The sequence below is a fragment of the Pantoea sp. Ap-967 genome (genome assembly GCF_011752565.1).
GTDB lineage: Bacteria > Pseudomonadota > Gammaproteobacteria > Pseudomonadales > Pseudomonadaceae > Aquipseudomonas.
Window position 1 is genome coordinate 1 of the sequence record NZ_VWXK01000009.1, and the last position, 115,343, is coordinate 115,343.

At 65.8% G+C, this 115,343-nt stretch carries 96 protein-coding genes and 1 pseudogene; 55 read left to right on the forward strand and 42 right to left on the reverse strand.

Annotated features, from left to right (window positions below; genetic code table 11):
• Positions 1-189 precede the first annotated feature (189 nt).
• The 3 genes from F3J45_RS11495 to F3J45_RS11505 are packed head-to-tail and all read right to left on the reverse strand — an operon-like array spanning position 190 to position 6,307.
• Positions 190-3,861, reverse strand: a complete 3,672-nt coding sequence (locus F3J45_RS11495; protein WP_205300482.1) for a translocation/assembly module TamB domain-containing protein — start codon at positions 3,859-3,861, stop codon at positions 190-192.
• Entirely contained in the window at positions 3,861-5,603 is a 1,743-nt protein-coding gene (locus tag F3J45_RS11500; protein ID WP_167061969.1) for an autotransporter assembly complex family protein, read from the reverse strand. Before F3J45_RS11500 ends, F3J45_RS11495 begins: the two co-directional genes overlap by 1 nt.
• Before the next feature lie 53 nt (positions 5,604-5,656).
• A complete protein-coding gene (locus tag F3J45_RS11505) occupies positions 5,657-6,307 on the reverse strand; it encodes a GNAT family N-acetyltransferase (RefSeq protein WP_167061971.1) in 651 nt (216 codons plus the stop codon).
• Between the two features lie 163 nt (positions 6,308-6,470).
• Between F3J45_RS11505 and xthA the strand changes: the two genes are divergently transcribed.
• The gene (gene xthA / locus F3J45_RS11510; protein ID WP_167061972.1) at positions 6,471-7,283 is read left to right on the forward strand and encodes an exodeoxyribonuclease III; all 813 of its coding nucleotides are present in this window, start codon (positions 6,471-6,473) and stop codon (positions 7,281-7,283) included.
• 150 nt (positions 7,284-7,433) lie between these two features.
• On the opposite strand, the gene F3J45_RS11515 is transcribed toward xthA, so the two are convergent.
• Both F3J45_RS11515 and F3J45_RS11520 read right to left on the reverse strand, forming a co-directional pair.
• Complete coding sequence (locus tag F3J45_RS11515; protein ID WP_167061975.1) at positions 7,434-8,186, reverse strand: anti-sigma factor; 753 nt, start codon at positions 8,184-8,186, stop codon at positions 7,434-7,436.
• Complete coding sequence (locus tag F3J45_RS11520; protein WP_167061978.1) at positions 8,183-8,704, reverse strand: sigma-70 family RNA polymerase sigma factor; 522 nt, start codon at positions 8,702-8,704, stop codon at positions 8,183-8,185. The genes F3J45_RS11515 and F3J45_RS11520 overlap by 4 nt, the downstream gene beginning before the upstream one ends.
• 130 nt (positions 8,705-8,834) lie before the next feature.
• Here F3J45_RS11520 and F3J45_RS11525 point away from each other — a divergent pair, with 130 nt between their 5' ends.
• The 4 genes from F3J45_RS11525 (at position 8,835) to F3J45_RS11540 (ending at position 12,330) form a co-directional block, all read left to right on the forward strand.
• Positions 8,835-9,881: a catalase family peroxidase gene (locus F3J45_RS11525; RefSeq protein ID WP_167061982.1), complete on the forward strand. Its 1,047-nt coding sequence runs from the start codon at positions 8,835-8,837 to the stop codon at positions 9,879-9,881.
• A complete protein-coding gene (locus tag F3J45_RS11530; protein ID WP_167061984.1) occupies positions 9,878-10,411 on the forward strand; it encodes a cytochrome b in 534 nt (177 codons plus the stop codon). The genes F3J45_RS11525 and F3J45_RS11530 overlap by 4 nt, the downstream gene beginning before the upstream one ends.
• A gap of 88 nt (positions 10,412-10,499) precedes the next feature.
• Positions 10,500-11,705, forward strand: a complete 1,206-nt coding sequence (locus tag F3J45_RS11535; RefSeq protein WP_167061985.1) for an MFS transporter — start codon at positions 10,500-10,502, stop codon at positions 11,703-11,705.
• A gap of 79 nt (positions 11,706-11,784) precedes the next feature.
• Complete coding sequence (locus F3J45_RS11540; RefSeq protein ID WP_167061987.1) at positions 11,785-12,330, forward strand: cupin domain-containing protein; 546 nt, start codon at positions 11,785-11,787, stop codon at positions 12,328-12,330.
• A 50-nt stretch (positions 12,331-12,380) separates the two neighbouring features.
• On the opposite strand, the gene F3J45_RS11545 is transcribed toward F3J45_RS11540, so the two are convergent.
• Both F3J45_RS11545 and F3J45_RS11550 read right to left on the reverse strand, forming a co-directional pair.
• Positions 12,381-12,983 (reverse strand): 2-hydroxychromene-2-carboxylate isomerase, encoded by a 603-nt coding sequence (locus tag F3J45_RS11545; RefSeq protein WP_167061989.1) that lies wholly within the window; start codon positions 12,981-12,983, stop codon positions 12,381-12,383.
• A gap of 28 nt (positions 12,984-13,011) precedes the next feature.
• Positions 13,012-13,743 (reverse strand): SDR family oxidoreductase, encoded by a 732-nt coding sequence (locus F3J45_RS11550; protein ID WP_167061991.1) that lies wholly within the window; start codon positions 13,741-13,743, stop codon positions 13,012-13,014.
• Positions 13,744-13,831: 88 nt separating this feature from the next.
• Between F3J45_RS11550 and F3J45_RS11555 the strand changes: the two genes are divergently transcribed.
• Both F3J45_RS11555 and F3J45_RS11560 read left to right on the forward strand, forming a co-directional pair.
• Complete coding sequence (locus F3J45_RS11555) at positions 13,832-14,395, forward strand: TetR/AcrR family transcriptional regulator (protein ID WP_167061993.1); 564 nt, start codon at positions 13,832-13,834, stop codon at positions 14,393-14,395.
• Positions 14,382-14,975: a DUF4157 domain-containing protein gene (locus tag F3J45_RS11560; RefSeq protein WP_167061996.1), complete on the forward strand. Its 594-nt coding sequence runs from the start codon at positions 14,382-14,384 to the stop codon at positions 14,973-14,975. The genes F3J45_RS11555 and F3J45_RS11560 overlap by 14 nt, the downstream gene beginning before the upstream one ends.
• Before the next feature lie 156 nt (positions 14,976-15,131).
• Here F3J45_RS11560 and F3J45_RS11565 read toward each other — a convergent pair whose 3' ends face one another.
• A complete protein-coding gene (locus F3J45_RS11565; RefSeq protein WP_205300483.1) occupies positions 15,132-16,124 on the reverse strand; it encodes a bile acid:sodium symporter family protein in 993 nt (330 codons plus the stop codon).
• 119 nt (positions 16,125-16,243) lie between these two features.
• Here F3J45_RS11565 and ampC point away from each other — a divergent pair, with 119 nt between their 5' ends.
• The 3 genes from ampC (at position 16,244) to F3J45_RS11580 (ending at position 18,010) form a co-directional block, all read left to right on the forward strand.
• Positions 16,244-17,386 (forward strand): class C beta-lactamase, encoded by a 1,143-nt coding sequence (gene ampC, locus F3J45_RS11570; RefSeq protein ID WP_167061999.1) that lies wholly within the window; start codon positions 16,244-16,246, stop codon positions 17,384-17,386.
• A gap of 32 nt (positions 17,387-17,418) precedes the next feature.
• Positions 17,419-17,604 carry a hypothetical protein gene (locus F3J45_RS11575; protein WP_167062002.1) on the forward strand — a complete coding sequence of 62 codons (186 nt, stop codon included), beginning with the start codon at positions 17,419-17,421 and terminating at the stop codon, positions 17,602-17,604.
• Between the two features lie 76 nt (positions 17,605-17,680).
• Positions 17,681-18,010 carry a hypothetical protein gene (locus F3J45_RS11580; RefSeq protein ID WP_240158161.1) on the forward strand — a complete coding sequence of 110 codons (330 nt, stop codon included), beginning with the start codon at positions 17,681-17,683 and terminating at the stop codon, positions 18,008-18,010.
• 45 nt (positions 18,011-18,055) lie between these two features.
• Here F3J45_RS11580 and F3J45_RS11585 read toward each other — a convergent pair whose 3' ends face one another.
• The 4 genes from F3J45_RS11585 to F3J45_RS11600 all read right to left on the reverse strand — a co-directional run bounded on the left by F3J45_RS11585 (position 18,056) and on the right by F3J45_RS11600 (position 20,403).
• A complete protein-coding gene (locus F3J45_RS11585) occupies positions 18,056-18,352 on the reverse strand; it encodes a hypothetical protein (RefSeq protein ID WP_167062008.1) in 297 nt (98 codons plus the stop codon).
• Between the two features lie 214 nt (positions 18,353-18,566).
• On the reverse strand, positions 18,567-18,755 hold the full coding sequence (locus F3J45_RS11590) for a hypothetical protein (protein ID WP_167062011.1): 189 nt from the start codon (positions 18,753-18,755) through the stop codon (positions 18,567-18,569).
• Positions 18,756-18,890: 135 nt separating this feature from the next.
• On the reverse strand, positions 18,891-19,778 hold the full coding sequence (locus tag F3J45_RS11595) for an EamA family transporter (protein ID WP_167062014.1): 888 nt from the start codon (positions 19,776-19,778) through the stop codon (positions 18,891-18,893).
• 280 nt (positions 19,779-20,058) lie between these two features.
• Positions 20,059-20,403 (reverse strand): class II aldolase/adducin family protein, encoded by a 345-nt coding sequence (locus tag F3J45_RS11600; RefSeq protein ID WP_205300484.1) that lies wholly within the window; start codon positions 20,401-20,403, stop codon positions 20,059-20,061.
• Positions 20,404-20,499: 96 nt separating this feature from the next.
• Between F3J45_RS11600 and F3J45_RS11605 the strand changes: the two genes are divergently transcribed.
• From F3J45_RS11605 to F3J45_RS11660, 12 genes are all read left to right on the forward strand, one after another.
• Positions 20,500-22,452, forward strand: a complete 1,953-nt coding sequence (locus F3J45_RS11605; RefSeq protein ID WP_167062018.1) for an FAD-dependent oxidoreductase — start codon at positions 20,500-20,502, stop codon at positions 22,450-22,452.
• A 39-nt stretch (positions 22,453-22,491) separates the two neighbouring features.
• Positions 22,492-23,091 carry a helix-turn-helix domain-containing protein gene (locus F3J45_RS11610; protein ID WP_167062021.1) on the forward strand — a complete coding sequence of 200 codons (600 nt, stop codon included), beginning with the start codon at positions 22,492-22,494 and terminating at the stop codon, positions 23,089-23,091.
• Positions 23,092-23,252: 161 nt separating this feature from the next.
• A complete protein-coding gene (gene yghU, locus F3J45_RS11615; protein ID WP_167062024.1) occupies positions 23,253-24,092 on the forward strand; it encodes a glutathione-dependent disulfide-bond oxidoreductase in 840 nt (279 codons plus the stop codon).
• Positions 24,093-24,272: 180 nt separating this feature from the next.
• On the forward strand, positions 24,273-25,976 hold the full coding sequence (locus F3J45_RS11620) for an amidase (RefSeq protein WP_167062027.1): 1,704 nt from the start codon (positions 24,273-24,275) through the stop codon (positions 25,974-25,976).
• Between the two features lie 266 nt (positions 25,977-26,242).
• Positions 26,243-27,340, forward strand: coding sequence for a carboxynorspermidine decarboxylase (locus F3J45_RS11625; protein WP_167062030.1), 1,098 nt, complete (start codon positions 26,243-26,245; stop codon positions 27,338-27,340).
• A gap of 33 nt (positions 27,341-27,373) precedes the next feature.
• Entirely contained in the window at positions 27,374-28,618 is a 1,245-nt protein-coding gene (locus tag F3J45_RS11630) for a saccharopine dehydrogenase family protein (protein ID WP_167062033.1), read from the forward strand.
• 290 nt (positions 28,619-28,908) lie between these two features.
• A complete protein-coding gene (locus F3J45_RS11635) occupies positions 28,909-29,883 on the forward strand; it encodes an NAD-dependent epimerase/dehydratase family protein (RefSeq protein ID WP_167062036.1) in 975 nt (324 codons plus the stop codon).
• 36 nt (positions 29,884-29,919) lie between these two features.
• Positions 29,920-30,663, forward strand: coding sequence for a glycosyltransferase family 2 protein (locus tag F3J45_RS11640; RefSeq protein ID WP_167062039.1), 744 nt, complete (start codon positions 29,920-29,922; stop codon positions 30,661-30,663).
• Positions 30,660-30,932, forward strand: a complete 273-nt coding sequence (locus F3J45_RS11645) for a lipid-A-disaccharide synthase N-terminal domain-containing protein (RefSeq protein ID WP_167062042.1) — start codon at positions 30,660-30,662, stop codon at positions 30,930-30,932. The genes F3J45_RS11640 and F3J45_RS11645 overlap by 4 nt, the downstream gene beginning before the upstream one ends.
• On the forward strand, positions 30,929-32,491 hold the full coding sequence (locus tag F3J45_RS11650) for a glycosyltransferase family 39 protein (RefSeq protein ID WP_167062045.1): 1,563 nt from the start codon (positions 30,929-30,931) through the stop codon (positions 32,489-32,491). The genes F3J45_RS11645 and F3J45_RS11650 overlap by 4 nt, the downstream gene beginning before the upstream one ends.
• A gap of 81 nt (positions 32,492-32,572) precedes the next feature.
• Positions 32,573-33,793 (forward strand): putative DNA modification/repair radical SAM protein, encoded by a 1,221-nt coding sequence (locus F3J45_RS11655; RefSeq protein WP_167062048.1) that lies wholly within the window; start codon positions 32,573-32,575, stop codon positions 33,791-33,793.
• Positions 33,790-34,626 (forward strand): TIGR03915 family putative DNA repair protein, encoded by an 837-nt coding sequence (locus F3J45_RS11660; protein WP_205300485.1) that lies wholly within the window; start codon positions 33,790-33,792, stop codon positions 34,624-34,626. The genes F3J45_RS11655 and F3J45_RS11660 overlap by 4 nt, the downstream gene beginning before the upstream one ends.
• A gap of 207 nt (positions 34,627-34,833) precedes the next feature.
• On the opposite strand, the gene F3J45_RS11665 is transcribed toward F3J45_RS11660, so the two are convergent.
• The 3 genes from F3J45_RS11665 to F3J45_RS11675 all read right to left on the reverse strand — a co-directional run bounded on the left by F3J45_RS11665 (position 34,834) and on the right by F3J45_RS11675 (position 37,535).
• Complete coding sequence (locus F3J45_RS11665; RefSeq protein ID WP_167062054.1) at positions 34,834-35,805, reverse strand: biotin-dependent carboxyltransferase family protein; 972 nt, start codon at positions 35,803-35,805, stop codon at positions 34,834-34,836.
• On the reverse strand, positions 35,802-36,689 hold the full coding sequence (locus F3J45_RS11670; protein ID WP_167062057.1) for an allophanate hydrolase subunit 1: 888 nt from the start codon (positions 36,687-36,689) through the stop codon (positions 35,802-35,804). Before F3J45_RS11670 ends, F3J45_RS11665 begins: the two co-directional genes overlap by 4 nt.
• 87 nt (positions 36,690-36,776) lie before the next feature.
• The gene (locus F3J45_RS11675) at positions 36,777-37,535 is read right to left on the reverse strand and encodes a 5-oxoprolinase subunit PxpA (RefSeq protein WP_167062061.1); all 759 of its coding nucleotides are present in this window, start codon (positions 37,533-37,535) and stop codon (positions 36,777-36,779) included.
• Positions 37,536-37,651: 116 nt separating this feature from the next.
• On the opposite strand from F3J45_RS11675, the gene F3J45_RS11680 reads away from it, so the two are divergent.
• From F3J45_RS11680 to F3J45_RS11700, 5 genes are all read left to right on the forward strand, one after another.
• The gene (locus F3J45_RS11680; protein ID WP_167062064.1) at positions 37,652-38,569 is read left to right on the forward strand and encodes a LysR family transcriptional regulator; all 918 of its coding nucleotides are present in this window, start codon (positions 37,652-37,654) and stop codon (positions 38,567-38,569) included.
• Positions 38,570-38,635: 66 nt separating this feature from the next.
• The gene (gene yddG, locus F3J45_RS11685; protein ID WP_167062086.1) at positions 38,636-39,526 is read left to right on the forward strand and encodes an aromatic amino acid DMT transporter YddG; all 891 of its coding nucleotides are present in this window, start codon (positions 38,636-38,638) and stop codon (positions 39,524-39,526) included.
• A gap of 207 nt (positions 39,527-39,733) precedes the next feature.
• Entirely contained in the window at positions 39,734-41,800 is a 2,067-nt protein-coding gene (treS, locus tag F3J45_RS11690) for a maltose alpha-D-glucosyltransferase (RefSeq protein ID WP_167062089.1), read from the forward strand.
• Positions 41,801-41,940: 140 nt separating this feature from the next.
• The gene (locus F3J45_RS11695) at positions 41,941-44,925 is read left to right on the forward strand and encodes an autotransporter domain-containing protein (protein ID WP_167062092.1); all 2,985 of its coding nucleotides are present in this window, start codon (positions 41,941-41,943) and stop codon (positions 44,923-44,925) included.
• 243 nt (positions 44,926-45,168) lie between these two features.
• Positions 45,169-45,795: a riboflavin synthase subunit alpha gene (locus F3J45_RS11700; protein WP_167062095.1), complete on the forward strand. Its 627-nt coding sequence runs from the start codon at positions 45,169-45,171 to the stop codon at positions 45,793-45,795.
• A 9-nt stretch (positions 45,796-45,804) separates the two neighbouring features.
• Here F3J45_RS11700 and proP read toward each other — a convergent pair whose 3' ends face one another.
• Complete coding sequence (proP, locus tag F3J45_RS11705) at positions 45,805-47,307, reverse strand: glycine betaine/L-proline transporter ProP (protein ID WP_167062098.1); 1,503 nt, start codon at positions 47,305-47,307, stop codon at positions 45,805-45,807.
• Between the two features lie 211 nt (positions 47,308-47,518).
• On the opposite strand from proP, the gene F3J45_RS11710 reads away from it, so the two are divergent.
• Both F3J45_RS11710 and F3J45_RS11715 read left to right on the forward strand, forming a co-directional pair.
• Positions 47,519-48,838 (forward strand): FAD-binding oxidoreductase, encoded by a 1,320-nt coding sequence (locus F3J45_RS11710; RefSeq protein WP_167062101.1) that lies wholly within the window; start codon positions 47,519-47,521, stop codon positions 48,836-48,838.
• 60 nt (positions 48,839-48,898) lie between these two features.
• Positions 48,899-50,233 carry an MFS transporter gene (locus F3J45_RS11715; protein ID WP_167062104.1) on the forward strand — a complete coding sequence of 445 codons (1,335 nt, stop codon included), beginning with the start codon at positions 48,899-48,901 and terminating at the stop codon, positions 50,231-50,233.
• A gap of 41 nt (positions 50,234-50,274) precedes the next feature.
• Here F3J45_RS11715 and hemB read toward each other — a convergent pair whose 3' ends face one another.
• From hemB to F3J45_RS11730, 3 genes are all read right to left on the reverse strand, one after another.
• Positions 50,275-51,249: a porphobilinogen synthase gene (gene hemB / locus F3J45_RS11720; protein ID WP_167062109.1), complete on the reverse strand. Its 975-nt coding sequence runs from the start codon at positions 51,247-51,249 to the stop codon at positions 50,275-50,277.
• Between the two features lie 292 nt (positions 51,250-51,541).
• Positions 51,542-52,435 (reverse strand): PA4780 family RIO1-like protein kinase, encoded by an 894-nt coding sequence (locus F3J45_RS11725; protein WP_167062112.1) that lies wholly within the window; start codon positions 52,433-52,435, stop codon positions 51,542-51,544.
• A 106-nt stretch (positions 52,436-52,541) separates the two neighbouring features.
• Positions 52,542-52,973, reverse strand: a complete 432-nt coding sequence (locus F3J45_RS11730) for a multidrug/biocide efflux PACE transporter (RefSeq protein WP_167062115.1) — start codon at positions 52,971-52,973, stop codon at positions 52,542-52,544.
• Between the two features lie 271 nt (positions 52,974-53,244).
• Here F3J45_RS11730 and F3J45_RS11735 point away from each other — a divergent pair, with 271 nt between their 5' ends.
• Genes F3J45_RS11735 through F3J45_RS11750 form a run of 4 tightly spaced genes read left to right on the forward strand, consistent with a single transcriptional unit; the run spans position 53,245 to position 57,301 of the window.
• Complete coding sequence (locus F3J45_RS11735) at positions 53,245-54,468, forward strand: SfnB family sulfur acquisition oxidoreductase (protein ID WP_167062118.1); 1,224 nt, start codon at positions 53,245-53,247, stop codon at positions 54,466-54,468.
• Between the two features lie 9 nt (positions 54,469-54,477).
• Positions 54,478-55,848 carry an LLM class flavin-dependent oxidoreductase gene (locus F3J45_RS11740; RefSeq protein ID WP_167062122.1) on the forward strand — a complete coding sequence of 457 codons (1,371 nt, stop codon included), beginning with the start codon at positions 54,478-54,480 and terminating at the stop codon, positions 55,846-55,848.
• A complete protein-coding gene (locus tag F3J45_RS11745; RefSeq protein WP_167062125.1) occupies positions 55,845-56,510 on the forward strand; it encodes a methionine ABC transporter permease in 666 nt (221 codons plus the stop codon). Before F3J45_RS11740 ends, F3J45_RS11745 begins: the two co-directional genes overlap by 4 nt.
• Before the next feature lie 20 nt (positions 56,511-56,530).
• On the forward strand, positions 56,531-57,301 hold the full coding sequence (locus F3J45_RS11750) for a MetQ/NlpA family ABC transporter substrate-binding protein (RefSeq protein ID WP_167062128.1): 771 nt from the start codon (positions 56,531-56,533) through the stop codon (positions 57,299-57,301).
• 167 nt (positions 57,302-57,468) lie between these two features.
• On the opposite strand, the gene hpaR is transcribed toward F3J45_RS11750, so the two are convergent.
• Positions 57,469-57,891 carry a homoprotocatechuate degradation operon regulator HpaR gene (hpaR, locus tag F3J45_RS11755; protein ID WP_167062131.1) on the reverse strand — a complete coding sequence of 141 codons (423 nt, stop codon included), beginning with the start codon at positions 57,889-57,891 and terminating at the stop codon, positions 57,469-57,471.
• 245 nt (positions 57,892-58,136) lie between these two features.
• On the opposite strand from hpaR, the gene F3J45_RS11760 reads away from it, so the two are divergent.
• Together F3J45_RS11760 and F3J45_RS11765 are read left to right on the forward strand one after the other, a co-directional pair.
• A complete protein-coding gene (locus F3J45_RS11760; protein ID WP_167062134.1) occupies positions 58,137-59,435 on the forward strand; it encodes an FAD-binding oxidoreductase in 1,299 nt (432 codons plus the stop codon).
• Positions 59,436-59,465: 30 nt separating this feature from the next.
• Positions 59,466-59,831: a cupin domain-containing protein gene (locus F3J45_RS11765; RefSeq protein WP_167062136.1), complete on the forward strand. Its 366-nt coding sequence runs from the start codon at positions 59,466-59,468 to the stop codon at positions 59,829-59,831.
• 100 nt (positions 59,832-59,931) lie between these two features.
• Here the strand turns inward: F3J45_RS11765 and feaR are convergent, their stop codons facing one another.
• The 3 genes from feaR to F3J45_RS11780 form a co-directional block, all read right to left on the reverse strand.
• Positions 59,932-60,873 (reverse strand): transcriptional regulator FeaR, encoded by a 942-nt coding sequence (feaR, locus tag F3J45_RS11770; RefSeq protein WP_167062139.1) that lies wholly within the window; start codon positions 60,871-60,873, stop codon positions 59,932-59,934.
• A 114-nt stretch (positions 60,874-60,987) separates the two neighbouring features.
• Positions 60,988-61,572 carry a DUF3156 family protein gene (locus tag F3J45_RS11775; protein ID WP_167062142.1) on the reverse strand — a complete coding sequence of 195 codons (585 nt, stop codon included), beginning with the start codon at positions 61,570-61,572 and terminating at the stop codon, positions 60,988-60,990.
• Entirely contained in the window at positions 61,553-63,049 is a 1,497-nt protein-coding gene (locus tag F3J45_RS11780; RefSeq protein ID WP_167062145.1) for an APC family permease, read from the reverse strand. The genes F3J45_RS11775 and F3J45_RS11780 overlap by 20 nt, the downstream gene beginning before the upstream one ends.
• A gap of 273 nt (positions 63,050-63,322) precedes the next feature.
• Here F3J45_RS11780 and F3J45_RS11785 point away from each other — a divergent pair, with 273 nt between their 5' ends.
• From F3J45_RS11785 to panB, 6 genes are all read left to right on the forward strand, one after another.
• Positions 63,323-64,810: an aldehyde dehydrogenase family protein gene (locus F3J45_RS11785; RefSeq protein ID WP_167062148.1), complete on the forward strand. Its 1,488-nt coding sequence runs from the start codon at positions 63,323-63,325 to the stop codon at positions 64,808-64,810.
• 183 nt (positions 64,811-64,993) lie between these two features.
• The gene (locus F3J45_RS11790; protein WP_167062151.1) at positions 64,994-66,304 is read left to right on the forward strand and encodes a hypothetical protein; all 1,311 of its coding nucleotides are present in this window, start codon (positions 64,994-64,996) and stop codon (positions 66,302-66,304) included.
• A gap of 181 nt (positions 66,305-66,485) precedes the next feature.
• A complete protein-coding gene (locus F3J45_RS11795; protein ID WP_167062154.1) occupies positions 66,486-67,625 on the forward strand; it encodes a tyramine oxidase subunit B in 1,140 nt (379 codons plus the stop codon).
• A gap of 31 nt (positions 67,626-67,656) precedes the next feature.
• Positions 67,657-68,079 (forward strand): RidA family protein, encoded by a 423-nt coding sequence (locus F3J45_RS11800; RefSeq protein WP_167062157.1) that lies wholly within the window; start codon positions 67,657-67,659, stop codon positions 68,077-68,079.
• 50 nt (positions 68,080-68,129) lie between these two features.
• A complete protein-coding gene (locus F3J45_RS11805) occupies positions 68,130-69,425 on the forward strand; it encodes an FAD-binding oxidoreductase (RefSeq protein ID WP_167062160.1) in 1,296 nt (431 codons plus the stop codon).
• A 110-nt stretch (positions 69,426-69,535) separates the two neighbouring features.
• Positions 69,536-70,351: a 3-methyl-2-oxobutanoate hydroxymethyltransferase gene (gene panB / locus F3J45_RS11810; protein WP_167062163.1), complete on the forward strand. Its 816-nt coding sequence runs from the start codon at positions 69,536-69,538 to the stop codon at positions 70,349-70,351.
• Here the strand turns inward: panB and F3J45_RS11815 are convergent.
• The 4 genes from F3J45_RS11815 to F3J45_RS11830 form a co-directional block, all read right to left on the reverse strand.
• Positions 70,339-71,748, reverse strand: a complete 1,410-nt coding sequence (locus F3J45_RS11815) for a PLP-dependent aminotransferase family protein (protein WP_167062166.1) — start codon at positions 71,746-71,748, stop codon at positions 70,339-70,341. The two genes, panB and F3J45_RS11815, sit on opposite strands and share 13 nt — an antisense overlap.
• A gap of 164 nt (positions 71,749-71,912) precedes the next feature.
• Positions 71,913-73,346, reverse strand: a complete 1,434-nt coding sequence (locus tag F3J45_RS11820) for an efflux transporter outer membrane subunit (RefSeq protein WP_167062169.1) — start codon at positions 73,344-73,346, stop codon at positions 71,913-71,915.
• Positions 73,330-74,496 carry an efflux RND transporter periplasmic adaptor subunit gene (locus F3J45_RS11825; protein ID WP_167062172.1) on the reverse strand — a complete coding sequence of 389 codons (1,167 nt, stop codon included), beginning with the start codon at positions 74,494-74,496 and terminating at the stop codon, positions 73,330-73,332. Before F3J45_RS11825 ends, F3J45_RS11820 begins: the two co-directional genes overlap by 17 nt.
• Positions 74,489-77,725 carry an efflux RND transporter permease subunit gene (locus tag F3J45_RS11830; protein ID WP_240164590.1) on the reverse strand — a complete coding sequence of 1,079 codons (3,237 nt, stop codon included), beginning with the start codon at positions 77,723-77,725 and terminating at the stop codon, positions 74,489-74,491. The genes F3J45_RS11825 and F3J45_RS11830 overlap by 8 nt, the downstream gene beginning before the upstream one ends.
• 214 nt (positions 77,726-77,939) lie before the next feature.
• On the opposite strand from F3J45_RS11830, the gene F3J45_RS11835 reads away from it, so the two are divergent.
• On the forward strand, positions 77,940-78,278 hold the full coding sequence (locus F3J45_RS11835) for a hypothetical protein (RefSeq protein WP_205299614.1): 339 nt from the start codon (positions 77,940-77,942) through the stop codon (positions 78,276-78,278).
• A 919-nt stretch (positions 78,279-79,197) separates the two neighbouring features.
• On the opposite strand, the gene F3J45_RS11840 is transcribed toward F3J45_RS11835, so the two are convergent.
• The gene (locus F3J45_RS11840; protein WP_167062178.1) at positions 79,198-79,968 is read right to left on the reverse strand and encodes an IclR family transcriptional regulator C-terminal domain-containing protein; all 771 of its coding nucleotides are present in this window, start codon (positions 79,966-79,968) and stop codon (positions 79,198-79,200) included.
• Between the two features lie 142 nt (positions 79,969-80,110).
• Here F3J45_RS11840 and F3J45_RS11845 point away from each other — a divergent pair, with 142 nt between their 5' ends.
• From F3J45_RS11845 to F3J45_RS11865, 5 genes are all read left to right on the forward strand, one after another.
• The gene (locus F3J45_RS11845) at positions 80,111-80,920 is read left to right on the forward strand and encodes a shikimate dehydrogenase (RefSeq protein WP_167062181.1); all 810 of its coding nucleotides are present in this window, start codon (positions 80,111-80,113) and stop codon (positions 80,918-80,920) included.
• 3 nt (positions 80,921-80,923) lie between these two features.
• Positions 80,924-82,633, forward strand: a complete 1,710-nt coding sequence (locus tag F3J45_RS11850) for an FAD-dependent oxidoreductase (protein WP_167062184.1) — start codon at positions 80,924-80,926, stop codon at positions 82,631-82,633.
• Positions 82,618-82,938 carry an NIPSNAP family protein gene (locus F3J45_RS11855; RefSeq protein ID WP_167062187.1) on the forward strand — a complete coding sequence of 107 codons (321 nt, stop codon included), beginning with the start codon at positions 82,618-82,620 and terminating at the stop codon, positions 82,936-82,938. The genes F3J45_RS11850 and F3J45_RS11855 overlap by 16 nt, the downstream gene beginning before the upstream one ends.
• A 133-nt stretch (positions 82,939-83,071) precedes the next feature.
• Positions 83,072-84,748, forward strand: coding sequence for an FAD-dependent oxidoreductase (locus F3J45_RS11860; RefSeq protein WP_167062190.1), 1,677 nt, complete (start codon positions 83,072-83,074; stop codon positions 84,746-84,748).
• 161 nt (positions 84,749-84,909) lie between these two features.
• Positions 84,910-86,235: an MFS transporter gene (locus F3J45_RS11865; RefSeq protein WP_167062193.1), complete on the forward strand. Its 1,326-nt coding sequence runs from the start codon at positions 84,910-84,912 to the stop codon at positions 86,233-86,235.
• A gap of 126 nt (positions 86,236-86,361) precedes the next feature.
• Here F3J45_RS11865 and F3J45_RS11870 read toward each other — a convergent pair whose 3' ends face one another.
• The 3 genes from F3J45_RS11870 to F3J45_RS11880 form a co-directional block, all read right to left on the reverse strand.
• Positions 86,362-87,177, reverse strand: coding sequence for a sugar phosphate isomerase/epimerase (locus F3J45_RS11870; protein ID WP_167062196.1), 816 nt, complete (start codon positions 87,175-87,177; stop codon positions 86,362-86,364).
• 25 nt (positions 87,178-87,202) lie between these two features.
• A complete protein-coding gene (locus F3J45_RS11875; protein WP_167062199.1) occupies positions 87,203-88,255 on the reverse strand; it encodes a Gfo/Idh/MocA family protein in 1,053 nt (350 codons plus the stop codon).
• Between the two features lie 133 nt (positions 88,256-88,388).
• Complete coding sequence (locus F3J45_RS11880; RefSeq protein ID WP_167062202.1) at positions 88,389-89,165, reverse strand: IclR family transcriptional regulator; 777 nt, start codon at positions 89,163-89,165, stop codon at positions 88,389-88,391.
• A gap of 185 nt (positions 89,166-89,350) precedes the next feature.
• On the opposite strand from F3J45_RS11880, the gene F3J45_RS11885 reads away from it, so the two are divergent.
• The 3 genes from F3J45_RS11885 (at position 89,351) to F3J45_RS11895 (ending at position 92,119) form a co-directional block, all read left to right on the forward strand.
• Complete coding sequence (locus tag F3J45_RS11885) at positions 89,351-91,054, forward strand: FAD-dependent oxidoreductase (protein WP_167062205.1); 1,704 nt, start codon at positions 89,351-89,353, stop codon at positions 91,052-91,054.
• A 356-nt stretch (positions 91,055-91,410) separates the two neighbouring features.
• On the forward strand, positions 91,411-91,797 hold the full coding sequence (locus tag F3J45_RS11890; protein WP_240158157.1) for a YidH family protein: 387 nt from the start codon (positions 91,411-91,413) through the stop codon (positions 91,795-91,797).
• Positions 91,790-92,119, forward strand: coding sequence for a DUF202 domain-containing protein (locus F3J45_RS11895; protein ID WP_167062211.1), 330 nt, complete (start codon positions 91,790-91,792; stop codon positions 92,117-92,119). The genes F3J45_RS11890 and F3J45_RS11895 overlap by 8 nt, the downstream gene beginning before the upstream one ends.
• Before the next feature lie 12 nt (positions 92,120-92,131).
• On the opposite strand, the gene F3J45_RS11900 is transcribed toward F3J45_RS11895, so the two are convergent.
• Positions 92,132-94,981 (reverse strand): HD domain-containing phosphohydrolase, encoded by a 2,850-nt coding sequence (locus F3J45_RS11900; protein ID WP_167062214.1) that lies wholly within the window; start codon positions 94,979-94,981, stop codon positions 92,132-92,134.
• A 447-nt stretch (positions 94,982-95,428) separates the two neighbouring features.
• Here F3J45_RS11900 and nhaA point away from each other — a divergent pair, with 447 nt between their 5' ends.
• The 4 genes from nhaA (at position 95,429) to mrdA (ending at position 102,105) form a co-directional block, all read left to right on the forward strand.
• On the forward strand, positions 95,429-96,787 hold the full coding sequence (gene nhaA, locus F3J45_RS11905; RefSeq protein ID WP_167062217.1) for a Na+/H+ antiporter NhaA: 1,359 nt from the start codon (positions 95,429-95,431) through the stop codon (positions 96,785-96,787).
• Positions 96,788-96,910: 123 nt separating this feature from the next.
• Complete coding sequence (locus tag F3J45_RS11910) at positions 96,911-98,290, forward strand: 8-oxoguanine deaminase (protein ID WP_167062220.1); 1,380 nt, start codon at positions 96,911-96,913, stop codon at positions 98,288-98,290.
• Positions 98,291-98,437: 147 nt separating this feature from the next.
• Positions 98,438-99,949, forward strand: coding sequence for a nucleobase:cation symporter-2 family protein (locus tag F3J45_RS11915; RefSeq protein ID WP_167062223.1), 1,512 nt, complete (start codon positions 98,438-98,440; stop codon positions 99,947-99,949).
• Positions 99,950-100,212: 263 nt separating this feature from the next.
• Entirely contained in the window at positions 100,213-102,105 is a 1,893-nt protein-coding gene (gene mrdA, locus F3J45_RS11920; protein ID WP_167062226.1) for a penicillin-binding protein 2, read from the forward strand.
• Here the strand turns inward: mrdA and F3J45_RS11925 are convergent.
• The 6 genes and pseudogenes from F3J45_RS11925 to F3J45_RS11950 all read right to left on the reverse strand — a co-directional run bounded on the left by F3J45_RS11925 (position 102,083) and on the right by F3J45_RS11950 (position 108,620).
• Complete coding sequence (locus F3J45_RS11925; RefSeq protein WP_167062542.1) at positions 102,083-103,477, reverse strand: amino acid permease; 1,395 nt, start codon at positions 103,475-103,477, stop codon at positions 102,083-102,085. The two genes, mrdA and F3J45_RS11925, sit on opposite strands and share 23 nt — an antisense overlap.
• Before the next feature lie 184 nt (positions 103,478-103,661).
• Positions 103,662-104,378, reverse strand: a complete 717-nt coding sequence (locus tag F3J45_RS11930; RefSeq protein WP_167062229.1) for an ABC transporter ATP-binding protein — start codon at positions 104,376-104,378, stop codon at positions 103,662-103,664.
• Positions 104,375-105,148: an ABC transporter ATP-binding protein gene (locus F3J45_RS11935; protein WP_167062231.1), complete on the reverse strand. Its 774-nt coding sequence runs from the start codon at positions 105,146-105,148 to the stop codon at positions 104,375-104,377. The genes F3J45_RS11930 and F3J45_RS11935 overlap by 4 nt, the downstream gene beginning before the upstream one ends.
• Positions 105,149-105,282: 134 nt before the next feature.
• Positions 105,283-106,314 (reverse strand): annotated as a pseudogene (locus tag F3J45_RS11940) (ABC transporter ATP-binding protein); the annotation flags it as partial.
• Between the two features lie 88 nt (positions 106,315-106,402).
• The gene (locus F3J45_RS11945) at positions 106,403-107,293 is read right to left on the reverse strand and encodes a branched-chain amino acid ABC transporter permease (RefSeq protein ID WP_370526369.1); all 891 of its coding nucleotides are present in this window, start codon (positions 107,291-107,293) and stop codon (positions 106,403-106,405) included.
• Between the two features lie 178 nt (positions 107,294-107,471).
• Positions 107,472-108,620 (reverse strand): branched-chain amino acid ABC transporter substrate-binding protein, encoded by a 1,149-nt coding sequence (locus tag F3J45_RS11950; protein ID WP_205299612.1) that lies wholly within the window; start codon positions 108,618-108,620, stop codon positions 107,472-107,474.
• A 333-nt stretch (positions 108,621-108,953) separates the two neighbouring features.
• On the opposite strand from F3J45_RS11950, the gene F3J45_RS11955 reads away from it, so the two are divergent.
• Complete coding sequence (locus F3J45_RS11955) at positions 108,954-109,679, forward strand: FadR/GntR family transcriptional regulator (RefSeq protein ID WP_167062240.1); 726 nt, start codon at positions 108,954-108,956, stop codon at positions 109,677-109,679.
• 271 nt (positions 109,680-109,950) lie between these two features.
• Here the strand turns inward: F3J45_RS11955 and F3J45_RS11960 are convergent, their stop codons facing one another.
• The 4 genes from F3J45_RS11960 to F3J45_RS11975 form a co-directional block, all read right to left on the reverse strand.
• Positions 109,951-111,399: an NAD-dependent succinate-semialdehyde dehydrogenase gene (locus F3J45_RS11960; protein WP_167062243.1), complete on the reverse strand. Its 1,449-nt coding sequence runs from the start codon at positions 111,397-111,399 to the stop codon at positions 109,951-109,953.
• 63 nt (positions 111,400-111,462) lie between these two features.
• Positions 111,463-113,148, reverse strand: coding sequence for a thiamine pyrophosphate-binding protein (locus F3J45_RS11965; RefSeq protein ID WP_167062246.1), 1,686 nt, complete (start codon positions 113,146-113,148; stop codon positions 111,463-111,465).
• Between the two features lie 25 nt (positions 113,149-113,173).
• Positions 113,174-114,370: an FAD-binding oxidoreductase gene (locus F3J45_RS11970; RefSeq protein WP_167062249.1), complete on the reverse strand. Its 1,197-nt coding sequence runs from the start codon at positions 114,368-114,370 to the stop codon at positions 113,174-113,176.
• 135 nt (positions 114,371-114,505) lie between these two features.
• Entirely contained in the window at positions 114,506-115,318 is an 813-nt protein-coding gene (locus F3J45_RS11975) for an NAD(P)-dependent oxidoreductase (RefSeq protein WP_167062252.1), read from the reverse strand.
• Between the last annotated feature and the right edge of the window lie 25 nt (positions 115,319-115,343).

Sequence of the window (115,343 nt, forward strand, 5' to 3'; positions counted from 1 at the left end):
AACATGGCGGAAGCCATAGCCTCGATCGAGGAAGGCTTGGATGGCTGACCGCTTGAAAGGTGTTGGATACTTGCTCATGAAAAACCCCAGGTGATGGACGGGTGTCCAACATCTGGGGCGCAGTTCAGTTACGCAAAGACCGGTAGGAGCGAGCGCAGCTCGCGATGCGCCGCAAGCGGCGCCAATGGCTCAGAAATCACGCTTGTAGAAAATATCCAGGGAGCTGGCCAGGCCACTGGCTGCTTCCAGGTAGACCTTCTTGCTCAACTTGTAACGCAGCGCAATGGTATTGGCCGGCTCGAACACACCCACGCCATAGCGCAAGCTCAGCTTTTCCGTGAGATTGCCACTGGCCACCACGCTGGTGGTGTTGCCCGAGCCTTCGGTATCGAGCTGGAAATCCTCGATGCCCAGGCTCGACGCCAGGCTTCCGGTCACCCCGGAGCTGCCTGCCAACCCCAGGCCCAGGGCCGCTTCGGCGAGCATGTTGTTGTCCTCGCCCGAAGTGCTCAACGGGCGCCCCAGCACCAGGTAGGACAGCGCCTGTTCCTGGCTCATGGCCGGTTCCGAAAACACCGTGGTGGTGGGTTGTTCGGCACTGCCGCTCAAGCGGATGCCGGCGATCACGTCATCGACCTGGCGAATCGCTTCGATATCCAGGTAAGGCGTGTCGATGGGGCCGGCGAACAACAGGCGTGCCCGGCGGATGGTCAGGCGCTGGCCATAGGCGCGGTAGCGGCCGTCGGCCAGGCTCAGTTCGCCGCGAGTATCGAGGTTGTCGCCGATGTGCACGTGGCCCAGCAGGTTGGCAGTCAGGCCAAAGCCGTTGAACGACAGTTTGTCCTGCCCTACCTGCACATCGATGTCCATGGCCATCGCCATGGGCGGCTTGCCCTGCTCGGTCTGGTGACCGACGATCACCGTATCGTCAGACACCTTCACCGTCGACGGCGGCAGCTCGCGCACGGTGATCGCGCCCTTGGGCACCAGCACCTTGCCGGTCACCGCCAGCTTGTCGTCGACCAGGCGCAGGTTCAGGTCGGGAGCGACCTCCAGCTTGGCATAGGGCTCGACGTTGACCGGCAGTTGCTGGCCCTGCAGGCGCAGGTCCATGCCCAGCGCCTGGCCCCAGGTGAGGTGCCCGGACAGCTGCCCGCGCCCGGCTTCGCCGCTGCGCCAGTTTCCGTTGAGTTGCACCTGCTCGCCGGCGATCATGGCCTGCAGCGAAAGATCCTGCAGGCTCACCGGCAACTCGCCGCCACTGGCTTCACCGCCACTGAGCGTCAGGTTGCCGTTGACCTGGGGCGCCAGCAAGGTACCGGACAACCGGCCAGTGCCATTGAGCTGCCCGGCCAGGCGCTCGACCATGGGCACGAACGGGCGGGCGATCGACAGGTCCAGGCCGGCCAGGCGGAAATCGCCAGACAGCGGTTTGTCCTTGCCCAGAGGGTCCAGGCGGGTGTTCAGGCTCAGCTGGCCCAGGCGCTCGCCCTGGAAGTCCAGGCGGGTGTCGATGCGCCGTGGCGCCAACGTGCTGTCCAGGCGCAGGGCCTGGTAGGGGAAGTCGACCCACTGCCCCTTGTCGCGCACGCGCAAGGTGCCGCCACTGGCGTCGACACGCAGGGTGCCCTTGGGGCCGCTGGCCGGAATGTCCAGGTTGACGTCGGCATTGAGCAGCCCCTGCCAGGCGAAGTCCTTGGGCAACCACTGGGCCAGGCTCTGCAGTGGGAACTGCTTGAGGTGGTAACGCAGGCGCGGCTCCGGTGCCAGGCGCTGGTCCTCGCCACACAGGCTGGCCTGGCCGGAGCGCCAGCAGTGGGCGCCGAAGTCCAGCTGGCCGCTGGCCAGGCGCTGCAGGCGGGCGGGAGACTGCAATTGCCAGTCCTGGCCACCGGCCTGGATACGGCCGCTGGCCAGGCGGCCGCGCCAGTCGCCTTTGCTCAGTTGGCCGTCCAGGCCAAGGTCGAGTTTCAATTGCGGGCCGTCGAGCACCAGGGTCAGGGCCTGCTGGCGGATGTCGCCCTTGCCGTTGGCCTGCAAGGTGCCCAGCTGGGTTTCGCCCAAGCGAATGCCGCCCGCCTTGAGCTCCACCACGCCGCGCTGGGCGTTGTCCAGCCGCACCGTCAGGTCAAGGCGTTGCACCCGGTTATCCGCTTGGGCCAGTTGCTGGCCAAGCAGGGTCAGGTTGCCTTGGGGAGCCTGCAACGTACCGCTCACGTCCAGCCGGCCCTTGACCTGCCCTTGCAGCCGCGGCCACAGCTGGCCGAGCCGCGGCAGGTCGAGGTCGATGCGCCCGGCCAGGCGCTGCTGCAGGCTGCCGCTGCCGTTGATGCGGTTGTCACCCAGTTGCACGGCCAGGGCGCCGAGGGTCCAGGCCTGCCCCGCCCCTTGCGCCTCGACCTTGAGCACGGCCGGCTGGCCGCGCAAACGGCCCTTGAGGTCGAGCTGGGCATCCAGGTTCAATTGCTCATTCTTCAGTTCGCCCTTGCTGCGCAGCGGGCCGGCCAGGGTGCCGGGCAGTTCTGCCAGCCAGTAGGCCGGGTCCAGTGCCGACAACTGCAGGTCGACATCCCAGGCCAGGGTATCGGCGAAACGCACGGCGACACTGCCGGCCGCCTTGCCCTGGCCCGCGGTCATCGCGAGCTGCGGCAGGCTTACCTGGCCCAGGTCGCCGCTGAACGGGCTGGCCAGGGTGAACGCCCCCGCCGGGCCGTCGAGGTCGCCATCGAAGCGGCCCTGGTAGCGGCCATCACGGTACGTGACCTGGGCATTGAGGCGTTTGAGGGTGACTTCAGGTGGTGTCTGCAACGGGTACAGGCGCAGCCAGGGGAAGTCTTGCCAGTCAAGCTGGGCATCGGCGCTCAGGCCCTGCTGCCAGTCGGCATTGGCCTGCAACTTAAGGCGTTGGCTGTCGCTGGCCTTGAGGTCCAGGGCTTGCACATTGGCACCCTTGGCATCGACCCGGCCTGCCAGGGCCAGGGCGATCGGGCCCTGTTCGGCCGGCAGGCTGGCAGTGCCGGACAGCTGGTAACCCTTGAGCAAGTCGCCCTGGGCATCCAGTTGCAGCTGGTTCAACTGCAAGGTATCAGGCAGCGTTGCCGCCGGCTTGAAAGCCTCGGCACGAAGCTGGAGCCTGGCGGGTACATGCTCGGCCAGCGCCTGCACTTCACCGCTCAGGTGCGAATCGAGGTAGCCCGTGCTGGTGGCGTCGAGTTGCAGGGTTTTCTGCAGCGGGCCCTTGGCGGTCAATGCCAGTTGCCAGGCCTTGCCTTCCACGGCAGGCAACTGCACCTGCCCCTGTACCTGCAACGGCCAGTCGCCTTCGGGCTGCAGGTCGCCGTGCACATCTACCCGCAAGTCGTCGCGCTGCAGCTGCAGGCTGTCGATACGCAGCCCGCCCGCCGCCCAGTGCGCCGCCAGGTGCAGGTCGCCCAGCAGGTCGCTGCCATCCAGGCGTATCTGCCCGACCTTGGCCTCGGTGACCTCGATGGCCAGCGGCAGGCGCAGCGCAGGCAGTTGCAACGGGCCACTTTCGGCAGGCTGGTCGCTGGGTGCAAAGGCCATGTCGAGGCGCTGTGCATGCAGCTGTTCGATGCACAAGGTGGCCCGCAGCAGGCACGCCGGCGACCAGTTCAGCAGCGGTGCCTGCACCTCTACCCGGCTGCCCGCATCGGCCCAGCTCAGCCGGCTGGCCTGCCAGGTACCCGCAAGGCGCCCCTGGAAGTCCTCGACCACAAGCCCGGGCACCCGGGCGAGCGCCCAGCGGCTGCCGCCTTCGGTGCCCAGCACCAGCCCCAGGGCGGCGGCCACCAGCAGTACACAGCCAAGCAGGCCCAGCAGAACGAATTTCAACACACGCATCACAGCTCAGGCCCCATGGAGAAGTGCAGGCGAATACCGCCGTCGTCATCGAGCGCCTTGGCCAGGTCCAGGCGCAGCGGCCCCACCGGCGACACCCAGCGCACGCCAAAGCCAACCCCGGTCTTCAGGCTAGGCAGCTCCAGGGTATTGAAGGCGTTGCCCTGGTCGACAAAGGTCGCCAGGCGCCACTTGTCGGTCAGTGAATATTGGTACTCGACGCTGCCAGCCACCAGGTAACGGCCACCGATGCGGTCGCCGTCGCTGTTTTTTGGCGACAGGGTCTGGTAGTCATAGCCGCGCACGCTTTGGTCGCCACCGGCGAAGAAACGCAGCGACGGCGGGATATTGTTCTTGTAGCCGTTGGTGGCACTGCCACCGAACTGCACACGGCCAAGGAAGCGGTGGTTGTGGCCCAGGGTGGTCAGGCCCTTGAGCAGCACGTTGCCATGCAGCAGGTTGGTGTCCGACACCAGGCCTTCCTTGGCCACCTGGGCATCGAACTGCAGGCGATAGCCGTTGTGCGGGTCGATGCGGTTGTCGCTGCGCAGGTAACTGAAGCTGATACCGGGCATCAGCAGGTTGCTCAGGCCCGAGTCGTCGCCCAGGCGGTATTCCTCGCGTTGGTATTTCAGCGAAATCACCCGCTGCCAGCCGCTGGGCAACTTGCTGTGCCATTCGGGGCCAACGGTGAGCAGCTTGCTGAGGGTGTCGGTGCCGGAAAGCTCCTCGTTCTGGTAACCACCGGCAAAACGCAGTTTGTCGGTCAGCGGCGGGTCGAGGGGAATGTCATACCACAGGCCGACGTTCTGCCGCGGCGCCGAGAGTTCGGTTTCCCAGCCATAGCTGTGGCCCTGGGGGTTGACCCAGTGGCGGGTCCAGTTGGCCTTGCCGCGTGGGCCGACGTCGGTCGAAAAGCCTAGGCCCAGGCCCATGGTGCGTGGCTTGCGGCTGTCCAGGCGAACGTCCACCGGAATGTCTTCGCCCACGGCGGCGGTGGGCGCGGCGTCGACCCTCACGCCTTCGAAGTAGCCGCTGGACTGCAGGTCGTTGTTGAGTTCGGCGATAAGCTCGGAGTCGTAGGGCGTGCCTGGCTTGAACGAAACCATGCGCTGCAGCAGGTCGTGGTCCAACGGGGTGTCGCCACTGAAGCGGACCTCGCCCAGGCGGTAGCGCGGGCCGCTCTGGTACACCAGTTCGATGTCGGCAACGCCCGCCTGCGGGTCCACCGCCAGGCGCTGGCGGCTGAAGCGCCCGCTGAAGAAGCCATACCGCGAGGCCTGGTTCTGGATCAAGCGCTTGGCGTCTTCGTACAGGCCATGGTTAAGCTGCTCGCCCGGGCGCAGGGCCTTGCTGTCGGGGATACGGAAGGCCTTCATCTCGCTGGCCGGGCCTTCGATGCGCACCGTCACGTTGCGCAGGCGCACCGGCTCGCCAGGGTCGATCTTGATAATCAGCTGAGGGGATTGATCGTCCTTGGTCGGCGGTTTGACCTCGGTGTCGATCTGCGCCTGGTAGTAGCCAAGTGCCTGCGCAGCTTTGCGCGCCTGCTCCTCTGCCCCGCGGCTGAAACGCAGCAGCGCTTCCTCGTCGCGGTCCCCCAAGGTGCCAATATAGCCTTCGACATTGGCCTTGAGCGCCTTGTTGGCCGGTTTAACCTGCACCAACAACGCGCTCTGGCCCCATGCTGCAAAACTGGCGGCCCAGAAAACCAGGCCCCAGGTGAATCTTCCTGAATACGTCATGCGCCGCATGCTACCAGAGCCAGCCGCTCAAGGGAGGCGTCTGGCAAGCCTGTTCAGGCAATTGAGGGCAACGAAGCGCCCGGATTGGGATGAAAGAACACCCGTTCGCGGATCGGCCCTACCGCCACTTCACCAATTTCTTCATAGCCCTGGCGCTGGTAAAACGCCAGGTAATGCGCATTTCCCGAGTCCAGCACCACGCCCTGGGTGTTGGCATCCTCCGCGCACCAGTCGTGCACAGCCTGTAACAATTGCTCCCCGTACTGCTGGCCCCGAAACTGCGGGTGCACACCCAGCAGGGGCAGCATGTGCACCTGCCCTGGCGGCAGGCAGCCGATCAGCGCAGCCTGGTATTCCATGTAGCGGCGGGTGCAGCGCTGGCCAGTGCCCAGCAGCATGCGCAGGCGCCAGGCCCAGCTGTCGGCGACACCCAGCCGACGCTGCGGCGGCACGATCAAGGCCAGGGCGATCAGCCGGTCCTCCACCAGCAAGCCGATGGCCGGCAGCTGCAGGTAGAAGTGCTGGCGCACCCATTCGCGCACCATCACCCGCAGGCGCCGTTCGTAACCGGGCCGCTGGGCGTCGAAGATATAGGCAAAGGTGGGTTCGTGACGGTAGGCGTTGTACAACAGCGAACGCGCTTCGCGGCTGTAGCCGTCGTCAAGCATGCAGACACGGGCCTGGGCGGCAGTGGTTTTGGGCATTGCGGGCAAACCTCCTGGAAAGGGCGTACAAGCCTTGGAGGTGCCCCACTGCGCATCGTTCACCTCGTGCTGTGCACCTTAGCAGTGCCCCGGGCGGGCTGCCACGCTGGTGATCGTGGCCGATGTCGGCTAGCATCCGGCCTTTTACCAGGATTGTCTTTCCATGAAGATCGTCTGTTTCAACATCAACGGCCTGCGGGCTCGCCCGCACCAGCTGGCGGCGCTGATCGAAAAGCACCAGCCGGACGTGATCGGCCTGCAGGAAACCAAGGTCAGCGACGATCAGTTCCCCCTGGCTGACGTTCAAGCCCTGGGCTACCACGTGCACTACCACGGGCAAAAGGGTCACTACGGCGTCGCCCTGCTCTCGCGCCAGGCACCCTTGAGCCTGTTCAAGGGCTTTGCCAGTGACGAGGAAGACGCCCAGCGCCGCTTCATCTGGGGCACCTTCGCCGATGCCGACGGCACGCCGATCACCATCATGAATGGCTACTTCCCCCAGGGCGAAAGCCGCGACCACCCCACCAAGTTCCCGGCCAAGCAGCGCTTCTACAGCGACCTGCAGGCGCTGCTCGAAGGGCAGTTCAAGACTGACCAGCCGCTGCTGGTGATGGGCGACATGAACATCTCGCCCCAGGACTGCGACATCGGCATCGGCCCGGACAACGCCAAGCGCTGGCTGAAAACCGGCAAGTGCAGCTTCCTGCCCGAGGAGCGTGAATGGATGGAGCGCCTCAAGGGCTGGGGCCTGGTGGACAGCTTCCGCCACCTGTACCCGGAAGTGACCGACCGCTTCAGCTGGTTCGACTACCGCAGCCGCGGTTTCGAGGACGAGCCCAAGCGCGGGCTGCGCATCGACCTGATCATGGCCTCCCAGGCCTTGGTGCCAAGGATCAAGGCCGCCGGCGTGGACTATGAACTGCGCGGCATGGAAAAGCCTTCGGACCATGCGCCGATCTGGCTTGAGCTGAGCTGAACTCGCCCAGCGCAGATCCCCGGTAGGAGCGAGCGAAGCTCGCGATGCGGTGCCACAGGCCAGTGCATGCGTTGAGGCGCACTGCGCCTGGTAGATCGCATCGCGAGCTTTGCTCCTACCGGGAGGCGAGGAATTCGCAGCGGCGCGGGGTTACAACCCCAGCCGCAGCGCCTCCCCCACCCCCGCCCCGCGCACATCGTCCGCCGCACTGACCAGGGCGAAGTTGTACGCCCCATGGGACCAGTACCGCGCCTCCAGCTGCCCATCCACCCGCTGCCCCTGGGGCATGCGCTCGAAGTGGTCACCTGGCGAGCGCAGGAACAGGCTGATGCGCTGCCCATTGCGGTCCTGGAACACCAGCAACGCCGCCGGCCCCTGCTCATTGCTGAGCAGCCGCGCGCCAACCGGCTGGAACCCGTAGCCTGCCAGGTCCGGCAACTGCCCCACGCGGCTGAAATGCCGCCCCAGCCAGTCGCGCAATTGCGCAGGGTCGCTGGCCTGGATATCCAACGCCTCACTGCCGGCAAACAACCGATGGGCCTGCACCGCATCAGCCATCGGCAGCACATCGCCGGCCAATGTCACCTGCCGCGCCTGCCATCCCCCCAGCCCGCCCACGCCCAGGGCCAGCAGCAACACCGCCGCCGAAGCAAGGCGCCGCTGGCGGCGCTGGCGTACCTGCCGCTGCACCTGGCGCAGGTCGAGCGGTGCAGCCCCCGGCTGTTCGGCAAACCCGGCCAGTGCTGCACGCAGGCGCCGGGCATCGTTGCGCCAGGCCTCGACCCGCGCAGCCTCCAGCGGGTTGGCCGCCAGCCACGCCTGCACCTCGCCGCGCCGCTGCGGCGCCAGGCGGTCGTCGACATAGGCATGCAATTCATCTTCGCTGGGAATCAGGCGCGTCATTTCAATCTCCGCAAGGCCGGGGGCTGGGGGTTGCCCTCGGTCAGTTCACGCAGGGCTGCGCGCGCGCGCGACAGGCGCGACATCACCGTGCCGATGGGAATGTTCAAGGCCTGGGCGGCCTCCTTGTAGCTCAGCCCCTCGATGCTGACCAGCAACAACAATGCACGCTGCTCGGTAGAAAGCCGGGAAAACGCCTGCAAGTCGGCCTGGGCCAGGACGATCGCCTCAAGGTTGTCTCCCACCGCTTCACTTTCCTCAGTGCCGCGGCCAAACCAGGACAGCCAGCGGGCATGCAGGCGGTCGCGGCGTTTGCCATCAAGAAACAGCCGGTAAAGGATGGTGAACAGCCAGGCGCGCAGGGCCTCGGCCTCACGCTGCTGCCCACGCCGGCTCAAGGCGCGCTCCACGGTGGCCTGCACCAGGTCATCGGCGCTGCCGGCGTCACGGGTCAGCCACAGGGCAAAGCGGCGCAAGCGCTGCAACAGCTCGCGCCACTGCTGTTCATCCAGGTCGTGCATGGCAAGGTACCGGCCTTCGGGGTTGTCAGTGTAGGGGGCAGACGCCTGGCAACGAAATTTATTCCGGGCGGGGGAATAAGTTTTTCCCTGCGCCGTCGTACTGGCACCTTCACTGAACCGGACGACAACCATGAACCCACCTTTGCAAGGCCCCGCCAAGGCCGTGCGCCTGGCCGGCATCGGCGCCGTGATGCTCGCCTTGGGTGTCGGCTTCGCCTATGCCGCCGGCTGGATCGGCCAGCCGGAACTCACCCCGCAGCGCATCATCGACACCTTCGAGGCCCAGGCTGGCCACCACCCAGGCTACCGCAAGAACCACGCCAAGGGCCTGTGCGTCAGCGGTTACTTCCAGCCCAGCGGCGAGGCCGCCAGCCTGAGCACGGCCCGCGCCTTCAGCCAGGCCCGGGTGCCGGTGATCGGCCGCTTCGCCATCGGCGGCGCCAACCCGTTCGCCCCGGACACCAGCATCCCGGTACGCAGCCTGGCGATAGAGCTGAGCACCGATGATGGCCAGGTCTGGCGCACCGGCATGAACAACCCGCCGGTGCTGGCGGTGAGCACGCCCCAGGGCTTCTACGACCAGGTACTGGCCGGCGCGCCGGACCCCGCCACCGGCAAGCCAGACCCTGCGAAACTGCAGGCCTTTTTCGCCGCCCACCCGGAAAGCGCGGCCTTCCGCCAATGGGCGGCAAGCTACAAGCCCAGCGACAGCTTCGCCAGCACCCAGTACCACAGCATCAATGCCTTCCGCCTGATCGACGCCAACGGCAACGCGCAACCGGTGCGCTGGCAACTGGAACCGCAAACGCCTTTCACGGCCCTGCCCGGCCAGGTCGATGACAAGCAGTTCCTCCAGCATGACCTGCAACAGCGCCTGGCCCAGGGCCCGCTGCGCTGGACCTTGCGCCTGGTGCTGGCCGACGCGGGCGATGCCGTGGACGACCCCGCTCGCCCCTGGCCAGCCGAACGGCGCAGCGTGAACGCCGGCACCCTGGTGCTGGAACAGGTCGACGGCCCTGAGCAAGGCGCTTGCCGCGACCTCAACTTCGACCCGTTGATTCTGCCCCACGGCATCGAGCCGTCCGCCGACCCGATCCTGGCTGCCCGTTCGGCCGCCTATTCGGTGTCTTTCAACCGCCGCAGCCGCGAATCGCTCGGCACCGGAGAGCAGCCATGAAACCTGAAGCCTTCCACCCCCTGGCACGCCTGATCCACTGGCTGATGGCAATCCTGATCCTGGCCATGCTGTTCATTGGTGTGAGCATGGTAGGCGACCTGTCGCCGCGCCATCCGCTGCTGGTGGCGCTGCACAAAGCCACGGGCCTGGCCCTGCTGGTACTGGTGCTGGTGCGCATTGGCCTGCGCCTGGCCCTGCCCCATCCACCGCTGCCAGGTGACCTGCCGCCCTTGCAGCGCTTTGCTGCAGGTGCCTCGCACCTGGTGCTGTACGGCCTGATGCTGGCCATGCCATTGCTGGGTTGGGCCATGCTGTCTGCCGGAGGTTACCCGCGCCCGCTGCAACTGCCCGCCATCGCCCCGCACAACCTGCAGCTGTACGCGGTGTTGCGCCAGGCCCACGGCTGGGCCGGCTACTTGCTGTTCGCAACCGTGGTGGTGCACCTGGGCGCGGCCTTGATGCACGCCTGGGTGCGCCGTGACGGCGTGTTGCGCAGCATGTGGCCAGGCCCCCTGCGGCGCAGCGAATGACCGGTACAAACCCGGGCGGGCTCGACAAACGATAATGATGCTCACTAAGCTCAGCACCCTATTCGTGTCGAACCGCCCTGGACTGCCAATGAACATCGCAAAGGACCCTGCCCTGCTCACCCCCGCCAGCACCCTGGATTTACGCCCGTTGCTGCTGGCCAACATGGCCTGCACCATGTCGATGATGGCCTTCGTCGCCCTGATCGGCCCCATCGCCCGCCTGCTGGGCATGGCCACCTGGCAAGCCGGCGCCGCGGTGACGGTGGCCGGCGTGGTCTGGGTGCTGCTGGCCAGGCCCTGGGGCCGGCTTGCCGACCGCCTGGGCCGGCGCCGGGTGCTGCTGCTGGGCAGCGCCGGCTTCACCCTGGCCTACTGGCTGCTGTGCCTGTTCATCGAAGGCGCCTTGCGCTGGCTGCCTGGGGCGACCCTGGCGTTCGTCGGCCTGATGCTCGCACGCGGCTGTATCGGCGCGTTCTATGCGGCCATTCCGGTGGGCGGCAATGCACTGATCGCCGACCATGTCGAGCCGCAGCGCCGGGCCCGGGCCATGGCATCGCTGGGCGCGGCCAACGCCGTCGGCCTGGTCGTGGGGCCAGCGCTGGCGGCACTGCTGGCGCGGCACAGCCTGAGCCTGCCGTTCCACGTGATGTCGCTGCTGCCGGCCAGTGCCTTCCTGGTGCTGCTGTTCAAGCTCAAGCCCCAGCCCCTGCCCCACAACTACGCGCCCAGCCCGGTACGCCTTGGCGACCCGCGCCTGCGCCGGCCGCTGCTGGTGGCGTTCAGCGCCATGCTCAGCGTCACGGTGTCGCAGATCGTGGTCGGTTTCTTCGCCCTCGACCGCCTGGGCCTTGAACCTGCGCAGGCCGCGCAAGCGGCAGGCATTGCCCTGACCACGGTGGGTGTGGCGCTGATCCTGGCCCAGGTGCTGCTGCGCCAGCTGGAGTGGCCGCCGTTGAAGATGATCCGCGTTGGCGCCAGCATCTCGGCCCTGGGCTTTGCGTGCGGGGCCATGGCCAGCAGCGCGCCGTGGCTGTGGGGGTGCTACTTCGTCGCCGCAGCCGGCATGGGCTTCGTCTTCCCGGCGTTTTCAGCGTTGGCAGCCAATGCCATGCAGGCCAGCGAACAGGGCGCCACCGCCGGTTCCATTGGCGCAGCCCAGGGCATGGGCGCGGTGATCGGGCCATTGGCTGGCACCCTGGTCTACGCGGTCGACCCGCGCCTGCCCTTCCTGGCCGTGGCCGTGCTGTTGCTGCTGGTCGGGCTGTGGCCGCTGCCACGCCCGCAAGCGGCCTGAGAAGCACAGCGCGCAAGCGTGCAGAGTGTGTTTTAATGCGTCGCCCATTATTTTTAACACCTCTGATTACAAGGCGGCTATGGACACGGGGACACGACTCAAACTGGTGCGTGAACGCAACAACCTCTCCCAGCGGGAACTGGCCCGCCGCAGCGGGCTGACCAACTCGACGATCTCGCAGATCGAACAGAACCGGGTCAGCCCCTCGGTCAGTTCCCTGAAAAAGCTGCTGGAAGGCATCCCCATGACCTTGGCGGAGTTCTTCAGCTTCGACGAGCCAGTGCGCGAGGAACGCTTCGTGTTTCGCGCAGGCGAGCAGCCAGACCTGGGCCGCAACGGCCTGCGCATGCTGCTGGTCGGTGCCAGCGTCGAAGCCCGGCAGATGCGCATGCTGCGCGAGCTTTACGCGCCGGGCGCCGACTCAGGCGAGCCGATCGTGCATGCCGAGGGCGAGGAATGTGGCCTGGTCACCCGGGGCACCGTGGAGCTTTGGGTCGATGGCCAGGTCAGCATCCTCAACTCCGGCGATGGCTACTACATCCCCACCACCCTGCCGCACAGTTTCAAGAACATCGGCCCCGACGAGGCCGAAATCATCAGCGCCAACACCCCGGCAAATTTCTAACCCCCCCCTGTAGGAGCGACAGCATGTCGCGATGGGCCGCACAGCGGCCCCTACCCCTGCTCCCCAGCCAAGGCAGCCTCGACAAAGTCCAGGCGGTCCTGCCCAAAGAACATCTCCTGCCCAACAAAGCAGGTCGGCGCACCAAACACCCCCCGGGCCACGGCCAGCTCGGTCACCCGCTTGAGCTCAGCCTTGACCTCGGCATCTGCCGCCAGGGCATGAAAGGCCTCGGGCTCGAAACCAGCCTGCAGCAGCGTGTCATCCAGCACGTCAAGCACGCCCAGATTGCGCCGCTGCGCCCACAACCCATTGAACAGCGCCGCCAGCAGCGCCTCGAAGCGCTCGGGCGACCGCATCTGCACCCCCATCGCACCGCGCATCAGGGCCAAGGTATTGATCGGGAACCCGGGTGGAAATCCGAACGGCACGCCATAGCGCTGCGCAAAACGGCCAAGGTCGGTGAACATGTAGCGCCCCTTGGCGGGAATCATCGCCGGCGAGGCGTTACCAGTTGCCTGGAATACCCCACCGAGCAGCATGGGCCGGTACTCAAGCCGCGCCCCATGGCGGGCACACAGGGCGGGTAACTGGGTCCAGGCCAGGTAGCTGGCCGGGCTGCCCAGGTCGAAATGAAACTCAACGGTCTTGCTCATCGGGCACGTCTCCTTGATCGGTCAGGGCTTACCAGCGCTCCATCCACGGGCGCAGGTCAAGTTCGAAGGTCCAGGCATCGCGCGGCTGGGCGTGCAGGAACCAGTAGCTGTCGGCGATGTGCGCAGGGTCGAGAATGCCGTCCTGCCCCTTCAGGGCGTAGCGCTCGGGGAAGCTGTCACGAATGAACGCGGTGTCGATCGCCCCGTCCACCACCACGTGGGCGACATGAATATTGCGCGGCCCAAGCTCACGGGCCATGCTCTGGGCCAAGGCGCGCAGGCCATGCTTGGCGCCGGCGAAGGCGGCAAAACCGGCGGCACCGCGAGTGCCGGCGGTAGCACCGGTGAACAGCAGCGTACCCCGTTCACGGGCCACCATGCGCCGGGCTACCGCCTGGGCGGTGAGAAAGCCGGCAAAGCAGGCCATTTCCCAAATCTTGAAATACTTGCGTGGGGTTTCATCGAGGATGCTGCACGGCACATTGGCGCCGATGTTGAAAACAAACGCCTCGATCGGCCCAATGTCGCGCTCTATCGTCTCCACCAGCTCGGCCACCTCCTCTTCCTTGCGCGCATCCGAGCCAAAACCATGGGCCTGGCCGCCTGCTGCACGAATCTCGTCGACCAGCGGCTGCAGCTTGTCGGCCTGGCGCCGGGTGACGCAGGCAACGTAGCCTTCACGCGCGAAACGCTTGGCAATTTCGCCGCCGGTGGCATCCCCGGCACCGACCACCAGCACCACTTTTTGTTGTTCTGCCATGCTCGCCCCCATAGATGAATGATCGTTTAGTAAACGAACGCTATGTTATGATCGCCCCCATCGTCAAGCCAGCGCGAAGAGGTTTCCCGTGCGCTACTCCACCGAACACAAGCAACAAACCCGCGACAAGCTGCTGGCCAGCAGCGGCGCACTGGCCAAGCGTGGCGGCTTTGCCAGCACCGGTGTGGCCGGGTTGATGAAGGCCATCGGCCTGACGGGCGGTGCGTTCTACAACCATTTCCCGTCCAAGGACGACCTGTTCACCGAAGTGGTCCGCCAGGAACTGTGCAACAGCCCGCTGGCGCGCCTGGCCAACCAGGGCGCCAGCCGCGAGCGCCTGGCCCGTTGCCTGCAGCAGTACCTGAGCCTTGCACACCTGCACAACGCCGAGGGCGGCTGCCCGCTGCCGCCGCTGGGGGTGGAAATTGCCCGCGCCGAACGCCCTGTGCGCGAACAGGCCGAGCACTGGCTGGTCAGCCTGCATGCGGCCTGGAGCGCCACCCTGGAGGACGAGGCGTTGGCCTGGGTGTTGATCAGCCAGTGCGTGGGGGCCTTGGTGGTGGGGCGCATGCTGGCCAGCGAGCAGGTTCAGGGGCAACTGCTGGACGCGAGCAAGGGCTTTGTCGAAAGGGCATTGAATGCGGCCGGTTAACCTGTTGCTGGGCTTGCTGCTGGCAGCACCGGCATTGGCCGAACAGGCCTGCCCGCCTGGGCAGTACCAGGTTTGCCTGATGGCGTGCTTCTGCGCACCGATCGACCCCGGCCAGGCCGGGCAAATTCTCAACGACGTGCAAACCGTGGCCTCGGCCAGCCTGGCCTACGCCCTGCGCCAGGCCCGCGATGAAGCCACCGCCAGTGGCAGCCAGCCGATTCCATTGCACATCCGCGCACAGCTAGAACCTTGGTACGACTTTGCCGTGCTGGATGCGGCGCGCTACCGGGTGGGTGACGAACAGCAGATCAGTGCGGCCAACGCGCTGCTGCAAAACCCGGATGTGAATGCGGTGACGCTGATCGACACGGTCATTTTCCGCCATGCCAGCGATGCCGAGGACAACGTGGCGCTGTGGGCCCACGAGCTCAAGCACGTACAGCAGTATCAGCAGCTGGGGGTGGAAGAGTTCGCCCGGCGCTATACGCGCAATTACGATGAGCTGGAGGGGCCGGCCTACAAGATCGAGGCTGAGGTAGGGAAAGCGCTGAGGCAGCGCAGTTCGGGGCAGGCGCGCTAGCCTGTGGCTTGGGGTAGGAGCGAGCGCAGCTCGCGATGGGGCGCGCAGCGGCCCCGGGCTTTCAGCTTCGCGGCGCATACGGCCGGGGCTGCCTTGCAGCCCATCGCGAGCTGCGCTCGCTCCTACCAGGTTTACGGCCAACGCGCGCAAGAGCCATCAGGATGACGTGGTAGCCCGCTCCCCCACCTGCTCACGGGCGGCATACCGCTGCGCCAGCACCGCACACACCATCAGCTGAATCTGGTGAAACAGCATCAGCGGCAAAATCATCGCGCCAATTCCACTGCCCACGAACAGCACCTGCGCCATCGGCACGCCGGTAGCGAGGCTCTTCTTCGAGCCTGCAAACAAGATGGTGATACGGTCTTCCAGGTTGAAACCCAGGGCCTTGCCGAGCAGCCGCGTGCCGAACAGCACCACCGCCAGCAAGATCCCGCAGGCCGCGAACAGCCCGGCCAGGTGCTGCGCCGACACGGTGTGCCACAACCCGGTCACCACCGCCTCGCTGAACGCGGTGTACACCACCAGCAGGATCGAGCCCTGGTCCACCATCTTCAGCCAACGGGCATTGTGCTTAACCCAAGCACCGATCCAGCGCCGGGCGATCTGGCCGGCCACGAACGGCACCAGCAGCTGCAAGGTGATTTTCATCACCGCATCGAGCCCCGAACCGGTATCGCCACTGGCGCCCAGCAGCATCACCACCAGCAGCGGGGTGAGGAAAATGCCGATCAGGCTGGAGGCCGCCGCGCTGCAAATGGCCGCTGGCACGTTACCGCGGGCCAGCGAGGTTAAGGCAATGGCCGACTGCACGGTGGCCGGCAAGGCGCACAGGTACAGCAGGCCCAGGTACAACTCGTTGCCTACCAATGGTACGAACAGCGGCTTGAAGGCCAGGCCCAGCAGCGGGAACATCACGAAGGTGCAGGAAAACACCAGCAGGTGCAGGCGCCAGTGCCCGGCACCGGCGATGATCGCCTCGCGCGACAGCTTGGCACCGTGCAGGAAGAACAAAAGGCCGATGGCCAGGTTGGTCAGCCAGCCAAAATACACCGCGCTGTCGCCCGAGCACGGCAGCACGGTGGCGATCAGCACCGTTGCGAGCAGGCACAGGGTGAAATTGTCGAACAACATGCGCAAATACTTCATCACCGATTCCATCTTGTGGTTGTGCAAGTACAGACGATAAGGTTTGTGGTTTTTTCCTGCTAACGCCGGAACCCCCATCGGTGTCGCTCAACGGACACTCGCCCGAAAAGGATCCCTGCATGCCACACGTTCGCCTCGCCCCCTTGTTGCTTGCCTTCGGCATTACCTCGGCGCACGCCGCCGAGCCGTTACAGGCCCAGGTGGACGCCGTCATCCGCCCACTGATGAAGGAACAGGACATCGCCGGCATGGCGGTGGCCGTCTATGCCAATGGCCAGAGCCACTACTTCAGCTATGGCGTGGCCAGCAAGGCCGAAGGCAACCCAGTGGGCGCCGACACGCTGTTCGAGATCGGCTCGCTGAGCAAAACCTACACCGCCACCCTCGCGGCCTTGGCCAGTGCCGAAGGCAAGCTGGACCTCGATGCCCCGGCCCAGCGCTACCAGAGCGCCCTTGCCGGCACGCCGCTGGGCAAAGTCCGCGTGCTGGCGTTCGGAGCCTACAGCGCCGACTGCCTGCCCTTGCAGTTCCCCGACCCGGTACAAAGCCCGGCGCAGGTGCTGGCATTCTTCCGCACCTGGGCGCCGCGTGCCGAGCCCTACACCCAGCGCTGTTACTCCAACCCAAGCCTGGGCCTGTTCGGTGACCTTGCCGCCCGCGCGCAACACAAGCCGTTCGCCGAACTCATGACCCGCCAACTGTTGCCGCAGATGGGCCTGCAGCACACCTACCTGCAGGTACCTGCAAGCGCGCAAGGCCTTTATGCGCAAGGCTACGATGCGCAGAACCGCCCCGTGCGGGTAAGCCCCGGCCCTTATGCCGATGAAGCCTACGGCATCAAGACCAACGCCCGCGACCTGCTGCGCTACGTGCGCCTGAACCTGCAACCGGCGGAACTGGCCCCGGCGCTGCGCCAGGCGGTCGCCATCACCCAGGGCGGTTATTTCCAGGTAGGCGCCATGACCCAAGGCCTGGGCTGGGAACGCTACCCCTACCCGGTGGCCCTGGACACCCTGGTCGACGGCAACAGCCCACGCCTGATTCGCGAACCCCAGGCCACCCGGCGCCTGGTTCCGGCGCTGCCCGCCCTGCCCGCCGCCTGGTACAACAAGACCGGCTCCACCAATGGTTTCGGCGCCTACGCCGCGTTCATCCCCAGCGAGGGCAAGGCCATCGTGCTGCTTGCCAACCGCAATTACCCGAACGAAGCGCGCGTGCGCGCCGCCTACCGAATTCTCTCCAGCCTGGGCGCCCGGGAGTAGTTCAGGAAGGATTGTCCGACAAGATGTAGTGCTTGAAAAAATTCACTACAAAACGGTTGACGCCGTTCATCGCGCTTGTGCATGATGAAGCCGTCTCCCTGATCGGGAGCGGTGGCAAGGGTATTCCAGACGGCCTGCGCGGTAACGCGGGCCGTTCGTGGAGCGGGAATCTGTCCAAAAGGCAGCGTGAGAAAGCCCCTGTTGCGATGCTGCTGTAGCAGCCTTGGTAGTGCGCTACACGCCTGTGGCGCCAACTGTGACAATCAACAACAAATAGGTAATGGGGGCTTTATGATGAACTTGAACAACAATCCGACTATCGACCAATTGGCCCAGCTGTTCGCCCTGCGCAAGGACAGCCTCGATGACCACCTGCTGTGGGTCAGCCAGACCGGCGAGGTACGCCTCGACCGCCTGCCGCCGAACACGGTCGAAGATGAATTCGAAGCGCACCTGCCCAGCATGCGCGCCCGCTTCAAGGTCTACCGCCGTGGCCAGGGCTACGTCGGCAAGAAGGCCGCCGCCGACACCGAGTTCGTTGGCCGCGTGCTGCAGACCCTGCAACAAGAATGGCCCGCCGCCCGTGAGCGGCAGGCAGTCAAGGTGATCGACCCGCTCAACTGACGGGCGACACCCTTACCGAGCCCGGCCTGCATAGGCCGGGCTTTTTCATGCCCGCCGCCGCTGGCGCGGCATGGGCAAGGCGCCGGTGGCCAGCGCCCTGGCCCGATCCACGCCCCACACCAAAGCCCGGGTCATGGTTTCCCCGGGGCGCGCTGGGTAATACTCCTCCAGCAGTGCCTGGCCATCCTGGCGGTACAGCCCAAGAAACAGCTGGGTGGCCCCCAGGCGTGACAGGCGTACCTGCACGTCGATCGTGGTGCCGTCGCTCAAGGCTTCGTTGTGGGTACGGCAATGCAGTTGGGCGTCGGCCCACTGCCAATAGGTTTCGTCCCTGATCCGCATGAAATTTGCGCTCCGTTGCTCAATGCCTGGCAAGCAGAACACAGCCAGCGGCGTTGCGCGAGTGCAACCCACGGTTGCCTTGAGCAGGGTCAAGCAACGTTGAGATAAATGAGCAATTGGCGTGATGGGGTTCACGGGGTTGCGAGGGGCGCCGCGGGGCGGCGCATCGCGAGCGTTGCTCGCTCCTACAGGGAGGAAGCGAGCACTGCTGGGGTTACTTCTTGACGGGTACTCGCGGGGTGAAGCGGCCTTTCTTGCTGCGTTGCAGGTGCACAGGCTTGAGCTGCTGCGATTCATCCAGGGTCATGTGGGCAAAGCCCAGGCGAAACGCCGCCTGGCCGCAGCGCACCTGGCTGTTGATCGGGAATGCATCGTTTACGTCTTCGAAATAGGACTCGCTCATGCCCTGTCTCCCTTCAGTGGCAGCCACGTCGGCAAGAAAAGCCCTGCCTGAAAACGCGACCTGAGCCAGTGAGACTAGACGGTCACATGAAGACTGCCCGGACGAAAAGTCCACAACCGACCAGTGGCCCCGCGGTCACTGCGCGCTGGCTGCCCGCAACCGTTGCCCAAGCTTGGGCCCGAACACATTGACCAGCAGCCCAAGCATCACCAGCAACGCACCCCAACCCTGCACCGCCGTCAGCCGCTCGCCCAGCAACCATGCCGACGAACTGAGCCCGATTACCGGCACCAACAGCGAGAACGGCGCCACCTTCCCTGCCGGGTGGCGGGACAGCAGCTTGCTCCACAGGCTGTAGCCGACCATGGTCGCGACGAACGCCAGGTAGGCCAGCGCCAGAATCGAGCTCCAGCTGATATTGGCCAGTGCATGGCCGATACGCTCCGGCCCCTCCAGCCACCACGACAAGGCCAGGAACGGCAGCGGCGGAATCAGCCCGCCCCAGATCACCAGCGCCACCAGGTCCACCGAGCCGAAGCGGCGGGTAATGATGTTGCCCATGCCCCACATGGCCCCGCCACACAGCGTCAGCAGCAATGCCACCAACGGTACGTGCCCGCTGTCTTCGCTGCCGATCAGCGCCAAGCCGCTGGCGGCGATCACCAGCCCCAGCACACTGGCCAGGCGCAGGCGCTCACCGAGAAACAGCGCGGCAAAGCCCAGGGTGAAGAACGCCTGCGATTGCAGCACCAGCGAAGCCAGGCCCGGTGGCATGCCGCTGTACATGGCCTGGAACAGGAAGGCGAACTGGCCCAGGGAAATGGTTGCGCCGTAGGCGATCAGCCAGCGCCACGGCAGCTTTGGCCGCTTGACCAGGAGAATGGCCGGAAATGCCACCAACAGAAAGCGCAGCGCCCCCAGCAGCATCGGCGGCAGCCCATCGAGGCCCACCTTGATGACTACGAAATTGACTCCCCAGGCGACGATCACCACCAGGGCGATCAGCAGGTCCTTGAGCGGCATTGCTACTTCCTTCTTCAGGCGTTCTAGACATATTTCGTAACAGCATAAGGCCAATTTCCGGCCATGGACCAGCACAGTTATGGCCAACCCTTGCACTACAGATCGGCTGTTACGGCGTGCATGCGAAGGCGGCGCGGAGGATGGCACTTAGTTATGATTTGTTCCGTAGGAGCGAGCGCAGCTCGCGATGGGCTGCAAAGCAGCCCCGGCGGGGCCGCTGCGCGCCCCATCGCGAGCTGCGCTCGCTCCTACCAGGCCGACGCAGAACCCTTAAGGCAAATCAGTCGCGATAACCCAGCGCAATTCGCTCCAACATCCGCAACAAAGCCGCCCAGGCCAGCTGCATGGCATCCGGGTCAGTCAACTCCCCTTCCTTCAACGCCCGCCCCGGCGCATTGAACTGGCGTTCGGTGTGCGCGCACACCGTCTCAGGCGGCAACACCAGCTGCCCGGCACTCTGCGCCGCCAGCTGGATTTCGCAGGCCTTCTCCAGGTAGTACATGCGCAAGAACGCCTCGGCCACCGAGCGCCCGGTGGTCAACAAGCCATGGTTACGCAGGATCATCACCGGCTTGTCACCCAGGTCAGCCACCAGCCGCTTCTGCTCGTCCAAGTCCTGGGCCAACGCGATTCATGCGCCAGTAAATAAATGATTTGATTTTTTACTGAGCCTACACTTTTATTAGAAAAACAAGAACAACACCGCACCGGAGCCGCCTGCATGACCACCGCCTTCGCTCACCTGTTCGAACCCCTGCACATCCGCGGTAAACGCCTGAAAAACCGCATCATGTCGAGCGGCCACGACACCTGCCTGCCCACCGACAACCAGGTCAACGACAAGCTCATCGCCTACCAGCGCGCCCGCGCCGCTGGCGGCGTTGGCCTGATCGTGCTGCAGGTGGCCGGGGTGCACGACAGTGCGCGCTACACCTCCCACGTGCTGATGGCCACCGATGACAGCTGCATCGACGGCTACCGGCGCCTGGCCGAAGCCTGCCACGCCCACGGCACGCGGGTGCTGTCGCAGCTGTTCCACCCCGGGCGGGAGATCATGGAGTCGGCCGATGGCCTGCTGGCCGTGGCCTACTCGGCGTCGGCGGTGCCCAATGAACGGTTCCGGGTAATGCCGCGGGCGCTCGACCAGGCGATGATCGACGAGATTGTCCAGGGCTATGCCAGCGCCGCCCGGCGCCTGCACCAGGCCGGGCTGGATGGCGTGGAAGTGGTGGCCAGCCACGGCTACCTGCCGGCGCAATTTCTCAACCCGCGGGTAAATCGCCGTGGCGATGGCTACAACGGCGCGCTGGAACAGCGCCTGCGGTTTTTGCGCGAAGTGCTTGCGGCGGTGCGTGCAGCCACCGACGAGCAGTTCATCATCGGCCTGCGCATCAGCGCCGACGAGCGTGACAGCGAGGGCCTGAGCGAAGACGAATCGCTGGCCGCCGCCCAGGCGCTGCAAAGCCAGCTCGACTACCTGCACATCGTCGCCGGCACCTCTGCCTCACTCGGTGGCGCGGTGCATATCGTGCCGCCCATGGCCATTGCCCCCGCCTACCTGGCGCGCGAGGCAGGCACCTTCAAGCAGCACCTGAACATTCCGTTGTTCGTGACCGGGCGCATCAACCAGCCGCAGGAAGCCGAACTGATCCTGGCCCGCGGCCAGGCCGATGTGTGCGGAATGACCCGGGCTTTGATCTGCGATCCACAAATGCCCAGCAAAGCCGAGCATGGCCAGGCCGAGGACATACGCGCCTGCATTGCCTGCAACCAGGCCTGCATCGGCCACTTCCATCGCGGCCTGCCGATCTCCTGCATCCAGCACCCGGAAACCGGCCGCGAGCTGCACTACGGCCAGCCCGCCCCTGCCACTGCACGCAAGCGCATCCTGGTAGCTGGCGGCGGCCCGGCTGGCATGAAGGCCGCTGCCGTAGCCGCTGCCCGTGGCCATGACGTCACCTTGTACGAAGCCAGTACGCAGTTGGGCGGGCAGGTCCAGCTGGCTCAGTTGCTGCCCCGACGCAGCGAATTCGGGGGTGCAAGCACCAACTTGCAACGGGAAATGCAGCTGGCAGGCGTAACCGTAGTACGTAATACGCGAGTGGATCGCGCCCTGGTCGAACGCGAGCGCCCCGACCTGGTCATCGCCGCCACCGGCGCCACGCCCTACTGGCCCGCATTCGAACGCAGCGGTGAGTTGCAGGTGGTGGATGCCTGGCAAATCCTGCGCAATGAGGCAAACCCGGGGCGCTCGGTGCTGGTGGTCGACTGGCGCTGTGACTGGATCGGCCCCGGCATCGCCGAGCGCCTGGTGCGCGACGGCCATCAGGTTCAGCTGGCGGTCAATGGCACCCATTGCGGCGAAAGCCTGCCGCTGTACGTGCGCGACCAGATGGCCGGCGAACTGCATCGCCTGGGCATCGCCATCACCCCCTATGCGCGCCTGTACGGCAGCGATGACAACACCGTCTACCTGCAACACACCGCCAGCGGTGAACCGATGATCTTCGAGGGCATCGATACCTTGGTGCTGTGCATGGGCCACCAGCCCCAGGACACCCTCGCCGACGAACTGGCTGGCCTGGTGGCCGTGCAGCGCATCGGTGACTGCCTGGCCCCACGCACTGTCGAGGAGGCGATCCACGACGGCCTGGCTGTTGCCTGGGCGCTCTGAGGCTGCCCATACTGCGGCTTTCCCGACGGACCGACGTGCATGAGCCAACCGCCCCACAACTCGCCCGCCGCAGACGGCGCCAGCGCGCCACAGTTTCTCGGCACCCGCATCCGCGGCCTGCGCAAGCGCCGCGGCATGACCCTGGCGGCGCTGGCGGCGCAGAGCGAACTCACCGCCGGCTACATCAGCCAGCTGGAGCGCAACCTGTCCTACCCGTCGATTCCGGCGCTGTTCAACATTGCTCGCAGCCTGGGGGTGACCATCCAGTGGTTCTTCGCCAGCGAAGCCAACACCGCCCCGGAAGATCAAGGCTATGTAGTGCGGCGCAACAGCCGGCTGAGCGTGCACTACGAAGACGGCATCGTCGACCAGCTGCTCACCCCACAGCCCAACCGCCAGCTGGAGATGCTGCACTCACGTTTTCCGCCCGGCACCTACAGCCAGGAAAGCTACAGCCATGAAGGCGAAGAGGCCGGCTACGTGCTGTGCGGCAGCTTTGAGGTCTGGGTGGGTGAGCGCCATTTCCTGCTGGGCGAAGGCGACAGTTTCAGTTTCTCCAGCCAGGAGCCGCACCGCTACGGCAACCCCGGCGAGGTGGACGCCGTGGTGATCTGGGTGATTACCCCGCCAACATTTTGAAAAGATCTGCGGGCAGGCCCCGTAACATCGTGGGTAGAGCGCTCGCGCCATGCAGCGGGCGCTTGCGCCGTGTGCATTTGCGCTTTTGCGCGAACCCGTGGCATAGATGCAGGTCCACGTCTTTACGTGAACGTTTTCGCGCTTTCCAAGGAGATTCCTGCATGAGCAAGCCCCCCTATGCCCCGCCCAAGGTCTGGCGTAACGACGCAGCCTCCGGTGGCCAGTTCGCCAGCATCAACCGGCCCATCGCCGGCCCCACCCATGACAAGCAACTGACGGTCGGCAAGCACCCGCTGCAACTGTATTCCCTGGCCACGCCCAATGGCGTGAAGGTCACCATCCTGCTTGAAGAACTGCTTGCCCTCGGCCACTCGGGCGCCGAATACGACGCCTGGCTGATCCGTATCGGCGATGGCGACCAGTTCTCCAGCGGCTTCGTCGAGGTAAACCCCAACTCGAAGATCCCCGCCCTGCTCGACCGCAGCGTCGAGCCGCCGGTGCGGGTGTTCGAGTCCGGTTCGATCCTGCTGCACCTGGCCGAGAAATTTGCCGCCTTCCTGCCCAAGGCCCCGGCTGCGCGCACCGAAACCTTGAACTGGCTGTTCTGGCAGATGGGTTCGGCACCTTACCTGGGCGGTGGTTTCGGCCACTTCTACGTGTATGCGCCGGAGAAGATCGAATACGCCATCAACCGCTTCACCATGGAGGCCAAGCGCCAACTGGACGTCCTGGAACGGCGCCTGGCCGTCAGCCCCTACCTGGGGGGCGATGAGTACAGCATTGCCGATATCGCCGTATGGCCGTGGTACGGCCAGCTGGTGCGCGGCAACCTGTATGGCGCGGCGGAGTTTCTGGCGGTCGAGGAGTACCCGCACGTGCAGCGCTGGGCCGAGGCAATCGCCCAGCGGCCAGCGGTGCAACGCGGCACCCGGGTCAACCGTACCTGGGGGGATGAGGCCAGCCAGGTGCCGGAGCGGCATTCGGCGGCCGACCTGGGTTAAGTGCATCGGGGCCGCTGCGGCCCCTTCCTGGTGGGGCGGGCCTGCCGCGCGAAGCGGCCCGCCAGGCCCCATCAATGCCCCATTGCAAAAACCCATTTCTGCCGCGCAAACCTGCTTCCCCCCATCCCTTCTTGTACACTCCTCGCACTAGCCCCCACCTGCACATTTTTTGGTGAAAGCATGATCGAGGTAACCGAGGTTTCCATTGCCCAGCTGCGCGACGCGCTCGAGTCGGGCCGTACGACGGCAGTCGAGCTGGTCAAGGCCTACCTGGCGCGCATCGACGCCTACGATGGCGCAGGCACCGCCACTGCCCTGAACGCCGTGGTGGTGCGCAACCCAGAAGCACTCAAGGAAGCCGAGGCTTCCGACGCCCGCCGCGCCAAGGGCCAGGCCCTGAGCCCGCTGGACGGCATTCCCTACACCGCCAAGGACAGCTACCTGGTCAAAGGCCTGACCGCCGCCTCCGGCAGCCCGGCCTTCAAGAACCTGGTGGCCCAACGCGACGCCTTCACCATCGAGCGCCTGCGCGCCGCCGGCGCCGTGTGCCTGGGCAAGACCAACATGCCGCCGATGGCCAATGGTGGCATGCAGCGTGGCGTTTATGGCCGTGCCGAAAGCCCGTACAACGCCAACTACCTGACCGCACCGTTCGCCTCCGGCTCGTCGAACGGCGCCGGCACCGCCACTGCGGCCAGCTTCAGCGCCTTCGGCCTGGCCGAGGAAACCTGGTCGAGCGGCCGAGGCCCTGCCTCGAACAACGGCCTGTGCGCCTACACCCCTTCGCGCGGGGTGATCTCGGTGCGCGGCAACTGGCCGCTGACGCCGACCATGGACGTGGTGGTGCCTTACGCCCGAACCATGGCCGACCTGCTGGAAATCCTCGACGTGGTGGTGGCCGACGACGCCGACCCACGCGGCGACCTGTGGCGCCTGCAGCCGTGGGTGCCGATTCCGGCCGCTTCGTCTGTGCGCCCTGCCTCGTACCTGGACCTGGCAGTGGATGCCAGCGCCGTGAAGGGCAAGCGTTTCGGCGTGCCGCGCATGTACATCAATGCCGACACCGAAGCCGGCACCTCGGAAAAGCCAGGCATCGGCGGCCCGACTGGCCAGCGCATCAACACCCGCGCCAGCGTCATCGAGCTGTGGAAGCAGGCCCGCCAGGCCCTGGAAGCCGCCGGCGCCGAAGTGCTGGAAGTGGACTTCCCGCTGGTGTCCAACTGCGAAGGCGACCGCCCTGGTGCCCCCACCGTGTACAACCGCGGCATCGTCAGCAAGGCCTTCCTGCACGATGAGCTGTGGGAGCTGTCGGGCTGGGGCTTCGACGACTTCCTGCGGGCCAACGACGACCCCGCGCTCAACCGCCTGGCCGATGTCGATGGCCCGCAGATCTTCCCCCACGACCCGGGCACCCTGCCCAACCGTGAGGACGACCTGGCCGCCGGCATGGACGAATACGTCAACATGGCCAAGCGCGGCCTGAAGACCTGGGACCAGATCGAAACCCTGCCCGACGGCCTGCGTGGCCTTGAGCAAACCCGCAAGCTTGACTTGGAAGACTGGATGGACGCCCAAGGCCTGGACGCGGTGCTGTTCCCAACCGTGGCCGACGTGGGCCCGGCCGATGCCGACGTCAACCCGGCCTCGGCCGACATCGCCTGGAGCAACGGCATCTGGGTGGCCAACGGCAACCTGGCGATCCGCCACCTGGGCGTGCCGACGGTGACCGTGCCAATGGGTGTAATGGCCGATATCGGCATGCCCGTGGGCCTGACCTTCGCCGGCAAGGCCTACAGCGACAATGCGCTGCTGAGCTTTGCCGCCGCCTTCGAAGCGACCGGTTCCCGCCGGGTGATCCCGCCGCGCACTCCCGCCCTGGGCTGATGGCCCCATCGCGAGCTACGCTCGCTCCTACCCGCCCAGCACCCCTCCCCCGGTAGGAGCGAGCACAGCTCGCGAAGCGCCGCGCAAGCGGCGCCCGTCCATCGCCATTGGTCAGGCTGTCATCTGCCTGTGCCTTTGTCCCTGTACTACTAAACCCAACAACGCGCCGTAACCTTTACGAAATACGCCTCGCGCACTTTCGATCTGCGGCAAGTGAAGGCACAATGCGTGTCCTTTTTTTGGCCGGCCTGGCCGGGGGCCTTTAAATGATCAAAACGCCGTACTACCTCATCGACAAAACCAAGCTGCTCGGCAACATGGAGAAGATCGCCTACGTGCGTGAACACTCCGGTGCCAAGGCGCTGCTCGCCCTCAAGTGCTTCGCGACCTGGTCGGTATTCGACCTGATGCAGCAGTACATGGACGGCACCACTTCGTCCTCGCTGTTCGAGCTCAAGCTCGGCCGCCAGAAATTCGCCGGCGAAACCCACGCCTACAGCGTGGCCTGGGCCGATGACGAAATCGAGGAAATGCTCGAGAACTGCGACAAGATCATCTTCAACTCGATCGGCCAGCTGCAACGCTTCGCCGAACAGTCCGAAGGCAAGGTGCGCGGCTTGCGCGTGAACCCGCAAGTCAGCAGCTCCGACTACCTGCTGGCCGACCCGGCCCGCCCGTTCAGCCGCCTGGGCGAATGGGACCCGGCCAAGATCGAGCAGGTGATCGAGCAGATCTCCGGCTTCATGTTCCACAACAACTGCGAGAACGGCGACTTCAGCCTGTTCGACCAGATGCTCACGCACATCGAAGAGCGCTTCGGCCACCTGCTGCACAAGGTTCAGTGGGTCAGCCTCGGTGGCGGCATCCACTTCACCGGTGAAGGCTATGCGCTGGACGCCTTCTGCGCGCGCCTGAAAGCCTTCTCGGAAAAGTACGGCGTGCAGGTTTACCTGGAGCCGGGCGAAGCCGCCATCACCAACAGCGCCTCGCTGGAAGTGACCGTGCTCGACACCCTGTACAACGGCAAGCACCTGGCCGTGGTCGACAGCTCGATCGAGGCGCACCTGCTCGACCTGCTGATCTACCGCCTCAATGCCAAGATGGCCCCCAACGACGGCGAGCACACCTACATGGTCTGCGGCAAGTCGTGCCTGGCCGGTGACATCTTCGGCGAGTATCAATTCGATCGTCCGCTGGCCATCGGTGATCGCCTGTCGTTCATCGACACGGCCGGCTACACCATGGTCAAGAAAAACTGGTTCAACGGTCTGAAGATGCCATCGATCGTGGTCAAGCAGCTCGACGGCAGCGTCGAGGTGGTTCGCGATTTCGGTTTCGAAGACTACGTTTCCAGCCTGTCGTAAGACAGGCTTTCAAAGTAAGGAGCGAAAGGTAAATTGAAGAAGAACGTTCTTATCATTGGTGCAGGAGGTGTCGCCAAGGTGGTGGCCCACAAGTGCGCGCAGCACAACGACGAACTGGGTCGTATCGCTATCGCGTCACGGAACATCTCCAAATGCCAGGCCATCATCGACAGCGTCCAGGCCAAGGGTAGCCTCAAGGTACCCGCCGACATCCAGGCCTTCGCGCTCAACGCCCTCGATGTCGAGGCGACCAAGGCACTGATCCGCGAAACCGAATCGCAGATCGTGATCAACGTAGGTTCCGCCTTCCTCAACATGTCGGTGCTGCGTGCCTGCATCGATACCAGTGTCGCCTACCTGGACACCGCAATCCACGAAGAGCCGGGCAAGATCTGCGAGACCCCGCCGTGGTACGGCAACTACGAGTGGAAACACCTCGAAGAGTGCCAGGAAAAGAACATTACCGCCATTCTCGGTGTCGGCTTCGACCCGGGTGTGGTGAACAGCTACGCAAAACTTGCGCAGCAGCAATACTTCGACCGCATTGATTCGATCGACATTCTCGACGTCAATGCCGGCTCGCATGGCAAGTACTTCGCCACCAACTTCGACCCGGAAATCAACTTCCGCGAGTTCACCGGGCAAGTGTGGAGCTGGCAGAACAGCCAGTGGACCAGCAACACCATGTTCGAGGTCAAGCGTACCGATGACCTGCCGGTGGTGGGTTCGCAGAACCTGTACCTGACCGGCCACGACGAGGTGCATTCGATTTCGAAGAACCTCAACGTGCCGAACGTGCGTTTCTGGATGAGCTTCGGCGAGCACTACATCAACGTGTTCACCGTGCTGAAGAACCTGGGCCTGCTCAGCGAGCAGCCGGTGAAAACCGCCGAAGGCCTGGAAGTGGTGCCGCTGAAAGTGGTCAAGGCCGTACTGCCCGACCCGGCTTCGCTGGCCCCTGGCTACACCGGCAAGACCTGCATCGGTGACCTGGTCAAGGGCACCAAGGATGGCCAGCCACGCGAAGTGTTCATCTACAACGTGGCCGACCACGAAGAGGCCTACGCCGAAACCGACAGCCAGGGCATTTCCTACACCGCAGGCGTACCGCCGGTGGCGGCAGCCCTGCTGGTCGCCCGTGGCGAGTGGGATGCCAAGCGCATGGTCAACGTCGAGGAGCTGCCAGCCGAGCCGTTCCTCAAGGCGCTGGACGTGATGGGCCTGCCAACCCGCGTGAAGGATGAAAAAGGCGACCGTCCGTGGGACGCTGAAGCCTAAGCAGTAAACGGAAGGGGCGCCATCAGGGCGCCCCTTCTGCATTTGCGCCACGTTCGTGGCGCATCGCGAGCTGCGCTCGCTCCTACCCAGAACCAATCCCTGCGCCCATCCCGTAGGAGCGAGCGCAGCTCGCGATGCGCACTAAAGCAAACCCAGGTAACAAAATCTAAACAACCATGTGACATTTTTTTTCAGCTTTCCAGATTCGAACCATGGAGCTGCTGAATGAAGGTCACGGTCTACAGTAACGGCTCCAAGGCAGCGCGCCTGGCCCTGGCGGGGCGCATCCGATGCCCGTGCTGATCACCGGTGCAGCCGGTTTCATTGGTTTCCACCTGGCGCGGCGCCTGTGCGAAGCGGGCATCGAGGTGGTCGGGGTCGACAACCTCAATACCTACTACAGCGTCGAGCTCAAGCTTGCGCGCCTGCAGCAGCTGCTTGGCTTTCGCAATTTCCGCTTCCACACCCTCGACATCGCCAACCCCGACGAACTGCATCAGCTGTTCGCAGGCGAGGCCTTCAGCGAAGTGATCCACCTGGCAGCCCAGGCCGGGGTACGTTATTCACTGGACAACCCCGGCACCTACGGCCAGGCCAACCTGGTCGGTTTCCTCAACCTACTGGAAGCCTGCCGCCAACGGCCACCCCGGCACCTGGTCTATGCCTCCAGCAGTTCGGTCTACGGGGCCAACGCCAAGTTGCCGTTCAGCGTCGACGACCCGGCCGAGCAGCCGGTATCGCTGTATGCCGCCAGCAAGCGCGCCAATGAACTGATGGCCCACAGCTATGCGCACCTGTACCAGCTGCCCGTCACCGGCCTGCGCTTCTTCACCGCCTACGGCCCCTGGGGCCGCCCCGACATGGCGTTGTTCAAGTTCACCCAGGCGATCCTCGCCGGCCGGCCGATCCAGGTCTACAACCACGGCCACATGGGCCGCGACTTCACCTACATCGACGACATCGTCGAAAGCCTGCTGCGCCTGCGCCTGAAACCGCCCCGGCCAGAGGCCGGCAAACCACCGTGCCAGCTGTTCAACATCGGCCGCGGCCAACCGGTGCGGCTGCTGCACTTCGTCGAGTGCCTGGAGGATGCCCTGGGCATCAAGGCCCAGCGCGAATACCTGCCCCTGCAAGCCGGCGACGTGCTGGAAACCTGGGCAGACGTTGCCTCGCTGGAACGCTGGATCGGCTTTTCACCCAACACCTCGCTGGAACAGGGCGTCGCGGCCTTCGTTGGCTGGTACCGGGACTTCTACCGGGTTTGAACAATCGCAATGACTACAAGCACACAGGTAGCCTCAATGACAGACCCCCTTGACCTCTCGGTACTGATCCCCGCCAAGAACGAGGTCGAAAACCTGCCGGCGCTGCTGATGGAAATCCGCACGGCGCTGGCCGACGAAGCCTATGAAGTGCTGGTGGTCGACGACGGCAGCAGCGACCACACCCTGCAGGTCCTGCGCCAGCTCAAGCAGCACGGCTTCAGCCAGTTGCGCATCCTGCGTCACGACCGCTCACTGGGCCAGAGCACGTCGCTGTGGCACGCTGCCGAGGCCGCGCGCGGCCGCTGGCTGGCAACCCTGGATGGCGACGGCCAGAACGACCCGGCCGATATCCCCGGCATGCTCGCCCTGGTGCGTGGCGGCCAGGACCTGGGCGGTGGTATCCAATTGGTGGCCGGGCACCGGGTCAACCGCCGCGACACCGCCAGCAAGCGCTGGGCTTCGCGCCTGGCCAACGGCCTGCGCCGCCGCCTGCTCAAGGACAACACCCCGGACACCGGCTGCGGCCTGAAGCTGATCGAGCGGGCGGCGTTCCTGCGCCTGCCCTACTTCGACCACATGCACCGCTTCATCCCGGCCCTGATCCTGCGCCACAACGGGCGCATGCTGGTGCACCCGGTCAACCACCGCCCACGCCACGCCGGCGTGTCCAAGTACGGCAACCTGGACCGCGCCCTGGTCGGCATTCTCGACCTGGTCGGGGTGTGGTGGCTGATCCGCCGCACGCGCCTGGACACCCGCCCGCAGGAGTTCGAAGGATGACCCGCGAAACCCTCTGGCTGATCATCGGCTTCGCCGGCCAAGCCGTGTTCACTGGCCGCTTCGTGCTGCAGTGGCTGTACAGCGAGTTCAAGCGCCGCAGCGTGATCCCGGTGGGCTTCTGGTACCTGAGCATGCTGGGCAGCGCCCTGCTGCTGGTCTACGCCATCTACCGCCAGGACCCGGTGTTCATCATCGGCCAGTCGTTCGGCCTGCTGGTTTACCTGCGCAACCTGCAGCTGATTGCACGCTGCAAGGAACAGAAACAATGAGCGTACCCAGGTTCAAGTCCGTTGGCGCCGAGCGCCTGGCCCTGATCGCCCTCGCCCTGGTGTTGGTGGGCGCGGGGATTGGCTGGCGCCAGCCGATGAACGTCGACGAAGAACGCTTCCTCGGCGTCGCTCTGGAGATGCTGCAGAGCGGCAACTGGTTCATCCCCCACCGGGCGGCGGAGATCTACGGCGACAAGCCGCCGCTGTTCATGTGGACCGTGGCCCTGTTCAGTTACCTGACCGGCTCGCCCAAGGTGGCCCTGTTCCTGCCAGGCCTGCTGTCGGCAGCGACCCTCACCTGGGTGCTGCACGACCTTGGGCGGCGCTTGTGGAACCGGCGCATCGGGGTGATCGCCGCGCTGCTGTTCCTGGCCACCTACCAGAGCTACAGCATCCTGCGTACCGGGCAGATCGACAGTTTCCTGTGCCTGTGGGTGGCGCTGGGCTTCTATGGCATGGTCCGCCACCTGCTGCTGGGGCCTGCCTGGGGCTGGTTCTACGCGGCATGCCTGGCCATGGGCCTGGGCATCATCAGCAAGGGCGTTGGCTTCTTGCCAGCGCTGATGCTGCTGCCCTATGCCTTTGCCGTGCGCCAGCGCTGGCGTGGCGTGGTAGCCCTGCCCGGCCAGGGCTGGCGCTGGAGCCTGGGGGTAGTGTGGCTGCTGGCCGGCTGCGCGGTGTGGCTGGTGCCATTGCTGGTGTCGATTGCCCAGGGCGGCGGCGCCGCCGAGCTGGCTTACCTGAAGGAAATCCTGCTGCGCCAGACGGCCAGCCGCTACGCCAACGCCTGGGACCACCGCGAGCCGTTCTGGTACTTCTTCGTCAAGGTCATCCCGCAATACTGGCTGCCGCTGATCTTCGCCCTGCCGTGGCTGCTGCCGGCCTGGCGCCAGCAACTGCGCAAGCGCGACGGGCGTACCCTGCTGCTGCTCGGCTGGGTGGCACTGGTGCTGCTGTTCTTCACCCTCAGTAGCGGCAAACGCAAAATCTACATTTTCCCGGCCCTGCCCGGTCTGGTACTGGCCATTGCGCCGTTGCTGCCGTGGCTGCTCAAGCGCTGGTTCCAGCGCCGGCCAGGCTGGCGCAAGGCATTCACCGCGGTGGCCATGGTGTGGTTCTGCCTGTGGTTCGTCCGGGGCTGGGCCGAGCCTTTGAAAGAAGGCCGCAACCCCCACGACACCCTGATGAGCGAAGCAGCCCGCGCCACCGGCGGCGCCGAGCTGGTACTGATCAACTGGCGCGAAGGCCACTGGCTGTTCGCCCGCCAACCGATCGTGCACTTCGGCTTCACCGGCCAGCCCAACGCCGATGCCGCAGTGTACTGGCTGCGCCAGCACCCAACGGCCTACGCCCTGATTCCGGCCACCGAACTGGGCCGCTGCTTCAACGCCGAACAGGCGCGCAAGCTGGGCGATACCTCGCGCGCTGAGTGGTACGTGGTGGGTGCCGGGGCTGACAACGGCCGCTGCCAGCCAACTGCGCCGCGCCGTGTTTATCACTTTGCCTGGGCCGATGGGCCAGGGAATCTACAGCTGGCGGTGCAGGGTTCCGGAACATGACCCGCACGGGCTGTCGGCTAGGCTTGCAATCGGCCCAAACTCAAAATACTGTATGAATAGTCAGTATCACGAGACACCGCCATGCAGCTCATCGCCAAACTCGGCATCCTCGCCGACGCCGCCAAGTACGACGCTTCCTGCGCCAGCAGTGGGGCACCCAAGCGCAACTCGCGCGGCAGCGACGGCCTGGGCGCCACCAATGGCATGGGCATTTGCCACAGCTACACGCCGGATGGCCGCTGCGTCTCGTTACTGAAGGTACTGCTGACCAATTTCTGCCTGTACGACTGCCAGTATTGCGTCAACCGCCGCTCCAGCAACGTGCCGCGGGCGCGCTTCAGCCCCGAGGAAGTGGTGCGCCTGACCCTGGATTTCTACCGGCGCAATTGCATCAGCGGGTTGTTCCTGAGCTCGGGCATCATCCGCTCGGCCGACTACACCATGGAGCAACTGATCCGCGTGGCGCGGCTGCTGCGCGAAGAACACAACTTCCGCGGCTACATCCACCTCAAGACCATCCCGGATGCCGACCCCTTGCTGATCGAAGAGGCCGGCCGCCTGGCCGACCGCCTGAGCGTCAACATCGAGCTGCCCACCGACGCCAGCCTCAAGCGCCTGGCCCCGGAAAAACAGGCCCACACCATCCGCCAGGCCATGGGCGTGATCCAACAGGGCCAACTGGCCGTGGCCGGTGAGCCAAGAGCACCGCGCTTCACTCCGGCCGGGCAAAGCACCCAGGTGATCGTCGGTGCCGACGCCACCGACGACAGCACCCTGCTGCGCAACGCCGAATCGCTGTACCAGGGCTATGGCCTCAAGCGCGTGTACTATTCGGCGTTCAGCCCCATCCCCGACAGCCCCGGCAGCGTGCCCCTGGCCGCCCCGCCGCTGCTGCGCGAGCACCGCCTGTACCAGGCGGATTTCCTCCTGCGTGGCTATGGCTACAAGGCCGGCGAACTGCTCGGCCAAAGTGGCAACCTGGCCTTGGACATCGACCCCAAACTGGCCTGGGCCCTGGCCAACCGCGAGGTATTTCCACTGGACGTCAACCGCGCAGAACCGGCGCTGCTGGCGCGCATACCCGGCATCGGCCTGCGCAGCGTGCAGCGCCTGGTGGAACTGCGCCGGGAGCGGCGAGTGCGCTATGACGACCTGATCCAGCTGCGCTGCGTGCTGGACAAGGCCCGGCCGTTCATCGTCACCAGCGACTACCGCCCAGCCGACGGTGAGCTGCGCAGCGGCCTGCTGCGGGCACGCCTGCGCGAGCCACAGGCGCCGGTGCAAATGGGGCTGTGGGGATGATCGCGCTCGACTGCGACGACCTGTTCGCCACCTGGCGCGACCAGGCCCGTACCCTGCTCGGCCATGGCATCGACCCCGCCCAGGTAACCTGGGCGCAAGGCCCTATCGACGACCTGCTGGCCTTACCCACGCCGCTGCCGGAGGGGCCTGGGCCGTTTCGTGCCAAGGTGCCGGCAGCCCTGTTGACGCAGCTGGAGCAGGCCGCTCGCTACCACGGCGAACAACGCTGGAACCTGCTGTACGAAGTGCTCTGGCGCGTGGCCCACGGCGACCGCACGGCGATGCTGGCCGGTGACCGCCTGGGCAGCGAGCTGCAACGGCGCATCAAGCAGGTCAGCCGCGAGGCACACCACCTGCATGCTTTCGTGCGCTTCGTGCCCCTGCCCGAGGCATTGGCCAGCCAGTTGAACCTGGACCTGGTGGCCTACCACGAACCGGCCCACGACATCCTGTACAGCGCCAGCGCGCACTTCGCCGACCGCCTGGGGCGCCAGCGCTGGTTGATTGCGACGCCGCGCGACGGCATCCGCTTCGATGGCCAGGTGTTCGATTACCGGCGCCACTGCCCGGAAGACTGGCGGCAATGGGCGCGCAATGCCGACGACCCGGGGGCTGAGCTTTGGCGTACCTACTACCGGCATACCTTCAACCCGGCGCGGCTGAACCCGGACGCCCTGCGCCTGCACATGCCGGGGCGGTTCTGGCGGCATTTGCCGGAGGGGATGTTGATTCCCCAGCTTGAAGGGTTGGCGCGCCAGGGCAAGCAGCGCGATGGGCAGGCGCTGGAGGTGGGGGGGCTGATGGGCAAACGGATTACCCAGCGCGGGTCATGAAGCCCCCTGTACCGGCCCTATCGCGCCGGGGTTTGCGCCGGCCTGGTAGGAGCGAGCGTAGCTCGCGATGGGTTGCAAAGCAGCCCTAACATCATGTGCCGCCAGGCAGACAACCCGGGGCCGCTGCGCGCCCCATCGCGAGCTACGCTCGCTCCTACCAGGTCGGCGCCCACCCTCGGCACGAAAGGCGCCGGTACAGCTATTCGCTCAACTAAACAACCTGCCCAAAAACCCCAGCTTCTTCTTGTACGACCGCCGCGCCTCCAGCGCCTGCTCCAGGCTCACCGCCAGAAAGCGCGCCTGCTGGTTCGGCTGCATCTGCCCGATCAAGTCCAGGTCGGCGCTGATCACCGTGCCGATCATCGCATAGCCCCCACCCGACACTGCATCACGGTGCAGGATGATCGGCTCCAGCCCAGCCGGCACCTGGATCGAGCCGATCGGGTAGCAACTGTCGACGATGTTGGACGGGTCGGAGCCTGCGCCAAACGGCTGTTCGCGCGGCTGGAAGCTCAGCGCGCTGCCCCCTTTGTAGCGGTAGCCGATGCGGTCGGCCTCCGAGCCCACCGTCCAGGCATCGGTGAAGAAGCTTTTCGAGGCGGCCTCGCTCAGGCGATGGAAATACAGCCCAGGCACCACCCGCAGCACCACCTCGCCACCCAGCGCCTGGCGCAGGGCCATCGGCAGGCTGGCCCCGGCACGGGTACGGCCACTCGGCACCCCCACCGGCAGCACATCGCCCGCCACCAGCTTGCGCCCCTGCAGGCCACCGAGCGCACCCAGCGCATAGGTCGAGCGGCTGCCGAGCACTCGCGGCACATCGATGCCACCGGCCACCGCCAGATAGGCCCGCGCACCCGCCGTGGGAAAACCAAAGCGCAGCACCTGGCCGGCGCGCACTGCGAAGGCGGTATCCGGGCGCTGCTCGCGGCCATCGAGCAACACCGGCATCTGGGCGCCACACACAGCCACCAGCGCTTGCTGCTGGAACTCAAGCTCCGGCCCCACCAGGGTGCATTCCAGGCCGGCGGCGCCCGGCGGGTTGCCGACCAGCTGGTTGGCCGCGCGCAGCGCATACTGGTCCAAGGCGCCAGACGGCGGGATGCCCAGGTGGTAATAGCCTTCGCGGCCCAAATCCTGCACCGAGCTGGCCAGCCCGGGTTTGATGACCTTGATCATGCCAGTACCTCCTGCAGCGTCCTGGGGTAGCCGACCGGGTCGGCGAGAAAAGCATCCAGGGAAAATTCCACCGGGCGAATGCGCAGGTCGAAGCGCCCGTCCTCCACCTCCGCCACCGCCTGGTCATAGGCCTGGCGGTCGATGGGCCTGAACTGCACGATATCGCCCGGGCGGAAGAACACCATGTGTTCCTTGAGGTAGGCCAGGCCCTGCTGCGGGTCGTAGATGGGCGCCGGGGTGACGCCGAACATCTGGTAGCCGCCAGCCCCACGAACCGAATAGATGCAACCGAAGCAACCGCCGTGGCCCAAGGTCAGCTTGGGGGTGTCGGTGCGTGGGCGCAAATACTTGGGCACCTGCAGCTGCCGCTCGCGCTCGACCATCTGGAACATGAACGGCAAGCCGGCCACGAAGCCGACCATCGACACGAACCACGGCGCCCCGCTGTGCGCGGCGATGAACGCATCGACATCGGCCAGGCCGTTGATGCGCGCCGCGTACTCAAGGTCGGTGCTGCCCGGGTCCTGGTGGCGGTCGCGAAAGCGCATCAGCGTTTCATGGGTCCAGGGGTCGTTGTACAACACCGGTATCTCGATGATCCGCGTGCTCAGCGAACGCTCGGCCACCGCCTGGGCCTCGGCCCCGCGCACGGCCGCAAGCAGCACGTCGGGGGCGATCCGGTCGGGGTCGAAACGCACCTGGAACGAGGCGTTGGCCAGGCAGATGTCCAACACGCCATCGAGCGCCAGGCGCTCGACGGCGCGGGTCACCGCCATGCCCTTGAAGAAGGCCTGCAACGACATGCTGTCGCTGACCTCGGCGAACAGGTGCTCGTCGGCACCGAAGCTGTAGCGGATCGGGGTGCTGGCCAGGGACTCGACCATGTCTGCTCCTTTTTTTGGAATCGTTATCGAAAGGCAGGCAAAAAAACATTGGGCCAACGGCATCTGCGCGCCGCTGGCCGTTGCAACTCAGCGCGGCGCACGCACCACGATACCCGCGCCATCGAGCGCGGCGCGGGTTGCCTCGACCAGGCCCAGGGCGCCTGGGGTGTCGCTGTGCAGGCAGATGGAGTCGAACTCGATGGCCAGGTCCTGCCCTTGCACCGTGCGCACCAGGCCTTCACGGCAGGCGCGCAGGACGCGCTCGGCAACCCGCTGGGGCTCGTGGCCACGCACATTGCGGGTAAACACGATCGAGCCACTGAGGTCGTACTCGCGGTCGGCGTAGAACTCGCGCACCACCGGTTGCCCCAGTGCCTGGGCCACGCGGCAGATCACCGAACCGGGCATGCAATACAGCAGCAATTGCGGCTCGATCACTTGCAGGTTCTGCACCAGCAACTGGGCGGCTTCCTCATCACGTGCCAGGTGCATGTACAGCGCGCCGTGGGGCTTGATGTGCTGCAACCGCACGCCCTGGGCCCGGGCGATTTCGCGCAGGGCGCCAAGCTGGTAGAGCATGTCGTCGACCAGTTCCTGGGCCGGGGCATTGATATGCCGGCGCCCGAAGCCAACCAGGTCGCGAAAGCCTGGGTGGGCACCGACGCCCACGCCCAGCGCCTTGGCCCGTTCGACAGTGCGGCGCATGGTGCCTGGGTCACCGGCATGGAAGCCGGTGGCGATGTTGGCCGAGCTGATGTAGGCCATCAGCTCATGATCGACGCCGTCACCGATGGTCCAGGGGCCGAAGCCTTCGCCCATGTCCGAGTTGAAATCCACCGCCTGCATCGTTGTTCTCCTGGCTTGTGAGTGCTTGCAAGTCACGTTAGATTCATCGCCACCCCTTGGGAAGATTTATAAACAGATAAGGTGTCTTCGGAAAAACAGATACCTGGGAGTTAACTGTGTCTTTGACCCTGCGCCAGGTGCGTTACTTCGTCGCCACCGCCGAGATCGGCCAGATTTCCCAGGCGGCGATTCACCTGAACATTTCCCAGTCGGCCGTGACCACCGCCATCAAGGAACTGGAAGCGATGCTCGGCGTGCTGCTGTTCCAGCGCTCGGCCCAGGGCATGAGCCTGACCGAGGCCGGGCGGCACTTTCTCAACCGCGCCTATGTGATCCTGCGCAGCGTCGACGATGCGCTGAACAGCCCACTGCCCGACGTGCGCGCCAGCGGCCTGCTGCGCCTGGCGGCGAGCTATACCGTGCTGGGCTATTTCCTGCCGCACCACCTGCAGCGCCTGGAACACTGGCACCCGGACGTGACCGTGCAAGTGCGCGAGCAGGAGCGCAGCGCCATCGAGCAAGGCCTTTTGCAGGGGCGTTTCGACATGGCCGTGGTGCTCACCGCCAACCTCACCCACCCGGACATCGTCTCCGAAACCCTGTTCAACTCCGAACGCCGGCTGTGGCTGCCCGGCCACCACCCGTTGTGCGAGCGTTCGGCGGTAAGCCTGGCCGACGTGGCGCAGCAGCCGTTCATCTTGCTGACCGTGGATGAAGCCGAACAGAGCGCCATGCGCTACTGGGAACAGGCCGGCCAGCGGCCCAATGTGCGGGTGCGCACAAGCTCGGTGGAAGCGGTGCGCAGCATGGTGGCCAACGGCAGTGGCGTGGCGATTCTTTCCGACCTGGTGCACAGGCCCTGGTCGCTGGAAGGCAAGCGCATCGAAACGGTGACCATCAGCGACCCGGTGACGCCCATGAGCGTCGGCCTGGCCTGGCACCGTGAGCGCACGTTCAGCCCGGCGATGCAGGCGCTGCGCACCTATTTCCACGATGCCTTCCTCGCCCCCCAGCAGCTTTCGGCTCGGCGCTGATTTGTTCTCCTGCAGCAGCCGGCAAGCGCTACACTCGCCGGCCCTTTTGCCAACCGAGAATCTGCAATGCGTATTACCAGCGGCCCCGCCGCGACCGCCTGTGGCCTGGCGGCGATCTTGCTGTGGAGCACGGCCAGCGGCCTGATTCGCAGTGTCAGCGAATACTTTGGCCCCATTGGCGGCGCCGCACTGATCTACACCCTGGGTGCCAGCCTGCTGGTGCTGCTGTTGGGCCGCCCACGCCTGCGCCATGCCTCGCCCTTCTACCTGGTGACCGGCTCGATACTGTTCGTCGCCTACGAGATCTGCCTGTCCCTGGCACTGGGCTTTGCCGTCAGCCGCCCCCAGGCCATCCAGCTGGGCGTGGTCAACTACCTGTGGCCAAGCCTGACCGTGCTGCTGGCGATCTTCATGAACCGCCAGCCTGCGCGCTGGCTCATCGTGCCGGGCACATTGGTGGCGTTGCTGGGGATTCTCTGGGTAGTGAGCACTGACGGGTTGTCGCTGCACAGCATCGTCAGCAATGTGGCCTCCAACCCGCTGAGCTACAGCCTGGCAGCGGCCTGCGCGATCACCTTCGCGCTTTACTGCAACGTGACCCGGCGCTATGCCAATGGGCAAAGCCATGTGGTGCTGTTCTTCCTGCTGACGGCGGCGGTGTTGTGGGTGAAGTACTGGATCAGCAGCGAAACGCTGCCGCCATTCACCCTGGCGCATGGCCTGGAACTGGTGGCCGCCGCATTGGGGCTGGCGGCGGGGTATGCGTTGTGGAACATCGGCATCCTGCGCGGCAACCTGACGTTGCTGGCCACCGCGTCCTATTCCGCGCCCGTGCTGTCGTCGGCGTTCGCGGCGGCGTGGCTGGGGGCGCAGTTGGGGTGGCAATTCTGGCAGGGGGCGGTGCTGGTAACCGTGGGTTCGCTGCTGTGCTGGCAAGCAACGCGCCAGGCCAGTTAAGGCTTGCGCTGGCCTGGTAGGAGCGAGCGCAGCTCGCGATGCGGTGTTACAGGCGAGTTGAGGCCTTGGGCCATGGTGCCCCTGCCAGATCGCATCGCGAGCTACGCTCGCTCCTACGATGGGGTGGCATAGGCAATCCACGCCGAACGATCTGCGCGCGATGCCGTCATAACTTGGGCCGGTGTCGCCACGCAGAGAGGACGCGAAATGACCCAACCCGACCCGTCATACCTCAAATGGCTCGAAGACCGTTCGATGCTCAAGGCTTCCCAGGAGCGGGCCCGCCTGTATTCCGGCCAATCGCGCCTGTGGCAGAACCCCTACGCCGAAGCCCAGCCGCGCCGGGCCACCGAGATCGCCTCGGTGTGGCTGACCGTGTACCCCGACGCGATCATCGCCCCCGAAGGCAGCTCGGTACTGGCCGCCCTGGGCCACGAGGCACTGTGGAAGCGCCTGTCGGACATCGGCGTACAAGGTATTCACACCGGGCCCATCAAGCAGTCCGGCGGCGTGCGCGGGCGTGACTTCACCCCCAGCATCGACGGCAACTTCGACCGCATCAGCTTCGACATCGACCCGCTCTACGGCACCGAGCAGGAGCTGGTGCACATGAGCCGCCTGGCCGCCGCGCACAATGCCGTGACCATCGACGACCTGATCCCTTCGCACACCGGCAAGGGCGCTGATTTCCGCCTGGCGGAACTCGCCCATGGTGCCTACCCAGGGCTCTACCACATGGTCGAAATCCGCGAGGAAGACTGGCCGCTGCTGCCGGATGTGCCCCCGGGCCGCGATGCGGTCAACCTGGCACCGGCGCTGTGCGACGAGCTCAAGCTGCGCCACTACATCGTCGGCCAACTGCAGCGGGTGATCTTCTTCGAACCGGGGGTCAAGGAAACCGACTGGAGCGCCACCGGGCCGATCACCGGGGTAGATGGCAAGACCCGGCGCTGGGTGTACCTGCACTATTTCAAGGAAGGCCAGCCGTCGCTGAACTGGCTCGACCCAAGCTTCGCCGCCCAGCAGATGATCATTGGCGATGCCCTGCACGCACTGGACTGCCTGGGCGCGCGCGGCCTGCGCCTGGACGCCAACGGTTTTCTCGGCGTGGAAACCCGCGCCAGCGGCAGCGCCTGGTCGGAAAGCCACCCGCTGTCGATCGTCGGCAACCAACTGATCGGCGGCATGATCCGCAAGGCCGGCGGGTTCAGCTTCCAGGAACTGAACCTGACCCTGGACGACATCGCGCAGATGTCCAAAGGCGGCGCCGACCTGTCCTATGACTTCATCACCCGCCCGGCCTACCAGCATGCCTTGCTGACCGGCGACACCGAGTTCCTGCGCCTGATGCTCAAGGAAATGCACGCCTTCGGCATCGACCCAGCGTCGTTGATTCACGCCCTGCAGAACCACGACGAATTGACCGTGGAGCTGGTGCACTTCTGGACCCTGCACGCCCACGACATGTACCTGTACAAGGGCCAGACCCTGCCCGGCAGCATTCTGCGCGAACACATTCGCGAGGAAGTCTACGAGCGCCTTTCCGGCGAGCATGCCCCCTACAACCTGCGCTTCGTCACCAATGGCATTGCCTGTACCACCGCCAGCCTGATCACCGCAGCGCTGGGCATCCGCGACCTGGCGCAGATCAGCGCGCAGGACATCGCGCTGATCCAGAAGGTGCACCTGCTGCTGGTGATGTACAACGCCATGCAGCCAGGCGTGGTGGCGTTGTCCGGCTGGGACCTGGTCGGCGCCCTGCCCTTGGCGGCCGAGGCAGTGGCCGAACGCATGGCCGACGGCGATACCCGCTGGATTCACCGCGGCGGCTACGACCTGGCCGGGCTGGCCCCCGAGGCCGAGGCCTCGCTGCGCGGCATGCCGCGGGCCCGGGCGCTGTACGGCAGCCTCGACAGCCAGCTGGACGACCCGGCGTCCTTTGCCAGCCAGGTGAAGAAGCTGCTGGCCGTGCGCCAGGCCTATGGCATCGCCACCAGCCGCCAGGTGCTGGTGCCCGAGGTGTCCAGCCCAGGGCTGCTGGTGATGGTGCATGAACTGCCGGCCGGGCGCGGCATTCAGATCAGCGCGCTGAACTTCAGCCAGGCGGTGATCGCCGAGGAGCTGCAACTGGCCGGGTTCACCCCAGGGCCGGTGGTGGACATGATCAACGAGACGGTCGAAGGCGACCTGACCGAGGATGGACGGCTGACGGTGAACCTGGACCCTTATGAAGCGCTGTGCTTGAGGATTGTGAGCAGTAGCGGGCATGTGTGAGGCCTGTGCCGGCCCTTTCGCGGGGCAAGCCCGCTCCTACAACGCGAAAGGGCCGGCACAGCCACACCCGAGCTTTCAATAAAACCGTAATATCGAATAGCCATATTGAGCGCCCCTGAACAAGAACTCATGGTCGCCCAATGCATTTCACGCCCAACCGCCTGGCCCTGTGCATCGCACTGGCCTGCGCCGCTTTCGCCCCCGCCGCCCTGGCCAAGGACTACCTGATCGACAGCGCCACCAGCAACACCCTGGAGCTGAAGAAGTCCGATACCCTCAAGGTCACCGCGAACGGCAGCATCGTTGCCAGCGACGACGACGGCGTGATTCTGCCCAAGCACACCAGCGGCGCCACCCTCACCGTCGACAACGCCGGCATCATCCGCTCCACCGACGGCCGCGGCATCGACACCAAGGATGAAGGCGAAGACCTCAGCCACTACGTGATCACCAACCAGGCGGGCGCGCTGATCCAGGGCACCAACGACGGCCTGCGCTTCCAGACCAACCCCACTGCCGGTGGCAGCCTGAGCATCGTCAATGCCGGCACCATCGAATCCACCGTCGAAGGCCAGGCCATCGACCTGGAAACCCTGAACAACCCGGCCTTCACCACCACCCTGGTGAACCAGGCCAGCGGCGTGATCCACGCGGTGGGCAACGACGCAATCAAGACCGGCTCCAACGCCACCATCACCAACTACGGGCTGATCTACACCGACACCGCGCCCCAGGACAAGGACGGCCTGGACCAGAAGTGGGACGGCATCAAGATCGGCACTTCCACCAACGTGACCGTGTACAACTACGGCACCATCAGTGCCGACCGCCACGGCATCGACCTGAAAACCGACGCCACCCTGTACAACTACGCCGGCGCCAGCATTACCGGGCGCAACGGCTCGGGCTTCGGCTCCGACGGCAGCGGCACGGTGTACAACTGGGGCACCATCACTGGCGCCATCGCCGAGGGCAAGATCAACGGCGACGGCGATGGCGTGGACATCGACAACATCGGCTACGTGTACAACGCCGGCACCATCCAGGGCATGGGCGCCAAGGGCGTGGACAGCGGCGGCCGGCCGAACGGCAGCGAAGGCATCGCCATGGGCGGCGGCACCGTGATCAACACCAGCACGGGCGTGATCCGCAGCGTCGACAACGGCATCTTGGTGGACGACGGTGCCGAGGGCTCCGGGGTGGGCGCAACCAGTATCACCAACGCCGGGCGCATCGAGGGCGACAACGGCTTCGGTATCAAGCTGATCGGCAACTTCGCCGACACCGTGGTCAACAGCGGCACCATCAGCGGCGGCAACGGCCTGGCCCTGAGCATGGGCGCGGGCAACGACACCCTGGTGGTGGAAACCGGCGGCGTGTTCAATGGCCTGGTCGATGGCGGCGACGGCATCGACAGCGTGACCCTGAACGGCACCGGCACCTTCGGCAACAGCGCCAACTTCGAAACCCTGCGCGTCAGCGGCGGCAGCTGGACCCTGAGCAGCGTCGACGACTTCAGCCAGGGCGGTGTGGTTACCGCAGGCGCCACCCTGGTCAACCAGGGCAGCATCCTCGGCCAGATGCTTGTCGAGCAAGGCGCGACCTATGCCGGCGGCGGTTCGGTAGGCGGCCTGCAGGTGAATGGCACGCTGCTGACCAACACCGGCCTGGGCGTTGCCAAGGTCAACGGTGACCTCAGCTTCGGCCAGGGCGCCAGCCTGGTATACGGTGTGAACGCCGACGGCAGCAGCGCGCCGATCAACGTCAGCGGCACCGCCAACCTCAATGGCGCTACGCTGCGCGTGCAGCCCAGCGCCGGTGAGTACCCTTGGCAGAGCCACTACACCGTGCTGACTGCCGGCGCGGTCAACGGCACCTTCGCCCAGGTCACCAGCGACTACGCCTTCCTCACCCCAACCCTGAGCTACGCCAGCACCTCGGTGGGCCTGGACTACACCCGCAACGACGTGGCCTTCGCCCAGTACGCACAATCGGCCAGCGGTGCGGGCGCCGCCCGCAGCCTGGCGAGCCTGGGGCAGAACAGCAACCTGTACAACGCGGTACTGGGCACCAGCACCGCTGGCGCAGGCAGTGCCATCGAGCAACTGTCGGCCAACAACACCGCCAACCTGGCGGCGGCCACCCTGGCTGGCAGCAGCCAGGTCGGCACCACCATGCTCGGCGCCATGCAGGCGATGGGCAGCAGCGGCGCCCTGCTGGTGGGCATGAACGACGAAGACGGCCCTGCCCTGGCGGCCACCGGCGTGCCCCGCGAGGCGCGTAACCTGAACGATCCGAATGCCCAGGGGCGCGTCTGGGCGCAAGCCCTGGGCAGCTATGGCAAGGTCGATGGCAGCCATGGCGCCAGCGCCCTGGAGCAGCGCACCGGCGGTGGCGTGCTGGGGCTGGACTGGGCGCTGGGCGGCGACTGGCGCCTGGGCGTGCTCGGTGGCTACTCGCGCACACGCCTGGACAGCACCGGCCTGGACGGCGCCGTGCGCAGCTGGCACGCCGGCGTGTATGCCCAGCACCAGAGCGGCCCACTGGCCCTGCGCCTGGGCGCGGCCTATAGCCGCCATGATGGCGACAGCAAGCGCCAGGTGGCGTTCGAAGGCTTCAACGAACGGCTCAAGGGCGACTACGACGCCGACAGCCAGCAGGCCTTCGTCGAGCTGGGCTATGCCATGGGCAGCGGCCGCCTGAGCGCCGAGCCGTTCGCCAACCTGGGTTACCAGCGCTACCACCGCGACAGCTACCGCGAGCAAGGCGGTGACGCGGCACTGGCGGTGGATGCCGATACCCAGGACAACGTTAGCAGCACCTTCGGCGTGCGCCTGGCGCACCTGGGGCAACTGGCCAACGGCATGAGCCTGACACCACGGGCGACCCTGGGCTGGCGGCACACCTATGGCAACGTCGATACCCGCACACGCCAGGCGTTCATCGCCGGGGGCGATGCGTTCAGTGTCGAAGGCAGTGCAATTGACCGCGACAGCTTGCTGGTCGAGGCCGGGGTGGACCTGGGGCTGAGTGCGCGCCAGACCATTGGCGTGGGGTATAGCGGGGAGTTGGGCAGCAATAGCCGCAACCATGCCATCGTTGGGCAATGGCAGTTGAAGTTCTAAACACTCTTCACCTGTTGGCGGTGGCCTTGGTAGGAGCGAGCGCAGCTCGCGATGGGCTGCACGGCAGCCCCGGCGCTCTGTGCTGCGAAGCTGCGAACCTGGGGCCGCTGCGCGCCCCATCGCGAGCTGCGCTCGCTCCTACCAGGTTGGCGCAAACCCTGTAGGGCCGGTACAGGCTGCTTGCATTTGCAGCCCTACGGGCATAGCGTTCCTGGGTTTTCCATTCGTGCCCAGGAGCAACCCATGTACACCGGCATCGTCCAGGCCGTGCGCCCTCTTCTGGCTGTGACCACCTACCCGGGCCACAACCAGTTCACCATCGACCTCACCCCAGACCTGCTCGACGAGCTGAAGATCGGCGCCAGCGTCAGCGTCGAAGGCACGTGCCTGTCGGTCACCGAAATCCACGGCAGCGAGGTGCGCTTCGACGCCATGACCGCCACCCTGGAACGCACCAACCTGCGCTTCTTCCAGCCCGGCCAAGGCGTCAACATCGAGCGCTCGGCAAAAATGAACGCGGAAGTCGGCGGCCACCTCATGGCCGGCCACATTGCCTGCACCGCCGAGGTGGTGGAGCTGTCGATCAAGGAAACCGGGGCCTACATCAAGTTCCGCATGCCGCCTGAATGGGGCAAGTACGTGTTCCCGCGCGGCTTTCTCGGGGTCAACGGCTGCAGCCTGACCGTGGCCGACGTCGACGACAACGTGGTGACCATCAACCTGATTCCGGAAACCCTGCGCCAGACCACCTTTGCCCGCTACCCGGCAGGTGCCTTGCTCAACATCGAGGTGGATCACCAGACCATGGTGCTGGTGGATGTGGTGGAACGCACTATCCAGAACACCCTGGCCCGCCAACTGCCACGCTGAAGCCCCGCCTCACTCGATGCGCGGGTGCTGCTGCACCAGCAGCTTGCGCTTGGCCTCAAGCTCGGCGATCTGCGCATCGATGTCCTCGATCTTCTGCTCGATGTTGTCGTGGTGTTCCTGCAGCAGCTCACGCGCCTCTTCGATGTCCGAAGCCGCTGGCGCGGCGCCGCGCAGGGGCTTGTTGGCGGTTTCCTTCATGGTCAGCCCGGTGACCAGGCCGATGGCGGCAATCACCATCAGGTAGTAGGCCGGCATGTACAGGTTGCCGCTGCTCTCCACCAGCCAGGCAGCCAGGGTTGGGGTAAGCCCTGCGATCAGCACCGAGATGTTGAACGCACTGGCCAGGGCGCTGTAGCGAATGTGGGTGGGGAACATCGCCGGCAGGGTCGAGGCCATCACGCCGATGAAGAAGTTCAGCAGCACGGCAATGATCAGCAAACCAGAGAAAATCAGCCCCAGCGCACCACTGTTGATCAGCATGAACGCCGGAATGGCCAGGGCGAACAAGCCGATGCTGCCCACCATGATGAACGGCCGGCGGCCATATTTATCACTCAACAGGCCGATGATCGGCTGCACGAACAGCATGCCGACCATGATCGCGATGATGATCAACACGCCATGGTCTTCGCTGTAGTGCAGGTTGTGCGACAGGTAGCTGGGCATGTAGGTGAGCAGCATGTAGTAGGTGACGTTGGTGGCGATCACCACGCCAATGCAGGTCACCAGGCTGCGCCAGTGCTGGGTGGCCACCTCCTTGAACGACACCTTGGGGCCTGACGCCAAGCCTTCGCGGTCACCCTGCTCCAGCTTGTCCACATGCTGCTGGAACGCCGGGGTTTCCTCCAGCGCATGGCGCAGGTACAGGCCGATGATGCCCAGCGGCAAGGCCAGGAAGAACGGCAGGCGCCAGCCCCACTCAAGGAATTTTTCCTCGCCGAGCAGGGTGGAAATCAGCACCACCACGCCGGCACCCAGCACGAAGCCTGCTATCGAGCCGAAGTCCAGCCAGCTGCCGAGAAAGCCGCGCTTGCGGTCCGGGGCGTATTCGGCAACGAAGATCGAGGCGCCGGTGTACTCCCCGCCCACCGAGAAGCCCTGGGCCATTTTCGCCAGCAACAGCAGGATCGGCGCCCAGATGCCGATCGAGGCGTAGGACGGTATCAGGCCAATGGCGAAGGTGCTAAGGGACATGATCACGATGGTTGCCGCCAGGATTTTCTGGCGGCCGAAGCGGTCGCCCAAGGCACCGAAGAACAGCCCGCCCAACGGGCGGATCAGGAACGGCACCGAGAAGGTCGCCAGCGCCGCGATCATCTGCACGCTGGGGTCGGCGTTGGGGAAGAACACCTTGCCCAGGGCATAGGCGACGAAGCCGTAGACGCCGAAGTCGAACCATTCCATGGCATTGCCCAGCGCCGCCGCGGTAATCGCCTTCTTCATCTTGGCGTCGTCGACGATGGTGATGTCTTTCAAGCCGATTGGCTTGACGCTTTTCTTGCGAGGTTTCATGCCCGTGTCCCTGTAACTGATGGCTCTATGGGATCAGATACAACGGCACGCTAAATAATTCAGCGCTTAACGATTTTTCTGTACGTCGGCCCGCACAAGGAATAGTAGACAATTTGTATAACGGCGTTAGACAATGACAAAGTGTCGCACCCGAGGGCCGCTGAGCCACCGCGACATGCAAGCGAGCCTGATCGTAAACCGGAGTAAATAAATGCAAAAAGTAACTTCGTTGCCTGGCGATGACGCCCGTCCTGGTTGGTACCACACCAGCCCCAAGCGCACGCCGCGCCCAGGCCATTCGGGCCGCAAGGAAGCGCGCTGGACCATCGTTGGCGCAGGCCTGACCGGCTTGGCCGCCGCACGGCAGATGGCGCTGAACTTCCCTGATGAAGAAATCGTGCTGGTCGAGGCCCAGGAAGTCGGCTTTGGCTCGGCTGGGCGCAATGCCGGTTTCGCCATTGACGTGCCCCACGACATCGGCGCCAAGGACTACATCGGCGACGTCACCACCGCCACCAAGATCCTGCGCCTGAACACCCTCGGCCAGGACTACCTGCGCGGTATCGTCGAGCGCAACGGCATCGACTGCCAGATGTCGGACTCGGGCAAATACCAGGCCGCCGTCGGTGCCAAGGGCATCGCCATTCTCGAAGCCTACCGCAGCGGCCTGGAGAAGATCGGCTGCAGCTCCACCCTGATCGACGAGCAGGACCTGCCGGCGCACATCGGCACGTCGTACTACAAGAAGGCCCTGCACATCCCCGGCACCCTGCTGCTGCAGCCCTCGGCACTGGTCAAGGGCCTGGCCGAGCACCTGCCGGCCAACGTTACCCTGTACGAGCACACGCCGATCACCTCGATCGACCAGGGCGAGAAGATCACCCTGGTACACGACCGCGGCACCATCGTCACCGATAAGCTGATTCTGGCCAACAATGGCTTCGCCTCGGCCTTCGGCTTCCTCAAGGGCCGCCTGCTGCCCACCTTCCTGTATGCCAGCCTCAGCCGCCCGCTGACCGACGAGGAACAGGCCCGCCTGGGTGGCCAGCCGGTGTGGGGCGTGATTCCTGCGCACCCGTTCGGCAGCACCGTGCGCCGCACCGTCGACAACCGCATCCTGATTCGCAACAGCTTCAACTTCTACCCCGACGGCCGTCCACGGGCCAACGCCCTGCAAAGCCATTTGCCCACCCACCGCAAATCGTTCGAGCGGCGCTTCCCGATGCTCGGCAACGTCGAGTTCGAATACTCCTGGAGCGGCGCCATCTGCCTGTCGGAAAACCACGAAGGCTTCTTCGGCCAACTGGCGCCGAACGTGTACGGCGCGCTGTGCTGCAATGGCCTGGGCATCACCCGTGGCACCGCCACCGGCAAGCTGCTGGCCGACTGGCTGGCCGGCGAGCGCAACGAACACATCGACTTCCTGCTGTCGTCCCCTGGCCCGAACAAGACCCCGCCACAGCCGTTCCTGTCGATTGGCGTGAACTCGGTGCTCAAGTGGGGCCAGTTCCGCGCCGGCCTGGAAGTTTGACCCTGGCGGGCCTGTGTGCCCGCCTCTGCCTGCATTGCCCCCACCGTTCAAGAGAGAATCATGCGTTCCACTGCCCAACCCGTCATGATCGACGACGTTGAAATCAACCGCTTCCATCAACTGCTCACCCTGCGCACCGGCCTTGGCTGGGTGATGGTTGGCTATATCCTCAGCATCATCGGCGTCGCCACCTTGCCCATGGCCGCTGCGCTGCAGCTGGGCGGCTTCTGGCAAGGCATGATTGCCGCCATGGCCCTGCTCGGCGTGTTCGCCGGTGGCTTCTTCGGCGGCTGGCTGACCGACCGCCTGGGCCGCCAGAAGCTGTTCTTCGTGGCCCCGGCGATGGTCCTGCTGTCGTCCTTGGGCATGCTGGTGGTTCAAGACCCGCTACTGCTGTCGGTGCTGCGCCTGTGCTGCGGCCTGGCCGTGGGCATCGAGTACACCGCTGCGGGCTCGCTGCTCACCGAGTTTCTTCCACAGAAGTCCCGCGGCTCGCGGCTGTCGCTGCTGACGGTGCTGTGGTTCGTCGGTGCCGCGCTGGCCTACATCGCGGGCAACTTCATGCTCGCAGACGCAGGCCCCGAGCAATGGCGCGTGGTCATGGCCAGCCCGGCCCTGATCGCCGGCTTGCTGTTACTGGCGCGCCTGGGCACCCCGGAGTCACCGCGCTGGCTGTTGAGCAAGGGCCGGCGCGAGGAGGCCGAGCAGGTGATCCGCCAGGTCTACGGCAACACGTTCTCGCTGCGCAACATCAGCGATGACGGCGCAGCAGGGGCGGCGATGTCGTTCCTCGACGCACTGCGGGCGGGGTATGGAAAGCGTATTTTCTTCGTGGTGATGTTCTGGGCCTGCGCGGTGATTCCGCTGTTTGCCGTGTACGCCTTCGTGCCCAAGCTGTTCCAGGCACTGAAGCTGACCGGCAACCTGGCCGCCTACGGCTCGATGGGCATTACCCTGATCTTGGTGATTGGCTGCTGCGTGGCAACCTGGCTGATCAACTACCTGGGCCGGCGTACCATCATCATCCACAGTTTCCTCTGGTCGGGGTTGGCACTGCTGGGCCTGGGGCTGTTCCCCGATGCCCAGGGCTGGGTGGTGCTGTCGCTGTTCGGCGCCTATGCGCTGTTCATCGGCGGCGCCCAGGTACTGGAGTTCGTCTACCCGAACGAGCTGTTCCCTACCGAGATCCGCGCGTTTGCGGTGGGCATGGGGGCGTCGCTGGCGGCGTTCAGTTCAGCCATTGGCACCTGGCTGGTGCCGATCTCGCTGGAGCAGTTCGGCATCGCCAACACGATGTTCGCGGCCACCGCCATCACCATGCTGGGGCTGGCGGTGTCGCTGCTGCTGGCACCGGAAACCCGGTCGATGAGCCTGCAGGAAGCAGCGGCGTTGTAATACGCCGCTGGCGATGCGCCGCGCAAGCGGCGCCTTGCCAATCAGATCCCGTCGCGCGCCAGGTCCATGGCGAAATAGGTCAGGATCAAATCAGCACCCGCACGCTTGATCGCCCCCAGGCTCTCACGCACCACTCGCCCTTCGTCGATGGCCCCGGCCAGCCCGCCGAACTTGATCATCGCGTACTCGCCGCTCACCTGGTAGGCCGCCAGTGGCAGGCGCGAGGCGTTGCGGATGTCGGCGATCACGTCAAGGTAGGCACCGGCCGGCTTGACCATCAGCACATCGGCACCTTCCTGCTCGTCGAGCAGCGATTCACGCACCGCTTCGCGGCGGTTCATCGGGTTCATCTGGTAGCTCTTGCGGTCGCCCTTGAGCGCCGTCCCCCCCGCTTCGCGGAACGGCCCATACAGCGCCGAGGCGAACTTGGTGGAATAGGCCATGATCGCGGTGTCATGGAAACCTGCGCCATCCAGTGCACTGCGAATGGCCTGGACCTGGCCGTCCATTGCCGCCGACGGGGCGATGAAGTCGGCGCCAGCGGCAGCCGCGATAACCGCCTGCTTGCCCAGGTTGGCCAGGGTGGCGTCGTTGTCCACGCCGTGGTCGTGCAGCACGCCGCAGTGGCCGTGGCTGGTGTACTCGCAGAAGCAGGTGTCGGACATCACCACCATTTCCGGCACGGTGTCCTTGCAGATGCGCGACATGCGCGCGACCAGGCCGTTTTCATTCCAGGTGTCGCTGCCGGTGGCGTCCAGGTTATGCGACACGCCGAAGGTCATCACCGACTTGATGCCGGCGCGGGCGTAGCGCTCGATTTCCTGGGCCAGCCGTTTTTCCGGAATGCGGTTGACGCCTGGCATGCTGGTGATCGGCACGAAGTCGTCGATACCTTCTTCGACGAAGATCGGCAGGATCAGGTCTTCGAGGCGGAACTCGGTTTCCTGGAAGATCGTGCGCAGGGATTCGTTCTGGCGCAGGCGGCGCGGGCGAACGGAAGGAAACAGGTTGGACATGACAGCTCCAGGGCATTTTTGAACGGCGTATACCTTATGCCTGTCGCGCGCCAGTGAAAAGGCCAGATGACGAGATAATGTCTTGCGTCAAAGGCAACAGCCCTTTTTTGCCTGTGCAGAGGATGAGCAGCAACTAATGCAGGCACGAACGCTGCACCTGTTGTAGGAGCGAGCGCAGCTCGCGATGGGCTGCAGCGCAGCCCCGGCGTGACGAGTCGCGAAGCTGAAGCCCTGGGGCCGCTGCGCGCCCCATCGCGAGCCACGCTCGCTCCTACAGGCAAGGTGCCCTCGCTCACTGCATCCAGGGCGGTGTAGGCTCCTCGGCCTTGGCCGGCCCCTGCTCGGCCTCTTCCCGGGCGGCACGGCGGCGTGCCTCGTCGCGCAGGGTGGCGTCGATCTCGCGCATCACCCCGGCCACGTCGGCGGCCTGGTCATCGTCTTCGAAGTGGCCAGTCAGCGGGCTGTCCGGGCGCAGTTCGCCGGCCTCATACAAGGCCCACATTTCGTCGGCATAGCGGGTGGCCTTGAGCTCCGGGGCGGAACGCCCGAAGTAGTGGGCCATGTTCGCCACGTCCCGTTGCAGCATGCTGAACGCATGGTTGTTGCCTGCCGCATCCACCGCCTGGGGCAGGTCGATGATCACCGGGCCGTCGGGGCCGAGCAGCACGTTGAATTCCGACAGGTCGCCATGCACCAGGCCAGCACACAGCATCAGCACGATCTGGCGGATAACGAAAGCGTGGTATTCACGCGCCTCTTCGGCTTCCAGGGAAACATCGTTCAGGCGCGGGGCGGCATCGCCGTCGGCGTCGGTGACCAGCTCCATCAGCAGCACGCCGTCCTGGAAATCGAACGGCTTGGGCACCCGCACGCCGGCACCGGCCAGGCGGAACAGCGCGGCTACCTCGGCATTTTGCCAGGCGTCCTCGGCTTCCTTGCGGCCATACTTGCTGCCCTTGGCCATGGCCCGGGCCTGGCGGCTGTTGCGCACCTTGCGGCCCTCCTGGTACTCGGCGGCCTGGCGGAAGCTGCGCTTGTTGGCTTCCTTGTAGACCTTGGCACAGCGTACCTGGGCACCGCAGCGCACCACGTAGACGGCCGCTTCCTTGCCGCTCATCAGCGGGCGCAATACTTCATCGACCAGGCCGTCTTCGATCAGTGGTTCGATTCTTTTTGGTGTCTTCATCAGGCTGCGTTCGGGGTCCTGGCTAGGTTGGCCGACATCCTCTCACAGGCCGGGGCGTGGACGTGAGTGTTTGTCGTCAGCCGAGTGTGCCGAGATACCCAGGCATTCAGGCCACGGCGCGGCGTTGCAGCAGCAGATGCCGGGCCTTGTCGAACGCCCAGTTGTACAGCACCGTGTAGGGCAGAATGATCACGAAGAACCCAAGTTCGACCATGAACGCCTGCAACAGCGAGATCTCCAGCATCCAGGCGGCCACCGGCAGGCACCAGACCACCAGCCCCGCTTCGAAGCCCAGGCCATGGGCGACGCGGGCCAAGGCCTTCCACTGAATGCGCGGGGTCGCCACCAGGCGGTCGACCACGGCGTTGTAGGCCATGTTCCAGAGCATCGCGATCACCGACAACGTGACCGCCAGGGCGCCGGCGGTGGCCAGTGACTTGCCCATGATCCACGACAGCAGGGGTGCGCACAGCAGGACGGCGAAAAGTTCGTAGCCCACGGCGTGGACCAGGCGTTCGCTGAAAGACGGTTTGTTCATGGCAGGCTCCATCGTTGTGATTGCGGGGATGGGCCACATTTTGTTTGATGGAATTGATGCCTGCGACATAGATGCCATCGGTTTTATCAATAGCAGGGCGCGATAGACGCGCTTCAACCACTGTTGCAAATGGCACAGCCAATCAACAGCAGCCCCCGGAATACTGTACCGCCAGCAACAGTACCCCTAGGTAACCCACTGAATTCATTGATGTAAAAGGTTGGCACAGCGGCTGCAACGTGAAGCTATCCAATGTCACGCGAGCAGCCCCATGCCCACCCCGACCGTTTCCGCCCACTACGATATCCGCCGCCCAGCGGCGCGTATCATCCATGACGACGCCGAGGCCATCCGCATCGCCCACCAGGTTGCCGAACGGCTGCGCGAGGGTGCCGCCGAACGTGACCGAAACCGCGAGGTGCCGGCCGATATCGTCGATGCTTTTTCCAACAGTGGCCTGTGGGGCATCACCGTGCCCCGCGCCTATGGCGGCGCCGAAGTGTCGTTCGCAACCCTGGCGCACGTCATTGCCATCGTCTCTGCTGCCGACCCCTCGCTTGGGCAGATTCCGCAAAACCACTACTGCCTGCTCGAAGACATCCGCCTGCAAGGCACGCCCGAACAACAGCGCTACTTCTTCGACCTGGTGCTCAAGGGCCACCGCTTCGCCAATGCCCTGTCGGAAACCGGCGGCAAGACCGTACAACACATCAGCACCCGGCTGGCCAGCGAAGGCGACGGCTACCGCATCGACGGGCGCAAGGGCTATTGCACCGGCTCGTTGTATGCCCATTGGATCGGCGTGCTGGCCCTGGATGAGCAGGACCGTGCGCAACTGGCGTTCGTCGAACGTGGCACGCCGGGTTTGGTGATCGTCGATGACTGGAGCAGCATGGGCCAGCGCACCACCGCCAGCGGCAGCGTGCTGCTCGACGGCCTGCGGGTACCGGCCTTCAACCTGTTCCCCAGCTACCGCTCCTACGAAAACCCGACCCTGGCCGGCCCCTTCGCGCAACTGACCACCGCCGCCATCGACGCGGGCATCGGCCGCGCAGCGCTGGACGACACCATCGCCTTCGTGCGCGAGCAGGCCCGCCCGTGGATCGACGCCAAGGTCGAGCACGCCAGCGAAGACCCCTTGACCATCATTCAGGTCGGTAACCTGGAAATCCGCCAGGAGGCCGCCGAAGCCCTGCTCGAACGCGCCGGCCGCGCACTGGACGCGGCCAAGCCTGCGCCGGACGAGGACAACGTGGCGCTGGCCTCGGTCGCCGTGGCCAAGGCCAAGGTGCTCACCACCGAGGTGGCAATCGACGCCAGCAACCGCCTGTTCGAACTGGGCGGCACACGCTCGTCGCTGACCCGCCACAACTTCGACCGCCACTGGCGCAACGCCCGGGTCCACACCCTGCACGACCCGGTGCGCTGGAAGTACCACCTGGTTGGCAACTGGGCACTGAACGGCGTCAGGCCGGCGCGTCACGACTGGAACTGAGGGCACGCCATGACCAAGCAGATTCGCCTCAATGCCTTCGCAATGAACACGGTCGGGCATCTTTCCCCGGGCCTGTGGCGCCACCCCCGCGACCAGGCCACACGCTACACCGACATCCATTACTGGGTGGCGCTGGCCAAGACCCTGGAACGTGGCTGCTTCGATGGCCTGTTCATCGCCGACGTGCTGGGTGTCTACGACGTGTATGGCGCCAGTGCCGACACGGCGTTGAGCCAGGCGGCGCAGGTGCCGGTCAACGACCCGCTGCAACTGGTGCCGGCAATGGCAGCGGCCACCCAACACCTGGGCTTTGGCGTGACCGCCTCGGTGTCGTTCGAACACCCCTACCCCTTCGCCCGGCGCATGAGCACCCTCGATCACCTGACCCAGGGCCGTGCCGGCTGGAACATCGTCACCTCCTACCTGGCCAGCGGCGCACGCAACCTGGGCCAGGCGCCCCTGGGCCACGACCAGCGCTATGCCCTGGCCGAGGAATACCTGCAGGTGTGCTACAAGCTCTGGGAAACCAGCTGGGAGGATGATGCGGTGCAAGCCGACCGCACGTCTGGGGTGTACGCAGACCCCGCCAAGGTGCATGGCATCGACCACCAAGGGCCTTGGTTCAAGGTGCCAGGTTTTCACCTGTGCGAGCCGTCGCCGCAACGCTCGCCAGTCATTTACCAGGCTGGCGCATCCAGCCGCGGGCGGGCCTTCGCCGCGGCCAACGCCGAATGCGTGTTCGTTGCGGCGCCGAGCAAGGCCGTGCTGCGCAAGCAGGTGGCCGAATTGCGCGCGGCGGCGCAGGCAGCAGGCCGCGCAGCGGACGACGTGCAGGTGCTCGAACAGCTCACGGTGATCGTCGCAGCTACCAACCAGCAGGCCCTGGCCCTGCTCGAAGAATACCGCCAGTACGCCAGCCGCAGCGGCGCCCTGGCGCTGATGTCGGGCTGGACCGGCATCGACTTTGCCGAATACGCCCCCGGCCAGGTGCTGCGCGAGGTGCCCAGCGAAGCCATCCAGTCCGCTGTCGAGGCTTTCACCCGCGCCGACCCAACCCGCACCTGGACCACGGCAGAGATCGCCGATTACTGCGCCATTGGCGGCGATGGCCCGGTGCTGGTGGGCTCGGCGCAAACCGTGGCCGACCAGTTGCTGGAGTGGGTCGAGGACACCGGCGTGGACGGCTTCAACCTGGCCTGCGTGGTGGCCCCGGAAACCTTCGAGGCCGTGGTCGACTTGCTGATACCCGAACTGCAGGCCCGGGGCGCCTTCAAGCGCGCCTACAGCCCCGGCACGTTGCGCAACAAACTGTTCGGCCGCGGCGATCGCCTGGGCCTGCCACACCCGGCGGCGGTGCTGCGCCAGGAGGCACGGCGATGAACGAACTGCTGGCCAATGTCGACTGGGCGGAAATCGCCCAGGCCTGCCTCGACACCCTGAGCATGCTCAGCGTGGCCCTGGGCTTCACGGTGCTGCTTGGCCTGCCCCTGGGCGTGCTGCTGTACCTGACCGGGCAACGCCAGTTGCTGGCCAACGGGCCGTTGTACCGCTGCCTGTCGGTGGTGGTGAACGTGCTGCGCTCGTTGCCGTTCATCATCCTGCTGATCGTGCTGATTCCGTTGACCACCCTGCTTGCCGGCACCTCCCTGGGGGTCAAGGGCACGATCCCGCCGCTGGTGATCGGCTGCACGCCGTTCTTCGCCCGCCTGGTGGAAACCGCCCTGCGCGAAGTCGACCGCGGCCTGGTCGAGGCCTGCCAGGCCATGGGCGGCAGCATCCCGCAAATCATTCGCCACACCTTGTTACCCGAGGCCCGCACCGGGCTGATCGCAGCGGTCACGGTCACCGCCATCGTACTGGTCGACTACACCGCCATGGCCGGCGTGATCGGTGGCGGAGGCCTGGGCGACCTGGCAATCCGCTTCGGCTACCAGCGCTTCCAGACCGATGTGATGGTGGTCACCGTGCTGCTGTTGATCGTGCTGGTGCAGGCCCTGCAGATGACCGGCGATCGCCTGGTCAAGCATTACACCCGACGCTGAATTTTCCCCAAGGAATCCCCATGAAAAAGACCCTCGCAGCCCTTGCCGCGTTCATCGCCTTCAACGCCCACGCCGGCGAACACCTGGTGGTCGGCGCCACGCCCGTGCCGCACGCTGAAATCCTTGAGTTCGTCAAACCGGCGCTGGCCAAGCAAGGCGTCGACCTGGACATCAAGGTGTTCAACGACTTCATCCAACCCAACCTGCAACTGGCGCAGAAAAACCTGGATGCCAATTACTACCAGTACCGGCCGTTCCTCAATGACTTCAACAAAACCCGGCACACCGACCTGGTGCCGGTGGTGGGCGTGCATATCGAGCCCTTCGGTGCCTACTCGGCCAAGTACAAGACCCTGGCCGAGCTACCCGACGGCGCCAGCGTGGCCATCCCCAACGACCCGGTGAACACGGGGCGGGCCTTGGTGCTGCTGGCCGAGGCCGGGCTGATCACGCTCAAGGACCCGTCCAACCCGCAGTCCACCACGCGCGACATCAGCGAAAACCCCCGGCACCTGAAAATCCGTGAACTGGAAGGCGCCATGCTGGCGCGCTCGGTGAACCAGGTGGACCTGGCGTTCGTCTTCGCCAACTATGCCCTTGAAGCCGGAATCGACACCAACAGCGCGCTGATCGTGGAGAAAGGCAAGGACCTGTATGTGGAGTACCTGGTAGCTCGCCCGGATAACCTGCAGGACCCTGGCATCCAGAAGTTGGCCAAGGCGCTCAATTCACCCGAGGTGCGCAACTTCATCCTGACCCGCTACAAAGGCCAGATCGCCCCAGGGTTCTAAGCCCCGCAACCGCCCGCCATCTTGGTAGGAGCGAGCGCAGCTCGCGATGGGCTGCAAAGCAGCCCCGGCGTCATGAGCTGCGAAGCTGAAACCCTGGGGCCCCTCGCGCCCCATCGCGAGCTGCGCTCGCTCCTACCAGGGCGGTGTTGGCCTGGAGATGGGTGAGGTTAGGGAGCAATACGTTTGAGCTCGTTCAAAAGGCTCATCAGTTGCTGCAGTTTTTCCTCGCCGTACTGGGCCTGGATCTTCTGGTAGTTAGCCTCCATGCCATCGCGCATCGAGGCGAAACAGGCCTGGCCGGCGTCGGTCAGGTTGACGAACACCCGGCGCTGGTCTTCGGCGGCCTTGCGCTTGCAGACCAGCCCGTCACGCTCCAGGCGGCTGAGCACGCCGGTCATGCTGGGCTTGAGGATGCACGCCAGGCTCGCCAGTTGATGGCTTTCCAACTCACCTTGCTGGTGCAGAATGCGGATCACCCGCCATTGCTGCTCGGTGAGGTCGTGTTCGTTGAGCAAAGGCCTGAAAAATGCCATTGCCGCCTCACGGGCCTGCAACAGGCTCAGCGTCAACGAAGGGGGTGTGTTGGTCATGGGTAGCCTTTGCTGTTTTTCCAATGGCCAAGCGTAGGGGCATTGGCCACGGACCACAACCGCCTCGCCGCGCCATGGAAAATACCAGCGGTTTCCCGCAGCCCTCAAGCCGCCCCTCTGGCAGCCTGGGCAAACACCGTGGCACTCTCAAACAAGACACCTGGCCCGCGAGCGGTGCTTAATGGCAGCACCTGTGAGCGCGCCGGCAATGGCCCTACCACACGTTCAACCCAGCAGGCGGCGTCATGATCAGCACCGAGTCCCCGACGTACTACACCGCGACCCGAAAGTACAACCTCAGCTTCCCCACACTGGACCACGACATCGAGGCCGATGTGGTGGTGATCGGCGGCGGCTTCTCGGGTATCAACACCGCGCTGGAGCTGGCTGAACAAGGCGTCACCAACACGGTGGTGCTCGAAGCCCGCCACCTGGGTTACGGCGGCACCGGGCGCAACGGCGGGCAGATCATGGCCGGCATCGGCCACGACCTGGAGAAAATCCGCAGCAGCGTTGGCGAGCAGGGCCTGAAGCAGATCTTCGAAATCAGCGAGCTGGGCGCCGGCATCATCAAGGCGCGCATCGACCGCTACGCCATCGATGCCGACTTCTGCCACGGCTACGGCTACCTGGGCTTCAACGAACGCCAGGCGCGCACGCTGCGCCAGTGGGAAAAAGACTTCAAAGCGATCAACCCACGGGACGAAATCCGCTTCCTGGGGGGCTCGGAGGTAAAGCAGATCATCGGCAGCGACGCCTATGGCAGCGCCCTGCTGCACATGGGCGGCGGCCACGTGCATTCGCTGAACCTGCTGCTGGGTGAGGCCCAGGCGCTGGTTGGCCACGGCGCACGGATTTTCGAACACAGCCCGGCGCTGCAGGTGACCTACGGCGAACGCATCACCGTGCGCACCGGGCGCGGTTCGGTACGCGCCAGCAAGCTGCTGTGGGCCTGTGACAGCTTCCTCGACAAACTGGAACCGGAGCTGCACGCGCGCACCATCAACACCTACGCCTTCCAGATGATGACCGAGCCACTGCCGGACGAGCTGATCCAGCGTATCAGCCCGATTCGGGGCGCCTACAGCGACATCCGCCCGGTGATCGACTACTTCCGCGTCACCCGCGAAAACCGCCTGCTGTTCGGCGCCGCCACGCCGTTCATCGAACGCATTCCAATGGACCTCAAGGCCTGGAACCGGGCGCTGATGCTGAAGATATTCCCGTACCTGAAGAACGTGCGCATCGACCTGGCCTGGGGCGGGCCGATGGCCACCAGCGCCAACCTGTTCCCGCAGATCGGCACCTTGAGCGGCCGACCCAATGCGTTCTATGTGCAGGGTTATTCAGGCTTTGGCGTCACGCCCAGCCACATCATTTGCAAGGTCCTCGCCGAGGGCATGCTTGAAGGTTCGGCACGTTACCAGCTGCTGCGCTCGGTCAAGCATGCGCGCATTTTCGGCAAGGACCATTTCCGCCCACTGCTGCTCACGGCCGGCAAGACCGTGCACCAGCTGTCGGGCTTTTTCAACGGCCGCCGCTGAGCCGTACCGTTCATTCACTGGAGAACTGCCATGACCCTGACCGCCGCCAAGCAAGGTGTGCAACTGTCCGAACTCGACGACTGGGGCAGCGTTGCCGACCTGGGCTCGGAAATACTCGAAGGCGATGTAAGGGCCTTCGGCAAGATGACCTATGGGGCACCGACCGATCCGGTCAGCAGCGCCTATTTCGGCACCACGCGGGGCAAGTTCCGCATGGTGTACCCCTTCGACGAGCAGGCGGTGATCGTGACCGGCGAAATCCAGCTGACCGACGAATCCACCGGCCAGGTGACCCGCTACCGGGCCGGGGATGCCTGGTTCGCCAGCAAGGGCACACCGGTGCTGTGGGAAGTGTTGAGCGAATCGTTCGTCAAGCATTACCTGGCGGTGGCCTGAAGCGCGCCGCAACCCCCGCATCGCGAGCTGCGCTCGCTCCTACCAGGGCCAAGCAGATCCCGTAGGAGCGAGCAAAGCTCGCGATAGCAATGCAGCAGCATCAGGCCATGGCCTGGGCGCGGTAGTCCTTGGGCGATTGTTCGAACTGCTTCTTGAACGAGCGGCTGAAATGCGCCGAATCGGTGAAGCCCCACTTGTAGGCGATCGAAGTGATCGACTCGCCGCGGTAGAACGGGTTGGCCAAGTCGTCGGCGCTGCGCTTGAGGCGTGCCCGCTGAATGTAGCGGCATACGCTGTCGCCCTCCTCTTCGAACAGGCGGTACAGGTGGCGCACGGATATGTTCAGGCGCCCGGCCAGGTGGGCCGGCGTCAACCCAGGTTGTGACAGCGACTCGTCGATCACCTGCTGCACATAACCTCGCAGGTTCGCCCCACTCAGGCTTGCGAAACTGCAAGGGCCGCCAGCACCGCGCTCAAGCCCAGGCTCAAGCAGGGCAATGAACGCGCTCTGCAGCGCCTCGCCCTGGGCGCCGTCCTCGCCACTGCTGCCCTCCTTGCACAGTTGGTCCATCAGCATGTGCAGCATGCGCCCGCAGGCGTTGGTGGAGGAAATCTTGCCGAACATCACGCCGTCACCGGCCATGTGCCGGCGCACCTGGCTGCGCGGCAGCGCCAACGACACGTGCTCGATCAGGCCATTGGGGTTGATCTCGCACGGGCCCACCGAGTCCATCAGCAGCAGTTCGCCCGGTGCCAGGCTGATGCGCGTGCCGCCTTGCATCACGCTTGAATGGCCGCTGCGCTGGCTGACCAGGAAGCAATGCTGGTCGTCATCGAGTGCGGGGTTTTCGCCCAGGCGGCGGATGGTGCCGGCGTTGGTGCGCAGGTTGGCCACCGGCAGCCCGGCGCGGGAACTGGCCGATACCTCGCCAATGAACAACGAAGGGGTGGATGCCAGCGCGGTTTCGAAGCGGCCGCAGATCTGCTGCATGGCCAGGGTCCAGTGTTCCAGGCCCTGACGGTCGGATTGTTGGGTATGCATGGCTGCCCTCGACGCGGAATTTGTTGTTATGCCGACATTGATAACATGTTAACAATGACGGCACAACTGTAACAATTTGTCGAAAACAACCAGCAAGGGATGTGCCAATCCGCCTCAGAGGTGCGGCAGCAACTGGCTGAACCGGGCCAGGCAGGCCAGCAGGTGCCCGCGTTGCGGCGGGCTGACCTGAATGTAGCGGCGAAACGCGGGCATCCGGTTGACCACCTCGCTGCCGCCCATGTGCTCCAGCACCAGGCGCCACTGGCCATGGCTGCATTCCAGGGTCAGGCGCTTGAAATCCAGCGGCATCAGCGCCGCCAGCAATGGCGCATCGGCCAGCAACTGCTCGCGCACCTGGGCGAAGCAAGCTTTGTCGCCACTGCGGTACACCGCCGTCACGCCCGTTCGGCGCAGCGCACCGGTATGGCGCAATTCCAAGCGCATTGCGCCCTGTTGCAGGGCTGGAACGCGCAGGCTGACTTCGCAGGTCACCACGTGCATCAGCAGGTGCGCTTGAACGCACTCGCGCAACTCGGCGCACCAACCCTGGGCCGGGTCGCGCAGCTCGGCGGTGGTCGAGCCCTGCTGCTGCACCTGCAGCGAGCCCAGGTTGCGCAACAGGTGCCCGAGGGTGACCCCAGGTCGGTAGCCTGCCAGCGCACGGGGCGCCAGCAGGTGCTCACGCAAATGTCTGATCATGCAGGGTGTGCTCCACGACATGGCCGGGTTCGGCGGCGAACTCCTTCGCCAGCACGTCCTCGACCCGCGCCGGCTTGAACGGGTTGACCTTCTGCACGCACAGGGTCCAGAACAGCGCGTAGGCCGCCGTGCCGCCGAGCATGATGGCAAATGGCACGTAGATGTCCGCGGGGTCCATCCCAGGGGGCGTGATGAACGACATGCCGATGACGATGCCGGTGCTGGAGACAATCTGCGGCAGCGGGAACAACGGCGAGCGGTAGGCACGCGGCAGGTCCGGGCGGCGAATGCGCAGGATCACCACCGACAGGGTCACCAGCAGGTAGGCGGTGCTCCAGGCACACACTGCGGCCAGTACCAGGTGCAGGATGTTCTCCGGGTTGCCGCCCAGGTACCAGGCATGCAGGCACGGGATCAGCGCCACCACCAGGATGCACAGCAGCGGCGTCTTGAAGCGCGGGTGCAAGTAGGCGAACACCTTGGGCAGCGCGCCGTCCACGGCCATGCCGTAGAGAATGCGCGGCACCCCGGCCATCAGCGTGTTGATGGTGGCAGCGCCGGCGAAGAGAAAACCGACGCCCAGCCACACCGGGCCGATATCGCCCATCACCTGCTCGGCGAAACGCGGGATGGCCATGGGCGTGTCCAGCAGGTGCACGCCGCTGGCCGCATCGAGCACCACGTTCTCCACCTGGCGCTTCATCGCGGCGCCGTAGATGAACATGCAGCTGGCAACGCCGAACAGGCCCAGCGCCATGGCCCTGGGCAGCACCCAGGCCGAGCGGCGCAGCTCCGGCGCCAGCGGGGTGACGAACTCGCAGCCGACGAACATGAACATGGCCATGCCGATCAGCGAAAGAATGGTCATCAGGTCGGTGCCCACCAGCGAAACGCCGAACGGCCCTTCCAGCTCGACGGCAGGTGCGGCGATCAGGCCCAGCACGCCGAACACCATCAGGGTGGTCCACATGCCGAAGGTCAAAATCACTTCCGCGCGGCTGAAGGCACTGACGCCAAAGGCATTGAGCACCGCGAAGGCGAGCACGAAGCACACCCCCAGCAGCCACGAGCCACCGGCCGATTCGGCCAAGGTGTTGAGGTGCTCGAAATTCACCAGCGCCATCACCCCGGACAGGATGGTTTCGGCGGTGCCGGCGAACACATGCACGATCAGGTAGGCCGACAGCGTGCCGGTGATGGCGAAGAAGCGGCCCAGGCCGCAGTTGATGTAGTCATAGACCGAACCGGTAGTCGGCAGGATGGAAGCTGCCTCGGCGAAGGTGGTGGACTGCGCCAGCATCATCAGTGCGGCGATGACCATGGCGATGGCGAAGGCGCCGCCGCCGATCCCGAAGCCCATGGTCGCGGTGAGGATCACCGGGCTGGCCATGATCAGCCCGACGGTGCTGGCCAGTGCGGTGGGGAAACCGACGGTGCCCCGGTTGAGGTGCTCGGTGAGCGTGTTGTTGAGTGACATCGTTATGCCCCGGCTTGTTGTTATGGCGTTGAACGCGGCAATTCCCTGCACGCATGGCTGTCGCTTGCCTCCTGGCCGGCTTACTGTGCGCCTGGGCGGGCATGGCGTCTTGCCAATGGCTGCCGCCGCCCTTGTTGCTGCCTGCCAGCGGCAAGGCGCTGGCAGGCAGAGTCATGCCGCTGTCACGGGGGCGCAAGAACGCCCGCGCCCATCTCACTATGCTCCTGGGCTTTGGCGGCCGACAGGCCCGCCTCCTCTGCCCCAGGAGTTCCCATGAGCGACATCGCCCTTCTGCCTTCCGTACGCGCCTTCCTGGCCCGCGAGCATGGCCTGTTCATCCACGGCCAAACGGTGCCCAGCCAGGGCAGCGCAACGATCCCGGTGCGCAACCCGGCTGATGGCCAAACCCTGGCGCACATCGCCGATGCCACCCAGGCCGACGTCGACCAGGCCGTGACCTCGGCGCGCCAGGGCTTTGCCAGCTGGTCGCGCAGCAGCCCCGCCGCACGTGCCGCAGTGCTGTTCAGGCTGGCGGACCTGCTGGAGGCCCACCGTGAGGAGCTGGCCCAGCTGGAAACCTTGCAATCGGGCAAGCTGATCGGCATTTCCCGCGCCTTCGAAGTGGAACAGGCCGCGCATTTCCTGCGCTACTACGCCGGCTGGGCAACCAAGATCACCGGCCAGACCATCACCCCGTCGCTGCCCTCGTTCGCCGGTGAGCGCTACAGCGCCTACACCCTGCGCGAGCCGATCGGCGTGGTGGTGGGCATCGTGCCGTGGAACTTCGCCACCATGATCGCCATCTGGAAGCTGGCCTCGGCGCTGACCACCGGCTGCAGCATCGTCATCAAGCCCAGCGAGTTTACCCCGCTGACCCTGCTGCGCATCGCTGAACTGGCCAGCGAAGCCGGGCTGCCGGCGGGCGCCTTGAACGTGCTGACCGGTGCCGGCCACGTGGGCAAGGCGCTGATCGAACACCCCGGCACCGACAAGGTGTCGTTCACCGGTTCCGTGCCCACCGGCATTGCCGTGGGCCAGGCGGCCATGGGCGCCAAGCTGACCCGCGCCACCCTGGAACTGGGTGGCAAGAATGCCGTGGCGTTCCTGCCTGACGTTGCCACCGACAAGGCCGTGGACGGCATCATCGAAGCCGGCTTCCTGCATTCCGGGCAGATCTGCGCGGCGGGCGAGCGCTTCTACGTGCACCGCTCGCGGCTCGACCCGCTGCTCGAAGCCCTGTCGCAGCGCCTGGGCCAGCTCAAGGTCGGCTCGCCGCTGGACGAAACCACGCAGTTCGGGCCGGTGGCCAACAAGCCGCACCAGCAAAAACTTGCCGAGCTGTTCGCCACGGCCCGCGCCGAGGGCAGCCAGATCATCCACGGCGGGCGCATTGGCGATGGCCCGGGCTGTTTCGTCGAACCCACGGTGATCCTTGCCAAATCGGTCAATGACACCCTGCTCAACCAGGAAACCTTCGGCCCGGTGGCCACCTTCCTGCCCTACGACGACGAAGACCAATTGCTGCACCTGATGAACGCCTCGCCCTACGGCCTGAGCGCCAGCCTGTGGACCAACGACCTGGGCAAGGCCATGCGCCTGATCCCGGAAATCCAGGCCGGCACCCTGTGGGTGAACATGCACACCCTGCTCGACCCTGCAGTGCCCTTCGGTGGCATCAAGGCCTCGGGCATCGGCCGCGAGTTCGGCTCGGCGTTCATCGACGATTTCACCGAGCTCAAGTCGGTGATGATCCGCTACTGAAAAGCCCAGTAGGAACAGGCTTGCCCCGCCCTTGTTGTAGGAGCGGGCTTGCCCCGCGAACACCGGCATAGCCGGTGCCATCCACCGGGTTGGCTGCTTCGCGGGTCAAGCCCGCTCCTACAAAGGCGATGCGCTGACATCAGAAGCTGTTGCCAACACAATAACAACACGAGGGAAACTGCAATGCGCAAATCGCAAACGCTGTCGACCCTGGCCCTGGCGAGCTTGCTCGCCAGCCAGGCCGCGCCGGCCTACGAGCTGTACGCCGACGATGACAGCCACCTGAACGCCGACATGCTGGCGGTGTGGGGCATGTTCAACAGCCGCAAGAACTACGACGGCGTGCCCGGCGGCTCGACCTGGCGCGAGGGCTTCATCAAGTATGGCCTGAGCGGCGACCAGGGCCTGGCTGGCAACGGCACGCTGTACGGCGCCCTCAACTGGGTCAGCTCCGCCACCTGGGGCGATGGTGATGCCGCCGGCAACACCGATGGCAGCGAACGCACCACCAAGATCGAGGACGCCTACCTGGGCTGGCGCTCCGCCGACCTGCTGCCGCAACTGGGCAAGGACGGCGTGGATGTGTCCGCCGGCCGCCAGGTGGTGCGCCTGGGCAGCGGTTTCCTGATCAACGACGATGGGCCCAACCTGGGCAACGGCGTGGCCGGCGGTGCGCTGGACCGTGGCGGCGCCTACTACCTGGCCGCCCGCCATGCCTTCGACCGTACCGCCGTGCTGCGCCTGGGCGGCCACGACGGCCTGCACGGCAGCCTGCTGTGGCTCAAGTCCGACAACCGCGCCCAGGCCGAAACCGAACTGGCGGCCGGCACCCTGGACTACACCCATGCCCTGGGCACCCTGGGCCTGACCTGGGTCCACGGCATCGACGTCGCCGACCAATGGGCCAGCGACTTCCAGAAGGCCCGCGAAGGCATGAACGTGTACAGCCTGCGCGGTGAGGGCAACGCCGGCATCGACAACGCCAGCTTCGCCTTCGAGTATGCCTGGCAGGACAAACGCGGCGGCCCGGAGCAAGGCTGGTACGTGCAAGCCGGCTACACCTTCGCAAGCCTGCCCTGGGCGCCCCAGCTAACCTACCGCTACACCCGCTACTCCGCCGAGTGGGACCCCCTGTTCAGTGGCCTGTCGAGCGGCTATGGCACCTGGTTTCAGGGCGAAGTCGCGGCCAACTACGCCGGGCCGTTCAACAGCAATACCGGTATCCACCATGTGGGCCTGAAGGCCACGCCGCTGGAAAACCTCACCGTGGGCGCACTGTATTTCGACTTCAACACCGTGCGCACCCGCAACAGCCTCAACCTCGATGCCCGCGAGCTGGACCTCTACGCCGAGTGGGCGGTGAGCGAGCACCTGGTCATCAGCCCGCTGGTGGGCCTGTACCAGCCGCGCAAGGGCGAGAACAACGGCGGCAACCAGGTCGGTGGCAACGGCACCAACGTCTACAGCCAACTCACCGTGGCCGTGCCCTTCTGAGAAAAACCGGCGGCTGGCGAAAACGCGCCTTGGCAGGGAGTGACAACTGGGCTGGCAGGCTCACACAAGACGACCGACCAGTCGTTAGCGACACTGCACAGCAGCTTCCCGCTAGTTCGCCACAACAACAAAACCCGAATACGGCGGTGCCCTGTGCACCGCCTGCGCAGTGAGATCCGCCATGACCTTCGACACCCGTATCGACTTCATCTACCTCTCCGAGCAGGACATGATCCGTGCCGGCGTGACCGACATGCCCGCCTGCGTCGACACCATGGAGGAAATGTTCGGCCTGCTCTACCACGGCGACTACCGCATGGCCGGGCCGAACAGCGACTCCCACGGCGCGATGATCACCTTCCCCGAGCACTCGCCGTTCCCACGCATGCCCAAGCCCACTGCAGACCGGCGCATGATGGCGATGCCCGCCTACCTCGGCGGCAACTTCCAGACCGCAGGCGCCAAGTGGTACGGCTCGAACATCGCCAACCGGGAAAAGGGCCTGCCGCGCTCGATCCTGATGCTCACCCTGAACGACGCCGACACCGGCGCGCCGCTGGCGCACATGTCGGCCAACCTGCTGTCGGCCTACCGCACCGGCGCCATTCCAGGTGTTGGCGCCCGCTACCTGGCGCGCAAGGACTCGAAAGTGATCGGCCTGGCCGGCCCAGGCGTCATGGGCAAGACCACCGTGGCCGCGTTCATGGCCGTGTGCCCGCAGGTGGACACGATCAAGATCAAGGGCCGTGGCCAGAAGAACCTGGATGCCTTCGTCAGCTGGGTGAAAAGCAGCTTCCCGCAGATCGTCAACATCCACGTGGTGCAAACCCTCGAAGAGGTGGTGCGCGACGCCGACTTGGTCAGCTACTGCAGCTCCGGTGAGGTCGGCGACCCGTCCGCCTACCCATTGGTGAAACGCGAGTGGGTCAAGCCCGGCGCCTTCCTGGCCATGCCGGCCCCGTGCAGCATCGACGCTGGCATGGAGCAGGCCGACGTGCGCAAGGTGGTGGACAACACCGGCCTCTACGAAGCCTGGTTCGAGGAGCTGCCCAAGCCTGCCCACAACTACGTGCCGCTGGTTGGCGTGCGGTTCATGGACATGATCGCCGAAGGCTCGCTCGACCCCGCGCAACTCGAAGACATCGGCAAGATCATTGCCGGTGAAGCGCCAGGTCGCCTGAACGATGAGGAAATCATCCTGATGTCGGTCGGCGGCATGCCAGTGGAAGACGTGGCCTGGGGCACCGTGATCTACCGCAATGCCATCGAACAAGGCATTGGCGTGAAGCTCAACCTCTGGGAAACCCCGGTTCTCAGCTGACCCTTTCTTGCCCTTAATCGAAGGTACCCCCATGACCCAGATCATCAAACTGAAAACCGGCTCCAAGTTCGAAGACATGGCCAGCTATTCCCGCCTGGTGGCGGTGGACAACTGGATTCACGTCTCCAACACCGCCGGGCGCAACCCGCAAACCCAGCTGATCGCCGACGACGTCATCGAACAGCTGCACCAGGTGTTCGCCAACATCGAAACCGCCCTGGCGGCGGTGGACGCAAGCCTCGCGGACGTGGTGAGTTCGCGCGTGTTCATCCAGCAACCCGAGGACGTGCCAGCGGTGATGGAGGTGATCGGGCAGAAATTCCGCAACATCGACCCGGCCACCACGGTCACCTGCCCGCCGCTGGGCTCCACCGTGTACAAGGTCGAGCTGGAGGTGACCGCCTACCGCGGCGCCTCCCGCGCCGAAGTCAAGTACATCCGCCTCGGCCAGTGATGGCAAACCGCCGCCACCGCCCCTTGAGCCACTAGCCACCGAGTAACGCCATGTCCCCTGTCATCGACCCTGTGCACACCAGCCCCCGCCACCCCGACGCGACCACGGTCGTGATCATCGGCGGCGGCATCATCGGCCTGACCGCCGCCCTGACCCTCGCCGAACGCAACATCCCGGTGGTGGTGCTGGAAAAGGGCCGCATCGCCGGGGAGCAGTCTTCGCGCAACCTGGGCTGGGTGCGCAAGACCAACCGCCATGCCGACGATATTCCCCTGGCATTGGCGGCCGACCGCCTGTGGGCCGGGATGCCGGAGCGGGTGGGCAGCGACGTGGGTTACCGCCAGGCTGGGATCATGTTCGTCGGCCGCAATGACGCACAGATGGGCATGCACGAGGGCTGGTTGAAAAGCGTCGAGCACCTGGGCCTGGACTCGCGCCTGCTGAGCCGCGACGAAATTGCCCACCTGGTGCCCGGCGGGCGCGGTGAATGGGCCGGCGGCCTGTACACCCCCTCCGATGCCCGCGCCGAACCGACCTTGGCCGCCAGCGCCATCGCCCGTGCGGCCCAGGCCAAGGGGGCGGTGATCGTCGAGCACTGCGCGGTGCGCACCCTGCAGACCAGCGCCGGGCGGGTCAGTGGCGTGGTCACCGAGCAGGGTGAGATCCGTTGCGACCAGGTGCTGCTGGCCGGTGGCCTGTGGTCGCGCAAGTTCCTCGGCAACCTCAAGATCGACCTGCCGACCCTGCCCCTGACCTGCTCGGTGCTGCGCACCGAAGCCATGGCCGGGCCGACCGAGATTGCCGTGGGGGCACCGGATTTTTCCTTCCGCAAGCACAAGGACGGCGGCTTCATCATTACCCAGCGCGGCAAGCTGGACGCCTTCCTGACCTGGGACCATGTGCTGCTGGGCACGCGCTACCTGCCGCAACTGAAGGCCCAGCGCGATTTCCTGAAGATCAGCCTGGGCAAGTATTTCTTCAAGGACCTGGCCCTGGCGCGGCGTTGGAAGGCGGTGGATGTCACACCGTTCGAGCGCGTTCGGGTGCAGGACCCACAGGCCAACACGGCCCTGAACGACGAGGCGCTGCGCAACCTGCGCGCGGCCTGGCCGGTGTTCGAGCAGGCGCGCATCGCCTCGGCCTGGGCCGGCACCATCGACGTGACGCCCGATTCGAACCCGGTCATCGGGGCGGTGCCAAGCCTGCCTGGGCTGACCTTGGCCACCGGGTTCTCCGGCCATGGCTTCGGCACCTCGCCTGCCGCCGGGCAGCTGGCGGCCGACCTGGTGGCGCAGCACACTCCGCTGATCGACCCAAGCCCTTATCGTTTCGAGCGGTTCGCCTAAGCGGCTGGCCCAGCGCGCCTGGGTTGGTTTTTACCCGATTGCTGTGCATTGAATTCGCAAACGCCGGCTCGATAATCCCTGGTGCCGCTTCACCTCACCAGGGAACTTCGATGAGCACGCATACCCGCAACCGACGGCTGACCGTCCCCCAGCTGGTGGCCATGAAAGGCCAGCAAAAGATCGTGGCGCTGACCGCCTACTCAAGCAGCATCGCCCAGGTGATCGACCCCTTGGTCGACTTCATCCTGGTCGGTGACTCCACCGCGATGGTCGGCTATGGCCGCCCTTCGACGCTGGGCATGCGCCTGGACGAAACCATCGCCCACACCCGGGCAGTGGTGGACAGCACGCGGCTGGCCTGCGTGATCGCCGACATGCCCTTCGGCAGCTACCAGGAATCCCACGAGCAGGCCTTTCGCAACTGCGCCCAGGTGCTCGCCAGCACCGGTTGCGACGCCGTCAAGCTCGAATCCAACCAGGCCTTGGCCAGCACCGTGGCGTTTCTCGTCGCCCGGGGCATTCCGGTCATGGCGCATATTGGCCTGATGCCGCAGTTCGTCAACCTGATGGGGGGCTACAAGGCCCAGGGCTTGTGCCCGGCCAGTGCGGCTGCATTGCGCGCCGATGCCCAGGCCAACGTGCAGGCCGGCGCGTTCAGCCTGCTGCTCGAAGGGGTGGCGGAACCGGTGGCCAGGGCCATCAGCGAAGCCTGTGAAAAACCCACCATTGGCATTGGTGCATCACCGGCCTGCGATGGCCAGGTACTGGTCACCGAAGACCTGCTGGGGTTGGGCGGCGAACAGGTGCCACGCTTCGTCAAGCAATATGCCGACGTCGCGCAGGTGATGCGTGAGGCCTGTACCCGGTTCGCTGACGATGTGCGTGCCGGGGCCTTCCCTGAAAGGCGTCACTGCTACGGCGTTTGAGCCTCGGCCTGGATGGCTTTTACCAGGCACTGCAGTGCGTGAGAGATGTCCTTGCTCCAGTCCAGCGTGTAGCACAAGCGCAGGTGGCTGCGCCATAAGCCACGCTGGCTGAACAGCGCCCCGGGGGCAATGACGATGCGCTGCTGCAGCAGCCGTTCGAACACGCGGCGCATGTCCACCGGCCGTGTCGCTTCGAGCCAGAAGCTTGCCCCGCCCTGCGGCTCGACGCACCGCAACCAGCCTTGGCTATGGGTGTCCAGCAGTGCCTTCATGTGCTGCATGCGCTCGCGCAACAGGGTGCGCAGCACCTGCGCGTGTTGCTCGACACGGTGCGAGCTGAACAGCCTGGCAATGGCCTTCTGCCGGATTGGCGATAAGCGAAAGGCGCGCGCCAGGAACAGCTGCTGCAGTTGCCCGGTGTGCTGCCGACACAGAAGGTAGGCAAACGGCGCCTCCGAGCCGATCAGCTTGTCGAAGGTGGAAAACACCAGCAGGCGATTGGGGTCGGCATGGTCGCGGTAGCGCGGTGCATCGGCCTGGAAGCACAGATCACCATAGCCGTCGTTCTCGAACAACCACACCTGATACTGGGCCAGCCAGCGGCAGATCTGCTGCTTGTCTTGCGCGGGCATCTGCCCACCTTGCGGCATGTTCGCCGTTGACGACAATACCGCCAGGTGTACCGGTTCACGGGCCAGCAGCTGGTGCAGCTGCTGCAAATCGAAACGGCCGTCTTCCCCCAGCGGCAGTTCGATGATGGTCATGCGTGCCGCCTGCAGTTGCCTGAGCACCGCCCAGCTGCAGGGTGACTCGACCAACGCCACCTTGCCTTCGAGGTCCAGCGCCCGTAGCGAGAGTTCCAGCACACTGCGCAGGTCCGAGCCGATGAACACGTGCTCGGCCTGCCAACTGCGGTGCGCCGAGCAGGTGTAGCGCGCAGCCAGTACACTGCGCAGCTCCGGCTCGCCGAAGGGTTGGTAGAGCGGCGCCTGGGTACGCGGATACTGCCTGGAAAGTTCCCGTTCGATCATCAGCAGCGGTTGTTCCAGCGACCGCAACAGGGCGGGTGCATCACTGCTCAGGGCCAGCATGCCGGGCTGTCGGGCACTGGCATACACCGTGTCGAGCAGGTTCGAAGTGCGCACGGCGTGCAGCGGCGTGCTGCTCGCCCGGGTGAAGTAGCCCAGTTTTGGGCGGGCGTAGACCCGCCCTTCGTCCTCCAGCAGCGCATAGGCATACTTGGTGCTGGACACCGAGACGTTCAGGCGCTGGGCCAGTTGGCGCAACGAAGGCAGGCGCTGCTCGGTGTCGCGGGGGGCGACCTCGATCGAGTCGAGCAGGTAGCGGTACACGGCTTGGTAGGTGTAGCGGGGTTTGACGACGTTCCTGGTATCCATACGCGATCATCGTTTCCGTTAGGCCCGGCCAGATTACACCAGCCACCGCTCCGGTAGGAGCGAGCGCAGCTCGCGATGGGGCGCGCAGCGGCCCCAGGGGTTTTTGGCTTCGCGGCTGATGACACCGGGGCTGCTTTGCAGCCCATCGCGAGCTGCGCTCGCTCCTACAGGGGATTGTGGTGAGGGGGTGGCGAGGCGCCCCAGCCGCCGCCTAGCGCCGCCATCAACCCGATACGCGCCTCCAGCTGGCGGGTCTGCAAACCCTGCAAGGTGCGCTTTTCCTGCAACGCATCCAACTGAGCCGTCAGCACATCCAGCAGGCTGACAGCGCCCTGCCGATAGCGCTGCAGGGCCATCTGCTCGGCGTTGCCCGCTGCTTGCGCCGCCTGCTGCACATCCCCGGCTTCGCGCGCCAGGTCACGCACCTGGGCCAGGTTGTCCTCGACCTCGCGCACGGCCAGCAGCACCCTGCCGTGGTACGCCGCGGCCGCTGCGTCGAATTCGGCCTTGGCCCGGCGCTCGTCGGCCGAGCGGCGCCCGCCGTCGAACACCGGCAACTGCAGCACCGGGCCAACGGCCCAGTAGCGGTTGGCGGCAGCCAGGAGGTTGCCCGCGCCTTGCGTCTGCCCACCCGCCATCGCGCTCAGGCTGAAGTCTGGGTACCAGGCCGCACGGGCTACGCCAATGTTGGCATTGGCAGCAAACACACGCCGTTCGGCGGCGGCGACATCCGGCCGCTGCAACAACAGCTTGCCCGGCAGATCAGCCGGCACCGGCGGGGCAACGAGCGGCGCCGGGTTCGGCGCCAGGGCCAGGTCGCCGGGCAAGGCCCCCACCAACTCGGCGATGGCGTGTTGCGCCAGGGTGCGCTGGGCGATGACGTCATCCAGTGCAGCCTTGGCTTCTGACAGCCTGGCCGCCGCCCGGTCCAGGTCCAGCTCGGAGGCAATATCGCCCTGGTAGCGGCTCTGAATCAGCGCCAGCAGGCGGCTGCGGTCGTCCACACCGTGCTCCAGCAACTGCCGCTGCGCATCCAGGCCCCGGGCGCGCACGTACAGCACCGCCAATTGGCGCTGCAGGCTCAGGCGCGCAGCGGCCAGGTCATCCGCCGAGGCCTGGGCCGCGGCATCGCCGGCGGCGGCCTGGTTACGCAAACGCCCCCACAGGTCAAGGTCGAAACTTAAGCTCAGCCCTGCCGTGTCGCTGTCGTATACCGAAGGTTGGGTGTCGCCGCGCAGGGGCCGGTGGTCGGACTGGCGCTGGCGCAGCGGCGTGGCGCTCGCGCTTGCCTGGGGCCACAGCCCGCCATGCAAGCCCTGGGCATAGGCCTCGGCAGCCTGGTAATGGGCCAACGCCGCCGCCAGGGTCGGGTTCGACGCCGCCAGCTGGCGCTGCAGGTCATCAAGGCGCGAGTCGCCAAACAGGGTCCACCAGGCGCCTGGCAACGGCCGCCCGCTGTCAACTTGCTGCCAGTCCCCTACCCGCTCGCCATAATGCGCAGGCAGGTTCACTTCAGGCGCGCTGTAATGCGGTGCCAGCGAGCAGCCCTGCAGGGCCAGGCACAGCAGCCACCCGCCGTGTTTAAACCGACGGTGCATGGGCACCTCCCGGGGCCACGCTGCGTACGGCATCGTTGTCGCGCAGGGCGTCGGGCGGGTTGTCCACCACCTGATCCTTCAGCCCCAGGCCACGGTCGACGATCAGCGTGCTACCCAGGTCCTGGGCAATGTGGATGCTGCGCAGGTGCGCGCGGCTTTGCCCGTCCAGCACGGCCACCTGCGGCCCTTGGGCGCGGAAGATCAACGCACTGGCGGGGATGCTCACGGCCTGGGCATCGCTGCGCAGGGTAATACGGGCGCTGGCGTAGTCGCCGGGTAGCAAGGCGCCGTTGGGGTTTTCCACCGCGTATTGGGCCAGCAGCGTGCCCGAGCCCTGGTCCACGGCCGTGGACGTGCCGAGCAAGGCTGCCGGGTAGTGCAGGCCGGGGCGCTCGGGCACCGACAACTGCACCTGCATGCCGGGCAGGATCTGGCTGGCATAGGTTTGCGGCACCGGCACATACAAGCGCAGGCGGCGGGTGTCGGCGATGTCGAACAGCGAGGTGGCGTTGTCGCTATCGGCCTTTATCAGCTGGCCGATCTGCGCATGGCGGGCGGTGATGGTGCCGGTGAACGGCGCGCGAATCACCTTGTACGCCGCCAGGTCTTCGAGCCGCGCATAGTCGGCCTGGGCCGCTTCGGCATCGGCGCTGGCCACGGCAGCGGCGGCCACCTTCTCGTCCACTTCCTGGCGCGACACCGAATGGCTGGCGAACAGGTGCTGCCAGCGCGCTGCGGTGCTCTGCGCCAGCGACGCGCTGGCCCGGTGCTGAACCAGGCGAGCCTTGGCCTGGGCCAGTTGCTGGTCAAGCTCGGGGCTGTCGATTTCCGCCAGCGGCTGGCCGGCCTGGACCTGCGTGCCGATATCCACCTGCCAGTGCTTGAGGTAACCGCTGACCCGGGCGTTGACCCGGGCCATGTTCCAGGCCTGCAGGTGCGCCGGCAGGCTCAGGGTTTCACCGGCGGCATTCATCGACGGGGTGAAGGTCACCACGGCAGGCAGAGCCCGGCTTTCGGTCCAGGCTTGCACGGCAGCGGCCTGGTGCTGGCGGGCATGCACCCCGAATGCAACGACCAGGGCGGCCAGGCCCATGCCTGCGCCCCCCATGAGCAACAAGCGCCGACGATCGGCCACGGAACGGCTAGGCATGCAGGTTTTCTCCAACGACAGCGTGAGGGGTTGAGCGGCGGTGGGCCAGGCTGAACACAACGGGCACGAACAACAGGGTCGCGCAGGTGGCGACGACAAGCCCGCCGATCACCGCCCGGCCCAGGGGCGCGTTCTGCTCCTGGGACAGGGCCAGCGGCAACATGCCGATAATCATCGCCAGGGCGGTCATCAGCACCGGGCGAAAGCGAGTGAAACCAGCCTCCATGGCGGCCTTCACGGCGTTGCCATGCACGGCCAGGCGCTCGCGGCAGAAGCTCACCACCAACACCGAGTTGGCAGTGGCCACGCCCATGCACAGGATCGCCCCGGTAAGCGCCGGCACCGACAGCGTGGTGCCGGTGACGAACAGCATCCACACGATACCGGCCAGGGCAGCGGGCAGCGCGGTGATGATTACGAACGGGTCGACCCAGGACTGGAAGTTGACCACGATCAGCAGGTAGATCAGCACCACCGCGCCGAGCAACCCCAGGCCCAGGCCGTGGAAGGCTTCATGCAGCGCGGTGATCTGGCCGTGCAGGCTGACGGTGGCGCCTTTGGGGCGCAACTGGGCGGTAGCGTCGATAAGGTGCTGGATATCGGCTGCAATGCCGCCCAGGTCGCGGCCTTGGACGTTGGCGTACAGGTCCAGGGTGGGGGTGATGTTGTAGTGGCTGACCACGTCGGCGGTGTCGGTGCGCGCCAGGCTGGCGATCCCACCCAGCACGGTGCTGTGGCCGTTGCTGCCGGTGATCGGCAGCGCCTGCAGCTGGGCGATGCTGCTCATGCGGTACTGTGGGGTGGCGCCAACCACCGAATACGACACGCCGTTGGCCGGGTTCAGCCAATAGGTGGGGGCCGTTTGCGAGGTGCCGGCCAGTGACGCGCCAAGGCTTGCGGTCACGTCGCGCTCGGTGATACCCAGTTCGGCTGCGCGCTTGCGGTCGACGTTCACCTGCAGCGACGGGTAGCTTTCCGACTGCTGCAGGCGCAGGTCGGCAATGCCCGGAACGTGCTGCAGGCGGCGCATCAGTTCTGCGGCATAGGCACGGTTGGCGGCGTCGTTGGGACCTGAGATTTTCACATCCAGCGGCGCTGGCGAGCCGAAGTTGAGGATCTGGCTGCTGATGTCTGCCGGCAGGAAAGCGAAGGTAGTGCCAGGGAAACTGTCGGGCAGTACCTCGCGCAGGTGCTTGACGTAATCGGCGGTGGCGCCATGGCCTGGGTTGAGCGACACCTGGATATCGCCATCCTGCGGGCCCACCGTGCCGCTGGTGTTGTAGGCCATGTCGATGCCGCTGATGGGCAGGCCGATGTTGTCGATGATCGACGCCACGGCGTCGGCTGGCAGCACCTCGCGGATTCGGCTTTCGATGCGGTCGAAGGCCGCCGCGCTCTCTTCGATGCGCGTACCCAGCGGCAAGCGCACGTGCAGGGCCATCGCCCCGGCGTCGGTTTCGGGGAAGAAGTCCTCACCCAGGGTGGGCAACAGCGCGAAGCTGGCCAGCACGCAGGCAAGAAAGCCCAGCAGGAAGCGCTTGCGGTTGGCCAGGGCCAGTTCCAGCAGGCCCTGGTAGCCATCGCGCAGCCGGGCAAAGCCTGCCTCGAAGCCGGCCTGCAGGCGCACCAGTGGGTTGGCCGACTTGTCGCCTTCGTGGTGGTTGAGGTAGGCGTCCTCTGGGTGCCGGCCCTCGCCCTGCTCCACCCGGTGCGGCTTGAGCAGGAACATGGCCAGGGTCGGCACCAGGGTACGCGACAGAATAAAAGAGCTCCCCATGGCGAACATCACTGCCAATGCCATGGGCCGGAACAGGTATCCGGCGATGCCCTGGAGCATGAACATCGGAACAAATACAACGCAGATGCACAACAGCGCCACGAACGCGGGGCCGACGATCTGCTGGGCGCCATCGAGGATCGCCTGCCTGACCGTCTTGCCTTGTTCGAGGTGCCAGTTGATGTTTTCGATGGTCACCGTCGCATCGTCCACCAGGATGCCCACCGCCAGCGCCAGGCCCCCCAGGGTCATCACGTTGAGGGTCTGCCCGCTGACCGCCAGCAAGGCAATGGCCGCCAGCACCGCCAGCGGAATCGACGCGGCGATGATCAGGGTGGAGCGCCAGCTGCCGAGGAACAGCAGGATCATGGCGCTGGTCAGCAAGGCGGCGATGATGCCCTCGCGGGCAACGCTGCCCACCGATTCCCTGACCACGGTCGAGGCGTCGCCCAACAGCGAGGTCTTGAGTGCCGGCGGCAGGGTTTCGTTGATGCGCGGCAGCATGCCGCGGATGCCGTCGACAATCGACAGGGTCGAGTTGTTGCCGTTCTTCAGCGCCGGCATCAGTACCGCGCGGCGGCCGTCGACGCGCACGATGTTGGTTTGCGGCGGCGCCCCGTCCCGCACATGGGCCACCTGGCCAAGGGTGATCTGGGCGCCGTCGACCACCTTCACCGGCAGGTCGTTGAGCGCATCGATGGCGCTGGGGCTGTTGTTCAACAGCACGGTGAATTCGTTACGGCCGATCTTCGCCGTGCCCACTGGAATGATCTGGTTCTGGGCGGCCAGGGCATTGGCCACGTCCTCGGCCGACAGGCCCTTGGCCGCCAGGGCCTGGGGGTCCAGGTCGAGGGTGATCTGGCGCTGCTTGCCGCCCATGGGGGTTGGCATCGACAGGCCGGGCACGGCGGTAAGCGGCAGGCGAATGCTGTTCTGTACCAGGTCGCGGATGCGCGCCTCGGACAAGGTGGGGCTGGAAAATGCCATCTGCAGGATGGGCACGGTCGAGGCGCTGTAGTTGAGAATCAGCGGCGGCGTGATGCCGGCCGGCATCTGCTTGAGCACCGTTTGCGACACGGCGGTGACCTGGGCATTGGCGGTGCGGATATCGACGCTGGGCTGGAAGAAGATCTTGACGATGCCCATGCCCGGCAACGACTGCGACTCGATGTGTTCGATGTCGTTGACCGTGGTGCTCAGGGCCCGTTCGTAGGTGTAGATCACCCGGCCCGACATGGCATCCGGGGCCAGCCCCGCGTATTGCCAGACCACCGCAATGACCGGAATACCGATGTCTGGAAATACATCACTTGGCGTGCGCACTGCCGCCAGTGGGCCGACGATGCAGATGACGATCGCCAGCACTAAGAATGTATAAGGTTTGTGCAGTGCCGTTTTGACCAAGCCGAGCATGGTGCGCCCCTGAAAGTTGAACGGGGCGCAGTCTTCCATGGACTTTCCAGACGAACGGTTAAACCTCCATTAAAGTATTTTAAGGAAAAACGGCGGCTGTATTCACTTGCAGCGAAGCGGGTTGCTGCCATCCTATGCGAATCATTCGCAGCTGCAGTCAGAGGGTTACATGGGGATCAGGATTTGCGCCAGGTGGGGTTTGCTACTCCCTGCTCTAGGGGTACTCGGGGTGCTTGGCGGCTGTGCCGGGCCAATGCCCAAGGCTAGCCCGGACGAGGCCTGGGTGGGTTTGCGAGAGGAGCCGACAACCACCTTGATGGCGGAAACGCTCGATGGCAAACGCCTGGATGACGGGCGTTATTTCGAAGTGCCCAAAGGCCAACATACCTTGGGCGCAACGCTGTTCGTGGAGGGTAGCGGGGACAGCGACGGCAGTACCTGCCGGGTGGATGTGACGTATAAGGACTTTAAGGTTGGTAAACGTTATACCTTGGTGGAAAGTAGCCTTGGGCAAGAATATACGCTGACACTTTACAACAGCGCGGATAAACCGGTTGCGCATTCGCCGGATATTGATTGCTTGGCAGGATAGTTCGTCCGGTTTAACTTTGGTTTAACTTTCGTGGCTTTTTTGGGGGCGCTTTGCGCCCCTTCGCGACCTTTGGTCGCTCCTACATTGACCGCGCGTGCCCGATGCACCGCGTATCAGCGCGGCGGCCAGGCGCAGTCCCATGCGTACCGGTTCGGCGCCCGGGCGCGGTCCCATGTGTACCGGTTCGGCGCCCGGGCGCGGTCCCACGTGCACCGGTTCGGCGCCCGGGCGCGGTCCCACGTGTACCGGTTCGACGCCCGGGCGCGGTCCCACGTGTACCGGTTCGACGCCCGGGCGCGGTCCCGCGTGTACCGGTTCGACGCCCGGGCGCGGTCCCACGTGTACCGGTTCGACGCCCGGGCACGGTCCCACGTGTACCGGTTCGACGCCCGGGCGCGGTCCCATGTGTACCGGTTCGACGCCCGGGCACGGTCCCACGTGTACCGGTTCGACGCCCGGGCGCGGTCCCACGTGCACCGGTTCGGCGCCCGGGCACGGTCCCACGTGTACCGGTTCGACGCCCGGGCGCGGTCCCACGTGTACCGGTTCGACGCCCGGGCACGGTCCCACGTGTACCGGTTCGACGCCCGGGCACGGTCCCACGTGTACCGGTTCGACGCCCGGGCGCGGTCCCACGTGTACCGGTTCGACGCCCGGGCGCGGTCCCACGTGTACCGGTTCGACGCCCGGGCACGGTCCCACGTGTACCGGTTCGACGCCCGGGCACGGTCCCACGTGTACCGGTTCGGCGCCCGGGCACGGTCCCACGTGTACCGGTTCGGCGCCCGGGCGCGGTCCCACGTGCACCGGTTCGGCGGTCGAGCGCGGTCCCACGTGCACCGGTTCGGCGGTCGAGCGCGGTCCCCGGTAGGAGCGACCGCAGGTCGCGATGGGCTGCAAAGCAGCCCCAAGCCCAAGCTCAACCCAGCACCGGCTTGAGCAACGCCTGGGCCTCATACAGCGTTGGCAGATAACGCAGGCGCATCTCGTCCAGGCTCAACCGCGAGGCGTGGGTGGTGATGGTCAGGGTCGCCTGCAACCGACCGCCGCGATCGAACAACGGTACACCCAGCACACGCATGCCGATCTCGTATTCCTGGTCGACGATGCACATGCCCTGCCCCCTCACCCGCCCTATCTCCTCCTCCAGCCAGCCCCTGTCCGTCTGCGTGTAAGGCGTCAGCTGGCACAACGGCGTGCGCGCAAAGTACGCCTCACGCTCGGCCTCTCCCAGCCACGCCAGCCAGAGGCGCCCACTGGCCGTGCAATACATCGGCACCCGCGACCCCGGCCGGATCGACAGCGAGCTCACATGGCTATAGCGGCTGCGCACCAAGTGGATGATCTCGTCCCCGTCGCGGGTGCCCACTGACACATGCTCCTGGGTCTGCCGGGCCACTTGCTCGACGATCGGGCGCAGCATACGCGGCAGTTGCGCCGAGTCCACATAGGCCTGGCCGATGCGCAGCGCCTTGGGTGTCAGCCAGTAATGGCGGTTGTCGGTTTCAGCGAAGCCTTCATGCACCAGCGTCAGCAGAAAGCGCCGCGTGGCGCTGGGCGTCAGGCCCGAAAGCCTGGCCGCCTGGGGCACGCTCAAGCGCGGTTGGTCGGCGCTGAACAGCTGCATCAACGCCAGGCCCTTCTGCAGGCCGGCTATCAGGTCGCGGGGGTGGATCTCAGGCTGGGTCATCAGGTCGACTCGTAAAAGGCATTTGATTCGATAATCGCCATGGCACTGCGATTATCGCATCAAACCCGCGACAAACGCATTGTTGCCTGCGCCGCCAAACACCAAGCTGGCCTCCACAACAACAGCAATAACGGAGGTCAGCATGATCCGAGGCTCGACTGAACTGGTCGCCATCGTCGGTTCCCCCATCACCCAGGTGAAGTCGCCGGAAAACTTCAACACCTGGTTCAGCCACCACCACCACGACCTGGCGATGCTGCCCATCGACCTGCAGGGTACGGCCCTGGGCGCCTTCGCCGACACCTTGCGTGGCTGGCACAACCTGCGTGGCTGCGTGGTCACCGTACCGTACAAGCAGGCCCTGGCCACGCAAGTGGACGAACTTAGCCCGCGTGCAGCGGCACTGGGTTCGGTCAATGTGATCCGCCGTGAACGCGATGGCCGCCTGCTGGGCGACAATGTCGACGGTGCAGGTTTCCTCGCTGCCGCGCGCCAACACGGCTTCGAACCCAGCGGCAAAAGCGCATTGGTGGTGGGCTGTGGCGGGGTCGGCAGCGCGATCGCCTATGCCCTGGCAGAAGCCGGTTTGGGCCAGGTCGCCCTGGCCGACGCCTGCGCCAGCCGCACCAGCGCCTTGGCTGGCGTTCTCGGCAAGCCATTCCCGAGGCTGCAGATCACCACCCACTACCACTCGCTGGAAGGCTTCGACCTGGTGGTCAATGCCTCCCCCGTGGGCATGGGCGAAAGCGCCGAGCTGCCCCTGGCCGTTGAGCTCCTGGGCACGCTGCAGCCCACCACGCTGGTGGCCGACGTGGTCACCTCGCCGGAAATCACCCCGCTGCTGCACCTGGCCCGCCAGCGCGGCTGCCCGGTGCAGACCGGCGCGCACATGGCCTTCGCCCAACTGGGCCACCTGGGCGCCTTCATGGGCGTGACGCCGCTGGAGATCTGACCCATGCCCGGACCTGAGCCTATCTATGACCTGGTAATACTCGGCAGCGGCGCCGGAGGTTTCGCCGCCGCAGCCACGGCAGCATGCCGTGGGCTGAAGGTACTGCTGGTGGAGAAGGCCGATACCTTCGGCGGCACCTCGGCGATCTCTGGCGGCGCGGTGTGGCTGCATGGCACCGACCAGGCCCGCGCCGCGGGCGTCGAGGACTCCCCCGCCGCCATGCGCACCTACCTGCAGCAGGTGATCGGCGCCGGCTACGACCCAGCGCTGGTGGACGCCTTCATCGAACAGGGCCAGCACGCCTTGCGCTGGCTGGAACAGCACACCGAACTGCGCTATAGCCTGCGCCCGCACTCGCCCGACTATTATCCCGACCTGCCCGGCGCCACCGAGTCCGGCCGGGCGCTGGAAATGGTCGAGTACGACGGCCGCCAACTGGGTACACGCTTCAAGGACCTGGCAATGCCACCGCCCGGCATGCTGCTGTTCGGCGGAATGATGGTCAACCGGGTAGACATCCAGCACTTTTTGAACCTGCGCCGCTCGCCAGCCTCGTTGTGGCATTGCCTGAAGCTAATGGCACGCTACGCCCGCGATCGCCTGCACCACCCCCGTGGCACTCGGCTGACCACTGGCAACGCACTGATCGCCCGCCTGGCCAGCAGCGCCTTCGCCCATGGCGCCGAGCTGTGGCTGCGTAGCGAGGCCCAGGCGCTGATCGTCGAGCAGGGGGTAGTGACCGGTGTACAGGTGCTCCGTGAAGGGCGTACCGAGCAGGTGCTGGCACGCGGGGGGGTGGTGTGCGCCATGGGCGGTTTCGCCGCTGGGGCACTGGCTGCCACTTACCGGCCAAGCACCGGTGCGCTGCACCTGAGCATGTCGCCGGCCGGCAACGACGGCGCCGCCCTGCGCCTGGGGCAGGCGCTGGATGCCGCCGAGGGCGAAGGCCTGGCGGCCAATTTCTTCTGGGCCCCGGTATCCGAGCTGCAGCATGCCGATGGCCGCCGCGAACGCTTCCCGCACCTGGTGACCGACCGGGCCAAGCCGGGGGTGATCGCGGTAGCCGCGAACGGCCGCCGCTTCGTCAACGAGGCCGACTCCTACCACCATTTCGTGCAGCGCATGTTCGCCAATGGCATCGGTGAGTGTTGGCTGATCTGCGATGCCCAGGCCATGAACCGCTACGGCCTGGGCCTGGCCCGGCCGCAGCCGGTGGACAACCGCGCCTTGATCGAGGCGGGCTACCTGCACCGGGCCGATACAGTTGCGGCCTTGGCCCAAGCCATCGGCGTCGACCCACACGCCCTGGCCCAGACCCTGGAGCACTTCAACGCCGATGCCCGCAACGGCGCGGACCGCGCATTCGGCAAAGGCAGCAACAGCTACAACCGCTACATGGGCGACCCGCAGCACCAGCCCAACCCGTGCCTGGCAGCGCTGACCCGGGCGCCGTTCTACGCCATTCGCCTGCACACCGGCGACCTTGGCTCGGCCCGCGGCCTGGTCACCAATGCCCAGGCCAACGTGCTGAACCGCTGCGGCACGCCCATCCCCGGCCTGTACGCGGTGGGCAACGACATGAATTCGATGATGAACGGCACCTACCCCGGCCCCGGTATCACCCTGGGCCCTGCCCTGACCTTTGGCTGGCTGGCCGCCAGCCATATCGCCACCCGCCTGCAAACGGAGACTCCCACATGTACTACGAACTGAGAACCTACACCCTCGACCCGCTGAAGATGGCCGACTGGCTGGCGCTGTACCAAAGCCATGCGCTGCAGGTGCAGCGTGAGCACCTGGGCAACCTGGTGGGCTTTTTCACCAGCGAGTTCGGCGAGGTCAACCAGGTGGTGCACCTGTGGGCCTACGCCAGCCTCGACGAGCGCATGACCCGCCGTGCAGCCATGGCGGCCGACCCGCGCTGGGCGGAGTTTTCCCGCCGCAATCGCGAGCTGGGTGCCGTGCTGCAACTGCAGTCCCGGCTGCTACGCCCCACCCCCTTCTCCCCCCTGCAATAACTGAATGTAGGAGCGACCAAAGGTCGCGATGGGGTGCGAAGCAGCCCCAACGATATTGGCACCCACGCTAAAAGCAGAAGCCCCTATCGCGACCTACGGTCGCTCCTACACCCCCATTTTTTGAGGATCTGATATGCAAGCGCTTGAATGCGACGTGCTGGTGATCGGCTCCGGCGCCTCGGGCCTGGCGGCGGCGGTAACTGCCGCGCACCACGGCCTGAAGGTGGTCGTCGCAGAAAAGGCCCGGCAATTGGGCGGCACCAGCGCCTGGTCAGGCGGTTGGCTGTGGATTCCACGCAACCCGCTGGCCATCGCCCAAGGCCTGGTTGAAGCTCCCGACGCAGCGCAACGCTACTTGCGCGCCCAGGCCCATGCCCGCGAACTGTGCCCGCGCCAACGCGCCTTCCTGCAACATGGGCCGGACATGGTGGCGTTCTTCCAGCAACACACCGCCGTGCAGTTCCACTGCGCCAGCACCCTGCCAGACATGTACGACGGCGATGGCAGCGTGCGCGGTGGCCGTGCCCTGTGCGCCTTGCCGTTCGACGGGCGCAGGCTGGGGCCATGGATACACAAGCTGCGCCCACCGCTGGACATCGTCAGCCTCGGCGGCATGGGCATCGCCGGGGGTGCGGACATGGCCGCCTTCTTCAATGCCCGCCACTCGCCCAAGGCCGCGCTGCACGTTGGCAAGCGCCTGCTGCGCCATGGCCGCGACCTGCTGCTGCACCGCCGTGGCCTGCAACTGGTCAACGGCAACGCCCTGGTTGCACGCCTGCTGCGCAGTGCCCTGGACCTGAACGTGACGCTGCTGACTGGGCTGGCGGCCACGCGCTTGCTCGGCGAAGGGCCTGTGCAGGGCGCGCAGTTCGCCGGTGGCCAGCGCATCCTCGCCCACCGCGGCGTGGTGCTGGCGTGCGGCGGCTTTGCCCATGACCGTGCGCGCATTGGCCAACTGATGCCCCATGCCCCCGATGGCCAGCGGCACTACAGTGCCGCGCCCGTGGAAAACAGCGGTGACGGCCTGCGCCTGGGCGAGCAAGTTGGTGCGCGTGTGGGCACCGACTTGGCCCATGCCGGGGCCTGGGCACCGGTTTCACAGGTGCTGCGCCGTGATGGCAGCGTTGGCCATTTCCCCCACCTGATCGACCGCGCCAAGCCCGGTTTCATCGCCGTGCGCCGCGATGGCCGACGCTTCGTCAACGAGGCCGACTGCTACCACGCCTTCATGAACGCGCTGTTCGCCACTACGCCCGCTGGCGAGCCTGCCGAAGCCTGGCTGATCTGCGACCATGCCGCGCAGCGGCGCCATGGCATCGGCTGGGCCAAGCCTTTTCCGTTTTCAACGGCGTTCTACCAGCGGCGCGGCTACCTGCACAGTGCGCGCACGCTGGCAGCGCTGGCCGAGCGCTGCGCCATCGATGCGGTGCAACTGCAGCGCACCGTGGCCGACTTCAACTACCACGCCGCCCACGGTGAAGACCCGGCCTTCGGGCGCGGCGCCTCGGCCTACAACCAGGCCCAGGGCGACCCGCTGAACGCCCCGAACCCATCGCTGCGGCCATTGCGCGAAGGCCCCTTCCATGCCGTTAAACTGCTGCCCGGCAGCCTGGGCACCTTCGCCGGCCTTCGCACCGACGCCGCGGCGCGCGTGCTCGACCAGGCCGGGCAACCGATACCCGGCCTGTTCGCCGTCGGCAACGATATGCACAGCGTGATGGGCGGGCATTACCCTAGTGGTGGCATCACTCTCGGCCCAGGCATGACGTTTGGCTACCTGGCCGGCAGGGCCTTGGCAGGCCAATCTTGACGGCGCGCTATTGTTCGGTAACCGAACAATAGCCCCACACCCGAATTGACGGTGGCCGATTCACTGCGCACCATGCACCGGCCTTGCGTGTACCCCCTGCCTGGGGCCAGGTCACGTTCGAGAAAACGCCGTTCATTACAATTTCAAGAAACGACCAGGATATGAACCACTCCAAGCTCACCACCGCCGTCCCGCGCCTGCCTTCTGGCGGCATCGGCGACAAGATCCGTGGCGCCTTCGCCGTCGGCAAAACCCGCTGGGGCATGCTCGCCCTGGTGTTCTTCGCCACCACCCTGAACTACATCGACCGTGCCGCACTGGGCATCATGCAACCGGTACTGGCCGAGGCCATGCACTGGACGTCGATGGACTACGCCAACATCAACTTCTGGTTCCAGGTGGGCTACGCCGTCGGCTTCCTGGTACAGGGCCGGCTGATCGACCGGATTGGCGTCAAGCGCGCCTTCTTCATTGCCGTGCTGCTCTGGAGCCTGGCCACCGGCGCCCATGGCCTGGCCACCTCGGCGGCAGGCTTCATGGTGTGCAGGTTCATCCTTGGCCTGACCGAAGCGGCCAATTACCCGGCCTGCGTGAAAACCGTGCGTTTGTGGTTCCCTGCTGGCGAACGGGCCATCGCCAACGGCCTGTTCAATGCCGGCACCAACGTCGGCGCCATGCTCACCCCTGCGCTGCTGCCGTTGATCCTGGCCGCCTGGGGTTGGCAGGCAGCCTTCATCGCCATGGGTTGCCTGGGGCTGGTGTGGCTGGTGTTCTGGGGCCTGAAATACTTCAACCCGGAAGACCACCCCAGCGTTCGCGACAGTGAGCTGGCATACATCCAGCAGGAAGTGGAGCCTGAGGTGCCGCGCCTGCCGTTCAGCCGCATCCTTGGCATGCGTGGCACCTGGGCATTCACCGTGGCCTTCTCGATCACCGCGCCGGTGTTCTGGTTCTACCTGTACTGGCTGCCGCCGTTTCTGAACCAACAGTACAACCTCGGCATCAGCGTGACCGAGATGGGCATCCCGCTGATGCTGATCTGGCTGACCGCTGACTTTGGCAGCATCGGTGGCGGCATTCTCTCGTCGTGGCTGATTGGCCGGGGCATGCGTGCGACCACGGCGCGCCTGGTGTCGATGCTGCTGTTCGCCTGCACCATGGTCAGCGTGACCTTTGCCGCCCACGCCAGTGGGTTGTGGGTGGCGGTGCTGGCCATCGCCTTGGCGGTGGGGGCGCACCAGGCATGGACCGCGAATATCTGGGCGCTGGTGATGGACTATACGCCCAAGCACCTCATCAGCACGGTGTTCGGCTTTGCCAGCATGTGCGCGGCGGTGGGTGGGATGTTCATGACGCAGATCGTCGGCAGTGTGCTCACCGCTACCCACAACAACTACGCGGTGTTGTTCAGCATGATTCCAGCGATGTATTTCCTGGCGCTGATCTGGCTGTACTTCATGGCGCCGCGCAAGCTCGAAGGCCAATGATCCTGGGTTTTTCGCTTACCTCTACGGGGCCCTGACGGGCCCTTTTTTCGCCTGGGGATCGCGCGCCGCGAGCGGCGCATCGCGAGCTTCGCTCGCTCCTACCGGGCGCGCAACTCGCGATAGGGGCTAGAGGCGAGCCAACACCGACTTGGCCTTTTCCAATGCCAGGCGCGCACGCTGCTCACCGCTGATGCCCTGCTCCAGCAACTGCCGGGTGGGGATTTCCAGGCTCAGCGGCACGGTTGGCGGCAGCGTGCGCAGCAGGCCCAGCAGGTCGGCATCGCCCTCCCCCGGGAAGCGTCGCTCGTTACGGGCCTGGCGCAGGATCTCGTCCATGTCATCCGGCACTGGGCCTGCAACGTCACACAGCTGGGCATAACGCATGCGCTGCGCAGGCCACTGTGCCAGGTCGCTCAACAACGAGCCCGAGCGGTTGAAGTGGTAGGCGTCCACCAGTACGCAACCGTTGGCCCGGTCGGCGTTGGCCACCACCCGCATGGCCTGGCGCAGGTCACGCACATCGGTCCAGGGCATGAACTCCAGGTGCGGATGAATACCAAAGCCTGCGGCCAGGTCGCACAGCTCGGCAAAGCGCTCCGTCAGCCGCGCCTCATCCGGGTCGTTGCCGGCCACCAGCAGCTCGGTGCCACCCAGCTCGGCACCTACCGCAAGAATCGGTTCGAAATCGGCCACGCAGGTGTGCGGTTTCAGGCGCAGGATCTCCAAATCCAGCACCTGGATGCCGGTGTCGCGCAGGCGCGCCTGGGTTTGCCGGCGCAGGCTGGCATCGGCCACCAGCGGGAAGTGCTGCTCCTGTTCGGTGGCCGGTACCAGGCGCAGGCCGACGTGGCTGTAGCCGGCGCGGGCGGCGGCCTCCACCATGTCTGCCGGGGAAAGTTCGAGCACGGTCAGTGCCGCCAGGGAAAAGCATCGTTCAGTCATCGGTATTGTTCCTCGGCGAGTACGGTCAGGCAATCGGCTGGGGCGCACAGGCCCGGCCCGTTACGGCGGCCTGGCGAATCGCTTCGATCAGGGCCAGGGTACGCCCGCCGTCGGCGGCGTCGATCAGCGGCGCGTCTTCACCGCGGGCCACGCGAATGAAGTGCTGCAGCTGCAAGGTCAGGGCCTCGCCCGCCGCAATCGGTTCATCGCTTTGCAGCAGCGGCGTGTGCCAGCCCGCACCTGCCTCGGCGTAATGCCAGCGCTTGAGCTGCGGAATGCTCAAGGCGCCCTGGGTGCCAGCCAGCAGGTAGCAGGGTTGGCCGTCCTGGCGTGGGTACACCGGGCTTTCACCGGAATCCAGCTCCCAGCTCCAGGGTGCGGCCACCGCGTCCGAACCGGTCAGGCTGCCCAGGGCGCCGTTGGCGAACTGCAGCAGCACCGCCGCGCTGTCTTCGTTGGCAAAGCCGCGCACGTCGTTGCGGGTGAAAGCCTGCACCTGCATCACCTCGCCGCACAGGTGGCGCAGCAGGTCGAGGTCGTGGATCAGGTTGGTCAACAGAAAGCCCGCGCCCGGCTCACGGCGCCAGGCCGTTTCGAAGTAGCTGTCGGGCTTTTGCAGTTGCCACAGCGCGGTAACGTTGATCAGCCGCCCCAGCTTGCCTTCACGAATCACCTGGTGGGCCCTGGCGATCAGCGGGTTGTGCCGCCGGTGGTGGCCGACCAGCACCGGCACGGCGCAGCGGCGCGAGGCCTCAACCAGCGCACGGACTTCATCCAGGTGCACCCCCACCGGCTTTTCCACCAGTACCGGCACGCCCGCCTCAACACAGTCCAGGGCCGTGGCAACGTGCAGGTTGTTGGGGTTGGCAACGATCACCGCCTCGGGCCGGGCCTGCTCCAGCATCTGCCGGTGGTCGGCGAAGCAGGCCACCGCGCATTCAACGGCGAAGGCTTCGGCCTGCGGGCCGGGGTCGGCCACGGCGCACAACTGCGCGTTGGGCAGCCGGCGCAGGTGATGGTAGTGCTGGCGGCCCATGATGCCGGCGCCAATCAAGGCAATTCGCAGGGGTGGGTTCAACGGGGTGTCCTTTTGTCATTGTTGTGAATGAAGTTATGGAACCAAGTTCCAGAATCGACATTTACCAATGTAGAACCCTGTTCAGCTTTTCAGAACACCCCGGTTAATAAGCTGTGCGGTTATCGACCACAAATCAGGCGAACAGCTCGCTCGCCAGGCTCGCTGCCGACAGTTCCTGGGCTGCGGCCAGCAGCAGCGGCGCCAGCTCGGCCAGGCGCGCCGGTGCAAGGCGCGCGCTGGGCCCGGCAATGCTCAGCACGCCGATCACCTCGGTGCTTTGCGGGCGTTGCACCACGGCGGCCAGGGCCGAGGTGCCCAGCGCCGAGGTTTGCTCGACCCAGGCATAGCCGCGCTCGCGGGCGCGTTGCAGGTAGCCCAGCAGGTCATCGGTGGAACGCGGCGCGTTGGGGCCGAAGTGCGTAGGGTCGGCGATGCCTTGGCGCAACACCATCTGCAGCGCCTGCTCGTCACTGTGGCTGGCCAGCCAGGCGTGACCGGAGGCGGTGTAGAACAGCGGTGCGTCACGGCCCATGTCCGGGTCGTAGCGCAGCCCCGAGCGGGCGCCCTGGGATTTGGCGATCCAGGTTTGCCGGCCACCGTCGATCACCCCCAGGCGCACCAGCTCGCCGCTGTCCTGGGCCAGCCGGTCGAGAATCGGCTGGATGATGTCGGCGCCGCTGCTGGACAGGTAGCGAAAGCCCATGGCCACCAGCTTGGCAGACAACTGGTAACGGCTGTTGTCGCGGTTCTGCCGCACGTAGCCCAGGCGCACCAGTTCGGTGAGCATGCGGTGGGCTGCGCTCTTGGGGATGTCCAGGCGCTCGGCCAAGGTTTGCAAAGGCAGGCCATGGGGTTCGCCGGCAAGGCTTTCCACCAGGCTGAAGGCGCGTTCGATCTGACTACCGGCCATGACATGTGTCCCTGAAAAAGTGGGCGAATTCTAGAAGATGATTCCATGGCGTCGATAGCAGAACAGGCAAGGCTGCGCTGAAGTGTCCGGTTATCGACCACAAGTTGCCCGCCCAGCTTGCCTGTTGCCGGGCAGGCTCGCAAGAATATGGAATCTGATTCCAATAATAACCAGGAGTTGCCCCAATGCCCCATTCAACCGACTGCGATGTACTGGTCATCGGCTCCGGCGCGGCCGGGCTGGCGGCGGCGGTAACGGCCGCCTGGCATGGGCGGAAGGTGATCGTGGTGGAAAAGGACCCGGTATTGGGCGGCGCCACGGCCTGGTCCGGCGGCTGGGCGTGGGTGCCGCGCAACCCGTTGGCACGGCGGGCCGGCATCGTCGAGGACATCGAACAAGCGCGCACCTACCTGCGCCATGAACTGGGCGAGCAGTACGACGCCGAACGGGTCGATGCCTTTCTTGAAGCCTGCCCGCACATGGTCGCCTTTTTCGAAAAGCACACTGCCTTGCAGTTTGCCGAGGGCAACGCCATTCCCGACATGCACGGCGACACCCCCGGCGCTGCCCTGGGCGGGCATCAGGTGATCGCAGCGCCCTACGACGCCCGCGAAGTGGGCGCGCTGCTGCCGCGCCTGCGCCGCACGATGCGCGAAACTGCCTTCCTGGGCATGCCGATCATGGCCGGGGCCGACCTTGCCGCGTTCCTCAACCTCACCCGCTCGCCACGCGCCTTGCTGCACGTGTGCAAGCGCTTCGCTCGCCACCTCTACCACCTGGCCCGCTACGGCCGGGCCATGCACCTGGTCAATGGCGTGGCACTGGTGGCGCGCCTGGCGAAGTCGGCGGCAGATCTGGGCGTGCAATTACAGACGTCGAGCCCGGCCAGGCGCCTGCTGGTGGAAGATGGCAAGGTGGTGGGCGCCGTGGTGGACACTGCGCAGGGCCAGCGCTCGATCCGCGCCGGCGCCGTGGTGCTGGCTGCAGGCGGCTTCCCCAACGACAGCGCCCGCCGCCAGCAGCTGCTGCCCGAGGGCATCCGTGCGCATGAGCACCTGGCCCTGCCCCCGCCGGGTTGCAGCGGCGATGGCCTGAGATTGGGCGAAGCCGCCGGCGGCGTGGTGGCCACCGACCTCAAGTCGCCGGTGGCCTGGGCGCCGGTGTCCAAGGTGGCGCACCGCGATGGCAGCGTCGGCCACTTCCCGCACATCATCGAACGCGGCAAGCCTGGCATCATCGGCGTGTTGGCCAACGGCAAGCGCTTCGTCAACGAGGCGCACGGCTACTACGACTATGTGTCGGCCATGCTGGCGGCCGTGCCGCAGGGTGAGCCGGCCTGTTCGTGGCTGATCTGCGACCACCGTTTCCAGCGCCGCTATGGCTTGGGCTACGCCCGCCCGGCACCGCTGCCGGTGGGGCCGCATGTGCGTAGCGGCTACCTCAAGCGCGGCGCCACCCTCGAACAGCTGGCCGCAGCCTGTGGCATCGACCCGGCGGGGCTGAGTGCCACGGTGGCGGCGTTCAACAGCCATGCACGCAACGGCCAGGACCCGGCGTTCGGGCGTGGCTCCACCGCGTTCAACCGCAAGCAGGGCGACCCTCGGCACCCGGGCCCCAACCCTTGCGTCGCGCCCATCGAACAGGGGCCGTTCTATGCGGTGAAAGTGCAGCCGGGTTGCTTCGGCACCTTCGCCGGCCTGCGCACCGACGGCCACGCCCGGGTGCTGGATGCCAGCGGCCAAGCCATTGCGGGCTTATATGCGGCGGGCACGGACATGGCCAGCGTGTTCGGCGGCTGGTATCCGTCCGGTGGCATCAACCTGGGGCCGGCGTTGACCTTTGGCTATGTCGCGGGGAGGCACCTGAGCGGCGCGAAGGGGTATGAATGAGCGCAGGGCGGATTCGGGCATGGACATTGGTCGGGGTTGCGCTTAAAACTGGGGGCAGAGTGTTGAGTGGGTGTGGGGGTTAGGGGTGCATGGCTTGGGGTGTTTGGCGCCTGGGAGATCGAGCGCCGCCCGCGCGGCGCATCGCGAGCTACGCTCGCTCCTACGTTTGTTTCGGGCCAGTTTTGCCTGTGCCGCTGCGCCTGAAACTGACGTAGGAGCGAGCGTAGCTCGCGATGCGCCGCGCGGGCGGCGCTCGATCTCCCCGGCAACACAACCCCCAAGGCGAACCCTACCGCCCCCAAAATACCCCACCCATCAACCCACCGCCGACCTTCACCCAAGGAGGAACCCTGCCTTTGAACACCAACCCCGAGCGCTCACGCGGCTGGCTGGCCAACAAGTTGCTCGCCGACGGCCAGGAACCGGACCCGCGCTTCACCCTGGCCAACGAGCGCACCTTCCTGGCCTGGATTCGCACCTCCCTGGCACTGCTGGCCAGCGGCATCGCCATAGACATGTTCACCGCAGAAATCTTCAGCGCCGGCACTCGCCGCCTGCTGGCCGTGGCGCTGATCTGCCTGGCCCTGCTGCTGAGCCTGCCGGCCTTCGTGCGCTGGCTCAACGTCGAGCGGGCCATGCGCCAGAAACGCCCGCTGCCCTTCCCACTGATCGCGCCCGCGCTGTCGATCGGTGTGTCGCTGGTGATGGTGGTGTTCGCCTATGCGGTGTTCTTCCATGCCTGAGCCCGACAACGGCCACGTCGATGACGGGCTGCAACCGGAGCGCACCCTGCTGGCCTGGCGCCGGACCATCCTGGCCATGGTGGTGTGCAGCTGCTTCTTCCTGCGCTGGGTGCCGCACCACCGCTGGCTGGCAGTGGTGCCGGCGGTGCTCTGCCTGCTGGCCGCCGGGGCCGCCTGGCTGCGCCTGCGGCGGCGCTACCAGCGCCACGTGGTGGGGCTGCGCGCCGAAACCATCGCCTCGGGCGTTGCCGTGAACCTGATGCTGGCCGTGTGCGTCACCGCCCTGTGTGTGGTGGAGCTGGCCGCGATCCTGGCCTGGTGACGGCCCTGGCGGCTAGAGCTGCGCCAGCCAGTACGGCACGTCCACGGCGTCGATCTGCTCGGGGCGCAGGAAGCGTTCGGCGTATTCGCGGTACACACCACTGCCAAGAAACAGCTTGAGCAACTGCCCGTCGACATGCTGGTCACGGGCCATGAACACCAGAATCTTCACCGACTCGGACAAGGTCTTGGCCGGTTTGTACGGGCGGTCGGCCGCCGTCAGCGCTTCGAAGATATCGGCAATCGCCATCACCCGCTCGGCAACGCTCAGCTCGCCCATGCGCAGGCGCCGTGGGTAGCCGCTGCCGTCCATCTTCTCGTGGTGGTTGCTGGCGATGTCCGGCACCCGCCGCAGTTGCCGCGGGAAGGGCAGCGCGGTGAGCATCATCAGGGTCTGCACGATGTGTTCGTTGATCTTGAAACGTTCTTCGTCGTTCAGCGTGCCACGGCGAATCGCCAGGTTGTACAACTCGCCATGGTTGCTGGCATGGGCCGGCAGGCGCATGTCGAAGCCCCAGACATTGCGCGGGTCGTCCTTGGCCACCGGTGGCTTGCGTGGCCCCCAGGGCACGCGGTGCTCCGGGCGGTCGGCCAGCAGCGGCTCGGCCACCGGCAAGGGCGACGCCGGCACATCGGCAAAACGCTGCGCTTCATCGCGGGAAATGCCCAGGCGGTTGTCGAAATGGCGCTGCCAGCGGCGCTCGCCGATGCGCTGCAAGCGGTCGATGTCGGCCTGCTCCATGAATTCGCCGCCGATATTGGCCTTGGCGACGAAGGCGAACTCTTCCTGCAATTGCGCGCGGGCCTGCGCCAGCACCTGTTGCAATGCGCCGGGCTGCCCGCCCTGGGCCAGGCCTTGCCAATAGGCAAGCTCGGCATCGCGCCAAAGCACTTCGAAGCGCATGCGGATTTCGTGAATGCGGTTGTACAGGGTTTCCAGCTTGGTCGCCTTGTCCACCACGTATTCGGGGCTGGTGATCTTGCCGCAGTCGTGCAGCCAGGCGGCGATGCGAAACTCGTAGCGTTCGGCCTCGCTCATGCTGAAGCCGGCAAACGGCCCGCTGTCGGCCTGCACGGCTTTGTCCAGCAGCATCTGCGCCAGTTGCGGCACACGTTCGCAGTGGCCGCCGGTGTAGGGGCTCTTGGCATCGATGGCGTCGGCCAGCAGCTTGATCATGCCGTCCAGCAAGCGTTGCTGAGCCTCGACCAACTGACGGGTTTCAATGGCCACGGCGGCTGCGCCGGACAACTCTTCGACAAAGCGCCGGAACGGCCCACTCACCTCACTGGCCGCCGCCTCGCCGCCCAACTGCAACACAAGAATGCCAAGCCGTTGCTGGCTACGGTCATCCAGCACCACCGCAAGGCTGCGCCCGCGCAACTCCAAGGCCTGGGTGACAGTCGCGGCCAGGTCGCCGAGGTCGCTTTCAGGTACCGCCAGCGCGGCGGGATAGCCATCGCCCCGGCAGGCGGCCGCCAGGCGCAGTTGCTGTTGCTCGGTGTCGTACAGGTACACGGCGCCGCCACTGACGCCCGCAGCGTCCACCAGGTGCTTGAGCACGCCGTCGAGCATGCGCTCCAGCTGGGTTTCACGGCTGAGCGTCAGGGTGATCGCCTGAAAGCTGCGAATCGTGCCGGACATGCGCCTGAGCACGCGGCTGAGCTCGCGCACTTCGCTCACCCGCGACGCCACCCCGACTTCACGGCTGAAGTCGAAGTCGGCAAGGCCGCGCACCTGCTCGGCCAGCTGGTGCAGCGGGCGGCCGATACGCCGCCCGATCAGCCCGCCGAGCAACAGCAGCACGGCCATCAGCGCTGCCGTCCACAGCAGTTGCTCGAACAGCACCTTGCGCGCCCCCGCCAGCAGCTCGTGGGCCGGTACCGCCATCAGCACCTGCAATTGCTGGCCGGCCAGGGTCGTCAGCGGCACGCGCATGCCGTACCAGGCCTGGCCGCCCACCTGGTACAGCGCCGGGCGAGTGCTTTGCGGCTGCTCGGCGTAGATCCGCTGCAGGCTGGGGATGCCCAGCTCGGTGACATTTGAAAGCCGAACATGGCTGCCCTCATGCACGATCACCCGCTGCAGGTCGGGGTAGGCCACCACACTGCCCTGGTCATCGACCACGGCGATTTCGGTGCCGGCGGTCATGCGCAGGTCGCGGGTTTCGCTGGCCAGGTCGTCGACCGAGACGTCCATGCCGATCACCGCGACGCCGTCGGTGCTGCGCTGGGCCATGGTCAGGCCGATCTCGCGGGTGGTGAAGAACACATAGGGACGGGTCAGCACCGTGCCGGTGCGCTGCACGGCGTCGACGAACCAGGGGCGCTGGCGCGGGTCGTAGTGGTAGTCCGGCATGGCCTTGGCCAGCAGCAGCGTCAGCGCGCTGTCGTAGAAACGCCACTCGCCCAGCATCGCCCCGCCCTCGCCCAGGCTCATGGTTTGCACCAGAAAGCGCGTGCCTGCCGGGGCGGCGAAGCGCTGCAGCAGCTCGGGGTCGACCAGCCGGCGCACCAGCAGGAACTCGCCATTGGGGTAGCCGACGTAGGCGGCGCTGAGCATCTTGTTGGCGTCGAGGTTCTCGACCAGTTGCGGCAGCTGCGCCAGGCGCTGGGCCAGGGTGCCAGCGGCAGGGTTGAAGGCCAGCAGGCGAATGCTGCTCTGCGCCGGGTCCACCAGCCGCCGGGCGCGTTCATCGATGGTTTTACCAACCTGCTGGGCAGCATCCCCGGCGGCGGCCACCAGGGTCTGGCTGATGCCGCGGTAGCCTTGCCAGGCCAGGCCCGCGCCGAGCAGCAGCATGCCGAGCATGATGGCCAGGGCCACCATCCACTGCAGGGAAATGCCCCGGCCAGGCGTGTTCATGGCTGCCCGCCCCCTGAACGCGCGCGGCACCCCCTGCTCGCCCACAGGCGACCTGCCGACCCGGCAGCACGACCCAGCAACACGCAGACCATCCGCGGCATTCCTTATGTGGCGATTTCAACAGTGTAATCAGCCGAGATGAATGTGCTGGGCGAAAGGCGTTCGCTGGCAGCGAGGCATGCTCGATAGTGGCACGGCGATATTGCAAATTTCAATGCTGAGGGAGACGCGGTGGATGGCACCGCTTCGCCGGTGTTCGCGGGGCAAGCCCGCTCCTACAGGGGATTGCTGTGCGCAATCCCGGCAAAAACCTGCCTGAATGGCCATTCGCCCTTGGCCTCCCGGCGCTTGCCCGCTAAAATCCTTCCCGGGTGCTAGCTGCAACGTGCAGTGAGGCAGGTTAAAGAACAACGCTGGTCGGGCCGCCATGCGGGAGCCTTTGCGCCTATGCAAAAGACCAAGTTGACGCGTGCCCAGCGTCTGGCCCAGCGTGCCTTCGCCCATTTCGAGCGTTTCCTGCACATCGAAGCCGTCAGCGGCATTGTGCTGCTGATTACCGCCATCGCGGCGTTGATCTGGGCGAACTCACCCGCCGCTGCCAGCTACGACGCCCTGTGGCATACCCCGATCGGCTTTACCCTCGGCTCGCTGAGCTATTCGCAGTCCCTGCACTTCTGGATCAACGATGGCCTGATGACCATCTTCTTCCTGGTGGTGGGCATGGAAATTCGCCGGGAAATCCACGAGGGCGCCCTGGCCAGCCTGCGCCAGGCCACCTTGCCCATGGCTGCGGCGGTTGGCGGCGTGGCCGTGCCGGCGCTGATCTACTTGGCGTTCGGCCATGCACCGGCCGAACAACAGGGCTGGGCCGTGCCCACTGCCACCGACATCGCCTTTGCCGTGGGCGTGCTCGCGCTGCTCGGCAAGTCGATTCCCTCCAACATCCGTGTGTTCCTGCTGGCCCTGGCGATCATCGACGACATCATCGCGGTGCTAATCATCGCCATCTTCTATTCCGGCGGCCTCGACTACAGCGGCTTCGGCGTGGCGGCCGTCGGCCTGCTGCTGGTGATCGCGCTGCAGAAAATTGGCATCGGCTCGGCCTGGGCCTATGTGATTCCCGGCGCCATCACCTGGGTTGGCATGCTGATGACCGGTGCCCACCCGACCCTGGCCGGCGTGGTGCTTGGCCTGATGACGCCTGTGGTCGCCATGCCGTTGGGCGAGCGCCCGGTGGATGCGATTTCGCGCTTCACCCATGACCTGCTCGGCCGCGCCAAGGCACCGGCAGCAGACACCGGCGAATTGATCGACCCCCTCAAGCGCCTGCGCCTGGCCCAGCGCGAGCTGGTGGCACCGGTAACCCGCGTGGGCGGCGCCCTGCACCCGTGGGTGGCCTACGCGATCATGCCGCTGTTCGCCCTGGCCAACGCCGGGGTGGGGCTGTCGGGCATCGACCTGTCGGCCGAAGGGCCGCACTGGGTGATGACCGCGGTGGCCGTGGCCCTGGTGGCGGGCAAGCCGCTGGGCATCATCGGCGTCAGCTGGCTGATGGTGCGGCTGGGCTGGTGCAGCCTGCCGGCGCAGGTCGACTGGCGCGGCATCACCCTGATCGGCCTGCTGGCCGGCATCGGCTTCACCATGTCGATCTTCATCGCCAACCTGGCCTACAGCGACCCTGGCGCGCTGGGCGCGGCCAAGCTTGGGGTGCTGTCGGGTTCGGTGATCGCTGCCGTGCTCGGCCTGGCCTGGGGCGTGCTGGCGATGCGCAAGGCCAACGCCAAAGCCCCGCTGCAAGCGGGCTGAACCGATTCGGGGCCTGCGGGCCCCGGTCATTTTCTTGTATACAAAAATTTCAAACTTTGCTTACATGCCCTGGGCGCCTACGACACCGGCCAACGTCGCTGCGTATTGCGCCAGGCTCAAGCCATGCAAGCTCCTCGTCAACACTCCCCCAAGACCTTACTGGTCAAGAACGCCGCACTGTTGGTCACCATGGACGGCGAACGCCGCGAAATCAAAGGCGGCGGCCTGTACATCGAAGACAACCTGATCAAGCAGGTCGGCCCCAGCGACAGCCTTCCCCAGCACGCCGACGTGGTGCTGGACATGCGCGGCAAGGTGGTGATCCCCGGCCTGGTCAACACCCACCATCACATGTACCAGAGCCTCACCCGCGTGGTGCCGGCGGCCCAGGACGGTGAGCTGTTCAACTGGCTGACCAACCTGTACCCGATCTGGGCGCGGCTGACCCCGGAAATGATCGCGGTGTCGACCCAGACGGCCATGGCCGAGCTGATCCTGTCCGGTTGCACCACCTCCAGCGACCACCTGTACATCTACCCCAACGGCTGCAAGCTCGACGACAGCATCCATGCCGCCAACGAGATCGGCATGCGCTTCCACGCCGCGCGCGGCAGCATGAGCGTGGGCCGCAGCCAGGGCGGCCTGCCGCCGGACGCGGTGGTGGAGAAGGAAAGCGACATCCTCAAGGAGTCCCAGCGCCTGATCGAGGACTACCACGACGCCAGCCACGGCTCGATGCTGCGGGTGGTGGTGGCGCCCTGCTCGCCGTTCTCGGTCAGCCGCGACCTGATGCGCGAAGCCGCAGTGCTGGCGCGCCAGTACGGCGTGTCGCTGCACACCCACCTGGCGGAAAACGTCAACGACATCGCCTACAGCCGCGAAAAGTTCGGCATGACCCCTGCCGAATACGCCGAAGACCTCGGCTGGGTTGGCCACGATGTGTGGCACGCCCACTGCGTGCAGCTCGACCAGCACGGCATCGAGTTGTTCGCCCGCACCGGCACGGGCGTTGCCCACTGCCCGTGCTCGAACATGCGCCTGGCCTCGGGCATCGCCCCCGTTCGCAAGATGCGCGATCACGGTGTGCCGGTGGGCTTGGGCGTCGATGGCTCGGCCTCCAACGATGGTGCCAGCATGATCGGCGAGGTGCGCCAGGCCCTGCTGCTGCAGCGCGTGGGCTTCGGCCCGGACGCGATGACCGCCCGCGAAGCACTGGAGATCGCCACCCTGGGCGGCGCCAAGGTGCTCAACCGCAACGACATCGGCGCCCTGGCCCCGGGCATGGTCGCCGACTTCGTCGCCTTCGACCTGGGCCATGTGGCCTACGCCGGCGCCCTGCATGACCCGCTGGCGGCCCTGGTGTTCTGCACCCCCACCCACGTCGACACCAGCGTCATCAATGGCCGGGTGGTGGTGCAGGATGGCCGAATCACCACCGTCGACCTGCCACGGGTGCTGGAACGCCACAACCAATTGGCCCTGCAACTGGTCAGCGGCGAATAACCTGAACCCCCCAGGCCGCCGCGCTCGCAGGAGCGCGGCGCGCCCGGCTGCGACCGTGCAACACCCTTGCTGGCACCCTGCTTCACCCGAATGCGACTGAAACCGTGCAGTTAGACGCGTGACAATAACAAAAGCGAGCTACTCACCATGACCTCTCCCGCTACACCTCGCCCGGAAGACGAGAACCTCGGCCTTGGCGCCAACTTCGCCTATGGCCTGCAACATGTACTGACCATGTACGGCGGCATGATCGCCGTGCCGCTGATCATCGGCCAGGCCGCTGGCCTTTCTTCCACCGATGTCGGCATGCTGATCGCCGCCTCGCTGTTCGCCGGCGGCCTGGCCACCTTGCTGCAAACCCTCGGCGTGCCGTTCTTTGGCTGCAGGCTGCCGCTGGTGCAGGGGGTGTCGTTCGCAAGCGTGGCGACCATGGTCGCAATCATTGGCAACGACGGCACCAACGGCCTGCAGGTGGTCCTTGGCGCGGTGATCGCCTCGTCGTTGATCGGCCTGCTGATTACCCCGCTGTTCTCGCGCATCATCCAGTTCTTCCCGCCCCTGGTCACCGGTATCGTCATCACCACCATTGGCCTGACCCTGATGCCGGTGGCGGCGCGCTGGGCCATGGGTGGCAACAGCCAGGCCGCAGACTTCGGCAGCACGGCCAATATCAGCCTGGCGGCGTTCACCCTGGCCTGCGTGCTGTTGTTGAGCAAGCTGGGCAACGCGAGCATTTCGCGCCTGTCGATTCTGCTGGCCATGGTCATCGGCACCGGGGTGGCCATGGCGTTCGGCATGGCCGACTTTTCCCAGGCGCTGAACGGCCCCTCGGTGGCGCTGCCCGAGGTGCTGCACTTCACCCCGGAATTTCAGCTGGCGGCGATTTTGTCGATGCTGATCGTAATCATGGTGACCATGGTCGAAACCTCGGCAGACATCCTGGCCGTGGGCGAGATCATCGGCACCGACGTCGACGCCCGGCGCCTGGGCAACGGCCTGCGCGCCGACATGATCTCCAGCGCCCTGGCGCCACTGTTCGGCTCGTTCACCCAAAGCGCCTTCGCGCAGAACGTCGGGCTGGTGGCCGTGACTGGGGTGAAGAGCCGCTACGTGGTGGCCAGCGCCGGCCTGATCCTGGTCACCCTCGGCCTGTTGCCGGTGATGGGCCGGCTGGTGGCTGCCGTGCCCACCGCGGTACTCGGCGGCGCCGGCGTGGTGCTGTTCGGCACCGTGGCGGCCAGCGGCATCCGTACCCTGGCCCAGGTGGACTACCGCAACAACATGAACCTGATCATCGTTGCCACCTCCATCGGTTTCGGCATGATCCCGATTGCAGCGCCAGGGTTCTACCACCACTTCCCAAGCTGGTTCGAAACCATCTTCCATTCCGGCATCAGCTCGTCGGCGATCATGGCCATCGTGCTGAACCTGTTGTTCAACCACCTGCGCGCCGGCAACTCCGACCAGCAGTCGGTGTTCGTCGCCGCCAGCGAGCGCACCCTGCGCTACCGCGATGTGGCCTGGCTGAACGAGGGCGACTTCTTCCGCGATGGCAAGTTGTTCGATTGCGAGGGCAAGGAGGTGCCGATCGTCGAGGCCGATGAGGCGCACGGGCATGGCCCGGCGCCGGCCAGGAAACAGGCCGAGCCTGCGCACTGACGCTACATGAACAAATCTTCATGTTGGGCCTTAACGCCCTGATGGTGGGGTGGGTGCGCGGTTTCGGGGTGTGCCTGGAGGGGCGCTTGCCTTGAGGCGCGGGGCGGGGTTGCGTAGCATCGCCGGCCCCGGGGCCGCTGGGCGGCCCATTCGCGGGGCAAGCCCGCTCCTACAGGTGATTGCGTTTCCCTGTAGGAGCGGGCTTGCCCCGCGAACGAGGGCGAAGCCCTCGCCCGCCGACTCCGCTACTGTACAGAGCCCCCATGCCGCAACCAATCCCCCTCAAGGACCACGAAAAGGAAAAACACCTGGTCAACCGCCGGCTGCTGGCCTGCGCCGCCCTGGTGTTCAGCCTGTGCGCCGTCCTGGTGGGCCGGCTCTACGTGTTGCAGGTGCTGCAGCACGACCAGCAGAGCGCGGTGTCGGAAAACAACCGCGTGCACATCCTGCCGATCGCCCCCGAACGCGGGCTGATCTACGACCGCAACGGCGTGGTGCTGGCCGACAACAAACCCAGCTTCGACCTGACCATGACCCGCGAGCGCGCCGGTGACTCGGCCAAGGTGCTCGACACCCTGGCGCAAATCCTCAGCCTGGGCGAAGACGACCGCAAACAGTTCGACAAGGACCTGCGCCGTGGCCGCAAGCCGTTCGAGCCAGTGACCTTGATGGTCGGCCTGAGCGAGGAGCAAATCGCCCTGATCGCGGTCAACCAGTTCCGCCTGCCGGGCCTGGACGTAGAGCCGCAGTTCATCCGCGAATACCCCCTGGCCGAACATTTCGCCCATTCGGTGGGCTATGTCGGGCGTATCAACGAAAAAGAAGCCAAGACCCTCGACAGCACCGAGTACCGCGGTACCCAGTCGATTGGCAAAACCGGCATCGAGCACTTCTACGAGGCCCAGTTGCACGGCCACGTGGGCTACGAGGAAGTGGAAACCAACGCCCAGGGCCGGGTGATGCGCGTGCTCAACCACAAAGACCCGATCCCCGGCAAAGACATCATCCTCAGCCTTGATTCGCACCTGCAGGTGGCCGCGGAAAAAGCCCTGGGTGACCGCCGCGGCGCGGTGGTGGTACTGGACCCTGCCAACGGCGACGTGCTGGCCATGGTCAGCAACCCAAGCTTCGACCCCAACCTGTTCGTCAAGGGCATCAGCTTCAAGCAGTACGCGGCCCTGCGCGACTCGATCGACCGGCCGCTGTTCAACCGTGTGCTGCGCGGCCTGTACGCGCCTGGCTCGACGGTGAAACCGGAAGTGGCCATCGCCGGCCTGGACAGCGGCGTGATCACCCCCGGCAGCCGGGTGTTCGACCCCGGCTACTACGAGCTACCCAACTACGACCACAAGTACCGTAACTGGAACCACAGCGGTGACGGCTGGGTGGACATGTACACCGCCATCATGCGCTCCAACGACACCTACTTCTACGACCTGGCGCACAAGCTGGGCATCGACCGCCTGCACGACTACATGAGCGAGTTCGGCCTGGGCCAGAAGGTGTCCCTGGACATGTTCGAGGAAGCCCCCGGGCTGATGCCGTCACAGGCGTGGAAGCGCGCCACCCGGCGCCAGGCCTGGTTCCCTGGGGAAACGCTGATTCTCGGCATCGGCCAGGGCTACATGCAGGTGACCCCGCTGCAGCTGGCCCAGGCCACCAGCCTGCTGGCCAGCAAGGGCGTGTGGCATCGCCCGCACCTGGCGATGACCGTGGGCGGCGAAACACCGGTCGACCCCAACCCCATGCCCGACATCGTGCTGCACGACCGCCACGCCTGGGACCAGGTCAATGTCGGCATGCAGATGGTCATGCACGACCCGCGCGGCATCGCCCGCGCCGCAGCCGCCGGCGCCCAGTACCGCATCGCCGGCAAGAGCGGCACGGCGCAGGTGGTGGCGATCAAGCAGGGTGAGCGCTACAACCGCAACAAAACCCTCGAACGCCACCGCGACAACGCCCTGTTCGTCGGCTTCGCCCCCGCCGACCACCCCAGCGTGGTGGTGGCGGTGATGATCGAGAACGGCGAGGCCGGTGGCCGGGTGGCAGGGCCGGTGGTGCGTGAGGTGATGGATGCCTACCTGCTCGACGAGCAGGGGCACCTCAAGCCGCAGTACGCAGGCACCGCGCAGGTCAAGCCTGCTCCGCATGGCTAGGGCTGTGCAACAGCCCCAGCCGGCGCCGGGTCACGCACACCAGCAGGATGAAACTGGTCACCCCGGCCGTCATCAGCGCCTCGTAGCGGTAGGCTTCGTTGACCAGCATGTAGCCCAGCACCAGCAAGATGGCGGCGATCACCGCCCAGGTCAGCCAGGGGAACAGCCACATCTTGAAGGCAAGCTCGGTGCCTTCGCGCTCGGCGCGGGCGCGCATGCGTAGCTGGGAAACGGCGATCACCAGGTACACCAGCAGCGCGATCGAGCCGGTGGTCGACAGCAGGAAGCTGAACACCTTGCCTGGGAACACGTAGTTGACCAGGCACCCGGCAAAGCCTGCCAGGGTCGACAGCAGCACCGCCGCCACCGGCACGCCGCTGGCCGACACGCGCCGGGTAAGCGGCAAGGCCTCGCCACGTGCGCCCAGGGAATAGAGCATGCGCGAGGCGGTGTACAGGCCGGAGTTCATGCAGCTGGTAACGGCCACCAGTACCACCAGGTCCACCACCAGCTTGGCGCCCGGCACGTTGAGCAGTTCCAGCACGCGCTGGAACGAGCCGACCGTTTTCAGCGCCGGGTCGTTCCAGGGCACCAGCGCCACCACCAGGAACACCGACAGCAGGTAGAAGATCGCGATGCGGTACACCACCAGGTTGGTGGCGCGGCGGATTTTCTCCTTGGGGTTGGCCGTCTCGCCGGCGGCGATGGTCACCACCTCCGCGCCGAAGAAGCAGAAGATGGTAATCAGCACGCCGCCCAGCACCGCGCCCCAACCGTTGGGCACGAACCCGCCATTGGCCCACAGCTGGCTGACGCCGGAAACCTCCGCCAGCGGCCAGAAGCCCAGCACCGCCATGCCGCCCACGACGATGAAGGCGGCAATGGCCAGCACCTTCACCAGCGCGAACCAGAATTCGAACTCGCCAAAGTTCTTCACGCTCACCAGGTTGCTGCAGGCCAGCACCGCCATGATGAGGAACGCGAACAGCCAGGACGGTATCGCCGGGAACCAGGCATGCAGGATATCGGCACCGGCAATGGCCTCGACCGGAATGATCAGCACCCAGAACCACCAATACAGCCAGCCGATGGTGAACCCGGCCCAAGGCCCGATGGCCTCGCCGGCGTAGGTGGAAAAGGAGCCGCTGTTGGGGTTGGCCACCGCCATTTCGCCGAGCATGCGCATCACCAGCAGCACCAGCAGGCCGGTCAGGGCGTAGGAAATGAGAATGGCGGGCCCGGCTGAGGCAATCGCCTTGGACGAGCCGATGAACAGCCCGGCGCCGATGATGCCGGCGATGGAGATCATGGACACCTGGCGCGAGGTCAGGCCGTGGTGCAGTGCAGCAGGTTGGTTCGATTGCAGCGACATCGTTGAGCCTTCGAGGGACTTGGCCGGGACCGCGCCGGCTTTTTCGCGGGGCAAGCCCGCTCCTACAAGGGGACCGCGTAATCTGTAGGAGCGGGCTTGCCCCGCGAAGAGGCCAGCAAACCCTGAACAAGTCTTCTTGTCATTGTCTTGAGCAAAAGCCCCCGGCCACTGACCGGGGCATGGTTCATTCGCCGAGGTAGGCTTTCTTCACCTGGTCATCGTCCAGCAAGGTCTTGGCGCAGCCTTCCAGGCTGATGCGCCCACCATCGATCACATAGGCGCGGTCGCAGGTCTGCAGGGCCAGGCGGGCGTTCTGCTCCACCAGCAGCAGGGTGACACCGCCCTTGACCACCTCGCGGATGGTTTCGAAAATCTTCTGCACGATGATCGGCGCCAGGCCCATGGACGGCTCGTCGAGCAGCAGCAACTTGGGCCGCCCCATCAGCGCGCGGGAAATGGCCAGCATCTGCTGCTCGCCGCCCGACATCGTTCCGGCCAACTGGTAGGCGCGCTCCTTCAGGCGCGGGAAGGTGGCGTACATGCGCTCGATGTCGGCCAGGATCGCCTCCTTGCCATCGCGCCGGGAAAACGCGCCCATTTCCAGGTTTTCGTGCACCGTCAGCTTGGGAAAGATGCCCCGCCCTTCCGGCACCAGGGCCAGGCCTGCACGGATCAGGTCATGGCCCTTGATCGCCGCATGGGCCTTGCCGTCGAAGGTGATCTGCCCGGCACTGGGCTTGAGCAGCCCGGCGAGGGTCTTGAGGGTGGTGGTCTTGCCCGCGCCGTTGGCGCCGATCAACGCCACCATCTCGCCCTCGCCCACTTTCAGGTCGATGCCCTTGATCGCCTGGATGGCGCCATAGGCCACCTTGAGGTCGTTCACTTCCAGTATCTGCTTCATGCCACTGCCTCCGCGCCCAGATAGGCCTCGATCACCCGTGGGTCCTGGCGCACATCGGCCGGCAGGCCGTCGGCGATCTTGCGCCCGTATTCCAGCACCGTGACGTGGTCGCACAGCCCCATCACCAGCTTTACGTCGTGCTCGATCAACAGCACGGTCTTGCCGTCTGCCTGCATCTTGCACATCAGCCGGCGCAGGCCCTCAGTTTCCGAGGCATTCATGCCGGCGGCCGGCTCGTCCAGGGCAATCAGCTGCGGTTCGGTGGCCAGCGCGCGGGCGATTTCCAGGCGGCGCTGGTCGCCGTAGGACAGGTTCTTGGCCAGCTCCCCGGCCAACGGGGCGATGCCCACGTAGTTCAGCCAGTGGCGCGCGGCCTCACGGATTTCCCGTTCCTCACGCACACAGGCCGGCGTGCGCAGGATGGCGCCGAACACACCGCTGCGGGTGCGCACGTGGCGGCCGATCATCACGTTCTCCAGGGCGGTCATGTTGTGGAACAGGCGGATGTTCTGGAAGGTGCGGGAAATGCCGGCCTCCACCACCTTGTGCGGCTTGCTGATGCGCAGCGGCTTGCCGTCGAACACCACTTTGCCCTGCTCGGCCTGGTACAGCCCGGTGAGCACGTTGAACAAGGTGGTCTTGCCGGCGCCGTTGGGGCCCAGCAGGCCTCGGATTTCGCCACGGCGGATGCTCAGGTCGATGCCATGCAGGGCCTGCAAGCCGCCGAAGAACTTGCTTACCTGGTGCAGTTCAAGCAGTACGTCGCTCATGCCTTGTCCGCCTGTTTGATCGGAAGTTCGAAGGAGCCCTCGCTGGCCGGGGCCTGCACGCTGGTGCTGAGCGCTGCCGGCAGCGGCTGCGGTTCGGCCTCGGCGTCGTGCAACTCGGCGCGGCGGCGGTCGGACGGCCACAGCCCTTCAGGGCGAAAGCGCATCACCAGAATCAGGGCGAAACCAAACACCAGCATGCGCAGGGTCGAGGCATCCAGCACGTTGCGCAGGATGTCGCGGTCGATGAAGGTGACATGCTCCATGACCCATGGCTGAATCCAGTTGACCAGGTCGCGGAACAACTCAGGCATCACCGACAGGATCAACGCCCCCAGCACCACGCCACGGATCGAACCCATGCCGCCGAGTACCACCATGGCCAGCACCATGATCGACTCCATCAAGGTGAACGACTCGGGGCTGACGAACCCCTGGTAGCTGGCGAACAGCACCCCGCTCACGCCACCAAAGGTGGCGCCCATGGCAAAGGCCAGCAGCTTGAGGTTGCGCTTGTTCAGGCCCATGGCCTCGGCGGCCACTTCGTCTTCGCGCAGGGCCATCCAGGCGCGGCCGATACGCGAGACTTCAAGGCGCTTGGACAGCACGATGCAGAGGATGACGATGGCCAGGAAGAACAGGTAGTAGCTGATGACCGGCGACACCTGCAGGCCGAACAGGCTCCAGCCCTGCTGCAGCGACACCACCGGTGTTGCGCCCGCGCCGGGGGCGTGGGACCAGGCGCCAAAGTCGACGTGCAGCGGGGCGATGTTGCTGATGCCCTGGGGGCCGTTGGTGAGGTTCACCGGCTGGTCCAGGTTGTTCATGAAGATGCGGATGATCTCGCCGAAGCCCAGGGTGACGATGGCCAGGTAGTCGCCCCGCAGCTTGAGCACCGGCGCGCCGATCAGCACCCCGCAAATGGCCGCCGCCACCGCCGCCACGGGGATGATCACCCACACGGGCCAGTCAAGCACGTTGTCCAGCAGGCCGGCCAGTTGCAGGTGTGGCGAGGCCAGCAGTGCATACAGGTAGGCGCCGATGGCGTAGAAGCCGATGTAGCCCATGTCCAGCAGCCCGGCGTAGCCGATGACGATGTTCAACCCCAGCGCCAGCAGCACGTAGAGCATGGCAAAGCCAAGGATGCGCACCCAGGTCGGGCCGAGCATGGGAATGGCCTCGACCAGAAACGGCAAGGCGATGAAGCCGAGGATCAACAGCAGGTACTGAGTCTTGAGGTTTTTCATCACTGCCTCCTCAGGCCCGGTCGGCCTGGCGTTCGCCAAGCAGGCCGTTTGGCCGCAGCAACAGCACCAGAATCAGCACGGCGAAGGCGAAGATGTCCTGGTAGTTGGCGCCCAGGAAGCCCCCGGTGAGCTGCCCGGTGTAGCCCGCCGCCAGCGACTCGATCAGCCCCAGCAGCAGGCCGCCGGCCATGGCCCCGAACAGGTTGCCGATGCCGCCGAGCACGGCGGCGGAGAACGCCTTGAGGCCCAGCAGCAGGCCCATGTAGGCGTCGGCCTGGCCGTAGTTGATGGCGCGCATCACCCCGGCGATGACGCCCAGGCTGGCGCCGATCAGGAAGGTGGCGCTGATCACCCGGTTGATGTTGATGCCCATCAGCCCGGCCACTTCCTGGTTTTGCGCGGTGGCGCGCATGGCCTTGCCCAGGCGGGTCTTGTCCACCAGCAGCCAGAGGCCGAACATGATCACCACGGCAATCAGCATGATCGCCACCTGGACATTGGTCAGGGTGGCGCCGAACACCTCCACCGGCTGCACCTCGACCACCTCGGGGAAGGTTTTGTAACCGCGCCCCCAGATCATCATCGCCAGGTTCTGCAGGGCGATGGAGATGCCGATGGCCAGGATCAGCGGGGTTAGCCGCGGCGCCTTGCGCAGGGGCCGATAGGCGTATTTTTCCATGCCCTGGGCCAGCAGCATGCATACCACCGCCGCCGCCATGATGGCCAACAGCAAGGTGAGCACGCCCGGGGCGAAGCCTGCGCCGGCGAGCATCGTGAGTACCGAGATGGTCACCATCGCGCCAACCATCACCACCTCGCCATGGGCGAAGTTGATCAGGCCGATGATGCCGTAGACCATGGTGTAGCCCAGGGCTACCAGGGCATAGATACTGCCCAGCACCAGGCCGTTGAGGACCTGTTGCAACAAGATATCGAAGTTACCGTCCACGCGCTGAATCCTCGAAACTGCGTTGTCGTCGGCGCGCGGCGGCACAGCGCCGCACGCCGACAGGCCTGGCAGGTGGGAAAAGTCTTCTTGTTATGTGGCAGGCTTGTGCCCGCTTGTTATGGGGTGAAACTCAGTCGCGCTCGACCGACAGGGTTTTCCAGCCGCCGCCTTCGAACTGGAACACGGTCGCGGCCGGGTTCTTCAGGTTGCCCTTGTCGTCGAAGGCGATGGTGCCGGTGACGCCGTCATAGCTCTGCTGCTTGAGCACTGGCAGGTAGACCTTGGGGTCGTCGGAGCCGGCCTTGACCATGGCGTTGATCGCCGCCCAGGTGGCGTCGTAGGCGGCCGGCGACGACTGCACCACGCCCACGCCGAACTTGTCCTTGAGCTTCTGCTCGAAGGCCGCGCCCTTGGGCATGTCCAGCAGTGGCGTGCCGTAGTTCCAGGCGTACACGCCTTCGGCAGCGCTGCCGGCCATTTGCTTGAACGAGTCGTTGGGCAGGTTGCCGATGTTCATGAAGCGCGCCTTCAGGCCCAGGTTCTTCATCTGCTTGGCCATGGGCGCGGCCTGGTAGTCGAGGGCGGCGAAGAACACGGCGTCGGCCTTTTGCGCCTTGGCGGTGGTGAGGATGGCGTTGAAGTCGGTGGACTTGTCGTTGGTGTACTCGCGCACCACCACATTGCCGCCGGCAGCCTTGACGGCCTTGGTCACCTCGTCGGCCAGGCCCTGGCCGTAGGCGGTACGGTCATCGAAGATGGCGATGCGCTGGGCCTTGAGTTGGTTGACCAGGTAGTTGCCGGCGTAGCGGCCCAGGGTGGCGTCGTCGTTGACGGTGCGGAACACCGAGTCGATGCCCTGGCGGGTCAGGGTGGGGTTGGTGGCCGAGGGCGAAATCTGCGGAATGCCGGCGGCGGCGTAGATTTTCGATGCGGGAATGCTGGTACCGGAGTTGTAATGGCCGATCACCACGGCCACTTTCGAGTCTACCAGGCGCTGCGCCACGGCGGTGCCGGTGCGTGGGTCGGCGACGTCGTCCTCGGACACCAGCTTGAACTCGGCCACTTTGTCGCCGATCTTCAGTTGCTGCTGGTTGGCCTCCTCCACGGCGATCTGGATGCCATGCTCGACGTCCTGTCCTTGGTGCGCCGAGGGCCCGGTGAGCGGGCCGGCGAAGCCGATCCGCACCACTTCACTGTCTGCTGCGTACGCCGTCCCCATGGCCATCAGCAAGGTTACCGCGGTGGCGAGGGCTGTACGCCCCCCGTTGTTCTTATACATGCTCAGCTCCCAGTCGTAATTGGACGAACCTCGAAACACTGTGCTTACCGCTTGCGAATTGGCACGAACGCCGTCGCACTTGTAAGATAACAGTCAGCAGGCAACTGTCAATGGGTGTATGCTGGGGGAGTCGGTAAATAAATTTTTCCGAAGGCCGACGAAATCCTCGCCAGCAAAAGGGGTCGTCCTACCACCTGGTAAGATGTTTGATAACATATGCCGACAACATCACCGCTGGTTGGCTACGGATCCCGCCGCATGGGCTTTCGGGCTGCGCGCAACCTGCCGGAGAACAACCGTGATGAGCCAATCAGTTTCAGGAGCAACACCTCTATGAATGCGTCGTTAGGCACGCGCCGCGCCAATCTGGCGGAAACCGTGATCCAGGAGCTGTCCGGCCGGATCGACAACGGCACTTACGGCCCGGGCGACAAGCTGCCGTCCGAGCAGGAGCTGTGCAAGGAATTCAATGTCAGCCGCCCGGTGATCCGTGAGGCGGTGGCTTCGCTGCGCCTGGGCGGGCGCCTGATCGCGCGCCAGGGCGTGGGCGTGTTCGTGGTCGAACAGGACGTCAAGCGCATTGGCTTTGCCATCGACAGCGTGGTGGACGATGTGCGCGCCGCTGCGCAGATTCTTGAGCTGCGCCTGGGGATCGAGGCCGAATCGGTGGCCCGCGCTGCCGAGCGCCGCAGCCCGGCAAGCATGGCGGCGATCACCGAAGCGTTCGACCGCTTCAACTCGCTGGACGGTGCCAGTCAGGAAGAAGAGGCGCGCGCCGACTTCGAGTTCCACCTGGCCATTGCCCGCGCCACCAACAACCCGCACTTCACCCAGCTGCTCGAAGCGCTGGGGCCGGACATTATCCTCGACCTGAACCTCAAGCATGGGCAGGTGACGGGCAAGAACCGCCAGGCGCATATCAAGAAGATTGGGCGCGAGCATGGGGCGATCCTGTCGGCGATCAGCATGGGCGATGTGAGCAGTGCGCGCACGGCGTTGCGCAAGCATTTGGAAGAGAGCTTGTCGCGGTACCAGCGGTTGCTTGATGCCAAGGGGTGAGCGGTAGCCTGTGCCGGCCCTTTCGCGGGGCAAGCCCGCTCCTACAGGTGCGGCGCAATGCCTGGGGTGGGCAATTGCCTGGGCCGGCTCTATCGCGGGCAAGCCCGCTCCCACAGGTACGGCGCAATGCCTGGGGTGGGCGATTGCCTGGGCCGGCCCTATCGCGGGCAAGCCCGCTCCTACAGGTACGGCACAGGCCTGAAACGGTGTGCGATCCCTGTGGGAGCGGGCTTGCCCGCGAAAGGCCCAGCATCAATGGCTCAGGGAAACCTCAGAGGCCAAGGCACACGTACTTGATCTCCAGGTAATCCTCGATCCCGTAGCGCGACCCTTCGCGCCCTAGCCCGGACGCCTTCACCCCGCCAAACGGCGCCACTTCGGTGGCCACCACGCCCACGTTGACCCCGACCATGCCGTATTCCAGCGCCTCGGACACCCGCCAGATACGCCCGACATCCCGCGCATACAGGTAACAGGCCAGGCCGAACTCGGTGTCATTGGCCTGGGCAATCACCTCCTCTTCGCTGCTGAACCGGAAGATCGGCGCCACCGGCCCGAAAATCTCCTCCCGCGCCACGCGCATGTCCGCCGTTACATCGGCCAGCAAGGTCGGCTCGAAGAACGCCTCACCCAGCGCATGCCGGCGCCCACCGGCCACCACCCGCGCCCCAGCCTCCACCGCCTCGCCCACCAGGCGCTCGACGCCACCGGCGGCGCGCCCGTCGATCATCGGGCCAACCTGGGTGCCCGGTGCATCGCCCTGCCCCACCACCAGCTCACGCACCCGCTCGGCAAAGCGCGCCACGAAACGCTCATAGATGCCATCCTGGATATAGAAGCGGTTGGCACACACGCAGGTTTGCCCGCTGTTGCGGAACTTGGCGATCAGCGCACCTTCCACGGCCTTTTCCAGGTCGGCATCGTCGAACACGATAAAGGGCGCATTGCCGCCCAGCTCCATGGTCACCTTCTTCACCGTCGCCGCCGACTGCTGCAGCAACTGGATGCCGATGGGGGTGGAGCCGGTGAACGACAACTTGCGTACCACGGGGCTTGCGGTCAGCTCGCCGCCGATGGCCGCCGAGTCACCGGTGACCACGCTCAGCACCCCGGCCGGGATGCCTGCCCGCTCGGCCAGCACGCACAGGGCCAGCGCACTGAACGGCGTTTGCGAGGCCGGCTTGAGTACCAGCGTACAGCCAGCAGCCAGGGCCGGCGCGGCCTTGCGGGTGATCATCGCCGCCGGGAAGTTCCACGGGGTGATCGCCGCACACACGCCAATCGGCTCCTTGGTGACGATCAGCCGGCGGTCGGCGCTGGGCGAAGGGATCACATCGCCATAGATGCGCTTGCCTTCCTCGGCATAGAACTCCACATAGGCGGCGGCAAAGGCGATTTCGCCACGGGACTCGGCCAGCGGCTTGCCCTGCTCGGCGGTCATGATGCGCGCCAGGTCTTCCTGGTGGGCCAGGATCTCGCGGAACCAGGCCTGCAGCCGTGCGGCGCGTTCCTTGGCGGTCAGCGCACGCCAGGCTGGCAGCGCCCGCTCGGCGGCGGCAATGGCACGCCGGGTTTCCTCGGCGCCCATGCGCGGCACATGGCCGAGCACCGCGCCGGTGGCCGGGTTGGTCACGGCAATGCGCTGGCCGCTGTCGGCCGCCAGCCATTTTCCATCGATGTAGCAAACTTCACGCAGCAGATCGTGATCGGCAAGGTTCATGTCGATTGGCTCGTTCGAAGAAGGAAAAAAGGTGGGGCCGGACCGCGCCCCACCTGAGGCGAATCAGCGCTTGGCCTGCAGGGCCTTGTCGCGGATCTGGCTGAGGGTCATGCGCGGGGTCAGGGCTTCAGGGTCCACCTGGATCTCGATCAGCGCAGGCTTGCTCGCGGCCTGGCAGCGCTCGAAGGCGGCCGCGAAGTCTTCGGTGCGGGTCACGGTTTCGCCATGCAGGCCGTAGGCACGGGCCAGTGCGGCGAAGTCCGGGTTGTGCAGTTCGGTGCCCGAGACACGGCCTGGGTAACTGCGCTCCTGGTGCATGCGGATGGTGCCGTACATGCCGTTGTTGACCACGATGGTGATCAGCCGGGCATCGTAGTGCACCGCCGTGGCCAACTCCTGGCCATTCATCAGGAAGCAACCGTCACCGGCAAAGGCCACCACGGTGCGCTGCGGGTAGGTGAGCTTGGCGGCCACCGCCGCCGGCACGCCATAGCCCATCGAGCCATTGGTCGGGCCCAGCAGTGTGCGGAACACCTGGTGCTGGTAGCCGCGGTGCACCCAACCGGTGTAGTTGCCGGCGCCGCAGGTAAGGATGCTGTCGGCCGGCAGCTGCTTGTTCAGCCAGGCGATCACTTCGCTCATCTGCACATCGCCCGGCGAACGCGGGGTTTCGAAGTTGCCGCGGTAGCCGCTGTTGAGCTTGGCCACCCAGTCTTCGAAGGCCTGCGGGCGCACCGGGCCAAGGATATTGGCCTGGCGCAGGAAGCTGCCGGGGCCGGCATTGATGCCCAGGGTCGGCTGGTAGACGCGGCCGATCTCCTCGGCACTGGCATGCACGTGCACCAGGGCTTGCTTGGGTGTCGGGATGTCGACCAGGGCATAGCCACCGGTGGTCATCTCGCCCAGCCGCGCGCCAATCACGATCAACAAATCGGACTGCTGCACGGCCTCCACCAGCACCGGCCCGGCGGCCAGGCCCAGGTCGCCGGCATAGTGCGGGTCGGTGTTGTCGAACAGGTCCTGGCAGCGGAACGACGCCGCCAGCGGCAGGTTCTGGGTGTGCACGAAGGTTTTCAGGCTGGCCACGGCTTCGGCGGTCCAGCCGCCACCGCCGGCCACCACCAACGGGCGCTCGGCCTTGGCCAGCAATTGCTGCAGCTCGCCCAGGGCTTCAGGAGCCGGGGCGGCTTCCACGCGTTTGGCCGGGCGGGCATCGGCCACCTGCACCAGGTCGGTCAGCATGTCTTCGGGCAGGGCGATCACCACCGGGCCCGGGCGGCCGCTGATGGCGCGCTGGAAGGCCTGGTTGACCAGCTCGGGAATGCGCGCGGCGTCGTCGATCTGTACCACCCACTTGGCCATCTGGCCGAACATGCGCCGGTAGTCCACTTCCTGGAAGGCTTCGCGCTCGATCTGGTCGCGGGCCACCTGGCCGATGAACAGCAGCATCGGCGTGGAGTCCTGGAAGGCGGTGTGTACACCCACCGAGGCATTGGTGGCACCCGGGCCTCGGGTGACGAAGCAGATGCCCGGCTTGCCGGTCAGCTTGCCGTAGGCCTCGGCCATGTAGGCCGCCCCGCCCTCCTGGCGGCAGACGATCAGGTCGATTTCATCCTGCACGTCATGCAGCGCGTCGAGTACCGCCAGGTAGCTTTCGCCCGGCACGCAGAAGGCGCGTTCGACCCCATTCACCCGCAGTGCGTCGACCAGCACCTGGCCACCGCTGCGTTTCTCTTGCGAATTGCTCATTGTTGTTCTCCTTCAGGCCGCGCGCTCAGATGACCGAATCTTCCAGGAACGGTTTGTTGTCGATCACCCGCTGGTAGCTCAGCGCGCCCAGGTCGAGCGAGCGGTAGCCGCCGTAGGTAATCAGCTCGGACAGGCCACGGCCGATGGCCGGCGCCTGCTGCAGGCCATGGCCGCTGAAACCGTTGCAGAACAGGAAGTTGCTCACCTCGTTGTGCGGGCCGACGATGGCGTTGTGGTCGAGCACGCAGAAGTCGTAGTGCCCAGCCCAGTAGTTGACTACTTTGATGCCTTCGAACGCCGGCACGCGCTCGGCCAGAATCGGCCAGACTTCTTCGTCGAACTCGTCGTGCAGCACTTCGAAATCTTCGAAGTCCACTTCAGGGTCGTTTTTCGGGTAGGTGCCGCCCAGGTAGAACTTGCCCTCGGGGCGGAAGAACACGCCGGTTGGGTCGATGGTCAGCGGCACGGTGCCTTCCAGCGGGGTGCGGCAGTCGAACACGAACAGCGAGCGGCGGCGCGGCTCGACCGGGATGTCCAGGCCAGCCATGCGCGCCACCTGGGTGCCACGGGTGCCGGCGCAGTTGACCAGCAGGCCGCAGCCGATGCGCTCACCGCTGGCCAGCTGTACGCCGGTGATGCGGTCGCCCTGGCGGTCGATGCCAACCACCTGGTTCTCGATGTACTCGATGCCCATGGAACGAGCCTTGCGGCGGAAGCCGTTGAGCATGCCGAGGCTGTCGAACCAACCTTCGCCGGTTTGGCCGTAGCTGGCACCGGCGAGGCTGTCGATGTTCACCCAGGGGAACTTGCGCTGCAGCTGCTCGGGGTCGAGCAGGTGCACGTCGGCGCCGTGGGACACCTGGGTATCGTGCAGGCGGCGCAGCACGTCGAAGCCCTTGTCGTCACCGAGGAACAGGTAGCCGTTCTCGTGGAAGGCCAGGTCCGGGCGGTCGCCATCCACTTCCATCAGGTCGGGGAAGTTGCGCACGAAATCGGCGCCGAACTTGGAGATCTCGATGTTGATCGGGTTGGAGAACTGCTGGCGGATCGAACTGCTCGACAGCGCGGTGGCCGACTTGTTGTAGGTCCAGTCACGCTCGATGACCAGTACCGAGCCTTTGAAGTCGGGGTTGTTGGCCAGGAAATAGGCGGTGGAGCTGCCGTTGACGGCGCCGCCGACGATCACCACATCGTAATTCTGTTGTTTTGCGGTGGAAGCCATGGAATGAGCTCTCTTTCTGGAGATAGCAGGGCCCCCTGTAGGAGCGGGCTTGCCCCGCGAAGCATGCGACGCGGTGCCTGGCACCGGCTTCGCCGGTGTTCGCGGGGCAAGCCCGCTCCTACAGGAATCCTCTGGTTACTTGGGGTCTTCGAAGTGGCCAGCGCCGGCGAAGTTGCCGCCGTGGTAGCGTGCGGCCGGCTCGTCGGGCTTGAGCGGCGGGTGCTCGGCGAGCACCTTCTCGCGGTAGTCGTCGGCACTGTCCTTCGGCACGTAGCCGATCGACGAGGCCAGGCGGTTGTCCCACAGGCTTTCGCGGTTGTTGGACATGCCGTAGACGATCATGTGGCCGACGCGAGGCGCCAGCAGCGAGCGCTCGGTGAGCTGGGCGAAGTCGTCGAACGACAGCCAGGTGGCGAGCATGCGCCGGTCCAGTGGCTCGGGGAACGACGAGCCGATGCGCAGGTTCACCGACTCGATGGCGAACTTGTCCCAGTAGTAGCGGCCCAGGTCCTCGGCAAAGCACTTGCTGACGCCGTACAGGCTGTCAGGGCGGTGCGCGGCGGTGGCGTCGATGGTTTCGGTGCGGTCGTAGAAGCCGATGGCGTGGTTGGAGCTGGTGTACACCACGCGCTTGACGCCATTGCGCCGGGCTGCCTCGTAGATGTTGTAGGTGCCGACGATGTTGCCGTTGAGGATCTTGTCGAAGGTGTCCTCAACCGGCACGCCACCGGCATGCACGATGGCGTCGACGCCCTCGGTCAGTGGCAGTACGTCGTCGAAGTTGCCCAGGTCGCAGCGCACCAGTTCTTCGTGGGGCGCGGCATGGCCCAGGTCGGCGATGTCGGTCAGGCGCAGCTCATCGGCAAATTGCGCCAGGTGCTTGCGCAGCACGCTGCCCAGGCGGCCTGCGGCGCCGGTGATCAGCAGGCGTTTGAAAGGCTTGCTCATGGTTTACCTCTGTTCAGATCGTCGT

Bases quoted from the DNA above. Each gene is read 5' to 3' on its own strand.
- F3J45_RS11495 (WP_205300482.1), bottom strand. From the start codon at position 3,861: ATGCGTGTGTTGAAATTCGTTCTGCTGGGCCTGCTTGGCTGTGTACTG.
- F3J45_RS11500 (WP_167061969.1), bottom strand. From the start codon at position 5,603: ATGACGTATTCAGGAAGATTCACCTGGGGCCTGGTTTTCTGGGCCGCC.
- F3J45_RS11505 (WP_167061971.1), bottom strand. From the start codon at position 6,307: ATGCCCAAAACCACTGCCGCCCAGGCCCGTGTCTGCATGCTTGACGAC.
- xthA (WP_167061972.1), top strand. From the start codon at position 6,471: ATGAAGATCGTCTGTTTCAACATCAACGGCCTGCGGGCTCGCCCGCAC.
- F3J45_RS11515 (WP_167061975.1), bottom strand. From the start codon at position 8,186: ATGACGCGCCTGATTCCCAGCGAAGATGAATTGCATGCCTATGTCGAC.
- F3J45_RS11520 (WP_167061978.1), bottom strand. From the start codon at position 8,704: ATGCACGACCTGGATGAACAGCAGTGGCGCGAGCTGTTGCAGCGCTTG.
- F3J45_RS11525 (WP_167061982.1), top strand. From the start codon at position 8,835: ATGAACCCACCTTTGCAAGGCCCCGCCAAGGCCGTGCGCCTGGCCGGC.
- F3J45_RS11530 (WP_167061984.1), top strand. From the start codon at position 9,878: ATGAAACCTGAAGCCTTCCACCCCCTGGCACGCCTGATCCACTGGCTG.
- F3J45_RS11535 (WP_167061985.1), top strand. From the start codon at position 10,500: ATGAACATCGCAAAGGACCCTGCCCTGCTCACCCCCGCCAGCACCCTG.
- F3J45_RS11540 (WP_167061987.1), top strand. From the start codon at position 11,785: ATGGACACGGGGACACGACTCAAACTGGTGCGTGAACGCAACAACCTC.
- F3J45_RS11545 (WP_167061989.1), bottom strand. From the start codon at position 12,983: ATGAGCAAGACCGTTGAGTTTCATTTCGACCTGGGCAGCCCGGCCAGC.
- F3J45_RS11550 (WP_167061991.1), bottom strand. From the start codon at position 13,743: ATGGCAGAACAACAAAAAGTGGTGCTGGTGGTCGGTGCCGGGGATGCC.
- F3J45_RS11560 (WP_167061996.1), top strand. From the start codon at position 14,382: ATGCGGCCGGTTAACCTGTTGCTGGGCTTGCTGCTGGCAGCACCGGCA.
- F3J45_RS11565 (WP_205300483.1), bottom strand. From the start codon at position 16,124: ATGAAGTATTTGCGCATGTTGTTCGACAATTTCACCCTGTGCCTGCTC.
- ampC (WP_167061999.1), top strand. From the start codon at position 16,244: ATGCCACACGTTCGCCTCGCCCCCTTGTTGCTTGCCTTCGGCATTACC.
- F3J45_RS11580 (WP_240158161.1), top strand. From the start codon at position 17,681: ATGAACTTGAACAACAATCCGACTATCGACCAATTGGCCCAGCTGTTC.
- F3J45_RS11585 (WP_167062008.1), bottom strand. From the start codon at position 18,352: ATGCGGATCAGGGACGAAACCTATTGGCAGTGGGCCGACGCCCAACTG.
- F3J45_RS11590 (WP_167062011.1), bottom strand. From the start codon at position 18,755: ATGAGCGAGTCCTATTTCGAAGACGTAAACGATGCATTCCCGATCAAC.
- F3J45_RS11595 (WP_167062014.1), bottom strand. From the start codon at position 19,778: ATGCCGCTCAAGGACCTGCTGATCGCCCTGGTGGTGATCGTCGCCTGG.
- F3J45_RS11605 (WP_167062018.1), top strand. From the start codon at position 20,500: ATGACCACCGCCTTCGCTCACCTGTTCGAACCCCTGCACATCCGCGGT.
- F3J45_RS11610 (WP_167062021.1), top strand. From the start codon at position 22,492: ATGAGCCAACCGCCCCACAACTCGCCCGCCGCAGACGGCGCCAGCGCG.
- yghU (WP_167062024.1), top strand. From the start codon at position 23,253: ATGAGCAAGCCCCCCTATGCCCCGCCCAAGGTCTGGCGTAACGACGCA.
- F3J45_RS11620 (WP_167062027.1), top strand. From the start codon at position 24,273: ATGATCGAGGTAACCGAGGTTTCCATTGCCCAGCTGCGCGACGCGCTC.
- F3J45_RS11625 (WP_167062030.1), top strand. From the start codon at position 26,243: ATGATCAAAACGCCGTACTACCTCATCGACAAAACCAAGCTGCTCGGC.
- F3J45_RS11635 (WP_167062036.1), top strand. From the start codon at position 28,909: ATGCCCGTGCTGATCACCGGTGCAGCCGGTTTCATTGGTTTCCACCTG.
- F3J45_RS11640 (WP_167062039.1), top strand. From the start codon at position 29,920: ATGACAGACCCCCTTGACCTCTCGGTACTGATCCCCGCCAAGAACGAG.
- F3J45_RS11645 (WP_167062042.1), top strand. From the start codon at position 30,660: ATGACCCGCGAAACCCTCTGGCTGATCATCGGCTTCGCCGGCCAAGCC.
- F3J45_RS11650 (WP_167062045.1), top strand. From the start codon at position 30,929: ATGAGCGTACCCAGGTTCAAGTCCGTTGGCGCCGAGCGCCTGGCCCTG.
- F3J45_RS11655 (WP_167062048.1), top strand. From the start codon at position 32,573: ATGCAGCTCATCGCCAAACTCGGCATCCTCGCCGACGCCGCCAAGTAC.
- F3J45_RS11660 (WP_205300485.1), top strand. From the start codon at position 33,790: ATGATCGCGCTCGACTGCGACGACCTGTTCGCCACCTGGCGCGACCAG.
- F3J45_RS11665 (WP_167062054.1), bottom strand. From the start codon at position 35,805: ATGATCAAGGTCATCAAACCCGGGCTGGCCAGCTCGGTGCAGGATTTG.
- F3J45_RS11670 (WP_167062057.1), bottom strand. From the start codon at position 36,689: ATGGTCGAGTCCCTGGCCAGCACCCCGATCCGCTACAGCTTCGGTGCC.
- F3J45_RS11675 (WP_167062061.1), bottom strand. From the start codon at position 37,535: ATGCAGGCGGTGGATTTCAACTCGGACATGGGCGAAGGCTTCGGCCCC.
- yddG (WP_167062086.1), top strand. From the start codon at position 38,636: ATGCGTATTACCAGCGGCCCCGCCGCGACCGCCTGTGGCCTGGCGGCG.
- treS (WP_167062089.1), top strand. From the start codon at position 39,734: ATGACCCAACCCGACCCGTCATACCTCAAATGGCTCGAAGACCGTTCG.
- F3J45_RS11695 (WP_167062092.1), top strand. From the start codon at position 41,941: ATGCATTTCACGCCCAACCGCCTGGCCCTGTGCATCGCACTGGCCTGC.
- F3J45_RS11700 (WP_167062095.1), top strand. From the start codon at position 45,169: ATGTACACCGGCATCGTCCAGGCCGTGCGCCCTCTTCTGGCTGTGACC.
- proP (WP_167062098.1), bottom strand. From the start codon at position 47,307: ATGAAACCTCGCAAGAAAAGCGTCAAGCCAATCGGCTTGAAAGACATC.
- F3J45_RS11710 (WP_167062101.1), top strand. From the start codon at position 47,519: ATGCAAAAAGTAACTTCGTTGCCTGGCGATGACGCCCGTCCTGGTTGG.
- F3J45_RS11715 (WP_167062104.1), top strand. From the start codon at position 48,899: ATGCGTTCCACTGCCCAACCCGTCATGATCGACGACGTTGAAATCAAC.
- hemB (WP_167062109.1), bottom strand. From the start codon at position 51,249: ATGTCCAACCTGTTTCCTTCCGTTCGCCCGCGCCGCCTGCGCCAGAAC.
- F3J45_RS11725 (WP_167062112.1), bottom strand. From the start codon at position 52,435: ATGAAGACACCAAAAAGAATCGAACCACTGATCGAAGACGGCCTGGTC.
- F3J45_RS11730 (WP_167062115.1), bottom strand. From the start codon at position 52,973: ATGAACAAACCGTCTTTCAGCGAACGCCTGGTCCACGCCGTGGGCTAC.
- F3J45_RS11735 (WP_167062118.1), top strand. From the start codon at position 53,245: ATGCCCACCCCGACCGTTTCCGCCCACTACGATATCCGCCGCCCAGCG.
- F3J45_RS11740 (WP_167062122.1), top strand. From the start codon at position 54,478: ATGACCAAGCAGATTCGCCTCAATGCCTTCGCAATGAACACGGTCGGG.
- F3J45_RS11745 (WP_167062125.1), top strand. From the start codon at position 55,845: ATGAACGAACTGCTGGCCAATGTCGACTGGGCGGAAATCGCCCAGGCC.
- F3J45_RS11750 (WP_167062128.1), top strand. From the start codon at position 56,531: ATGAAAAAGACCCTCGCAGCCCTTGCCGCGTTCATCGCCTTCAACGCC.
- hpaR (WP_167062131.1), bottom strand. From the start codon at position 57,891: ATGACCAACACACCCCCTTCGTTGACGCTGAGCCTGTTGCAGGCCCGT.
- F3J45_RS11760 (WP_167062134.1), top strand. From the start codon at position 58,137: ATGATCAGCACCGAGTCCCCGACGTACTACACCGCGACCCGAAAGTAC.
- F3J45_RS11765 (WP_167062136.1), top strand. From the start codon at position 59,466: ATGACCCTGACCGCCGCCAAGCAAGGTGTGCAACTGTCCGAACTCGAC.
- feaR (WP_167062139.1), bottom strand. From the start codon at position 60,873: ATGCATACCCAACAATCCGACCGTCAGGGCCTGGAACACTGGACCCTG.
- F3J45_RS11775 (WP_167062142.1), bottom strand. From the start codon at position 61,572: ATGATCAGACATTTGCGTGAGCACCTGCTGGCGCCCCGTGCGCTGGCA.
- F3J45_RS11780 (WP_167062145.1), bottom strand. From the start codon at position 63,049: ATGTCACTCAACAACACGCTCACCGAGCACCTCAACCGGGGCACCGTC.
- F3J45_RS11785 (WP_167062148.1), top strand. From the start codon at position 63,323: ATGAGCGACATCGCCCTTCTGCCTTCCGTACGCGCCTTCCTGGCCCGC.
- F3J45_RS11790 (WP_167062151.1), top strand. From the start codon at position 64,994: ATGCGCAAATCGCAAACGCTGTCGACCCTGGCCCTGGCGAGCTTGCTC.
- F3J45_RS11795 (WP_167062154.1), top strand. From the start codon at position 66,486: ATGACCTTCGACACCCGTATCGACTTCATCTACCTCTCCGAGCAGGAC.
- F3J45_RS11800 (WP_167062157.1), top strand. From the start codon at position 67,657: ATGACCCAGATCATCAAACTGAAAACCGGCTCCAAGTTCGAAGACATG.
- F3J45_RS11805 (WP_167062160.1), top strand. From the start codon at position 68,130: ATGTCCCCTGTCATCGACCCTGTGCACACCAGCCCCCGCCACCCCGAC.
- panB (WP_167062163.1), top strand. From the start codon at position 69,536: ATGAGCACGCATACCCGCAACCGACGGCTGACCGTCCCCCAGCTGGTG.
- F3J45_RS11815 (WP_167062166.1), bottom strand. From the start codon at position 71,748: ATGGATACCAGGAACGTCGTCAAACCCCGCTACACCTACCAAGCCGTG.
- F3J45_RS11820 (WP_167062169.1), bottom strand. From the start codon at position 73,346: ATGCACCGTCGGTTTAAACACGGCGGGTGGCTGCTGTGCCTGGCCCTG.
- F3J45_RS11825 (WP_167062172.1), bottom strand. From the start codon at position 74,496: ATGCCTAGCCGTTCCGTGGCCGATCGTCGGCGCTTGTTGCTCATGGGG.
- F3J45_RS11830 (WP_240164590.1), bottom strand. From the start codon at position 77,725: ATGGAAGACTGCGCCCCGTTCAACTTTCAGGGGCGCACCATGCTCGGC.
- F3J45_RS11835 (WP_205299614.1), top strand. From the start codon at position 77,940: ATGCCCAAGGCTAGCCCGGACGAGGCCTGGGTGGGTTTGCGAGAGGAG.
- F3J45_RS11840 (WP_167062178.1), bottom strand. From the start codon at position 79,968: ATGACCCAGCCTGAGATCCACCCCCGCGACCTGATAGCCGGCCTGCAG.
- F3J45_RS11845 (WP_167062181.1), top strand. From the start codon at position 80,111: ATGATCCGAGGCTCGACTGAACTGGTCGCCATCGTCGGTTCCCCCATC.
- F3J45_RS11850 (WP_167062184.1), top strand. From the start codon at position 80,924: ATGCCCGGACCTGAGCCTATCTATGACCTGGTAATACTCGGCAGCGGC.
- F3J45_RS11855 (WP_167062187.1), top strand. From the start codon at position 82,618: ATGTACTACGAACTGAGAACCTACACCCTCGACCCGCTGAAGATGGCC.
- F3J45_RS11860 (WP_167062190.1), top strand. From the start codon at position 83,072: ATGCAAGCGCTTGAATGCGACGTGCTGGTGATCGGCTCCGGCGCCTCG.
- F3J45_RS11865 (WP_167062193.1), top strand. From the start codon at position 84,910: ATGAACCACTCCAAGCTCACCACCGCCGTCCCGCGCCTGCCTTCTGGC.
- F3J45_RS11870 (WP_167062196.1), bottom strand. From the start codon at position 87,177: ATGACTGAACGATGCTTTTCCCTGGCGGCACTGACCGTGCTCGAACTT.
- F3J45_RS11880 (WP_167062202.1), bottom strand. From the start codon at position 89,165: ATGGCCGGTAGTCAGATCGAACGCGCCTTCAGCCTGGTGGAAAGCCTT.
- F3J45_RS11885 (WP_167062205.1), top strand. From the start codon at position 89,351: ATGCCCCATTCAACCGACTGCGATGTACTGGTCATCGGCTCCGGCGCG.
- F3J45_RS11895 (WP_167062211.1), top strand. From the start codon at position 91,790: ATGCCTGAGCCCGACAACGGCCACGTCGATGACGGGCTGCAACCGGAG.
- F3J45_RS11900 (WP_167062214.1), bottom strand. From the start codon at position 94,981: ATGAACACGCCTGGCCGGGGCATTTCCCTGCAGTGGATGGTGGCCCTG.
- nhaA (WP_167062217.1), top strand. From the start codon at position 95,429: ATGCAAAAGACCAAGTTGACGCGTGCCCAGCGTCTGGCCCAGCGTGCC.
- F3J45_RS11910 (WP_167062220.1), top strand. From the start codon at position 96,911: ATGCAAGCTCCTCGTCAACACTCCCCCAAGACCTTACTGGTCAAGAAC.
- F3J45_RS11915 (WP_167062223.1), top strand. From the start codon at position 98,438: ATGACCTCTCCCGCTACACCTCGCCCGGAAGACGAGAACCTCGGCCTT.
- mrdA (WP_167062226.1), top strand. From the start codon at position 100,213: ATGCCGCAACCAATCCCCCTCAAGGACCACGAAAAGGAAAAACACCTG.
- F3J45_RS11925 (WP_167062542.1), bottom strand. From the start codon at position 103,477: ATGTCGCTGCAATCGAACCAACCTGCTGCACTGCACCACGGCCTGACC.
- F3J45_RS11930 (WP_167062229.1), bottom strand. From the start codon at position 104,378: ATGAAGCAGATACTGGAAGTGAACGACCTCAAGGTGGCCTATGGCGCC.
- F3J45_RS11935 (WP_167062231.1), bottom strand. From the start codon at position 105,148: ATGAGCGACGTACTGCTTGAACTGCACCAGGTAAGCAAGTTCTTCGGC.
- F3J45_RS11950 (WP_205299612.1), bottom strand. From the start codon at position 108,620: ATGTATAAGAACAACGGGGGGCGTACAGCCCTCGCCACCGCGGTAACC.
- F3J45_RS11955 (WP_167062240.1), top strand. From the start codon at position 108,954: ATGAATGCGTCGTTAGGCACGCGCCGCGCCAATCTGGCGGAAACCGTG.
- F3J45_RS11960 (WP_167062243.1), bottom strand. From the start codon at position 111,399: ATGAACCTTGCCGATCACGATCTGCTGCGTGAAGTTTGCTACATCGAT.
- F3J45_RS11965 (WP_167062246.1), bottom strand. From the start codon at position 113,148: ATGAGCAATTCGCAAGAGAAACGCAGCGGTGGCCAGGTGCTGGTCGAC.
- F3J45_RS11970 (WP_167062249.1), bottom strand. From the start codon at position 114,370: ATGGCTTCCACCGCAAAACAACAGAATTACGATGTGGTGATCGTCGGC.
- F3J45_RS11975 (WP_167062252.1), bottom strand. From the start codon at position 115,318: ATGAGCAAGCCTTTCAAACGCCTGCTGATCACCGGCGCCGCAGGCCGC.